Annotated in this window: 101 protein-coding genes, 1 tRNA gene and 1 pseudogene (2 of these 103 running past the window's edge); 41 read left to right on the top strand and 62 right to left on the bottom strand. The window is 57.3% G+C overall.

Annotated elements, in window-relative coordinates:
• Positions 1 to 626, bottom strand: the 5' portion of a protein-coding gene (locus RHM56_RS05265) for a hypothetical protein (protein WP_322239270.1). 607 nt of this gene lie to the left of the window's left edge; the window shows 626 of its 1233 coding nt (coding positions 1-626); the start codon lies at positions 624 to 626; its stop codon lies off the left edge, out of view.
• Between the two features lie 27 nt (positions 627 to 653).
• On the bottom strand, positions 654 to 1103 hold the full coding sequence (locus RHM56_RS05260; RefSeq protein ID WP_019410703.1) for a YcgN family cysteine cluster protein: 450 nt from the start codon (positions 1101 to 1103) through the stop codon (positions 654 to 656).
• A gap of 156 nt (positions 1104 to 1259) precedes the next feature.
• Here RHM56_RS05260 and RHM56_RS05255 point away from each other — a divergent pair, with 156 nt between their 5' ends.
• The gene (locus RHM56_RS05255) at positions 1260 to 1853 is read left to right on the top strand and encodes a nitroreductase family protein (protein ID WP_322239268.1); all 594 of its coding nucleotides are present in this window, start codon (positions 1260 to 1262) and stop codon (positions 1851 to 1853) included.
• 102 nt (positions 1854 to 1955) lie between these two features.
• On the opposite strand, the gene RHM56_RS05250 is transcribed toward RHM56_RS05255, so the two are convergent.
• The 3 genes from RHM56_RS05250 to rnd all read right to left on the bottom strand — a co-directional run bounded on the left by RHM56_RS05250 (position 1956) and on the right by rnd (position 4437).
• Positions 1956 to 2888: a D-2-hydroxyacid dehydrogenase gene (locus RHM56_RS05250; protein ID WP_322239265.1), complete on the bottom strand. Its 933-nt coding sequence runs from the start codon at positions 2886 to 2888 to the stop codon at positions 1956 to 1958.
• 125 nt (positions 2889 to 3013) lie between these two features.
• Positions 3014 to 3307, bottom strand: a complete 294-nt coding sequence (locus RHM56_RS05245; RefSeq protein WP_019410700.1) for a YcgL domain-containing protein — start codon at positions 3305 to 3307, stop codon at positions 3014 to 3016.
• Positions 3304 to 4437 (bottom strand): ribonuclease D, encoded by a 1134-nt coding sequence (rnd, locus tag RHM56_RS05240; RefSeq protein ID WP_322239263.1) that lies wholly within the window; start codon positions 4435 to 4437, stop codon positions 3304 to 3306. Before rnd ends, RHM56_RS05245 begins: the two co-directional genes overlap by 4 nt.
• 280 nt (positions 4438 to 4717) lie before the next feature.
• On the opposite strand from rnd, the gene ampC reads away from it, so the two are divergent.
• Entirely contained in the window at positions 4718 to 5878 is a 1161-nt protein-coding gene (gene ampC, locus RHM56_RS05235) for a class C beta-lactamase (RefSeq protein WP_322239261.1), read from the top strand.
• On the opposite strand, the gene RHM56_RS05230 is transcribed toward ampC, so the two are convergent.
• Both RHM56_RS05230 and RHM56_RS05225 read right to left on the bottom strand, forming a co-directional pair.
• On the bottom strand, positions 5875 to 6519 hold the full coding sequence (locus tag RHM56_RS05230; protein ID WP_322239259.1) for a class I SAM-dependent methyltransferase: 645 nt from the start codon (positions 6517 to 6519) through the stop codon (positions 5875 to 5877). The two genes, ampC and RHM56_RS05230, sit on opposite strands and share 4 nt — an antisense overlap.
• A 135-nt stretch (positions 6520 to 6654) precedes the next feature.
• Complete coding sequence (locus tag RHM56_RS05225) at positions 6655 to 8034, bottom strand: glutamine synthetase family protein (RefSeq protein ID WP_322239257.1); 1380 nt, start codon at positions 8032 to 8034, stop codon at positions 6655 to 6657.
• Between the two features lie 920 nt (positions 8035 to 8954).
• On the opposite strand from RHM56_RS05225, the gene poxB reads away from it, so the two are divergent.
• Positions 8955 to 10676, top strand: coding sequence for a ubiquinone-dependent pyruvate dehydrogenase (gene poxB, locus RHM56_RS05220; RefSeq protein WP_322239255.1), 1722 nt, complete (start codon positions 8955 to 8957; stop codon positions 10674 to 10676).
• Between the two features lie 41 nt (positions 10677 to 10717).
• Here poxB and RHM56_RS05215 read toward each other — a convergent pair whose 3' ends face one another.
• The 10 genes from RHM56_RS05215 to RHM56_RS05170 all read right to left on the bottom strand — a co-directional run bounded on the left by RHM56_RS05215 (position 10718) and on the right by RHM56_RS05170 (position 22565).
• Positions 10718 to 11872, bottom strand: a complete 1155-nt coding sequence (locus tag RHM56_RS05215; protein ID WP_322239253.1) for an iron-containing alcohol dehydrogenase — start codon at positions 11870 to 11872, stop codon at positions 10718 to 10720.
• A gap of 97 nt (positions 11873 to 11969) precedes the next feature.
• The gene (locus RHM56_RS05210; RefSeq protein WP_322239251.1) at positions 11970 to 13124 is read right to left on the bottom strand and encodes an iron-containing alcohol dehydrogenase; all 1155 of its coding nucleotides are present in this window, start codon (positions 13122 to 13124) and stop codon (positions 11970 to 11972) included.
• 9 nt (positions 13125 to 13133) lie between these two features.
• The gene (locus tag RHM56_RS05205) at positions 13134 to 13781 is read right to left on the bottom strand and encodes an ATP-binding cassette domain-containing protein (RefSeq protein WP_322239249.1); all 648 of its coding nucleotides are present in this window, start codon (positions 13779 to 13781) and stop codon (positions 13134 to 13136) included.
• Positions 13778 to 14548 carry an ABC transporter ATP-binding protein gene (locus tag RHM56_RS05200; RefSeq protein WP_322239247.1) on the bottom strand — a complete coding sequence of 257 codons (771 nt, stop codon included), beginning with the start codon at positions 14546 to 14548 and terminating at the stop codon, positions 13778 to 13780. Before RHM56_RS05200 ends, RHM56_RS05205 begins: the two co-directional genes overlap by 4 nt.
• Positions 14545 to 15489, bottom strand: coding sequence for a branched-chain amino acid ABC transporter permease (locus tag RHM56_RS05195; RefSeq protein WP_322239245.1), 945 nt, complete (start codon positions 15487 to 15489; stop codon positions 14545 to 14547). Before RHM56_RS05195 ends, RHM56_RS05200 begins: the two co-directional genes overlap by 4 nt.
• Complete coding sequence (locus RHM56_RS05190; protein ID WP_322239243.1) at positions 15490 to 16389, bottom strand: branched-chain amino acid ABC transporter permease; 900 nt, start codon at positions 16387 to 16389, stop codon at positions 15490 to 15492.
• Positions 16390 to 16591: 202 nt separating this feature from the next.
• On the bottom strand, positions 16592 to 17914 hold the full coding sequence (locus tag RHM56_RS05185) for an ABC transporter substrate-binding protein (protein ID WP_322239241.1): 1323 nt from the start codon (positions 17912 to 17914) through the stop codon (positions 16592 to 16594).
• A gap of 28 nt (positions 17915 to 17942) precedes the next feature.
• A complete protein-coding gene (locus RHM56_RS05180) occupies positions 17943 to 19247 on the bottom strand; it encodes an ABC transporter substrate-binding protein (protein WP_322239238.1) in 1305 nt (434 codons plus the stop codon).
• Positions 19248 to 19460: 213 nt separating this feature from the next.
• Positions 19461 to 20768 carry a sigma-54 dependent transcriptional regulator gene (locus RHM56_RS05175; RefSeq protein ID WP_322239236.1) on the bottom strand — a complete coding sequence of 436 codons (1308 nt, stop codon included), beginning with the start codon at positions 20766 to 20768 and terminating at the stop codon, positions 19461 to 19463.
• Positions 20769 to 20843: 75 nt separating this feature from the next.
• Positions 20844 to 22565 (bottom strand): sensor histidine kinase, encoded by a 1722-nt coding sequence (locus RHM56_RS05170; RefSeq protein WP_322239234.1) that lies wholly within the window; start codon positions 22563 to 22565, stop codon positions 20844 to 20846.
• A 144-nt stretch (positions 22566 to 22709) separates the two neighbouring features.
• Here RHM56_RS05170 and RHM56_RS05165 point away from each other — a divergent pair, with 144 nt between their 5' ends.
• The 5 genes from RHM56_RS05165 to RHM56_RS05145 all read left to right on the top strand — a co-directional run bounded on the left by RHM56_RS05165 (position 22710) and on the right by RHM56_RS05145 (position 26463).
• Positions 22710 to 22952 (top strand): ParD-like family protein, encoded by a 243-nt coding sequence (locus RHM56_RS05165; RefSeq protein ID WP_322239232.1) that lies wholly within the window; start codon positions 22710 to 22712, stop codon positions 22950 to 22952.
• The gene (gene map / locus RHM56_RS05160; protein WP_322239230.1) at positions 22949 to 23740 is read left to right on the top strand and encodes a type I methionyl aminopeptidase; all 792 of its coding nucleotides are present in this window, start codon (positions 22949 to 22951) and stop codon (positions 23738 to 23740) included. The genes RHM56_RS05165 and map overlap by 4 nt, the downstream gene beginning before the upstream one ends.
• Before the next feature lie 135 nt (positions 23741 to 23875).
• Positions 23876 to 24697 (top strand): SDR family NAD(P)-dependent oxidoreductase, encoded by an 822-nt coding sequence (locus tag RHM56_RS05155; protein WP_322239228.1) that lies wholly within the window; start codon positions 23876 to 23878, stop codon positions 24695 to 24697.
• Between the two features lie 32 nt (positions 24698 to 24729).
• On the top strand, positions 24730 to 25779 hold the full coding sequence (locus RHM56_RS05150; RefSeq protein WP_322239225.1) for an AraC family transcriptional regulator: 1050 nt from the start codon (positions 24730 to 24732) through the stop codon (positions 25777 to 25779).
• An 18-nt stretch (positions 25780 to 25797) separates the two neighbouring features.
• A complete protein-coding gene (locus tag RHM56_RS05145; RefSeq protein WP_322239223.1) occupies positions 25798 to 26463 on the top strand; it encodes an NAD-dependent epimerase/dehydratase family protein in 666 nt (221 codons plus the stop codon).
• Positions 26464 to 26751: 288 nt separating this feature from the next.
• Here RHM56_RS05145 and RHM56_RS05140 read toward each other — a convergent pair whose 3' ends face one another.
• Complete coding sequence (locus tag RHM56_RS05140; protein ID WP_322239221.1) at positions 26752 to 27729, bottom strand: AraC family transcriptional regulator; 978 nt, start codon at positions 27727 to 27729, stop codon at positions 26752 to 26754.
• A gap of 459 nt (positions 27730 to 28188) precedes the next feature.
• On the opposite strand from RHM56_RS05140, the gene RHM56_RS05135 reads away from it, so the two are divergent.
• The 3 genes from RHM56_RS05135 (at position 28189) to RHM56_RS05125 (ending at position 30216) form a co-directional block, all read left to right on the top strand.
• Complete coding sequence (locus RHM56_RS05135) at positions 28189 to 29004, top strand: P-loop NTPase (RefSeq protein ID WP_322239219.1); 816 nt, start codon at positions 28189 to 28191, stop codon at positions 29002 to 29004.
• Between the two features lie 178 nt (positions 29005 to 29182).
• Complete coding sequence (locus tag RHM56_RS05130; protein WP_322239217.1) at positions 29183 to 29599, top strand: hypothetical protein; 417 nt, start codon at positions 29183 to 29185, stop codon at positions 29597 to 29599.
• A gap of 314 nt (positions 29600 to 29913) precedes the next feature.
• The gene (locus RHM56_RS05125; RefSeq protein WP_322239215.1) at positions 29914 to 30216 is read left to right on the top strand and encodes a BrnA antitoxin family protein; all 303 of its coding nucleotides are present in this window, start codon (positions 29914 to 29916) and stop codon (positions 30214 to 30216) included.
• A 322-nt stretch (positions 30217 to 30538) separates the two neighbouring features.
• Here RHM56_RS05125 and RHM56_RS05120 read toward each other — a convergent pair whose 3' ends face one another.
• The 9 genes from RHM56_RS05120 to dapA form a co-directional block, all read right to left on the bottom strand.
• Positions 30539 to 30853, bottom strand: coding sequence for a hypothetical protein (locus tag RHM56_RS05120; RefSeq protein ID WP_322239213.1), 315 nt, complete (start codon positions 30851 to 30853; stop codon positions 30539 to 30541).
• A 285-nt stretch (positions 30854 to 31138) separates the two neighbouring features.
• Positions 31139 to 31816 (bottom strand): hypothetical protein, encoded by a 678-nt coding sequence (locus RHM56_RS05115; RefSeq protein ID WP_322239211.1) that lies wholly within the window; start codon positions 31814 to 31816, stop codon positions 31139 to 31141.
• An 88-nt stretch (positions 31817 to 31904) separates the two neighbouring features.
• A complete protein-coding gene (locus RHM56_RS05110; RefSeq protein ID WP_322239209.1) occupies positions 31905 to 32294 on the bottom strand; it encodes a hypothetical protein in 390 nt (129 codons plus the stop codon).
• Positions 32291 to 33196, bottom strand: a complete 906-nt coding sequence (locus RHM56_RS05105) for a hypothetical protein (protein WP_322239207.1) — start codon at positions 33194 to 33196, stop codon at positions 32291 to 32293. Before RHM56_RS05105 ends, RHM56_RS05110 begins: the two co-directional genes overlap by 4 nt.
• A gap of 690 nt (positions 33197 to 33886) precedes the next feature.
• Positions 33887 to 33976, bottom strand: a tRNA-Ser gene (locus RHM56_RS05100).
• A gap of 93 nt (positions 33977 to 34069) precedes the next feature.
• The gene (purC, locus tag RHM56_RS05095; protein ID WP_322239205.1) at positions 34070 to 34783 is read right to left on the bottom strand and encodes a phosphoribosylaminoimidazolesuccinocarboxamide synthase; all 714 of its coding nucleotides are present in this window, start codon (positions 34781 to 34783) and stop codon (positions 34070 to 34072) included.
• Positions 34784 to 34811: 28 nt separating this feature from the next.
• Positions 34812 to 35570: an MBL fold metallo-hydrolase gene (locus RHM56_RS05090; protein WP_322239203.1), complete on the bottom strand. Its 759-nt coding sequence runs from the start codon at positions 35568 to 35570 to the stop codon at positions 34812 to 34814.
• A 4-nt stretch (positions 35571 to 35574) separates the two neighbouring features.
• Positions 35575 to 36690 carry an outer membrane protein assembly factor BamC gene (bamC, locus tag RHM56_RS05085; protein ID WP_322239201.1) on the bottom strand — a complete coding sequence of 372 codons (1116 nt, stop codon included), beginning with the start codon at positions 36688 to 36690 and terminating at the stop codon, positions 35575 to 35577.
• Positions 36691 to 36707: 17 nt separating this feature from the next.
• A complete protein-coding gene (gene dapA / locus RHM56_RS05080; protein WP_322239199.1) occupies positions 36708 to 37586 on the bottom strand; it encodes a 4-hydroxy-tetrahydrodipicolinate synthase in 879 nt (292 codons plus the stop codon).
• Positions 37587 to 37913: 327 nt separating this feature from the next.
• Between dapA and RHM56_RS05075 the strand changes: the two genes are divergently transcribed.
• A complete protein-coding gene (locus RHM56_RS05075) occupies positions 37914 to 38474 on the top strand; it encodes a glycine cleavage system protein R (protein ID WP_322239197.1) in 561 nt (186 codons plus the stop codon).
• Between the two features lie 13 nt (positions 38475 to 38487).
• Entirely contained in the window at positions 38488 to 38961 is a 474-nt protein-coding gene (locus tag RHM56_RS05070) for a peroxiredoxin (protein WP_322239195.1), read from the top strand.
• 84 nt (positions 38962 to 39045) lie between these two features.
• Here RHM56_RS05070 and queF read toward each other — a convergent pair whose 3' ends face one another.
• Together queF and RHM56_RS05060 are read right to left on the bottom strand one after the other, a co-directional pair.
• The gene (gene queF, locus RHM56_RS05065; protein WP_322239193.1) at positions 39046 to 39876 is read right to left on the bottom strand and encodes an NADPH-dependent 7-cyano-7-deazaguanine reductase QueF; all 831 of its coding nucleotides are present in this window, start codon (positions 39874 to 39876) and stop codon (positions 39046 to 39048) included.
• Between the two features lie 69 nt (positions 39877 to 39945).
• On the bottom strand, positions 39946 to 40482 hold the full coding sequence (locus RHM56_RS05060) for a cupredoxin family protein (RefSeq protein WP_322239192.1): 537 nt from the start codon (positions 40480 to 40482) through the stop codon (positions 39946 to 39948).
• 153 nt (positions 40483 to 40635) lie between these two features.
• On the opposite strand from RHM56_RS05060, the gene RHM56_RS05055 reads away from it, so the two are divergent.
• Both RHM56_RS05055 and RHM56_RS05050 read left to right on the top strand, forming a co-directional pair.
• Positions 40636 to 41316 carry a heavy metal response regulator transcription factor gene (locus RHM56_RS05055; RefSeq protein WP_322239190.1) on the top strand — a complete coding sequence of 227 codons (681 nt, stop codon included), beginning with the start codon at positions 40636 to 40638 and terminating at the stop codon, positions 41314 to 41316.
• Positions 41316 to 42671, top strand: a complete 1356-nt coding sequence (locus RHM56_RS05050; RefSeq protein WP_322239188.1) for a heavy metal sensor histidine kinase — start codon at positions 41316 to 41318, stop codon at positions 42669 to 42671. The genes RHM56_RS05055 and RHM56_RS05050 overlap by 1 nt, the downstream gene beginning before the upstream one ends.
• A gap of 75 nt (positions 42672 to 42746) precedes the next feature.
• Here the strand turns inward: RHM56_RS05050 and RHM56_RS05045 are convergent, their stop codons facing one another.
• The 3 genes from RHM56_RS05045 to RHM56_RS05035 form a co-directional block, all read right to left on the bottom strand.
• On the bottom strand, positions 42747 to 43991 hold the full coding sequence (locus tag RHM56_RS05045) for a lipoprotein-releasing ABC transporter permease subunit (protein ID WP_322239186.1): 1245 nt from the start codon (positions 43989 to 43991) through the stop codon (positions 42747 to 42749).
• A 61-nt stretch (positions 43992 to 44052) separates the two neighbouring features.
• Positions 44053 to 44736 (bottom strand): lipoprotein-releasing ABC transporter ATP-binding protein LolD, encoded by a 684-nt coding sequence (gene lolD / locus RHM56_RS05040; protein ID WP_322239184.1) that lies wholly within the window; start codon positions 44734 to 44736, stop codon positions 44053 to 44055.
• Positions 44737 to 44743: 7 nt separating this feature from the next.
• Entirely contained in the window at positions 44744 to 45994 is a 1251-nt protein-coding gene (locus RHM56_RS05035) for a lipoprotein-releasing ABC transporter permease subunit (protein WP_322239182.1), read from the bottom strand.
• Positions 45995 to 46088: 94 nt separating this feature from the next.
• On the opposite strand from RHM56_RS05035, the gene RHM56_RS05030 reads away from it, so the two are divergent.
• A complete protein-coding gene (locus tag RHM56_RS05030) occupies positions 46089 to 46673 on the top strand; it encodes a PilZ domain-containing protein (protein WP_322239180.1) in 585 nt (194 codons plus the stop codon).
• A gap of 51 nt (positions 46674 to 46724) precedes the next feature.
• Entirely contained in the window at positions 46725 to 47447 is a 723-nt protein-coding gene (locus RHM56_RS05025) for a glycerophosphodiester phosphodiesterase (protein ID WP_322239178.1), read from the top strand.
• Positions 47448 to 47489: 42 nt separating this feature from the next.
• Here the strand turns inward: RHM56_RS05025 and sthA are convergent, their stop codons facing one another.
• Positions 47490 to 48884 (bottom strand): Si-specific NAD(P)(+) transhydrogenase, encoded by a 1395-nt coding sequence (sthA, locus tag RHM56_RS05020; protein ID WP_322239176.1) that lies wholly within the window; start codon positions 48882 to 48884, stop codon positions 47490 to 47492.
• Between the two features lie 253 nt (positions 48885 to 49137).
• On the opposite strand from sthA, the gene RHM56_RS05015 reads away from it, so the two are divergent.
• Entirely contained in the window at positions 49138 to 49701 is a 564-nt protein-coding gene (locus RHM56_RS05015; protein WP_322239174.1) for a chalcone isomerase family protein, read from the top strand.
• A gap of 155 nt (positions 49702 to 49856) precedes the next feature.
• Positions 49857 to 51140, top strand: a complete 1284-nt coding sequence (locus RHM56_RS05010; RefSeq protein WP_322239171.1) for an MFS transporter — start codon at positions 49857 to 49859, stop codon at positions 51138 to 51140.
• 152 nt (positions 51141 to 51292) lie between these two features.
• Here RHM56_RS05010 and RHM56_RS05005 read toward each other — a convergent pair whose 3' ends face one another.
• Entirely contained in the window at positions 51293 to 52756 is a 1464-nt protein-coding gene (locus RHM56_RS05005; protein WP_322239169.1) for a glyceraldehyde-3-phosphate dehydrogenase, read from the bottom strand.
• A gap of 286 nt (positions 52757 to 53042) precedes the next feature.
• Here RHM56_RS05005 and mfd point away from each other — a divergent pair, with 286 nt between their 5' ends.
• Together mfd and RHM56_RS04995 are read left to right on the top strand one after the other, a co-directional pair.
• On the top strand, positions 53043 to 56492 hold the full coding sequence (gene mfd, locus RHM56_RS05000; RefSeq protein ID WP_322239167.1) for a transcription-repair coupling factor: 3450 nt from the start codon (positions 53043 to 53045) through the stop codon (positions 56490 to 56492).
• A gap of 24 nt (positions 56493 to 56516) precedes the next feature.
• On the top strand, positions 56517 to 59219 hold the full coding sequence (locus RHM56_RS04995) for a DEAD/DEAH box helicase (RefSeq protein WP_322239165.1): 2703 nt from the start codon (positions 56517 to 56519) through the stop codon (positions 59217 to 59219).
• Between the two features lie 107 nt (positions 59220 to 59326).
• Here RHM56_RS04995 and RHM56_RS04990 read toward each other — a convergent pair whose 3' ends face one another.
• The 4 genes from RHM56_RS04990 to RHM56_RS04975 form a co-directional block, all read right to left on the bottom strand.
• Positions 59327 to 61771, bottom strand: a complete 2445-nt coding sequence (locus RHM56_RS04990; protein ID WP_416194903.1) for a DEAD/DEAH box helicase — start codon at positions 61769 to 61771, stop codon at positions 59327 to 59329.
• A gap of 887 nt (positions 61772 to 62658) precedes the next feature.
• A complete protein-coding gene (locus RHM56_RS04985; RefSeq protein ID WP_322239161.1) occupies positions 62659 to 63402 on the bottom strand; it encodes an S-methyl-5'-thioinosine phosphorylase in 744 nt (247 codons plus the stop codon).
• A 25-nt stretch (positions 63403 to 63427) separates the two neighbouring features.
• Positions 63428 to 64426 (bottom strand): beta-N-acetylhexosaminidase, encoded by a 999-nt coding sequence (gene nagZ / locus RHM56_RS04980; RefSeq protein ID WP_322241707.1) that lies wholly within the window; start codon positions 64424 to 64426, stop codon positions 63428 to 63430.
• 180 nt (positions 64427 to 64606) lie between these two features.
• Positions 64607 to 65314 (bottom strand): TetR/AcrR family transcriptional regulator, encoded by a 708-nt coding sequence (locus tag RHM56_RS04975; RefSeq protein ID WP_322239159.1) that lies wholly within the window; start codon positions 65312 to 65314, stop codon positions 64607 to 64609.
• 261 nt (positions 65315 to 65575) lie between these two features.
• Here RHM56_RS04975 and lexA point away from each other — a divergent pair, with 261 nt between their 5' ends.
• Both lexA and sulA read left to right on the top strand, forming a co-directional pair.
• Complete coding sequence (gene lexA, locus RHM56_RS04970; protein ID WP_029611310.1) at positions 65576 to 66184, top strand: transcriptional repressor LexA; 609 nt, start codon at positions 65576 to 65578, stop codon at positions 66182 to 66184.
• Between the two features lie 11 nt (positions 66185 to 66195).
• The gene (gene sulA / locus RHM56_RS04965) at positions 66196 to 66669 is read left to right on the top strand and encodes an SOS-induced cell division inhibitor SulA (protein WP_322239157.1); all 474 of its coding nucleotides are present in this window, start codon (positions 66196 to 66198) and stop codon (positions 66667 to 66669) included.
• A 59-nt stretch (positions 66670 to 66728) separates the two neighbouring features.
• Here the strand turns inward: sulA and RHM56_RS04960 are convergent, their stop codons facing one another.
• From RHM56_RS04960 to RHM56_RS04930, 7 genes are all read right to left on the bottom strand, one after another.
• Positions 66729 to 66962, bottom strand: coding sequence for a hypothetical protein (locus RHM56_RS04960; protein ID WP_322239155.1), 234 nt, complete (start codon positions 66960 to 66962; stop codon positions 66729 to 66731).
• 118 nt (positions 66963 to 67080) lie between these two features.
• Positions 67081 to 67602 (bottom strand): DUF6586 family protein, encoded by a 522-nt coding sequence (locus tag RHM56_RS04955; protein ID WP_322239153.1) that lies wholly within the window; start codon positions 67600 to 67602, stop codon positions 67081 to 67083.
• Between the two features lie 344 nt (positions 67603 to 67946).
• Positions 67947 to 70574, bottom strand: a complete 2628-nt coding sequence (topA, locus tag RHM56_RS04950; RefSeq protein WP_322239151.1) for a type I DNA topoisomerase — start codon at positions 70572 to 70574, stop codon at positions 67947 to 67949.
• Positions 70575 to 70688: 114 nt separating this feature from the next.
• A complete protein-coding gene (locus RHM56_RS04945) occupies positions 70689 to 70925 on the bottom strand; it encodes a DUF1653 domain-containing protein (RefSeq protein ID WP_322239149.1) in 237 nt (78 codons plus the stop codon).
• Positions 70926 to 71010: 85 nt separating this feature from the next.
• Positions 71011 to 72186 carry an acetyl-CoA C-acyltransferase FadA gene (gene fadA / locus RHM56_RS04940; RefSeq protein WP_322239147.1) on the bottom strand — a complete coding sequence of 392 codons (1176 nt, stop codon included), beginning with the start codon at positions 72184 to 72186 and terminating at the stop codon, positions 71011 to 71013.
• A 27-nt stretch (positions 72187 to 72213) separates the two neighbouring features.
• Positions 72214 to 74361, bottom strand: coding sequence for a fatty acid oxidation complex subunit alpha FadB (gene fadB / locus RHM56_RS04935; RefSeq protein ID WP_322239145.1), 2148 nt, complete (start codon positions 74359 to 74361; stop codon positions 72214 to 72216).
• 448 nt (positions 74362 to 74809) lie between these two features.
• The gene (locus tag RHM56_RS04930) at positions 74810 to 75247 is read right to left on the bottom strand and encodes a hypothetical protein (RefSeq protein WP_322239143.1); all 438 of its coding nucleotides are present in this window, start codon (positions 75245 to 75247) and stop codon (positions 74810 to 74812) included.
• Between the two features lie 116 nt (positions 75248 to 75363).
• Between RHM56_RS04930 and RHM56_RS04925 the strand changes: the two genes are divergently transcribed.
• Positions 75364 to 75804: a universal stress protein gene (locus RHM56_RS04925; RefSeq protein ID WP_322241706.1), complete on the top strand. Its 441-nt coding sequence runs from the start codon at positions 75364 to 75366 to the stop codon at positions 75802 to 75804.
• 77 nt (positions 75805 to 75881) lie between these two features.
• On the opposite strand, the gene RHM56_RS04920 is transcribed toward RHM56_RS04925, so the two are convergent.
• Entirely contained in the window at positions 75882 to 77798 is a 1917-nt protein-coding gene (locus tag RHM56_RS04920; protein ID WP_322239141.1) for an ATP-binding cassette domain-containing protein, read from the bottom strand.
• A 214-nt stretch (positions 77799 to 78012) separates the two neighbouring features.
• Here RHM56_RS04920 and RHM56_RS04915 point away from each other — a divergent pair, with 214 nt between their 5' ends.
• The gene (locus RHM56_RS04915; protein WP_322239139.1) at positions 78013 to 79941 is read left to right on the top strand and encodes a transglycosylase SLT domain-containing protein; all 1929 of its coding nucleotides are present in this window, start codon (positions 78013 to 78015) and stop codon (positions 79939 to 79941) included.
• Between the two features lie 105 nt (positions 79942 to 80046).
• On the opposite strand, the gene RHM56_RS04910 is transcribed toward RHM56_RS04915, so the two are convergent.
• The 5 genes from RHM56_RS04910 to moaB all read right to left on the bottom strand — a co-directional run bounded on the left by RHM56_RS04910 (position 80047) and on the right by moaB (position 84770).
• Positions 80047 to 80853 (bottom strand): MOSC domain-containing protein, encoded by an 807-nt coding sequence (locus RHM56_RS04910; RefSeq protein ID WP_322239137.1) that lies wholly within the window; start codon positions 80851 to 80853, stop codon positions 80047 to 80049.
• Between the two features lie 80 nt (positions 80854 to 80933).
• Positions 80934 to 81869 (bottom strand): chemotaxis protein CheV, encoded by a 936-nt coding sequence (locus tag RHM56_RS04905; RefSeq protein ID WP_322239135.1) that lies wholly within the window; start codon positions 81867 to 81869, stop codon positions 80934 to 80936.
• Between the two features lie 110 nt (positions 81870 to 81979).
• Entirely contained in the window at positions 81980 to 82879 is a 900-nt protein-coding gene (gene yegS, locus RHM56_RS04900; RefSeq protein WP_322239133.1) for a lipid kinase YegS, read from the bottom strand.
• Between the two features lie 141 nt (positions 82880 to 83020).
• Positions 83021 to 84247 (bottom strand): gephyrin-like molybdotransferase Glp, encoded by a 1227-nt coding sequence (gene glp, locus RHM56_RS04895; RefSeq protein ID WP_322239131.1) that lies wholly within the window; start codon positions 84245 to 84247, stop codon positions 83021 to 83023.
• The gene (gene moaB, locus RHM56_RS04890) at positions 84231 to 84770 is read right to left on the bottom strand and encodes a molybdenum cofactor biosynthesis protein B (protein WP_322239129.1); all 540 of its coding nucleotides are present in this window, start codon (positions 84768 to 84770) and stop codon (positions 84231 to 84233) included. Before moaB ends, glp begins: the two co-directional genes overlap by 17 nt.
• Before the next feature lie 78 nt (positions 84771 to 84848).
• Between moaB and mobA the strand changes: the two genes are divergently transcribed.
• Positions 84849 to 85418, top strand: a complete 570-nt coding sequence (gene mobA / locus RHM56_RS04885; protein ID WP_322239127.1) for a molybdenum cofactor guanylyltransferase MobA — start codon at positions 84849 to 84851, stop codon at positions 85416 to 85418.
• 104 nt (positions 85419 to 85522) lie between these two features.
• Positions 85523 to 85744 carry a YgdI/YgdR family lipoprotein gene (locus RHM56_RS04880; protein ID WP_026014075.1) on the top strand — a complete coding sequence of 74 codons (222 nt, stop codon included), beginning with the start codon at positions 85523 to 85525 and terminating at the stop codon, positions 85742 to 85744.
• A 68-nt stretch (positions 85745 to 85812) separates the two neighbouring features.
• Here the strand turns inward: RHM56_RS04880 and RHM56_RS04875 are convergent, their stop codons facing one another.
• The 3 genes from RHM56_RS04875 to RHM56_RS04865 all read right to left on the bottom strand — a co-directional run bounded on the left by RHM56_RS04875 (position 85813) and on the right by RHM56_RS04865 (position 88476).
• Positions 85813 to 87099 (bottom strand): OmpP1/FadL family transporter, encoded by a 1287-nt coding sequence (locus RHM56_RS04875; RefSeq protein WP_322239125.1) that lies wholly within the window; start codon positions 87097 to 87099, stop codon positions 85813 to 85815.
• 190 nt (positions 87100 to 87289) lie between these two features.
• Positions 87290 to 88180 (bottom strand): pseudouridine synthase, encoded by an 891-nt coding sequence (locus RHM56_RS04870; RefSeq protein WP_322239123.1) that lies wholly within the window; start codon positions 88178 to 88180, stop codon positions 87290 to 87292.
• Positions 88181 to 88236: 56 nt separating this feature from the next.
• The gene (locus RHM56_RS04865; protein WP_322239121.1) at positions 88237 to 88476 is read right to left on the bottom strand and encodes a glutaredoxin family protein; all 240 of its coding nucleotides are present in this window, start codon (positions 88474 to 88476) and stop codon (positions 88237 to 88239) included.
• A gap of 254 nt (positions 88477 to 88730) precedes the next feature.
• On the opposite strand from RHM56_RS04865, the gene RHM56_RS04860 reads away from it, so the two are divergent.
• From RHM56_RS04860 to RHM56_RS04825, 8 genes and pseudogenes are all read left to right on the top strand, one after another.
• A complete protein-coding gene (locus RHM56_RS04860; protein WP_322239119.1) occupies positions 88731 to 90467 on the top strand; it encodes a monovalent cation:proton antiporter-2 (CPA2) family protein in 1737 nt (578 codons plus the stop codon).
• Between the two features lie 158 nt (positions 90468 to 90625).
• The gene (locus RHM56_RS04855) at positions 90626 to 90940 is read left to right on the top strand and encodes a YqjD family protein (protein WP_322239117.1); all 315 of its coding nucleotides are present in this window, start codon (positions 90626 to 90628) and stop codon (positions 90938 to 90940) included.
• A 1-nt stretch (position 90941) separates the two neighbouring features.
• A complete protein-coding gene (locus tag RHM56_RS04850; RefSeq protein ID WP_322239115.1) occupies positions 90942 to 91316 on the top strand; it encodes a phage holin family protein in 375 nt (124 codons plus the stop codon).
• A complete protein-coding gene (locus RHM56_RS04845) occupies positions 91313 to 91654 on the top strand; it encodes a hypothetical protein (RefSeq protein WP_322239113.1) in 342 nt (113 codons plus the stop codon). The genes RHM56_RS04850 and RHM56_RS04845 overlap by 4 nt, the downstream gene beginning before the upstream one ends.
• 189 nt (positions 91655 to 91843) lie before the next feature.
• Positions 91844 to 93175: a deoxyguanosinetriphosphate triphosphohydrolase gene (locus RHM56_RS04840; protein WP_322239111.1), complete on the top strand. Its 1332-nt coding sequence runs from the start codon at positions 91844 to 91846 to the stop codon at positions 93173 to 93175.
• Positions 93176 to 93573: 398 nt separating this feature from the next.
• Positions 93574 to 94200 carry a response regulator transcription factor gene (locus RHM56_RS04835; protein WP_322239109.1) on the top strand — a complete coding sequence of 209 codons (627 nt, stop codon included), beginning with the start codon at positions 93574 to 93576 and terminating at the stop codon, positions 94198 to 94200.
• A gap of 8 nt (positions 94201 to 94208) precedes the next feature.
• Positions 94209 to 97831, top strand: a pseudogene (locus RHM56_RS04830) (transporter substrate-binding domain-containing protein).
• 96 nt (positions 97832 to 97927) lie between these two features.
• Positions 97928 to 100879 (top strand): HD domain-containing phosphohydrolase, encoded by a 2952-nt coding sequence (locus RHM56_RS04825; protein ID WP_322239107.1) that lies wholly within the window; start codon positions 97928 to 97930, stop codon positions 100877 to 100879.
• Positions 100880 to 100894: 15 nt separating this feature from the next.
• On the opposite strand, the gene RHM56_RS04820 is transcribed toward RHM56_RS04825, so the two are convergent.
• On the bottom strand, positions 100895 to 101377 hold the full coding sequence (locus RHM56_RS04820) for a GAF domain-containing protein (RefSeq protein ID WP_322239104.1): 483 nt from the start codon (positions 101375 to 101377) through the stop codon (positions 100895 to 100897).
• A complete protein-coding gene (locus RHM56_RS04815) occupies positions 101370 to 102263 on the bottom strand; it encodes an ATP-binding protein (protein WP_322239102.1) in 894 nt (297 codons plus the stop codon). The genes RHM56_RS04820 and RHM56_RS04815 overlap by 8 nt, the downstream gene beginning before the upstream one ends.
• A 176-nt stretch (positions 102264 to 102439) precedes the next feature.
• Between RHM56_RS04815 and RHM56_RS04810 the strand changes: the two genes are divergently transcribed.
• Positions 102440 to 104758, top strand: coding sequence for a response regulator (locus RHM56_RS04810; protein ID WP_322239100.1), 2319 nt, complete (start codon positions 102440 to 102442; stop codon positions 104756 to 104758).
• 77 nt (positions 104759 to 104835) lie between these two features.
• Here RHM56_RS04810 and RHM56_RS04805 read toward each other — a convergent pair whose 3' ends face one another.
• Both RHM56_RS04805 and msrB read right to left on the bottom strand, forming a co-directional pair.
• Positions 104836 to 105318, bottom strand: coding sequence for a glutathione peroxidase (locus tag RHM56_RS04805; RefSeq protein ID WP_322239098.1), 483 nt, complete (start codon positions 105316 to 105318; stop codon positions 104836 to 104838).
• A 23-nt stretch (positions 105319 to 105341) separates the two neighbouring features.
• On the bottom strand, positions 105342 to 105737 hold the full coding sequence (msrB, locus tag RHM56_RS04800; RefSeq protein WP_322239096.1) for a peptide-methionine (R)-S-oxide reductase MsrB: 396 nt from the start codon (positions 105735 to 105737) through the stop codon (positions 105342 to 105344).
• A 212-nt stretch (positions 105738 to 105949) separates the two neighbouring features.
• Between msrB and RHM56_RS04795 the strand changes: the two genes are divergently transcribed.
• Together RHM56_RS04795 and htpX are read left to right on the top strand one after the other, a co-directional pair.
• Positions 105950 to 107161 carry a pyridoxal phosphate-dependent aminotransferase gene (locus tag RHM56_RS04795; RefSeq protein WP_019409295.1) on the top strand — a complete coding sequence of 404 codons (1212 nt, stop codon included), beginning with the start codon at positions 105950 to 105952 and terminating at the stop codon, positions 107159 to 107161.
• A 303-nt stretch (positions 107162 to 107464) separates the two neighbouring features.
• Positions 107465 to 108352, top strand: a complete 888-nt coding sequence (htpX, locus tag RHM56_RS04790; RefSeq protein ID WP_322239094.1) for a protease HtpX — start codon at positions 107465 to 107467, stop codon at positions 108350 to 108352.
• 224 nt (positions 108353 to 108576) lie between these two features.
• Here htpX and RHM56_RS04785 read toward each other — a convergent pair whose 3' ends face one another.
• Positions 108577 to 109242, bottom strand: a complete 666-nt coding sequence (locus RHM56_RS04785) for a thiopurine S-methyltransferase (RefSeq protein WP_322239092.1) — start codon at positions 109240 to 109242, stop codon at positions 108577 to 108579.
• Between the two features lie 101 nt (positions 109243 to 109343).
• Between RHM56_RS04785 and RHM56_RS04780 the strand changes: the two genes are divergently transcribed.
• Positions 109344 to 110111 carry a class III extradiol ring-cleavage dioxygenase gene (locus RHM56_RS04780; RefSeq protein WP_322239090.1) on the top strand — a complete coding sequence of 256 codons (768 nt, stop codon included), beginning with the start codon at positions 109344 to 109346 and terminating at the stop codon, positions 110109 to 110111.
• A 141-nt stretch (positions 110112 to 110252) separates the two neighbouring features.
• Here the strand turns inward: RHM56_RS04780 and RHM56_RS04775 are convergent, their stop codons facing one another.
• Together RHM56_RS04775 and RHM56_RS04770 are read right to left on the bottom strand one after the other, a co-directional pair.
• Positions 110253 to 111926 (bottom strand): DEAD/DEAH box helicase, encoded by a 1674-nt coding sequence (locus RHM56_RS04775; protein WP_019409291.1) that lies wholly within the window; start codon positions 111924 to 111926, stop codon positions 110253 to 110255.
• Between the two features lie 370 nt (positions 111927 to 112296).
• Positions 112297 to 113052 carry a spermidine synthase gene (locus tag RHM56_RS04770; RefSeq protein ID WP_322239087.1) on the bottom strand — a complete coding sequence of 252 codons (756 nt, stop codon included), beginning with the start codon at positions 113050 to 113052 and terminating at the stop codon, positions 112297 to 112299.
• A 160-nt stretch (positions 113053 to 113212) separates the two neighbouring features.
• Between RHM56_RS04770 and RHM56_RS04765 the strand changes: the two genes are divergently transcribed.
• Complete coding sequence (locus tag RHM56_RS04765) at positions 113213 to 114559, top strand: class II 3-deoxy-7-phosphoheptulonate synthase (protein ID WP_322239085.1); 1347 nt, start codon at positions 113213 to 113215, stop codon at positions 114557 to 114559.
• Between the two features lie 104 nt (positions 114560 to 114663).
• Here the strand turns inward: RHM56_RS04765 and RHM56_RS04760 are convergent, their stop codons facing one another.
• A complete protein-coding gene (locus RHM56_RS04760; RefSeq protein WP_322239083.1) occupies positions 114664 to 114843 on the bottom strand; it encodes a DUF1127 domain-containing protein in 180 nt (59 codons plus the stop codon).
• Positions 114844 to 114939: 96 nt separating this feature from the next.
• Here RHM56_RS04760 and RHM56_RS04755 point away from each other — a divergent pair, with 96 nt between their 5' ends.
• Positions 114940 to 115343, top strand: the beginning of a protein-coding gene (locus tag RHM56_RS04755; protein WP_322239080.1) for a LysR substrate-binding domain-containing protein. It continues 454 nt past the right edge of the window; the window shows 404 of its 858 coding nt (coding positions 1-404); its start codon is at positions 114940 to 114942; its stop codon lies off the right edge, out of view.

Raw genomic sequence — 115343 nt, 5'->3', positions numbered from 1 at the left:
CCCTGCGGTGCGCTAACCGTGACTTCAGTTTCGCCCAAGGTGGTGCGGCGGCTGCCCAAGGTGCCTGCAAGTATCCAGCCCGTTGGCCGGTCGAACAGACGCGATACATCGTTGATCCGGAAGCGGTTTTTACCGATGCGCGGCCACGCGGTTTCAACGCTTTTCCAGCCCTTGGGCAGTTCAAACTCCAGACGCGAAACCAGTTCGGTGCCATCTTGCTGATCAAGGCTGGCAGGCGGGATCAGTTGCTCGCCGCGAAACAGTGCCCATTTCGGGGTAATGCGAGTGTCAAAACTGCCGTTTTTGAGTGGATGATTCAGCTGCACGCGGTAGCTCAGGCTGGCCTTGCCCGGCGCCGGGTGCCACAGGCCACGGCTGTGCTGCGGGTCGGCGGTCAATTGCCATTGGCCGTCTGCCTTGAAATCGCTGTAATTGCCGGGAACCCCCAGATCGAAGTCCAGGCTGCGCACAGCCGAACCTTCAGCCAAGGTCACCCGCACTTGCGCCTGATCGCTCTGCGGCAACAGTTGCACGTGGTAATCCAGATCAACCTTTTGGGCTGCCCAAAGCGGGCTGCTGACTATTAATAGCAGCACACCCAGAGGCCATTTGTAACGCAGCGGCATACAGACTCCTTGTCACCGCCCTGGCATTTAGCCAGCGCGAAAAATCAAATGATCTTCCCAGTCGTCTTCCGGCACGCTGCCTTCGGCGAGCATGCGCCCTGATTGTGAAATTCGCTCGTGGTGCACCGCATCCGGATCACCGCAGACCAAAGGGTGCCAGAGCGGCAGGTCCTTGCGCTCGCTGACCAGTCGGTAGCCGCAGGTGGGCGGCAGCCACTTGAACTCTTCAGCCTTGCCGGGTGACAGCTGGATGCAATCCGGCACGCTGTCACGGCGATTCGGGTAGTCGGTGCACTGGCAGGTTTTCAGGTCGAGCAATTTGCAGGCAATGCGCGTGTAGTAGACGCTGTTGTCGTCTTCATCCTCAAGCTTTTGCAGGCAACACAGGCCACAGCCGTCGCACAGCGACTCCCATTCCTCTTGATCGAGTTGATCGAGGGTTTTGCGGATCCAGAAGGGTTTAACGATTGCGGCCATGGCTCAAACATCAACATCAGAGAGTGGAAAAGGCCGCCAGTCTAGTGCCCAAGCTGCCGTGGGCCAAGCGCTTGTGACTGACGGTGTAACAGGACTTGTCAGCTTGCAGACATGACAGTAGTTTTGCTGCTGGTCAAATCCACTCAGGAAACTCGAATGCCAGCCTCCAATCGCATTGCCGAACACCCGATTCACGAGCAGTTCACCCAGCGCTGGTCGCCGCGCGCCTTCACCGACGCCAGCATCGACAAACCCACTCTGCTGAGCTTTTTCGAAGCCGCTCGCTGGGCGCCGTCGGCTTACAACGCGCAACCTTGGCGCTTTCTGTTCGCGCTGCGCGGTACACCAGAATTCGATCGCTACTTGAGCCTGCTGATTGAGTTCAACCAGGGCTGGGCCAAGCACGCTGCGGCGCTGGTGGTGATTGTGTCGAAGACGACTTTCGCCGCACCGGGCAGCACGGAAGAAAAACCAGCCCCTACCCATGCGTTCGACACAGGTGCTGCCTGGGGCCACTTGGCGTTGCAAGCGCACTTGAGCGGCTGGCACACTCACGGCATGAGCGGCCTGGATTTTGAACGGGCCCGCACAGAGCTGAAGATCCCTGAGGGCTATGAAGTTCAGGCCATGGTTGCTATCGGCAAGCTGGGCGACAAGGGCAGTTTGGTGGATTACCTGCAAGCCAAGGAAGTGCCAAGCCAGCGCGAGCCTTTGAGCAAGCTGGTGGCCGAGGGCGATTTTAGTCTGTAACGGTATTTCCCTTTAGGAGCGAGTTTGTCTCACGATCTTTAAAGCTTTAAAAGAGCGCAAGACAAGCTCGTTTCTACGCAGGGCGGTACGAGCAAACGGCTGTCAGTAGCCGCGTTCGAAGTCCACTTCACCCCGTATTGGCTCACCTGCCTGATACGCGCGCAGGTTGTCGATAAACAATTGCACCATCAACGGCGGCGAGGTCGGCGCCGAGCTGTGCCCGGTGAGCAGCAAGCCCCAGGCTGTCCAGAACGGGTGTTTGGCCGGCAAGGGCTCTTGCCGGCAAACGTCAATAATGGCCCCTGCCAAATGCCCCTGACGCAAGGCCTCAACCAGGTCGGCATCGACCACGGCCACCCCCCGCCCGGCATTGATGAAAACGCCGTTGGGGTTGAACTGCGCAAACAGTTCGGCATCGTACAGGTCGTGGGTTTCAGGGGTGTCGGGCAGCAAGTTGATCACGTAATCCATCTGTGCGACCAAACGCGGCAGGTCGCTCAAGACCGCGACTTCTTTGAACGGTGCTTGCTCGCGCCCAGCGCTGGCAATGGCGTACAACTCAACCCCGAACGGTTGCAGAAACTGCGCCACTGTCTGGCCAATGTCCCCGGCGCCGACGATCAAGACTTTGCGCCCGACCAGGCTCTGGCCCGTGCGGCTGTCCCATTTGCGCTCAACCTGGCTGACCAGGCGCGCCATGACTTCACGTTCATGACCGAGCATGTAGGTCAGCACGTATTCGGCCATGACTTGGCCAAAAATGCCGACTGCACGGCTCAAGCGGTACTCGCGCCCAAGCCCTTCGGCCAATAGAGGCGTAATACCCGCCCAGGTCGATTGCAACCATTGCGGCTTATGCCCTTGGCGCAACAGGGTGGCCATCAGGTCCGGCTGGCCCAGCCACACGGGGCAGTCAGCAGCCAACTCGGCCAATTTCGCTGAGTCGCCGCTGGTGTGCACTTCCAGTTCCGGCGCTGCTTGTTGCAAGAGTTGGGCATAGAGAGAGTAATCGTGCTCGGCAATCAGGACGCGCATGCTTCTAACCTTCTAAAACCACTGCCAGTGCCCATCGCTCAGGTTTGCCCCGCTGCGTTCGGCCACCGTCAATCAAATTGAGTCTGTGGAGACAAGCGCCCGGAACCGGGCACTTGGCGCTGCATTTACATCGGGTCGTTGCGACGCAACAACTCTTCGGGCAAGTGCTCGATGTATTCGTCTTCAGCGGGCGGCATTTGCAGGTGGTAGCCCTGGGTCTCAAGGTTTTCCAGCACCTTGACGATGTCTTCCCGATTGAGCTTGCGCTCTGGGGTCAGGACCAGATCAAACGCGTGGATGGGCTTGCCAAATGCCAGCATCAGGGTCTCTGGCACACGCTCCAAAGCATCGGCCTTGAGCACGTAGAGGTACATTTCATTGCGTTTGGTGCTGCGATAGATCGAGCAAATACGTTTCAAGACGGTTCTCCAGCATTGGCCAGGCAATCCAGCAACGCCTGGCCCATCAATTCACGGCGCCAGCCGCGCAGTGAATCGGGCAATTGATAAGGGCCCTCGGGGAAGCCGCTTTTGAGCAGGGCGTCCAGGGTTTTCTTGCGCAGCATCAGCTCCGGCGCAATGTTCAGGCGCTCGGCTTCGGCCTGGCCCACGGCGCGCAGGCGTTTAATCAACACAGCAGCCTCAACCGGCAACGGCTCAGGCACGGCAGGTGGCCATTGCTCCGGCGGCAGGCTGCCTGCACGTTTGATCAGATCGAGCAGAAACTCGCCATCCTGACGCACGGTGCGCGGGTGCATGTCTTCGATACGCGCCAGCGATACCAGGTTATCGGGCTGCGTTTTGGCCAATGGCCACAGCGCATGTTCACGAACCACGCGATTGCGCGGCAGGTCGCGAGCACGGGCTTCTTGCTCGCGCCAAGCGCAGATTTCACGCAATACCGCGAGTTGGCCACGAGAAAGCTTCCAGGCCAGTTTGGCCTCGCGATACACCTCGTACGGGTCAACTTCGCGGCGCAGGTTGGCCACCAGTTCAGCGCCGTCCTCAAGCACCCAGTTGTACTTTTCATCCGACAGACGCGGACGCAATTGCACATAGACTTCCGCCAGATGCTGGGCATCTTCGGCGGCGTAACTGACCTGCGTTTCAGACAGCGGGCGCTGTAACCAGTCGGAGCGGGTTTCACCTTTTGGCAGGTCGAGGTCGAGCACCTCTTTGACCAGACGCGAATACCCCATGGAGAAACCCAGGTTCAGGTAGGCCGCTGCCAGTTGGGTGTCGAACAAAGGGACCGGCAGACTGCCAGTCAGGCGCAACAGGACTTCCAGGTCTTCACTGCACGCGTGCAGCACTTTAACCACTGCCGGGTTTTCCAGCAGGGCGGCCAGAGGCTGCCAATTGTCGATGGTCAAGGGGTCAATCAGGTAGGCCCGTTCGCCGTCGCCAATCTGAATCAGGCCGGCAATCGGGTAGAAAGTGTCGACCCGCATAAATTCGGTGTCGAGGGCGACGAATGGCAAGTGCTGCCATTCGGCACAATGCTGGCCGAGGCTATCGTTGTCGCAAATCCAGTGAATATCGATGGCCACACGGCTCTCCCTTGAAGAATGGCGCGCAGTATATATCGGCGCCAGGTGTTTCCGGACATTGACTCACCGTCTTGGCGACGAAAAAGCCTACACAACAACAAGTAATAGCCTTCACCACTTAAGCTTTTTTTGCCGGTAATCTCCCGACTCACATGCCCCAGTGCATGGCGAGCCCTTAAATAGCGCTCGTTGCATTGGCCGCACAGGCATCGTTACGAAACATGACGTGACAAGGTAATCAGGCGTTTTATCCCTTTCATTAGAGTCGAGACTGTCCCGTATGAGCATTACCCGAAAACTGTCCGCGGTTGCTGTCTCGGTACTGGCACTGAGTGCGTTCACCCAAGCGGCTCAGGCGCAGAACATCGCTTCTGATCAAGAAGCCCGCGTGCAACAAGCCGCCAAGGCGGTGATGCAGCAGTACGCGATTCCCGGAATGGTGATTGCTATCAGCAACAACGGCCAGCAGCACTTCTATAGCTTCGGCGTCGCGTCAAAAACCACACAGGCCAATGTCACGCCCGACACGCTGTTTGAAATGGGCTCTATCAGCAAGCTGTTTACTGCCACGTTAGCCTCCTATGCCCAGGTCAAAGGGCTGCTGTCATTCTCAGACCCGGTCAGTGACTACCTGCCGCACTACAAAGGCAGCGCATTTGGCCAGGTTGCCCTCCTGCATCTGGCCACGCACACGGCGGGAGGCTTCCCGCTGCAAGTGCCTGACAACGTGCAAAACGATCACCAATTGCAGGACTACCTCATCGCCTGGAAGCCGACCTATCCGGCCGGCACTCAACGATCCTATGCCAACCCCAGCATCGGCATACTGGCCGTGATTGCGGCCAAAAGCATGAAGCAGACGTTTTCGCACGCCCTGCAAAAAACCTTGTTCCCCGCGCTGGGCCTGAACAACAGTTACCTGCAAGTACCGGAAAACAAAATGGCGCTGTATGCCCAGGGCTATAACAAACAGGATGCGGCGGTGCGGCTCAATCCAGGCGTCTTGGCCGACGAAGCCTATGGCGTGAAAACCAGCGCTCGCGACCTGATTGATTTTGCGCAACTGAACATGGGGCTCGGCAAGGTTGAGGCCGATCTGCAACGGGCCATTACCAACACTCACACAGGCTACTTCCAGATTGGGCCCATGACGCAAGACCTGGTCTGGGAGCAATACCCCTACCCGGTCACCCTGGAGCACTTGCTGGAGGGTAACGCTGACCAAATGGCCTACGAGAGTAACAAGGCGATTGTTCTGAACCCGGTGCTGGCACCTCAGCAAGCGGTATGGCTCAACAAGACTGGATCAACGTCGGGCTTTGGCAGCTATATCGCGGTGGTGCCCGCAAAAAAGCAGGCGGTGGTGATACTGGCCAACAAGAACTACCCCAACAGCGCTCGCGTAGAACTGGCCTACACGATTTTCAAAACGTTGAATTAAGCGCCCTTGCGCAACACATAAATGCTGCCTTGCGCACCGCCGGGCAGCACGTCGTAGTGCTTGAGAATACTGAAACCGGCCTGTGCAAACTGCCCTTCTATCTCGTGCTTGCTGATCACGATCCGCGGGCTGCCGCGCTGTGCTGAGGGCCGCCCCACACACACCGACACGATCAAACTGTCGCGGCTCACTCGATAAAACTCACGCAGGAGCGTCAGGCGATGTTCGCTGTCACCGACATGGTGAAACAACTGCATGCAAAAGATGCTGTCCACGGCGTTTTCGGACATCTCGATGGAAAACACCGAGCTTTTAAACAGCGTGATTCGCTTCAGCAGGCTGGCCGAGTGATGCGTCTGGGCATGGTCGAGCATGCCTTGCGAAGAGTCGGCGGCCAGAATGACCCGATTGGTGTGTTCGGCCAGCAGCGGCCAAAAACGTCCGGCACCGCAGGCAACATCCAGCACCAGACCCGGCTCACCCGCGACTTTCAGCGCTCGGCGCACGAGCCGTTGTTCCCGCCACATAGCCAAACGCTGGCCGAGCCCTCGCGGCCGAGCTTCGCGACAGAACTGTGCGTGCTCGCGGTCGTAGCGTTCGGCAAACTCTAGCTCAATGGTGGACGGTGGCTGCAACGACATGGCCCGCTGACTCTTGTGTTTAATGATATTCGACACAAAGATTAACGGGCTGCCAGTGAAAAAATTGTCAGAAAAGTATGAAAACCAAGGAGGCTGGGTCAAACCTGAGGCGGGGGATGCCCGCCCGCGTCGGCATCACGCTTGCTGCAAGTACCAGCGCCAGTCTTGCTCGCCCACCTCGCCCATGAATTGGCGGTATTCGCCATTTTTCACAGCCAGGTAGACCTTCAAGAATTCAGGCCCGAAGGCTTCTTTGGCCCATTCAGAGCCTTGCAGCGCGCGCAAGGTGGTCAGCCAGTCGGTCGGTAGCATTTCTGTGGCTTGGGCGTAACCGTTACCTTCGATCGGCGCTCCCGGATCGCGTTGTTCACGAATGCCGCGATGGATGCCCGCCAGAATCGCCGCAGCCGCCAGGTAGGGGTTGGCATCTGCACCGCAAATTCGGTGTTCGATGTGCCGCGAACTGGCCGGGCCACCCGGCACGCGCAAACTGACGGTGCGGTTGTCGACGCCCCAGGTCGCGGCCAGTGGTGCGTAGCTGTTGCTCTGGAAACGACGATAGGAGTTGGCGTTCGGGCAAAACATCAGTAATGAGTCCAGCAGGGTGCTGAGCATGCCGCCCACCGCCTGTTTAAGCAGTGGTGTGCCTTCGGGCGCTTCGCTGGCGAACAGGTTATTACCCTGTTCATCGGCCAGGCTCACGTGCATGTGCATCCCGGTGCCCGCCAGGTCATCAAAGGGCTTGGCCATAAAGCAGGCCGTCATGCCATGTTTGTGCGCTACACCTTTTACCAAGCGCTTGTAACGCACCGCTTCGTCCATGGCTTGCAGGGCATCGCTGCGATGTTCAAGGGTGATTTCAACCTGCCCCGGCGCGTACTCGGAGATCGCCGTGCGCGCCGGGATTCCTTGCAATTTGCAGGCGCTGTACAAATCAGCCAGAAACGGCTCGATTTGCTCAAGTTCGCGCAGCCCATAGACTTGCGTCGCACGGGGACGCTGACCATCGGCATCGCGCGCCGGTTGCGGGCGACCGTTGCTGTCGCGCTGCTGGTCGAGCAGGTAGAACTCGAGTTCGGCGGCCATCACCGGGTAGTAACCATCGGCCTTGAGACCATCAATGACCTTGGCCAACAAGTGCCGAGGATCGGCCACGGTGGCGGGCATGCCTTGTTGCGGGTGCATGCTGACTTGCACCGCCGCCGTCGGGATCAAGCGCCATGGCATGCGTTGCAAGCTGCCGCTGATGGGATAGGCCCGACAATCGATGTCACCCACTTCCCACACCAACCCGGTGTTTTCAATGTCATCGCCATTGATGCTCAGGCCCAGAATCGTGCTGGGCAGCGGCCGCCCACTTTCATAGACCGCTATCAGCTCATCGCGGTGCAGCAACTTGCCCCGTGGGACGCCGTTGTTATCGATGATGAACAGCTCAAACATCTCGATATCCGGATTGTGCTCCAGGAAGTCCAGGGCTTCTTGCAGCGGGGCAAACGCGGTCGTGGCACTCATGAGAATTACTCGTCATTACGTATCAGGCAGGCGCACAGGCGCGCCAATGTGGCTGCTCCCCCTCTAGGGCGCAGGCATTCAAGACTTAACGGGTCATTCGAGTATCCGGCGGGCGGGCATGACGGCAGTGGAACAAGGCCCAAAAGGCCAATTTGGAAGGGAGTGGGCAACGGCTGGAGGGTGACGGGGCAACATGACGTAAACGCACGCCACGCAACACGGGAGTCTGCGACACATCGCGTCGTTCAAGCTCACCGCGTAAACAACCCATACCTTCGACCTTGGTCAACACTGAGCCCGTAGCCTCACACGACTGGGTGTGCAGATGCAACACAGTGTTTCAGACATTTGGTTATGGTTTGACTAAACATTGCGGGCGTCCGCTCCCGCAATCCAACGGCAGCGCTCTGTGTGCAGGCAAACAGCCCTGTAGTCGCTGCCGAAGGCTGCGATCTGTCGCGAAGCGGCAGCGCTCTGTGTACATATCCGTTTGATGCGCAACGGCTTTTTACGGGTTTCGCCCTTACGGCGAGGCACTTTTGGCAAACAGCCCCAAAAGTACCCAAAAGGTCCTTGCCCCTGCGTACGGCCTTCGCTTCGCTCAGGTTCCCTCGCGCAGGTTAGCTCCGTGGGCACGCCGCGACGGGCCATCCTTGGCCCAGCGCGGCTCTCCCGGCATCCATGCCGGTCGACCCACTGCGCAGAACCTCCACTCGGCCTCCCGATGGGGCGGGTAGGTCAAGGTCAAAAGCCAGATCAACTACCAGATCAATTGCCAATCGCAGATGAACACATTTTCATCGAACGTTTTAAAAAACGGCAAGGTCGGATGCAGTGTCTATTCTGCTTGGGCATCGGGTTGCAACAGGCAACACAGTGAGTCTAGGCCATCTTTTTTCTTACTTTTCGAGGCGTCTTCCATGTCCAGAACTGTGGCTGATTTCATCACCGAGACTTTGCAGCAAGCTGGCGTCCAGCGCGTGTATGGCGTGGTCGGCGACTCTTTGAACGGTTTCACGGACTCGCTGCGCCGCCAGGAGCAGATCAAGTGGATTCACATGCGCAACGAAGAGGCCGCCGCTTTTGCCGCGGGCGCTGAGGCTCATTTAACCGGCGAGCTGGCCGTGTGCGCTGGCAGTTGCGGCCCCGGCAATCTGCATTTGATCAACGGCCTGTTCGACGCCCATCGCAGCGGCGTGCCGGTGCTGGCCTTGGCAGCACATATCCCGGGCAGCGAAATCGGCATTGATTACTTTCAGGCCACGCACCCCGAAAGTCTGTTCAAGGAGTGCAGCCATTACGTGGAGCTGGTGTCGCGGCCCGAGCAATTGCCGCAGATTCTCGAACGCGCCATGCGTGTCGCCATCGCCAAACGCGGTGTGGCGGTGGTTGTGATCCCCGGCGATGTGGCGCTGCAAGCCACCGAGGCCAAGGTGCCGAACTGGCTCACACCCACTCAGCCGCTGATTCGCCCGAGCGACAGCGATATTGATGAGCTGGCGTCGTTTCTCAATGACGGTAAAAAAGTCACCCTGCTGTGCGGCGCCGGTTGCGCAGATGCCCACACCGAAATTCTGGCCCTGGCCGAACGTCTGAATGCACCGATTGTGCATGCGCTGCGTGGCAAGGAGCATGTCGAGTACGACAACCCGTATGACGTCGGCATGACCGGGCTGATCGGCTTTGCGTCGGGTTATCTGGCCATGAAGCACTGCGACACGTTGCTGATGCTCGGCACTAACTTCCCGTATCGCCAGTTCTACCCCGAACACGGCCACATCGCACAAATCGACCTGCGCTCTGAAGCACTGGGCAATCGCTGCGGCCTGGAGTTGGGCTTGATCGGTGATGTGAAGCTGACGTTGCAGGCCGTGCTGCCCAAGCTGGCGCAGAACCTCGAACGCGACCACTTGGATAGCGCCCTCAAAGATTACAAAAAAGCCCGCGAAGACCTCGACGCTCTGGCCGAAAGCGGGCCCGACAGTTCAATCATTCACCCGCAGTACCTGAACCGGCTGGTCAGCGAGCTGGCCGATGAAGACGCTATTTTCACCTGTGACGTCGGCACGCCCACCGCGTGGGCCGCGCGCTACCTGAAAATGAACGGCCAGCGACGCCTGATCGGCTCGTTTAACCACGGCTCAATGGCCAACGCCATGCTGCAAGCCATCGGCGCGCAAGCCACTTTCCCGTATCGCCAGGTTATTTCGATGTCTGGCGACGGCGGTTTCACCATGATGATGGGCGACTTTTTGACCCTGAATCAGGTCGGGTTGCCGGTCAAAGTCATTGTGCTGAATAACGGCACCCTGGGCTTTGTCGAAATGGAGATGAAGGCAGCGGGCTTCCCGGATGTGGGCTGTGACCTGAACAACCCGAACTTTGCTGCGATGGCCGAAGCGATGGGGGTCAAGGGTATTCGCGTCGAGCACCCGTCCGAGCTGGAAGCGGCCTTGCGTGAAGCCTTCAGCCATGACGGCCCGGTGCTGGTCGACGTGGTCAGCGCCCGCCAGGAACTGGTGATGCCACCCACCAAAACCTTTGAGCAAGCCAAGGGCTTTAGCCTGTTTATGCTCAAAACGGTGATGGATGGCCGAGCCCGCGAGTTGATTGATTTGGCCAAGGTCAATCTGTTGCGTTAGATAACGCTGCGGCGCCTTCGGGTGCCGCTGCTCTCACTGACTTAAAAAACACGTCGATAGATTGCCTCGACGTCTTGCTCGTCCATGTCTCGCGGGTTGCTGTCGATCAAGCGCCGAATCCCCACCACGACCTCTGAGGCCATGACAGCGAGTGACGCCTCATCCACCTTCAAGTCGGACAATTTGAGTTCCAGACCGCTGTCGCAAACCAGGCTTTCTATAGCCTGGACGAAGGCTTCGGCGGCACTGGCCTCGTCATCAAAATGCACGCCCGGCAACACATGCGCCGCCAGTTCGGCGTATTGGCGCTGCGCGCTGAGCAGGTTGAAGCGGATCACCGGGGCCATGACCAAGGCGTTGGCGTGCCCATGGGGAATGTGGAAACGGGCACCCAGCGGATAAGCCAGCGCATGAATCGCCGCCACTGAGGCGTTGACGAACGCCATGCCCGCCATCAACGAACCTTGCAGCATGGCGGTACGCGCTTCGAGGTCTTTGCCATCAGCCAGTACCTTGCGCAAGTTGGCGCTAAGCAAAGCCAGTGCGGCAGTCGCCAGACCATCTGAAATCGGGTTTTTACGCGTACGGCTGGTGTAGGCCTCAATGGCGTGAACCATGGCATCCAGCCCCGTGGCCGCAGTGACTTTCGGCGGCAGGCCCAGGGTCAGTTGCGGGTCGAGCACCGCCACATCCGGCAGCAGCTGAGGCGAGTACACGGCCTGTTTCTTATTCTGCGGGTCGGTGATCACCGATACCCAAGTGACTTCCGAACCCGTGCCCGAGGTCGTCGGCATCAGCACCAGCGGCGCACGCTGGCCAAGGGCCTTGTCGGTGCCGTACAACTCGTGCAGCGGTTGCTCGCTGTTGATCAACAACGCGACCAGTTTGGCTGCATCCAGCGAGCTGCCACCGCCCAGTCCCAATACGCCATCGGCCTTGAATGCCCGCGCTTGACTCGCGGCTTGCTCTACCACTGTTGATGACGGGTCGGGGGTCACTTGATCAAACACCGCCACTTCACAGCCGGATGCTTCAAGCACCGCTTGAGCCCGGCCGGCAAACCCCAGGCTGACGATGCCCGGGTCGCACACCACGATCACCCGTTGCGCGCCCAAGCCTCTAAAGACATAGCCGATTTCTTGCAGTGCCCCGGCCTCGCAGATGACGCGCGGCACACTCCTGAATTCATGGTTCATCGCTGACTCCTGTTGACTGATGAATAACTGCTTTTGTAGGAGCGAGCTCGTCTCGCGATCTTTTGATCGTTTAAAAGATCACGAGGCAAGCTCGCGCCTACAACACCGAGGTGTAGATAGCGTGGATGTCGTCGCGGTTAAGCGGGCGCGGGTTGTTGATCAACAGTCGCTCGATTTTCAACGCGTCGTCGGTCAGTTGATCGAGGTCCTCTGCGGTCACGCCCACTTCATTCAGACGCTGGGCAAACGGCATGCGCGCGACCAGTCGGGTCATGAACCCGATGAAGTGATCACAGGCCTCACTGGTATTGGCAAAGCGCTCTTGCGGCAACACCGCTGAGGCCAATTGCGCGTACAACGCTTCGGCTGCCGGGCGATTGAAGTTCAGCACCGGCACCAGCACCAGCGCGTTACTCAGACCGTGGGGCACGTGAAAATGCCCGCCCAGCGGATAGGCCAGCGCATGCACCGCCGCCACCGGCGCATTGGCGAATGCCATGCCCGCCAGCATCGAGCCCAGCAGCATGTTTGAGCGCGCCTGCAAATCACCCGGCTCGGCCAGCACGCGGTCCATGTTCGCCGCCAGCAGGGTCAGCGCCTGCACCGCCAGGCCATCGGACAACACGTTCTTTTTGTGCACGCTGGTGAAGGACTCGATGGCGTGCACCATCGCATCGACGCCGGTCATGGCGCTGACGGCAGCGGGCAATCCGACCGTCAGACGGGCATCGAGCAATGCAATGTCGGGGTAGAGCAACGGGCTGACCACGCCCTTTTTCTCGTGGCTCGGGGTGGTCACAATGGCCACTGCCGTGACTTCCGAGCCGGTGCCCGCGGTGGTCGGGACCTGGATCAGCGGCAAACGCGGGCCCTTGGCCAGACCGATGCCGTAGATGTCCTCCAGCCGCTGTTCGTGGCCGCAGAGCAAAGCCACCAATTTGGCGATGTCCAGCGAACTGCCACCGCCTAAACCGATCACCGCCTGAGCGCGACACTCACGCGCCACCGCCACGGCGTCTTCGACGCAGGCCACCGGCGGGTCCGCCTGCACATCGCTGTACAACGTGACCTGCAAGCCGCTGTCACGCATGGCCTGCATGGGCGCATCGAGCAAGCCCGCGCGCAGCAGGCCGGGGTCGCTGACCAGCAACACCCGCTCGGCATTCAGCTCTCGGCACAAGGCGCCAAGGCGTAGCGCGCCATCAATTTCGCAGATCACCCGCGGTGTGGTTTCAAAGGTAAATTTCAACATGATGCTCCCCTACCCTGCGGTCACACTGCCGCGCTCGATGCGAAAGAGCGCATCGACCAGATCGGCAGAATGAGTGTCATCGGATTCAGAAATCAGTACGCACAGGCCTTCGCGGCCGAGCTTGGCGATCACTTCGCTGAGGCGCCGGGACAACACCGGCGCCACACCTTCAAAAGGCTCATCGAGCAACAGCAGCTTGTGCCCCGGCATCAACGCCCGCGCCAGCGCCACCAGCTTTTGTTGCCCACCGGACAGTTGCATGGCCTTGCGCTCGCGGAACTGGGCGATTTCCGGGATCAAGCTGTATACCCATTCCAGGCGCCGCTGGCTGTCTTGCAACTTGTTGGCCCAGACCGGCAGCAGGATGTTTTCTTCAACAGTCAGCGCCGGGATCAGTCGACGGTCTTCCGGCAAGTAACTGATACCTGACGAGGCTCGGGTAAAGCCCGCCTGGCTGCGTAAATTCTGACCGGCAAACGTGATAGAGCCCGAATCGGCCTCAAGCAAGCCCATGATGGCGCGAATCAAGGTGGTTTTTCCGGCGCCGTTATGGCCGATCAAGCCGACCATTTGCCCGGCGCCCACTTGCAAAGACACGTCGTGCAAAATCGGCACGCCTTCAATCGATACGTGCAGGTTGCGAATATCCAGACTCATTGCGCTGCCCTCTTGTGAGCGTTTGGCCCGCCCGTCACGAACTCTTGCACGCGGGCGTTGGCCAGCACCGCTTCGGGCGCGCCATCGGCCAATACTTCGCCGCTGTAGAAGGCCAGAATCCGCGACACATAGCGGCGCACCACGTCCATGTCATGTTCCACGAACAACACCGTGACCTGGTGCTGCGCAACCACCCGCATGACGGTGTCCATGAGCGCGGTTTTTTCTTCGGCGCTGACGCCGCTGGTAGGCTCATCGAGCAGCAGCATTTGCGGGTCGCCGATCAACGCCATGGCGATGTCGATCAGTTTGCGCACGCCTTGCGGCACGGCAGTGACTTGGGTGTCGCGCCAGCGGCTGATGTCGAACTCGGCCAGAATCGCATCCGCCTGAGCGATGCGTGACGCGTTGCGCATCGGCGCCAGCAGTGACGGAAACGGGCTCTGTGCGGCGGATACGGCAATCAGCAGGTTGTCCAGCACACTCAACTGCGGGAACAACTGCGCGACCTGGAACGAGCGGGCCATACCCGCCCGGGTGATGGCACGCGGGGTGCGCCCAAGAATCGACTGGCCGTTGAACAGAATCTCGCCACGGCTGGGTTTCAGGTAGCCGGTGACCATGTTGATAAACGTGGTTTTGCCCGCGCCGTTGGAGCCGATCACTCCAACCACTTCGCCTTTGTGGATACGCACGTTGACGTCTTTGGCTGCTGTCACGGCGCCAAACTCTTTGCACAGCCCTTGGGTCTCAAGAATGCAGTTCATGCTTTTGCCCTCCGCGCTTGCCCGGTGAACAGGCTCCACAAACCTTTAGGCAGGAAAACGATGATCGCCAACAGGGTGAACCCCAGAATCATTTGCCAGCTGTGCGGCACCAGTTCGATGGCGTAGGTGCGCACTACGGCAAACAGGATGGCCGCGATAAACGGCGCGGCGACGTGTGCCGTGCCGCCCAGCAACGCGATGAACACGAACTCGCCGGAGGTGATCCAGTAAGCCATTTCCGGGTCGATGTGCCCGGCCGACAAGGCCATGAAACCACCACCCAACGCCGACACGGCAGCCGCCGCCACGTAGTTCATGTACAGCACCCAACGCGGCGACTGGCCGAGGTATTCGACCCGCACTTCGTTTTCACGGATGGCCTCGCACATCATCCCTGCGCTGCTGCGGCTGTAGCGATGCAGCAACACCGCCAGCAGCCCCGAGCAGGCAACGATGATGATGAACAGCGCCAGCGGCGCCTGGCCCGAAGCGGGTGTCCAGCCGAACAGGGTCCAGGCTTTGACGTTAAAGCCGTCGGTGCTGCCCAGCGCCGAACTTTTGACCAGCACGCCGTACAGAATCATCGAGAACGCCAGCGACAGCATGGCAAAGAAGATCTCGCGGTAGCGGGTCATCAGCAGCCCCAGCAACATGGCCAGCAGCACTGCCGCACCTACCCCGATCAGCAGCAACAGGGCCAGGTCGGTGATGTCCAGAAAGTGCCCGCTCATGCCCACGGCGTAACCGCCCACGCAGAAGAACAAGCCTTGGCCAAAGGTCACCAAGCCGGCGCGCATTTGCATCACCACGCCTTGCACCACCATGGCCTTGGCCAAGGCCATGGTCAGCAAAAACACCAGCCATTGCGGGGCAATCACGCCGCCTGCGGCCAGCAGCACGGCAACGCCGAGCAGAATCAATTCGGTTTTACTCAGGCGCATTTAGATTTTCCTCGCCAGTACACGGCCGAACAGCCCTTGGGGACGCACGGCCAACACCAGCGCCATCACCCCGTAGATCACAAAGAGTTCGAACTCCGGCGCGTAATGCACGGCCGCGGCGCGGCTCAAGCCCACCAGCAAGGCGCCAACTGCCGCGCCTTCGATGCTGCCCATGCCGCCAATCACCACCACGGCAAACGCCAGCACAATCACCTCAACGCCCATGCCTGGCACCACCGAGATCGCCGGTGCAGTCAGGGCACCCGCCAATGTGCCGAGCATGGTGCCCAGCACAAAGACCAGGGTGAACATGCGCCGCACATTGACGCCCATGGCCATGGCCACTTCGCGGTCGTGGATCACGGCGCGCAGCACCTTGCCCTGGTGCGTGCGCTCCAGCCATAACCACAGGCCCAGCCCCAGCACGAGAGAGACGCCGACCAGCATCAGGTCGTAATTCGAGACCTTGAGCCCGGCCAGCGCGCTGCGGCCCATTTCGGCATATGGCTGATAGGCGAAGTACGGGTTCACGCCCCAGATCATTTTCATGGTGTCTTCGAGGATCAGCAGCAGCGCGTAGGTGATGATCACCATCAGCACTTCGTCGCGGCCGTACATGAAGCGCAGCAAGCCCCGCTCGATGATCAGCCCGACAATCAGGCCGGCGACCAGCGCGCAGCCGAGCATCAGCAGATACCCGGCCCAGACCGGGCCAACCCCGTTATTGAAATACCAGCCCACCAGTGACGCAGCGGCGTAGGCACCGATGGCATAAAAGCTGCCGTGGGCCATGTTCAGGATGCGCATCACCCCGTAGATCACTGTGAGCCCGGCCGCGACCAGAAACAGCCACGAGGCATAGATGGTGCCGTCAATCAGCACCGCGAAAAGACTCATCATTGAGGTCCTACCTGGATAAAAAACATAGGTTGCGCGCACGCACATTTCGTAGCAGTTGCCGCAGGCTACGTCCGATTGCGAAGCGATCGTAAAGTCAGAATCCCTGAATGAACTGACACACCGCAGTGCCTGACTTTACGTCTGCTACGCAGACGGACGCAGCCTCGCAGGCTCGACAGCTGCTACGAGTTTCGGACCCGGATCAGTTGCACTGCGCGCCGGGGAACCCGGCTTTGATCCACTCCAGCGCGGTGGTGCCGTCAGGCGGGGTCACGCACTCACCCGAAAAGGCGATGACGTTTTGCACGCCGCCTTTTTTGCTTGCCGGGTCGTATTGGTACTCGCCGTAGGCAATGCCTTGCATGGCTTGATGGCCATCGGCTCGGGCCATTTGCACGGTGCCGGACACCGACTCAAAGGTCGCGCCTTTAAAGGCCTTGGCGATTTCCAGCGGCGCCGGGATCTTGCCCGATTCAACCTTGGCGTTTTCCGCAGCGTGCTTGAGGCCGAGAATGGCCTGGGCCATTTTGCTTGCCGGGTACGTCGGCGCAGTCTTGTAGGCGGTCTGGTAGTTGTCTTTGAACCAACGGTTGAGCGCGTTATCCGGGGCAAACGCGCCGAACGGGCCACGGCCACCGATGATCATGCCGTTGGGTGCCTGGTCCTTGTAGCGATCGATGGCCGATTCGCCGCAGGTCAGCACAGCGGTAGCGTCTTCCAGCAGACCGCGCGCGTTGGCTTGCAGCACCAGGGCTTCCATGTCGCCGCCCCAGAAGCTGGAGTGAATGATGTCCGGGCGCTTGACCGAGATCGCGGAAATTTCAGCGCCGTACTGGCCCTGGAACACTTTGGGCATTTGCGATTCAACCACTTTGGCCTTGGGCATCAGTTGCTCCATGGAGTGGGTGAAGTCGTTCCAGCTGTCCTGACCCCAGGCGTAGTTCTGCTGAATGCCAGCGACTTTCTGTGCGTCCGGGCGCACCTTGCTCAGATAGCGAGCAGCACCAATGTTGTCCACCGCCGCATCAAGGCTGGTACGGAATACGTACTGCGGGGTTTTGTCTTCTTTGAACAATTGCGAGGTGCCGCAATCGTAGAACACAGTCATCGCGCCCAGCTCTTCGGCCACCGGCGCAATGGCCAGGCAGTCACCGGACGAAATGTAGCCAACCACAGCATCGACTTTCTGGCGCTGCACCAGATTGCGGAACTCCTCGACCTGCTTCGCCGCACCGCCCGCCTCATCGATGATCACCACTTCGATCTCGGCACCATTGATGCCGATTTTGTCGTAAGGCGCGGGCAACTGGCCCTTGTTCAGCCCTTCGACCAGCACCTTGGCGGCATTCGCCGAAGGTTCGCCAAACGGACCGGCGGCCGGGCCCGAAAGGAAGGTCACGACGCCAATCCGGAACTTGCCGTTTTCGGCGGCCTGCACCCCGGCGCTTAACGACAGGGCCAGCCCGGCAGCCGTGATGGCAAAGGCCAAAGGGTGTTTCAACATGTTTTTCTTGGAATTATTCATGCTTGAGTCTCTGTGGGTAAACGAGCGGTTAAGGCTCGGCAACGGGTTTTCGTGCGGCCAGACGCCGCTTTAGCGTGGCGCTATCGAGCTGTAGCTCTTGCGCCGAATACACCGACCAGTCCCCCAGCATCAGTTGGGCAGGCGGGTAATCGGTATTGCTGACCGGCGTGCCAATGGCCTGGCTTTGCTGGATTTGATGGGTCACTGGATCGATGCGCGAAAAGGTCCCGGGCGGGTCTTCGGGCAAGGCGATTTCCAGGCCTTCGAGTGCGTGGATCAGGGACTGGCTGTCGGTCGCGCCGCCGGTTTGTTCATAGGCTTTGGCCATCACCATGATGCCGGTGTAGGCGCCCTGTGCGGCGTAGGTCGGGTAGCGCCCGCTCAACTGGTGAAAACGCTCGACAAACGAACGATTGCGCTCGGTGTCCGGCCAGTTGTTGTGGTGGCGTGCAGAGAGGATCAAGCCAGCAGGCGCCTTGTTGCCCAGCGACACCAGAAAGTCGTAATTGGCCCCGGTGTCGAAGTTCGCCAGACGCGAGGTTTCCAGCAGGCGGCTACCGGCGGCCTGTTTGACGAAGGCATGGAAATCACCGCCCCAGATCGCTGACACGATGATGTCGGGCTTGGCCTGCTCCAGCGCGGTGATATAGGGCGAGTAATCCGGCTCGTACAAGCGCGGCCACAGTTCAATGACGTCTTCGAACTTCACGCCCAATTGGTTCAGCGCTTCGTGCAAATCATCGCGCGACACGTGGCCGTACTCGTAATCGGGGCCAATGAACGCCAGGCGTTTCCAGCCGGTTTTTTTCTGCAACGCTTGCAGGTAACGCGCACCGGCGGCCATGGAGGTCCAGGTGTCGTTGGTGACCCGAAAATAGTAAGGATGGCCGTTTTCCAGGGTCATGCGTGACGAGGCGTGGTCGGTGCCGATCATCAGCACTTTCTCTTGGCGGGCCAGTTGGCTCACGGCCAGCGCGACCCCGGACGAGACCATGCCACACAGCACTTGCACACCGTCCTTGTGGATATAGCTCTTGGCCAGACTGACGCCGTACGAAGCTTTGGACTGGTCGTCATCAACGATCACCCGCAAGCGCGGCACCGGCTCACCGGCCACACGACGGGCTTGTAATTCATTGAGTGCGACTTGAATGCCGAGGATGCTGTCGTGCCCGTAGATGGCTGCGCGCTCGGTCATCGGGTACAGGCACCCCATGGTCAGATCGGCTTCTGACGCAGGCACGCCCAGTTCCAGGCGGCCGACTTCGGCGCTGGAGAAGGTGCTGACGAGCAGACTGCTCAGAGTCAGGAGGTAATGGGCCCATAAACGCATCGGGTGCATAAATTCCTTTAGGGCGTTGAAAACGCCTCTTGTTGGAGTGCGGGAAAGGACAGAGCAAGCGCTGTGCCAAGGTGAACAACATGTAGGCGCGAGCTTGCCTCGCGATCTTTTAAAGGGTCAAAAGATCGCGAGGCAAGCTTGCTCCTACAGGATTTGCGGGCGCGTTGAGCGGTTTGCGCTCAACGTGCGCGCGGCGATGAGCGGTTATCGCTCAATACCCAGGCGTTGCAGGCGGCGTTTGAGCGCATGCCGGGAGATGCCGAGCAATTGCGCGGCCAGCCCTTTGTGGCCCGCCGAGCGGGTGAGCGCGTCGGTCACCAGGTCACGCTCGGCACGTTCAAGTTGATCGCCCAACACCAGGGCAGGCTCCGATTCAGACCCTTGCAGATGCGCGGGCAACATCGCTGCGCTGATGCCTTGCCCCGGCGACAGGATGGTCAGGCGCTCGACCAGGTTTTTCAGCTCGCGCACGTTGCCGGGCCAGCGATGACGACGCAGGGCCGCCACACAATCGGGCAAGAACTGGATCGGGCTAGCCCCCTCTTCCACCGCCTGACGCTGGGCAAAATACTGCGCCAGCAACCGCCAATCATCGCCGCGCTCGCGCAACGCCGGGATGTCGACGGTGATGACGTTCAGGCGGTAAAACAGGTCTTCGCGAAACCGCCCCAGACGCACATCGTCCGCCAGATCTCGGTTGGTCGCGGCCACCACCCGCACGTCAGCGCTGCTGGCCTGACTGGCGCCCACGGCGCGGTAGCTGCCGTTCTCCAAAAAGTGCAACAGCTTGGCTTGCAGGCTGAGCGGCAACTCGCCAATTTCGTCGAGGAACAAGGTGCCGCCGTTGGCCTGGCTGACCAATCCGGCGCGTCTCTGATGAGCGCCGGTGTAGGCGCCTTTCTCGGAGCCGAACAGTTCAGCTTCAATCAGTTGCTCGGGCAAGGCCGCGCAGTTGACTTCTATAAAGGCGCTGGCGGCCCGCGAGCTGTGGCTGTGCAGGGCCTGGGCCACCAAGGTTTTGCCGGTGCCGGATTCGCCCAGTAATAGAATCCGCGTCGCTGAACTGTGGGCAATCCGTTGCACCGCGGCCTGCAACGCGCTCATGGCTGCACTTTGTCCTTGCAGCCCCGCGACCGTAGACGCAGGCGCATCAAAGGCCAGGGTGCTGCTGATGGTCGCCAGCAAGTCATCCAGCTCAAAGGGTTTGGTCAGGTAGTCGGTGGCACCGCCCTTGACCGCCTGCACGGCGGCCCGCGTGTCGCCATGGGCCGAAATCATGATCACCGGCAGGTGCGGGCTGCGCTGGCGCAACCCCTCCAGCGTGGCCATGCCATCAATGCCCGGCAGGCCCAGGTCGAGCAACACGATGTCTATATCATCCAGCGCCTGTTTCAGCGCGGCTTCGCCACTGTTGGCCGTGCTGATGCGCATGCCCTCCCCTCGCAGTGCATAACTGAGCGAGCGCACCAGCGCTTCTTCATCATCGACGATTAACACGTGAACATCGGACATCTGCGACTCACTTGAACGGATTCAGAGGGGGCGGTTTCAATCGCTGGCAAGCCAGCGTCTACACGGTGTGTGCCATTACAAAAACCGGGTGAACGCGGGAAAATCCAGCGTCACGTGTGTGCCTTCACCCAACACGCTGACGATTTGCATCCGCGCACCATTGGCCTCCAGCAGTTGCTGGCAAATGCTTAAACCCAGGCCGGTTCCTCGCGGTTTCAAGGTGAAGAATGGCTGGCGCACCTGCTGCAAGTGCTCGGCAGAAATCCCGCAGCCCTGATCAACCACCAAAATCCGCACACGTCCTTGCCCAGTCTCGGCACACAGCCGTACAACCGCGCCGTCCGGGCTGGCTTGCACAGCATTCAGACACAGGTTGAGCAACACCTGCTGGGCCTGATCCGGGTCGACAAAGATCTGCAAATCGCCTGGCGCTTCGCACACCAATTCGATACTGCGCGCGTGCAGTTGCGGGGCAACCATCGCGCCGGTGTGTGCGAACAGTTGCGCCACCGACACTACGCACGGCTTGGGTGGATGCGGGCGGCCGTACTCCAGCAAGTCATTGGTGACGCGGGACAAGCGATCGATTTCCTTGACCAGATCACTCAGCAGTTGCCGACGCTCGGGCTCTTGCTCGCGGCGCAACAGAGCTTGCACAGTGGTTTTCATCGTCGCCAGCGGATTGCGAACTTCATGCGCCACGCCGGTGGCAAAAGTACCCAGTACGGCGAGGTTTTCGGTGCGCACGGTCTGGTCCATGACCTGCGCCAGACGCTCGGCCATCACGTTGAAGGCGCGGGCCACATGGCCGATTTCGTCGTCTTGCGGCTGTTGCGCCAAGCGATAGCTCAAGTCGCCCATGGACAGTTGATGAGCGCCTTGCAGCAGCGTGCTGACCCGCGAGCGCAACTGGCGCGACAGGGTAAAAAACACGATGAGGATAAACCCGATAAAACCCGCCGCGACCCAGTACAACCACCAGCGGGCATCGTTCAGCGGTTTGAGGATGGCTCCCGGTTCTACACTGAAAACCAACTGCCAGCCCGGCAAAATCATCGGCCCTTCGTGCCATTGCCCCGGCGCCTTGACCGGGCGCCCGGTGGGGTCGACAAATGCGCCTCCAGGCACTCGCAACAGGGGCACAACCACGCCGCTCATGCCCGCGCTGACCAACAACTCGGTCAAGGACGCCAAGCGCAAATGCAGGGCAATACGCACGCGCTGGTTGGTGCGGCCCACACGGATGCTCTTGCGGATCAGAAAGCTGCCGGAGCCTCCCGCTTTAGGCAGCAACGGCCCAATCACTTCAACATCGCCCACCCATTGCACCGGCAAACCGGCGATGGACCAATGCTCGCTGCCCCAGTACGGCTCGCCGGAAGCCGACTGGCCCGGCAGCACTTTGATCAGACGATCTCGCTCGTCAAAAAACAGCACGCCATACATAAAGGGCAAGTCGCCCTCAAGCTTGAGCAGCGAGTCCACGTCACTGATGAGCCGCGATTGGTCGACGATAAATTCCGGCATGTTGGGGTGATTCGACAAGGCTGAGAGTTGATAAAACCGATCATCGAGAAAGGACGACAAGCGGTTGGCGGTCGACAGCGCCTGCGCGTCCAGCCGCTCGCCGGTCAGCCGGTTGAGCAAGTCTTTGGCCAGTTGCTCGTAGAAAATCGCCAGGGTAATCAGCGCCACGCTCATCACCACAACGGACAGCAAGGTATAGCGCGCCACCAGGCTGCGGTGCGGCCGGGCAAGCCATTGCAACAACACATGGAAGGGAGAGTCGGGGTTCATGGCGTTCTTGATTGTTTTTGTAATGGCGCCAGCATAGGGACCGACCCTCGGGCCTGTCCATGGCTGTGTGTTGCACACCGGGCCGCGCATCGCCTAATATACGTTTCGCTTACATTTCATACATATCACACAGTGGACGATTGCATGGGCATCGTAAAAATCTCGGAACATATGCACGAAAACCTGCGCGTCGCCAGCAACGCCCTGAGCCGCTCAATCAACGCTCAAGCCGAACACTGGATGCGCATCGGAATGCTGACCGAGTTGCACCCGAACCTGAACCATAACGACATCTGCCGTTTGTTGGTACGCGCCGAACTGGCCGGGGACTTTGACTTGACCCGGCTGTGTCAGCTTGAAGGCACGACTGCGCAGGCCAACCAATGAGAGCCCATGTCGTTATCAACACCCCGGCGCAGATTGCCCAGTCCAAAGTAGCGGGCAAACTGGCGGCCGAAGTGCTGGCCATGATCACGCCGCACGTCAAGGCCGGGGTCACTACCGATCAGCTCGATCAGATCTGCCACGACTACATCGTCAACGTGCAAAAAGCCATTCCCGGCAACGTCGGTTATCACGGTTTTCCGAAGACCGTGTGCACCTCGGTCAATGAAGTGGTCTGCCATGGCATTCCGTCGGGCCGAGTGCTGCACGATGGCGACATCGTGAACATCGACATCGCCGTGATCAAGGATGGCTGGTACGGCGACACCAGTCGCATGTACTACGTGGGTGAACCCAGCCCACAAGCCCGGCACTTGGTCAAAACCACCTATGAGGCCATGTGCGCCGGCATCCGCAAGGTGCGCCCCGGCGCGACGCTGGGCGATATTGGTCATGCCATACAAACAGTGGCGGAGAAAGAAGGTTTCAGCGTGGTGCGCGAGTATTGCGGACACGGCATCGGCAAGGTCTATCACGACGAACCGCAAGTGCTGCACTACGGTTTTCCGGGCCAGGGCATGAAGCTGAAAACCGGCATGATTTTCACCATCGAGCCGATGCTCAACGCGGGCAAGCGCCACGTAAAAACCCTCGCCGATCAGTGGACCGTGGTCACCAAAGACCTGTCGCTGTCAGCCCAGTGGGAACACATGGTCGCCGTGACCGACGACGGTTTTGAGGTCCTGAGCCCTTGGCCAGACACGCTTGAAGAGTTCCCTGCGATCACCTGAGCCACTGCAACAATGGCGCCTTTTGCAAGCCACTTGGCGCCTTATTGCTAGTGTGTCTCAAAGACCCGTCGACCATTATTCATCTCAGGGCGCTGAAGCAGGTGCTTCAGCGGTTTCAGACGAATAGGTGTTCGAATGTCCAAGATCTGGTTTATCACTGGCAGTTCCCGTGGCCTCGGCCGCTCTATTACCCTGGCCGCCCTGCGCGCCGGAGACCGTGTGGTTGCCACCGCTCGCAAACCACAGCAACTGGATGATCTGGTGGCCGAGTTTGGCGATGCGATTTATCCACTGGCGCTGGACGTGACTCTCGACGACCAAGTCGTGCAGGCAGTTGATGCTGCGGTGAAGCATTTCGGTCGCCTCGATGTGGTGGTCAATAACGCGGGCTATGGTGATCTGGCCTCGATCGAAGATGTGACTCTGGAAGATTTCAAGGCGCAAATCGACACCAACTTCTATGGTGTGGTGTACGTGAGCAAAGCCGTGGTGCCAGTGCTTCGCGCTCAAGGCAGCGGTCATATTTTCCAGGTCTCGTCACTGGGTGGACGCATTGGCATGCCAGGATTAGGGGCATACCAGAGTGCTAAGTGGGCGGTAGGCGGTTTTTCAACCGTGCTGGCACAAGAAGTCGCGCCCTTTGGGATCAAGGTGACCGTGCTCGAACCGGGCGGCATGCAGACCGACTGGTCGGGGCCTTCGATGACCATCGCGCCTATCAGTGAGCCTTACCAGCAAACGGTCGGCGCGCTGCTTGAGTTGCTCAACTCGCCCGGCATCTTGCCGACCCGCCCTGATCGTGTCGCCGAGATTGTGCTGGAACTGGCCCTGAGTGATGACGCCCCTCTGCGCTTGCTGATCGGCAGCGACGCAGCGCAGTACGCTGCCAAGGCGGCGAGCGATTTGGCCGAGTCGGATAAAAAGTGGCACGACCTCAGCGTGTCAGCGTCCAACTGATTCAACGTACTGACTGCCCATAAGGAGCCTGCATGTCTGACGCAAACCGCCCCATTACCTCGCGTTTCAACGTGCCCGATGCCCTGTGGCAAGGCCTGAAACAGATTGGGCTTGAGCCCTCGGTGGTCTTGCGTCAGGCGCGTCTGCCCGTGACCCTGTGCATTCGCGAACTGCGTGATCGGCGCCAGGTGAGCACCGAAGAGTTCTTCCGCCTGTGGGAGGCCGTACGTGTGCTTAACCCGGATCCGGCGGCGGCTATTTTGCTGGTGACTCAACTCGATGTCGCCACGCTCCCGCCTTCCAGTTTTTCCGCCTTTATCGCCCGTGATTATCGTGATGGCCTGCACCGTCTTGCTCGCTTCAAACAACTGTGCACGCCCGAACGCTTGCTGGTCAGCGAAGACGACCACACCTGCACGATCTCGATTGACTGGCTGCACACCCCGCAACTGCCACCCAACCTGCTGATTGATGCGGCATTTGCCACGTTCGTTGAATTGGGGCGACGAGGTTCGCGCGCACACATCACGCCGCGCAAAGTCGAACTCGCGCGCCCCGACGATGGGAGTCGCGCACTGGCCGAGTATTTCGGCTGCCCCGTGCGCTATGGCGCCGAACGCAATGCGTTGCTGTTGGACGTGGCCGATCTGGACCGCCCTTTTTCGGGCCATAACCCTGAACTGCTGGACATGCTCAACCCGGCGCTGGCGGCTGCACTGGCGCAAGCCACGGCATCGGCCAGTGTCAGCCGTCAGGTCAAAATTGCCCTCAAACGCACCCTGGCTAGCGGCCGTCCAGAGATCGTCGAAGTGGCGCGCGAGCTGGGCATGAGCGAGCGCACGTTGCAGAGGCGCATTACCGAAGAAGGCACCAGTTTTCGGCAACTGATGCTAGAGACTCGGCAAGAGGTGGTGCGCCACCTGCTCAGCGAGCCCTCTATCGAAATCGACGAAATCGCCTGCCTGCTAGGCTACGAAGACACCAACTCGTTTTATCGGGCGTTTCGTTCATGGGAAGGCACGACCCCAGCACGCTGGCGGGCCTTGCAAGTGCAGCAACCCGCCTCGCCTTCAACCCATTAAACCTGTCGAGCTATTGCCATGAGAATTTTGATCTTCGGCGCCACCGGCATGGTGGGCCAAGGCGTACTGCGCGAAGCGCTGGGCGCTGATGATGTGAGCCATGTTCTGAGTATTGGCCGCTCAACCAACGACGCCAGCCACCCCAAACTGCGCACACTGATGCATACCGACCTGCTCGACTACACAACCATTGAAGAACAACTGACGGGCTTTGACGCCTGTTTTTTCTGCCTCGGTGCGTCTGCGATGGGCATGGACGAAGCGAGGTATACACACATCAACCATGACATTGCGCTGACAGCAGGCCGCGTCCTGTCACGCCTTAATCCTCAATTGACGTTTACCTATGTCTCCGGGGCTGGCACGGGTAGCCAGTCCGCCATGTGGGCGCGGGTTAAACGGCGTACTGAAAACGATCTGCTGGCGTTGCCGTTCAAGGCGGCCTACATGTTTCGCCCGGGGGTGATCCAACCACTGCATGGAGCGCGTTCGAAGACGCCGATGTATAACGCGTTTTATGTGCTGACTTCGCCCTTGCTGTCTCTGGCGCGCAGGCTGCTGCCCCAGTACGTGCTGTCGACTGAAGAGATTGGCTTGGCGATGCTAGAAGTGGCTCGTCATGGCGCGCTAAAAAAAGTACTGGAGACCGCTGATATTAGGGCGCTGGTGAAACAGCCTCTGTAGGAATTGCCTGAGACTGCGATCTTTAACGCTCACAAGATCGCAGCCTGCGGGGGTTTTCATGGTGTGCCCGGTTTGCTCAAGAAGGATTTTTGACACGACGGGCCCGACTTCAGTCGGGTGGATGATGGCGCAACAACTAGAGAAATAGAACAGACTGATCTGAGCAAGAAGTATCTAGTTGTTATTTTGTTATAACCAATTCATGGAAGCTCTAGCCCTCCTTCGGGTCCAAGGCGATGGCCGCGCGTAGTGGCTGCATAGCAACCGGATCGACCATGACACTATCAATCACTCTATTTGCTCACGATAACTTTGAGGCGTCATACCAAACCAGCGCAGCGAGGCTTTATGAAAGCTGCTTCTCTCACAAAAACCTAACGTCGCGCAGATGTACTTCAAGTTATAGATCGAGTTTCTGAGCAAATGATGAGCCAGTTCTTTACGCGTTTCCTCAAAAACAGCTGTAAAACTCAGGCCTTCACTTTGCAATGAATATTGCAAGGTTCTTGAGCTGATCTTAAGCAGTTTTGCCGTGGATTGAAGTGTCGGAATACACCCTGTCGACAACTCGTCAGCGACTGTTTTTTTCACCTTGGCAGACATCAGACCATTCACTGTTTTTTGCAACTGAACCTTAAGCAACTCAGTGTGAATGCTATCGAGCTTAGAAGAAGCCGAAATCAAGGGATAGTTATAAATTTCTTTTGCAAAAAACAAACTATTCGACTCTGAAGAAAACTTAATATCTTCACCAAAAACCTCCTTCAAGGACCCTAATCCTGCGGGCTCTGGGTATACAAACTCAGCGGCCAAAGGTTTTATATCTTGATGAGGAACCAGCCATCTCATGAGCCCCAGAATGACGGCCGCACCTGAGTCAATAAAGGCTCGCGGTGCTTTGTAACCGATCTCAAACCCTATCAACTTAAAGCGTTCTTTTTGAAACTCAACCTTCAAAAAAGAGCCATTACTGATCAGAGGATGGTAGGTAACAACTCGCTCCAATGCTTGACCCAGCGTTGCACACGACATGACGGCATACCCTAAAATCCCCAGCATAGCGGGGTGTGTATTGTGATAAGCCTTTAACCCGAGGTCAGGATCGCCAGAGCTTATAGTCAAGCTGGCAAGCCACTCATAAACCAGGAGTATATCGATATACTCATCACACTCTAAAAACAAAATATTAAACTTACCGCCATTAAAGTTTTTGTAACCCAACGCACTATCAAGCAACTGCACGTATGACTTGCTAATGTTAAACATCTACTACTCATCCATGGCATTGGATCAAATCGGCTCACAAAGAAGCGAGTTTGGATACTTATAAAATCTTTAATGACTTCTCACATCAACGTCAATCCGCATGGCGCAACTGAACACTAAGTTCGCGCCAGAGGACACTTACCGCTGCGCCAGCTATGTGCAAATATATTCCGGCCAAACTAGACAATCCCTTTTGAAAAGTCCCCCAAATATTATGACTAGCTTTAAAAAAAAACGAGGTTGGGTGTGGGCCTTTAAGAAAGTAAGGTCTTATCACTGCTCACTGCCTACAGCTATATTCCGAGCGACCGCCTTCTCTCTCAAAGGTGACACTGGGATTTTCGGGCCAAGAAACAGACTCGAAAAATTCAGAATACGAAAATAAACGTGCAACATCCCTGACATTTTCAATCTTGCTGTGTTATTTAACACAAAAACAACTAAAACGGCACAGCATTAATGAATTCAATAAAACCCCCTCAGGTAATAGTTATCGCCAGCGGCAAAGGGGGGACAGGAAAAAGCACATTATCAATCAACCTTTCAATGGCGTTAACAGAGCTTGGAAAAAGAGTCACCCTCTTAGATGCCAACCTGGAGCTTCCCAGCATTGCAACGCTTTTAAATATCTCACCCACTTACACACTAACTGATCTAATTGAAGGCCGTTGTTCAATACATGAAGTTATTCATTGCGGACCGCGGGGCATCAATTTTATTCTCGGTAGCACGCTACCAAAACCGATAACAAACCTTGGGCCCGCTCATCACTTCGGCATCGTCAACGCCTTTAATGCTATTGCAGAAGAGATGGACATTCTTATTGTTGACACCGCGCCAGGCATTAACAAATCAGTCTTCAACTTTATCAGAGCATCGCAAGACATCTTACTGGTCACCCGTAGCGAACCCACGGCCATCGCCAGTACCAACGCACTTCTAAATGCACTGCACCTGGACTACAACCTGCAAAATTTCAAAATACTCGTCAATATGACGTCAAACAGATACGAAGGCAGGGCCGTCTTCGAAAAACTGTTAAAAATGAACATGCACATGACTGATTTATTTTTAAACTATGCAGGCTACGTACTTGAAAGCACATCAGCGCGCAGTGCGGCCATCAAAGGCCAGGCACTCTTTAGCCTGTATCCAAAATCAGAATTCGCACAAGACATAAGAAGGTTGGCACTCACAATTAATAGATGGCCTATACGCAACACCCCTACAGGTGACATTGAATTCTTTGTGGAGAGCCTCATCAGAAATACTTGATGCCGTCCCAACAGAACTTCGACGCCCCCTACAAAAAAAAACAACTCGATAATACCCGATAAAAAATGTAATGCCCGTCTGCAAACGACCCACGGCCGAAGATAAAACGACTCTCCCTATTGGAATACATGCCAAAAAACGCGCTATAAAACATACGCACCTACAAGGTTAAACCAACATGCCATGGACGTTCAAAGACCGCTTCAAGCCCAGTAGATCGATTACCATCAATGATGATTTTCCTCAGCTACTGGCACTATTAGAGGAAACCTTTCAAGACTTTCGGGACTACAACAGCCTGGACGCTGTTGCACAGACCAAACGTGTGCTGGAAAACGGCAGAACATTTGCCAAAGTTATTTTTATCCACACACAAATCAGCTATTGCCTGGGCACACGTGACTGCCAAGAAGACTTTTACTACGATTTTTATTGCAATACAGTCAGGAAATATTTTATTGACGTTCACCCCATGTTCGCCATGAAAAAATACGCTGAATTTATTGCATTTATTAAAAGTGAAACTGAATCGATTGAAGTTGAAATGCCCGCTTTACTGAAAAAGAATATTGATAAGTACACGGATGATACTTAAACAACCCCGCATCCATTGGACCACCGGATTCACCCAGTACTCGCCATCGAGTACGGCTTTGAAGCGCTGGGCATTGATGCCGCGCTCGGCGACGGATTTATTCGGGTAAATATGACGATCTGTGTGCGCAGAAGTAGCCTGCCAGGGGCTTGGTCTTGTTGAGGGTGCTGACCAGACTGACGCTTTCCCAACTGCCACTGCGTGTGGTTTTGCCGCTGCTGCGCATGTCACTGGCTTTGCCTCGGATCACTAGGCTCTGTACGAAATGTTTTCGAGCGAAGCTTAGGCAAGGCGAAAACAGGTGAGAAAGCACTGTGCAAACCTCCAGAAAGACTGATTGGGAACGCGTCAAGCGTGAAGCCGCTGCCGATGAGCCTGTAGCGCAAGTGACTGACGAGTTGTATAACCCCAATGATCCGGCAGCCGTAGATGCCTTCTTCGCTCAAGCAACTGTCCGTCGTCGAGGCGAATGCAGACCACAGAAAGCCCCGATCAAAGAGCGGGTTACTCTACGGCTTTCTCCGGAGGTGGTGGAATACTTCAAGGCGGGTGGTAGCGGCTGGCAAACGCGTCTGGATCAAGCATTGCAGCAGTATGTACAAGAGCACCAACATTAAAGTGCGCGGATCAAGGCCATGCATATCAAGTATCTCTCTTGCAGCAAGGCAGAGCGGGTGTACTAAACTTGCAATCTGTCGCACGCCTTCAAGAATGAATCCATCAAGATTCCTTCGGTCACTGGCGATATACCCGGTTTATGGTAAAGCAGAGCTGAATGCTGAAGAGCCAACTCATACAAGCAACCTAACGCTACCTTTTAAAATAAACGTTCAGTGGCACCGTCAACAGTAAATATCCTAATAGCCGAAATCCAAAAGCCGCAAAGAAAAAAGCGCTGCCTGAGACAACAAAATCAGGCAGAGCCATTGACAGCAACAATTAATGTGTAATTAAAATCTCATCAATATGATGCAGCAACTTGCCCTCGAAAAAAATGCTCACACCCGTGACATTCGACGCCCCAGAAACCTTATAAGCTACTGATTTATCGGTTAAAACGTCCAGGCCGATGTCTTGGGGAACGGTTAGTTTAAGATCCAGCCTCAGGTCGAAAGATTTATCCTGAATCTGGCTAACTTCCAGACTCAGCAAAATGGCTGAGTGAGGAACAGTTACAACGCCATCCACCCGAAAGAAATTATCATGGGGCATACGGTTGATCTGAGCTTTCCAGTTTTTAGTTTCAATATTCACAATCAATAATCCTTTTGATAGCTATGAATTTAATTTAAAAAATTTGTTTCCCGCCAAATAAAAATGCGCCATTACGCCAATCAAAGCAACTCCAGAGAGAAACCAATGGTAAGAATATCCTTCAGAAAAACAATCTAACAACAAATCTAAAAGCAACTTATAAACACACCTATGCTGATATTGCCCTATCCTCACAATATGACCCTTTCCTCACTCGCCCTCAGCATATCCGGCAAGTGAATCACTCCCCCTGCCCTTGGTTGGCATCGAGCACGTAGCCGCTTGCTAGCTTTGCCTTGTTTCCCCCGTGCATTCAACGGTGGCGCTCCAGCCGCTTTGGGTGAAAATCTGTTCTACCGAGTCCACCAGGTACTCGCCATCGAGCCGGGCTTTGGTCGCTTGTTCAGCGGCGGATTTGTTTGGGTAGATATGCCGGTCGGTGTGGCCTTCAGGGACTTCTTCGTTGTTGAGGGTGATGATTTGCAACTGAGCGATGCTTGGGTCCTGATGTTTGGTAATAACCGCTTTATGGGCGCTGAGATCTGCTAAACGACACTGCCAACGGCTCACGTCGCTGCGGATCAATGTAACTGTGCCCAAGAGCTTGCCGCTTGCGCTCTGCCCCGCTTGGCGCGGCATGACCAACAGCATGCCGTCGGCCACTTTGGCGGTGCAGTCGTACTGCTTGGCCAGCCGGGTGATGACGTTGAAGACTGACTCGCTCAGTTGGTCAGCCCGGGGGACTTTGGTGCTCACCGGGCATATGGGTAACCAGCCGTTTCGCACGGCTACGTCGTTGACGATGCTGGCCCCGCGATTTGGCAAGGAGACGGCGCTGTCGCGGTCATCGATGCGCAGCTCAAAGTCATCGGACTCCATACCAGGCTTGGCCGTGGTACGCAGCAATAGTAGGCGTGAGGTGGTGTCTGCGCCGTCTGCGACGATGCGAAAGGCGGGGGTCATGGGCAAACTCCAGACATGAAAAAACCCACTCGATGGTGGGCTATACATTTAAGTGCAACGCTGTGTTATTCGAAAATTCTCATACAGTCTATTTGAGCAACCCTGACTTTCTAAAAATGAACAGTAAAACCATTGCAGCTAAAAGCACTATCGAAGACCATTTTATAATGGCCAGCTTTCGTTTAAGACGTACGGGAAATGCATCCAGTTCTTCGATGCTGACTTCTCCACGTTTTAAGTAAAACCCCGGAAATGTAACAATTCCGGCTATCCACCCTACCAATAGAAGCATCCCCCAAGGCCCACCATTTCTAAGTGGAATATGAGGCCGAATAGCAGAAGATTTTTTCAAATGCGCCAACATCAAATCCATCTGCGTATACGCCATGTGAAGTGATACACCCACACAGATAAAAATCCCTCCAAAAATCAATAAAGAGAAGGTAAGAAATACTAAATCGGCAATGCTCACGTTCACTTAACTATCTCATAAATAACATCGCCAGCTTCCTCTCCGATTACGCCACCAATTGCGCCGGAAGCAAAAGAAGCAACACCTACCACTGCGATCCCACAAATCAATGTCCCCACACCACCCGTGGGCACACCAATCACGAAACAAACATATCCAACAGTTGAACCTGTTAACACAGCGCCTGCCGCCGCACCACCTGCGACGCCTCCCAAAAAGCTACCCGTTTCAGTAAACTTAATTCGCTTGCAAGCCGCAGTATTCCCCGCTGTACAAACGTCTTGAACCTTCATGTACGAGGCAGTTCCACCAATACCCGTGCCAATCCAACCTCCGAGTTTAAGATATTTGGATGCCTTGGACACACCTTCAATATGGGTGGCATATCCCGGTATTTGATCTGCGCCACCCGCTGCCGTCCAGCGATGAACCAGGCTTCGAGTAGAGATGCCAAGCGCACTTTTTAAATTCGGATGGTCCGGAAATCCTATGCCTTTACGGGTCAAAGCGGTCAGGTTCGTGTTGAGTTGTGCCAGCAGCCGTTTACGCTCTGCAAAAAACTCTGCTGAGCGCAAATGTCCATCAGTTTGGAATGACCGTACGTGCAGCGCTTCAATGTCTTTAAACAGGTTCTTTACATCGTCAAGGTTCTTGGCAAACATCGCCTCCCCGATCCCAATAGATGTTGCACCTTGGGCAAAAAGGGTTTCGATCTCGTCACGATGCCGAACCATAAAGTCAGCCTCTTCCGGACTAAGCGCTTTTACCGCTTCATTAGCTTTGGCGGCGGCCGCCATCAATATCGCTTCTTCGCGGGTGCATTGCAGGTTGTTGGGATCGCTCAACACGATCATCGAGCCCGCATTTACTTTGTTCAACCCAGGGTTGAGTGCGTCAAACTTGTTCATCACAGCGGGGTATTGCGACGAGAACAACGTAGCCTTTAACTGAGCGACTGTCGTACTTTTGGGAACAACATAGAAGCCTGGCTCTTGAAGTGGCGGCCTAAACTCTGACTTTGAAACCGGAAGTGGTTCTCTCTCCCGCTCAACGGGGCTATGAAAACTGCCAGGCCAGCCTCGTCCGGCAATGTGCGCATACCGACCCAAGTCATCAGAGAACTCCCAGGAAGCGTGCGATCTTTAAGAGTTAGGCTGAACCCTTCTCTACCACATCTTAATGAGGCTACTCAGAAGGTTTTGACAGTCATTGCCCAGAATGCGGAGAGGGATATTCCAACTTACGCCAGCGAGCTTTACCGACTAGTAGAACTGCCACGGTTGGTGTGTAAAGCAGCTATGGATGATTTACTCAGTACGAGCTTCATAGACATTTTCCCAAGTAACTGGGGGGCTGAAATGACCTTATCTGCCCACGGACGAGCGTACATCCTACATCCCGAGTCTCCGTTAGCAGGGGCCGTTAAAACTGCATGACGGGCCGCACAAGGACTACCCCCTGCACAGAACAAACACACTCATCACCACCCGACCCAAACACGAACTAAGTCGTACCACTTCAAAACTTTATGGCATGAGTAGTACAACCGGAAAACAAAAAAGCCCCGCAGACCTTGATCTGCGGGGCTTTCATTTGTATGGCGGAGAGATAGGGATTCGAACCCTAGGTACTGTCGCCAGTACAACGGATTTCGAATCCGTCCCATTCGGCCACTCTGGCATCTCTCCAACGGCGCGAATCATAACAACGCTTTTTGATTCAGGCAAAGCCTTTTTTCAAAAAAAATCGCGTGCTATCAGTTGCTTGCGCGCGTTTGCAGCTTAAAGCGGGACGCCGAGGCGGTTTGCAACTTCTTCGTAGGCTTCGATAACGTCGCCCAGACCCTGGCGGAAGCGGTCTTTGTCCATTTTCTTGCCGGTGGCTTTGTCCCACAGACGGCAGCCGTCCGGGCTGAATTCGTCGCCCAAAACGATGCTGCCATCGTGGAATACGCCGAACTCAAGTTTGAAGTCGACCAGCAGCAAGCCCGCGTCGTCGAACAGTTTGTTCAATACGTCGTTGACCTTGAGCGACAGTTCTTTCATGCGAACCAGTTGCTCGGCCGTACCCCAACCGAACGCCACAACGTGGGATTCGTTGATGAATGGGTCGCCCTTGGCGTCGTCTTTCAGGAACAGTTCGAAGGTGTAAGGGTTGAGCTTCATGCCCTCTTCTACACCCAAACGCTTGACCAGGCTGCCTGCGGCGTAGTTACGCACGACGCATTCAACCGGGATCATGTCGAGTTTTTTAACCAGGCATTCGTTGTCGCCCAGCAGTTTGTCGAATTGAGTCGGCACGCCGGCTGCTTCGAGTTTCTGCATGATGAAGGCGTTGAACTTGTTGTTCACCATGCCTTTGCGATCGAGCTGCTCGATGCGCTTGCCATCGAACGCTGAGGTGTCGTTGCGAAACAACAGGATCAAGCGGTTTTCGTCGTCGGTTTTGTAAACCGATTTCGCTTTACCGCGATAGAGTTCTTCACGTTTTTCCATGATGGGCTCCGCATGCTAAGTAGGTGGGCTAGGCGATTGTGCGCCAGTCGAGCCCTGAATCTTGATCCGCCAGTTGCAGCCAGTCCGGGTCGCACCCAAGGGTGTCGACGAAACATTGTCGGGCCAGCTGCGGCAGGTTGTTCTTGCTGCTGAGGTGGGCCAGCACCAGATGTTGCAGGTCTTTCCAGCCCAACTCGGCCACCAGGTTTGCGGCCTGATGGTTGTTCAAATGTCCTTCCTGACCACCGACTCGCTGCTTGAGAAAGTAGGGGTAGTGACCACGAGCCAGCAGGTCGCGGCAGTGGTTAGCCTCGATCATCAGTGCATCCAGGTCGCGATAGCTGTGCAGCACACCCGCGCAATAAGAACCCAGGTCGGTCAGCAAGCCAAAACGCCGCTGCCCATCGCTGAACACATATTGGGTGGGTTCCTGGGCATCATGCGCAACACGGGTCACGCTGATGCTCAAGGCGCCGATCTGCAACGTCTCTCCGTCCGCCACGAAACCGGCTGGCTCCAGTGGTTTGCGCATCCCGCGCTGAGTGCCACGGCTCATATACACCGGCAAATTGTAGCGCCGAGACAGCAAACCCACGCCATGCACATGATCGGCATGTTCGTGGGTTACCAGAATCGCGCTCAGTTGGTGCGGGCTTACGCCTAACCGAACCAGGCGGCGCTCGGTTTCTCGCAACGAGAAACCGCAATCGACCAATACATAGGTGCTGTCGCTGCTTACCAGCGTGCCATTCCCTTGGCTACCACTGCCGAGAACGGCAAAACGCATACCGTTAGCCCAGGTTGTCTTGAATCACGCCCAACACTTTGCGGGCCACTTCTGGCGGTGCAACTTTGTTGATGTTTTCTTCGACGGTCACCTGCACGCTGTCACCGACCTTGCTCAGGCGAACCTGATAACGCTGGGCACGGGCTTCAACTTCTTCCTTGTCCGGTTTGCCGCCAAAGAGGCTGGAGAAGAAACCAGGTTTCTCGTCCTTCTTCTCGGCTTTTTCGGCCAGGTTGATGTAGTACAGGCCCAGGGTGCGGTTGATGTCTTCAACGCGCCATTCGCCTTGCTCAAGCGCACGACCGACACTGGACCAGGCACGGTCGAGGTCTTCGGTCAGGCTCAATACCGGGTTGCCGCTGCCGTCTTCGTTCAGGCTGACACGTGCCGGGGTATCGAAATCACGTGCTGCCAGCAACGACACCGAACCGCCCTTCTCGGCGCTACGGCTCATGCTGATGAGCATTTCATCGACCAGACCGGCATCCAGACCGGTGTTAACCGAGTTCTGGGTGAACTCGACATTGGCCGTGCTACCGGCTGGACGGTTGGCGCTCACCACGTAGATTTCACTGGTGTTGCGCTGCACGCCCGGCTCGATGCGAACCCGCAGGCGAGTTTCGCTGTCGAGCGGCAGGCCGCTGCTCGTCACGTGACGGGCCATCGGTGCCGACAGTTCGTCAGCGCGCTGCCAGGCAGTGGTGAACTCGCCTGTTTGCGGACGCTGCTCGTCAATGCGAAAGCCGTTGTCCTGGAAGAATTGCATCGCCACCGGCCAGACTTCAGACGGTACGTGCTGCGCCATCACCCAACGGCTGTCGCCGGTTTTTTGCAGGGTGTAGTCGCTGGCACTGGCAATCGCGGCCAATGGCTGCGGACGTGGCACAACAAACTCGCCCTTGACGGTGTCATCAGCCACGTTGCTTGGAATAGGCAGCAGCGGCACAAGGCGTTTGTCAGTCTGAACACCTTCCGGCAACTTCATCGGCGCGGTTTGTTGCGCCTCCAGGTAGTCGCTGCCACGGTCCCGAAAATACCCATCAGGACCCCACAGCCAACCGCAGCCGCTGGTGCTCGAAATAATCACGGCTAGTGCCGAAAGTCCGGCCAATCGCTTCATGCGTAATGCTTCCTCAATTAAACCAGGACGCCGGACTGGCGCATGGCCTGCCGCAGCGGTTCGTGACAGGCTTCGCTGAGCCAGGTGAGCGGCAGACGGATACCGTCCGGCATCAAGCCCATCTCATGCAGCGCCCATTTCACGGGGATTGGGTTGGATTCGATAAACAGGGTTTTATTGAGCGGCATCAGCTTTTCATGAATTGCCCGAGCAGTAGCAGCATCACCACGCATCGCAGCAGCACACAGGTCGCTCATGTCACGCGGGGCAACGTTGGCAGTCACCGAGATATTGCCCTTGCCGCCGAGCAGGATCAGCTCAACCGCCGTGGCGTCATCGCCGGAGTACACCAGGAAGTCGCTGCTCACGCCAGCCAGAATGGCCGGTACACGGCTCAGGTCGCCAGTGGCTTCCTTGATGCCGATGATGTTTTTCACGGTCGACAGACGCACAACCGTCTCAGGCAACATGTCGCAAGCCGTACGGCCCGGCACGTTGTAGAGGATCTGTGGGATGTCGACCGCTTCAGCGATGGCCTTGAAGTGCTGATACAAGCCTTCTTGGGTCGGCTTGTTGTAATACGGCGTGACCAGCAGGCAGGCATCAGCGCCAGCGGCCTTCGCATTGGTGGTCAGCTCGATCGCTTCACGCGTCGAGTTGGCGCCTGTACCGGCAATCACCGGAATACGCCCCGCCACCTGTTTGACAACGTGACGAATCACTTCGATGTGTTCGTTCACATCCAGAGTTGCTGATTCACCTGTAGTGCCAACGGCAACAATGGCGTTGGTGCCCTCTTGCAGGTGAAAGTCCACCAGTTTGCTCAGAGCGTCCCAATCAAGACGACCTTGTGCATCCATAGGTGTGACCAGTGCCACCATACTGCCCGCAATCATGCAACCGCTCCTGCCGGAAAAAGAGAGCCGTAATGGTACTGGCGCCATGACCCTTGCACAAGCAACAGCGAGCCTCATGAGCATTCCCCTTCGCGTTGCTTTTCGCTACCCTTCATCCTTTGATTGGTACCGATGTGTGCGAACGTCTGTTTTACAGGCCTTTATGTAAGCATTGCGCGCCCTGCCCCTACACCGCCGAACGCGATTTGCACTTTTTGCAAAACGCCTGTGGCGGCGTGCTGGCGGGCTTATGCTGCTTGCTCGACGCCTGTTTACGCCCTGCGCTTCATCAAACGTACTGACCGCTCATCGTTTTAGGAAGGCTGCATGTCCACCCCCACAGTCCGCGAACAATTCCTTGTCATCAGTGCCCTTGGCGCCAACCCAATGGAGCTGACTAACGTCCTGTGCCGCGCCAGCCATGAAAATCGCTGCGCTGTTGTGACCTCTCGTCTGACTCGCCACGGCGAATGCAGCGCGCTGGTCCTGGAAATCACTGGCAGTTGGGACGCCCTGGCCCGCCTCGAAGCCGGCCTGCCCTCCCTCGCCAAAAAGCACGCCTTTAGCGTTAACGTGGTGCGCAGTGCCGCCCTCGAAACCCGTCCACAGGCGCTGCCCTACGTGGCTTATGTCAGTTCGGCCTACCGCTCGGACATCATCAACGAGCTGTGCCAGTTCTTCATGGACCACAACGTTGAACTCGAAAACCTGACCTGCGATACCTATCAGGCACCGCAAACCGGCGGCACCATGCTCAATGCCACGTTCACTGTGACCCTTCCGGCTGGCGTGCAAATCAGTTGGCTGCGCGATCAGTTCCTGGATTTCGCCGACGCATTGAACCTCGACGCGTTGATCGAACCATGGCGCCCACAGAACCCGATGTAAGGAAGCCCTACTCATGGCCGTTGCAATTGACCAACCCGTAAGCGACTTCCAAATCCCGGCCACTGGCGGCAAAACCGTCAGTTTGTCGGAGCTCAAAGGCAAGCACGTGGTGATTTACTTCTATCCCAAGGACAGCACCCCGGGATGCACCACCGAAGGCCAGGGCTTTCGCGACCACTACGCCGAATTTCAGGCGGCTAACACTGAAGTGTTTGGCGTATCACGCGACAGCCTTAAATCCCATGAGAACTTCAAGGCCAAGCAGGCATTTCCGTTTGAGTTGCTGAGCGACAAGGACGAAGCCCTGTGCCAGTTGTTTGACGTGATCAAGCTGAAAAAGCTCTATGGCAAGGAATACCTTGGCGTGGATCGCAGCACCTTCCTGATCGACAAGGACGGTGTATTGCGTCACGAATGGCGCGGCGTGAAAGTGCCGGGGCATGTTGAAGCGGTACTGGAACAGGCCCAGCAATTGAACCTGACCTGACCTTGTAAGAGCGAGCTTGCCTCGCGATCTTTTAATCTTTTAAAAGATCGCGAGGCAAGCTCGCTCTTACACGATCAAATCGTTTTACTGACGCACCAACCGCACGTTCTGGAATTCAACCGTTTCGGTACTGCGGTACGGGTTGATGTCCAGCCCGCCACGGCGCACGTAGCGCGCATACACGGTCAATTTCTCGGGCTTGAGCAAACGTTGCAAATCGAGAAAAATCCGCTCGACACATTGCTCATGAAAGTCTGAGTGCTGGCGAAAGCTCACCAGATACGCCAGCAAACTGGCGTGATCCAGCGCCGCGCCACGGTACTCGACCACAACTGTGCCCCAGTCCGGCTGGCTGGTGACCGGGCAGTTGGACTTGAGCAAATGGCTGTGCAGGCTTTCTTCAACAACCTGCGAGTCATCGCACTTCAGCAGTTCCGGACGCGGCTGCTCGTAATCGCTGACGGTAATGTCCAGATCATCAATGCACACACCTGGCAAAACGCCTACACCATCCGCCTGAACGTCGTTCAAGCTGCGCACGCGAACGCTCACAGGCTTGCCCGAAGCGGCTGACAAATCGGACCGCAACGTAGCTTCCAGGCTTTGCTTATCAGCAAAAACGGTCTGATTGAGCGAATTGAGGTACAGCTTGAAGGACTTGGATTCAACGATATTCGGCGAATCGGCAGCAAAGCAGAACTCACCAATGGCGACCACCGGCTTGCCCGATGGCAACAACCACGACAGTTCGAAGCAGTTCCAGAAGTCCACCCCCACATAAGGCAGCGTTTCGGCGCTCAGTCCCAGCTCTGCCCATTTCGCCGCACGCGGGATCGGGAACAGCAAGGACGGGGTGTAGGTGCTGATGTATTCACTGGACTTGCCCAGCGGCGAATGTTCGGCTGCGGGATGCATGACAAAAACCTGGCTATAAAAACCCGGCAATTCTACAGGCTTTCAGGCCCCGCAGACGATCAAGCCGATTTAAGGCGCAACTTTCAGCTGACCGACCATGCCCGCCTGATAATGCCCCGGCACATTGCAGGCAAATTCCAGGTTGTCGGTCTTGGCAAAGGTCCAGGTCAGCTCAGCGGTTTTACCCGGCTCAACCAGCACACTGTTAGGATCGTCGTGCTTCATGCCCGGCATGTCCATAGAGCCGTGCCCCATCGCTGAATGGTCCATGCCAACGTGATTCATGCCGGTCGCAGTCAACATCCCGCTCTGTTGCATCTCAAGCATTTCTTTTTGATGCTCGGCGTGCATGGCCGCATGACCCAGATTGAACTCGTGCAGCAGTTGACCTTTATTCACCAGGACAAAATGCACCGTTTCGCCCGCTTTCACGTCCAGCGACTTGGGGTTGAACGCAATGTCAGTCATGTCAACCTCAACCGTGCGCGTTGCACTGGCAGCTGGCGCAGGCTGACCAAAATCAGAATGCTCCCCCGGAGAAGCCATGACTGGCACGCTCAGCACCAGCAAACAACCTGCGAGAGACAAACGCTTACGTACCGTCATACTTACCTCCAGAAACTTAAAGTCAGTCTTTCAACTACCTTAAAGCCCCGCGACTGGCATTCAACTGACTGCAAGATTACAACTTTGTCAGCTTGACCCGACAGACAACACCCCACTGTATAAGGTTGAGGTTATTTTTGTGATGAGCCCTCCATGAAGCTGCTGATTGTCGAAGACCAGGCCAAAACCGGCCAGTACCTGCGCCAAGGCTTGAGCGAAGCCGGCTTTACCACTGAGCTGGCCGCCGATGGCATTACCGGGCAACACCTGGCACTGACCGGTGATTACTCGCTGTTGATACTCGACGTGATGCTGCCCGGTCGCGATGGCTGGCAAATCCTGCAAGCGGTGCGCAGCGCGGGGCTGGACATGCCGGTGCTGTTTTTGACCGCACGCGATGCCGTAGAAGACCGCGTGCACGGCCTTGAGTTGGGGGCTGACGATTACCTGGTCAAACCGTTCGCCTTTTCAGAGCTGCTGGCACGGGTGCGCAGCCTGTTGCGCCGTGGCAGCAGCACCACACAAGAAACCAGCCTGCAATTGGCCGACTTGCGCCTGGACCTGATTCGCCGCCGCGTCGAACGCAATGGTCAGCGCATCGACCTCACCGCCAAAGAGTTCTCCCTGCTGGAATTGCTGCTGCGCCGCCAGGGCGAAGTGCTGCCTAAATCCTTGATCGCCTCGCAAGTGTGGGACATGAATTTTGACAGCGACACCAACGTGATCGAAGTGGCGATTCGCCGCCTGCGCCTGAAAATTGATGACCTCCACGAACACAAGCTGATTCACACCGTGCGTGGCATGGGCTATGTGCTCGAAGAGCGCGACCACTGATGCGCCAACTGTCACTGAGCACCCGCCTGGCGCTGTTGTTTGCGGGCTGCACCGCCGTTGTTTCGTTGTTTGCCGGGGTGTTGTTCGGGCGGGCCAGTGAAGTGCACTTCATCGAACTCGATCAACAACTGATGGAAAGCCGACTCGCGGTCTTGCGCGGCACACTGCACGGCGCCGACACGCTGGAAGCCTTCACTCTGCGCCTGCCGACACTGCTGCAAGACCTCAGTCATCAGCCAGACCTCGCCGTGCGGGTTCGTGGGCCAGACGGGCACCTGTGGTTTGACAGCTCCACGCGCTTGCCGCAAGCGTTGCCGACGCAGCCGGGGCTTGGCAGCCTGCAAATCGGCGGCACCGAATACCGGGTACTCAACCCTCGTCCCGAGAGCCCTGACACACCGCAACTGACCTTGCTGCTCGACATCACCCACCATCAACACTTCCTGCAACGCATGCAGCGGCTGATCTGGATGACCGTTGGCCTCTCAGCGCTGGCTACCGCCATTCTCGGTGCCTGGGCCGCCCGTAGCGGCTTGCGCCCATTGCGCCGCATGAGCGCGATTGCAGCGAGTGTGTCGGCAGATTCGCTCAATGCGCGCTTGCCCCACGCACAGATGCCACCCGAACTGGCGGAACTGGCCATCGCGTTTAACGCCATGCTGGAACGGCTGGATGACTCCTTTCAGCGATTGTCGGCGTTCTCCGCCGATATTGCGCATGAACTGCGTACGCCGCTCTCCAACGTGCTGACCCACACCCAAGTCACCCTGACCCGACCGCGAGACATCGAAGCGTACAAAGAGGCGCTGCACAGCAACCTCGAAGAACTGCAATGGATGGCGCAACTGGTCAACGACATGCTGTACCTGGCCAAGGCCGACCATGGCTTGCTCACACCGAGCCACGAGCCGCTGGACCTGGCCCGCGAACTGGAATCGCTGCTGGAGTTTTATGCGCTATCGGCCGAAGACTCGCAGATTGCACTGACCTGCGAAGGCACTGCGCGGATCGCCGGAGACCGCAGCATGCTGCGTCGCGCCCTCTCCAACCTGCTGGATAACGCGCTGCGTTACACACCGGCTGGCGGGACTATCAAAGTGGTGATCAGCAAAACGGCGAGCGCCGTGCGTATCAGCCTGTCAAACACCGGCGCGGGGATTGCTCCCGAACTGTTGCCTCGCTTGTTTGACCGCTTTTATCGGGCCGACCCGGCACGTAGCGAAGGCAGCAACGAGCATGCGGGATTAGGGCTGGCCATCACCCAATCGATCATCCGCGCGCATGGTGGGCAGATTCGCTGCGAGTCGCAGGAAGGCTGGACACAGTTTGTGATTGAGTTACCACGCAACGCCTGACCCACCCTGTAGGAGCGAGCTTGTCTCGCGATCTTTTGATCTTTAAAAGATCGCGAGGCAAGCTCGCTCCTACAATCAGGAATACCGCAGCGCGTGCGCAGGCTCGATCTTGGCCGCGCGATAGGCCGGGTACAACGTGGCCAAAAAGCTCAGCAAGAAGCCCGCACCGCAGATCAAGGCCACGTCGCCGCCTTGCAGTTCTGATGGCAGGTTGCTGACGAAGTACACGTCAGAGCTGAAGATGTGCTGCCCGGAAACCCGCTCCATCCAGCCCACCAGCTCGCTGACATTCAACGCCGCAATCACGCCCAGCACGCCGCCAATCAAAGTGCCGACAATACCGATCACGGTACCCTGCACCATGAAAATCGCCATGATCTGGCGCGGTGTCGCGCCAATGGTGCGCAAGATCGCGATGTCCGCGCCCTTGTCGTTCACCACCATGATCAAGGTGGCGATGATGTTGAACGCCGCCACGGCGACAATCATCAGCAGCAACAGGCCAATCATGGTTTTTTCCATTTTCATGGCGCTGAACAAACTGCCCTGGGTGTGAGTCCAGTCGTCAGGCTTGTAGTCCGCCCCCAGTCCCGCCGCGATTTGCTGCGCGACGTGCGGCGCCGCGTACAGGTCTTTGACCGCCAGACGCACGCTTTGCACCTGGTTCGGCTGCCAATGCTGGATAGCCGCAGCATCGGCCATGTGCACCAGGCCCATCGAGCCATCCAGCTCAGCCCCGACCTTGAAGATGCCCACCACGTTCAAACGCTGCAAACGTGGGGTAATCCCGCCCGGCGCGGTGCTGGCTTCAGGCACGATCAAGGTGATCTTGTCGCCCACGCTCAAGCGAAAACGCCGTGCTGTGATGTCACCGAGCACAACCCCGAACTCGCCGGGTTTCAGGTCTTCAAGTTTGCCCTGCACGATGTGCTGGGTGACGATCGACACCTTGCCTTCCAGTGCCGGATCCACACCGCTGATCTGAATCGGCTGCATCGAACCCTTGTAGGACAGCATGCCGTCCATCTCGGTAAACGGCACAGCCGCCGTCACTTCCGGGTTTTTCATCGCCGCATCAGCCACCGGGCGCCAGTCATCAATCGGCTTTACACCGACGATGGTCGCGTGCGGCACCATGCCGAGAATGCGGTTACTCATTTCACGCTGAAAACCGTTCATCACCGACAACACCACGATCATCGCCAGCACGCCCAGGGCGAGGCCGATCATCGAGGTCATGGAGATAAACGAAACAAAACGATTGCGGCGCTTGGCGCGGGTATAGCGCGTGCCGATAAAAATCGATAACGGTCTGAACATTCGCGGGCACCGTATAAAAATAAAAGACCCGACGCCGTCAAACGGCGCCGGGCTTGGCCGATCAAATCGCGGTCAGGCGACCTTCTTGAAGGTGCAGTACGCGATCCATCTGCCGGGCCAGGTTCATGTCGTGGGTCACCACCAGGAACGCGGTGCGCATCGAGGTGCTGAGTTCCAGCATCAAGTCCTGAATACCTTGGGCGGTGTGCGAGTCGAGGTTGCCGGTCGGCTCGTCGAGCATCACCAGCCCTGGGTTGTTGACCAGCGCGCGGGCAATGGCCACACGCTGACGCTCACCACCCGACAGCTCGGCGGGCTTGTGCTCAAGGCGATGACCCAGGCCAACGCGGGTCAGCAAGGCCGTCGCCCGCTCACGCGCTTCAGGGATCGGGGTTTTGCCGATCAGCAGCGGCATGCACACGTTTTCGAGCGCAGTGAACTCAGCCAGCAAGTGGTGAAATTGGTAAACGAAGCCCAGCGAGCGGTTACGCAGCAGGCCACGGGCCTTTTCGCCCAGCGCCGACAACTCTTCGCCCGCCAGCCAGACGCTGCCGGTGGTCGGGGTATCGAGGCCGCCCAGCAGGTTGAGCAACGTACTTTTGCCCGAACCCGAGGTCCCGACAATCGCCACGCGCTCGCCCGGATGCAGCTCCAGTTGCAGACCCGACAACACCACCACTGACTCCGGGCCTTCCTCGTAGGACTTGCCCAGGTCGCGGCAACTCAACACTGATTGTTCTTTCATGCCCAACTCACTCATAACGAAGCGCCTGCGCAGGCTGGGTGCGCGCAGCACGCCAAGCCGGGTACAAGGTCGCGAGGAAACTCAGAACCAACGCAGCACCGCACACCATCAACACATCCTGGGCCTGCAATTGCGACGGCAAGTAGTCGATGAAGTACACGTCTGCGTTGAGAAACTTATGTCCGATCAGGCCTTCAAGGGCCGAGATTGCAGCACTGACATTCAGCGCTGCCAAGATCCCGACCACCGCGCCGATGGCGGTCCCGACGACACCGATGACGGTCCCCTGCACCATGAAGATGGCCATGATCGTGCCCGGTGTCGCCCCCAAGGTGCGCAGGATCGCGATGTCACCTTTCTTGTCATTGACCACCATGACCAGCGTGGAAATGATGTTGAACGCTGCCACAGCAACAATCAGCAACAACAGCAAGCCAATCATGGCTTTTTCCATGCGGATGGCTTGGTACAGGTTGCCGTGGGTGCGGGTCCAGTCACGAGCGTAATACTGGCCATCACCCAGCTGTTGGGCGATTTCCCACGCGGTGCGCGGTGCCTGGAACAGGTCGTCAAACTTGAGTCGTAAACCTTGCACCTGATCAGGCTTCCAGCGCTGCAAACGCGCCAGATCCTGCAAGTTGGTCAACCCCAGGTAGCCGTCGATTTCACCTGCGCCGACATGGAAGATGCCCTGCACAGTGAAACGTTTCATGCGCGGGAACATCCCGGCCGGGGTCACGGTGACTTCCGGCGCAACGAATGTCAGCTTGTCGCCCACTACCACACCCAGCGCCTTGGCGGCCTTGTCACCAATGATGATGCCGAAGCTGCCGGGGCTCAGCGAATCCAGCTGTCCCTCAAGCATGAAGTGGTCGATGATCGAAACCTTGCGTTCCTGCACCGGGTCAATGGCATTGAGCAGCACTTTCTGCACATTGCCATCGTGGGTCAGCAAGCCCTGCATCTGAGTAAACGGCGCGACGGCCTCTACTTTCGGGTTTTGCTGAACCTTGGTTGCCAGGCTCTGCCAGTCGCTGATTGGCTGATCGCCAACGATGGTCGCGTGGGGCACCATGCCTAACACGCGGGTGCGCATCTCATGATCGAAGCCGTTCATGACCGAGAGCACGACAATCATTACAACCACGCCGAGGGCGAGTCCGATCATTGAAGTCAGAGAAATGAACGACACAAAATGATTGCGGCGCTTTGCACGGGTATAACGCGTGCCAATAAATACGAAGAGAGGTCTGAACATGTCGGGGCTTGTTCTAGGGAAAAGAAGGCGTCCTTGTGGCGGGGCCTGATAAGCAGCTTTACACTCTGACCACAGCCGCCATCATGGGTTCGCCATGTCGACATTAGATGAAGCAAATCGCCGCGAATACTACCGTATCGAGGATGTGATCGCACTGGAAATAAGCCCGCTATCAGCCCCCGAGGCCGAGAGCGGCAAAGTGTTGCAGGATGCATCGCCACTGTTCAATTTACTCAGTGAATTGCACCTCAGCGAATTTGAGTCCCAGCACCTGTTGCGCCAGATCAGCGAACGCGACCGCACGCTGTCCAGCTACCTGAAAACCCTGAACAAACGCGTCGACCTGCTCAGCCAGATCGTGGCGCAAACGGTGCTGGGCAAAATCGGTGAACTGCAGCCGGTGAAGTTGTCTGAAGGCGGTATCGAATTTCATCACCCGCACCCCTACCCGCCTGGCAGCCATCTGTCCGTCAAGCTGGTGCTGATGCCGCAAGCCCTCGGGTTGCTGCTGCGCGCCCGCGTCGTCGAGTGCCAGGCACAAGAGGGCCGCTATCAATTTGTTACCGAGTTTGAATCGCTGACCGAGACCCAACGCCAATTGTTGGCCCGTTACATTTTGCAGAAACAAGCTCAGGCACGCCGCCTGGCCCGCGAACTGGACGAACCAACGACCGAATAAGCCGTCAATGGCACTTCTGTAGACGCAGTGAAGCTGCACAAAGGAGCAATTGTGACCCTGATTTATGGCCATCGCGGCGCCAAAGGCGAAGCACCGGAAAACACCCTCGCCAGCTTTGAGCAATGCCTCAAGCATGGCGTTCGTCGCTGCGAACTCGATCTGCACTTGTCCAAAGATGGCGACCTGATGGTGATCCACGACCCGACGCTCAAGCGCACCACTGATCGGCGCGGCAAAGTCATCGAACAGATGGCTGCCGACCTGGTGACCTATGACGCGCGCAAAGGCGGCCCGGGCTGGGTGCATCCGTGCCCGATCCCGCGCCTTGAAGAACTGTTTGAAAAGTGCGACTTCGAACACTGGCAGCTTGAAGTCAAAAGCGCATCACGCACTCGCGCCGCCACGACCGTACTGGCGATTCGCGAAATGGCTGTACGCCACGGCCTGATGGACAAGGTCACCGTCACCTCCAGCTCGCGAGAAGTGCTCAAGGCCGCGCAGGAGCTGACCCCGGACCTGTCGCGCGGACTGGTCGCCGAATACGCATGGCTCGACCCGCTGAAGGTCGCCCAGAGTTATGGTTGCGAGATTTTGGCGTTGAACTGGACACTCTGTACGCCTGAACGCCTGGAGAAAGCCCAGCGCCAGGGTTTGCATGTGTCGGTGTGGACAGTCAACGAACCTGCGCTGATGCGCAGGCTCGCTGATTTCGGCGTCGACAGCCTGATTACAGACTTTCCCGGTTTGGCCACTGCCACCCTTGGGAATGGCTGAAATCGGTCTCCCCGGCCGGCTCAGGCCACCGGCCGGAGCCGCTTAAAAAAGCCGGTTAAGGCCATCGTAAGCCGCTACCCGATAGGCTTCAGCCATGGTCGGGTAGTTGAACGTGGTGTTGACGAAGTATTTCAGGGTGTTCAGTTCACCCGGCTGGTTCATGATCGCCTGGCCAATGTGCACGATTTCTGAAGCCTGATAACCGAAGCAGTGAACGCCCAGCACTTCAAGGGTTTCACGGTGGAACAAGATTTTCAGCATGCCCTGAGGCTCGCCGGCAATCTGTGCACGCGCCATGCTCTTGAAGAACGCCTTGCCCACTTCATACGGCACTTTGGCCTGAGTCAGTTCTTGCTCGTTCTTACCAATCGAGCTGATTTCCGGAATGGTGTAAATGCCGGTCGGCACGTCATTCACGAAACGCCAGCTGCCGTTGTCGACAATGCTGCCTGCCGCGGAACGGCCCTGGTCATGGGCGGCACTGGCCAGGCTTGGCCAGCCGATCACATCACCGGCGGCATAGATGTTCGGCACATCGGTGCGGTAGTTTTCATCAACATGCACCTGGCCACGGCCGTTGGCTTTAAGGCCGACGTTTTCCAGACCCAACTGGTCGGTATTACCGGTACGGCCGTTGCACCAGAGCAAGGCGTCGGCTTTGATTTTTTTGCCGGACTTGAGGTGCAGGATCACGCCGTTTTCAACGCCCTCAACGCGCTCGTACTCTTCGGTGTGACGAACGGTGATGTTGTTGTTGCTGAAGTGGTAGCTCAGGGCCTGCGAGATCTCGGAGTCGAGGAAGCTCAGCAGTTGTTCGCGATTGTCCACCAGCTCAACCAACACACCCAGACCGCTGAAGATCGACGCGTACTCACAACCGATCACGCCCGCGCCGTAAATGATCAACTTGCGCGGGGTGTGGCCCAGGCTCAGGATGGTGTCGCTGTCGTAGATTCGCGAGTGAGTGAAATCGATGTCGGCCGGGCGATACGGACGCGAACCGGTGGCGATAATGATTTGCTTGGCCATCAGGGTTTCAACGACGCCGTTAGGGCATACCACTTCGATGGTTTGCTCGTCGGTGAAACTGCCGGTGCCGAAGAACAGGTCAACACGGTTGCGGGCGTAGTAACCGGTACGCGAAGCCACTTGCTTGGAAATGACTTTTTCGGCGCTTTTCAGCACGTCCGGGAACGAAAACCAGCGCGGCTCACCAATGGCCCGAAACATCGGGTTGGTGTTGAACTGCATGATCTGGCGAACCGAGTGACGCAAGGCTTTGGACGGGATCGTGCCCAAGTGCGTGCAGTTGCCGCCGACCAGACGCCGGCTATCAACCATTGCCACCTTGCGCCCTGCTTTTGCGGCGTTCATTGCCGCGCCTTCTCCTGCAGGGCCAGAGCCCAGTACCACTACATCGTAGTTGTAGACAGCCATGCGTACTCCTCAGAACAGGCCGTGGCACCGCTTTGGGCACCTACGGCTAAATCATGTCGCGGCCAGCGTCATGAAGGGTCAAAACGTGGGGCACAGTCTATAGAAGCCTGAACGCCGCGAACATTAACCCTTGGTCTTGTCGTAGGCTAATTTTGCATTCACTACATGACACTCTCAGATTTGTAACAGCCCACACACTCAATTCACAAAACTGGCATACGCTCTAACCACCTATCGATCAGAGCCCGCCACCATGCGCCAGATAGTGATCGTTCTTATGTTGGTGTACAGCGCCACCAGCCTGGCCGATGAGGCTGCGCTGTTCAAGGAGGCGAATTTTCCTGCGAAATGGAATGAGGGCTCGCAGGTCATGCCGCGTAAAAGTCAGATTGTGCTGAAGTATTTGTGGGCTGACATCTATGTGGCGGCGCTGTTCACCCCACCCGATGTCAGCCCCCAAGTGGCTTTTAATGAACAGCGCGACTTACGTCTGGAGTTGTTCTACCTGCGCGACCTGGATCACAGCGATATCACGGACGCCTGCGCCACCATTCTCAAACGCCAACACTCTGTAGCTTTTCTGGCCAGGCATGCGGCCGCACTCAAAAAACTCCAAAGCAGCTTCGGCGATATCAAGCGTGGTGATCGCTACGCGCTGGACTACGACCCACAACGCGGGCTGAACATTGAGCGTAATGGCGCAGTGATCTACAACAGCCAAAATCATGAACTGGCCAAACTCTACCTGGGCATCTGGCTCGCCCCCGACGGGCTGCCCGACAAACTTCGTCAGGATTTATTGGCCCTGAAGCCATAGTCCCGAGGTGTAGCCGTAACAAAAGTTGCCTACGCCCGCCGATACACATATCGTTACAAAACTGTTTTGTACAACGGCGTACGCCTTGATCTTGCAGTGTGGACGAGTAAAAAACATGGATTACGCATAAAACAGATAAAAGCGGGTGATTTCTGATGGCCTCCAGTACAGGCAAAGGCAAGGCGATTTTTCGCGTTGTCAGCGGTAACTTTCTCGAAATGTTCGACTTCATGGTCTTTGGCTTTTACGCCACGGCCATTGCCAAAACCTTCTTCCCAAGTGACAGCGCTTTCGCATCACTCATGCTTGCCCTGGCGACCTTCGGCGCCGGATTCCTGATGCGCCCATTGGGTGCGATTATTCTGGGCGCTTACATCGACCGTCACGGCCGTCGCAAAGGCCTGATCATCACCCTCGCACTGATGGCCATGGGCACTGTGCTGATTGCCTGCGTGCCGGGTTATGCCACCCTGGGCGTCGCAGCACCGCTACTGGTATTGCTCGGCCGCTTGCTGCAAGGCTTCTCGGCAGGCGTGGAACTGGGCGGCGTATCGGTTTACCTGGCGGAAATCGCCACGCCGGGTCGCAAAGGCTTCTTCGTTAGTTGGCAGTCCGCCAGCCAGCAAGCCGCCGTGGTGTTCGCCGGCTTGCTCGGCGTGGGCCTCAACCACTGGCTGAGCCCAGAAGACATGGGTGACTGGGGCTGGCGCATTCCGTTTCTGATTGGCTGCATGATCGTGCCTGTGATCTTTGTCATTCGTAAATCGATGGAAGAAACCCCTGAGTTTGAAGCCCGTAAACACCACCCTACCCTGCGTGAAATCATAACCTCCGTAGGCCAGAACTTTGGCTTGGTGCTGGGCGGCATGGCCCTGGTGGTCATGACCACGGTGTCGTTCTACCTGATCACCGCCTACACCCCGACTTTCGGCAAGGCCGAACTGCACCTGAGCGATTTCGAAGCGCTGCTGGTCACGGTGTGCATTGGGCTGTCGAACTTCTTCTGGTTGCCGGTCATGGGCGCACTGTCGGACAAGGTTGGCCGCAAACCCTTGCTACTGGGCGCGACCATTCTGGCGATTCTGACGGCGTACCCGGCACTGTCATGGCTGGTGGCAAACCCCAGCTTCAGTCACTTGCTGATCGTGGAATTGTGGTTGTCGTTCCTGTATGGCTCGTACAACGGTGCCATGGTGGTTGCCCTGACCGAAATCATGCCCGCAGAAGTGCGTACCACCGGCTTCTCGCTGGCTTACAGCCTGGCGACAGCGACCTTTGGCGGCTTCACCCCGGCGGCGTGTACTTACCTGATCCACGTGCTGGACAACAAGGCAGCACCCGGCCTGTGGCTCACCGGCGCCGCAGTTCTGGGCCTGATTGCAACCGTGGTGCTGTTCCGCGGTAACAAGCACGAACTGCGCGTAGCGCAAGCGGCTTAAGCGGACTTGCGCATATCTGTAGGAGCGAGCTTGTCTCGCGATCTTTTGATCTTTTAAAAGATCGCGAGGCAAGCTCGCTCCTACAGGGTTTTTAAATGCCGCACACAAAAACGCCCCGAACCAGTCGGGGCGTTTTTAGTTGCAGCGAGTGCTTAGCGTGGAAACGCTGGCGGGTTAACCCCGGCCATGTCTTCCATCACGCGCACTACCTGGCAGCTGTAACCGAATTCGTTGTCGTACCACACGTACAGCACAACGCGGTTGTCATTGCAGATGGTTGCTTCAGCATCCACCACACCCGCGTGACGCGAACCTACGAAGTCAGTGGAAACCACTTCCTGCGAGCTCACGAAGTCGATTTGCTTGTGCAGATCGGAGTGCAACGCCATGTGACGCAGGTACTCGTTCATTTCTTCACGGGTAGCCGGCTTCTCAAGGTTCAAGTTGAGAATAGCCATCGACACGTTTGGCGTTGGAACGCGGATCGCGTTACCGGTCAGCTTGCCAGCCAGCTCAGGCAATGCCTTGGCCGCAGCGGTCGCAGCGCCGGTTTCGGTGATTACCATGTTCAACGCTGCCGAACGACCACGGCGATCGCCTTTGTGGAAGTTGTCGATCAGGTTCTGGTCGTTGGTGTACGAGTGAACGGTTTCAACGTGACCATTGACGATGCCGAACTTGTCGTTGACAGCCTTGAGCACCGGCACAATGGCGTTGGTGGTGCAGGATGCCGCCGAGATGATCTTGTCGTCTGCGGTGATTTCGCCGTGGTTGATGCCGTGAACGATGTTCTTCAGCTTACCTTTGCCTGGCGCCGTCAGAACAACGCGGTCGATACCCGGGCAAGCCAAATGTTGGCCCAGGCCATCGGCGTCACGCCATACACCGGTGTTGTCCACCAGCAGTGCGTCTTGAATGCCGTACTGGGTGTAATCCACCTCGGTAGGGTTTTTCGCGTAGATCACCTGGATCAGGTTGCCGTTGGCGGTGATGGTGTTGTTGGCTTCATCGATCACGATGGTGCCATCGAACGGGCCATGTACCGAGTCACGACGCAGCAGGCTTGCGCGCTTGACCAGATCGTTGTCGGCGCCCTTGCGCACAACAATGGCGCGCAGACGCAGGCCGTCGCCGCCACCGGTTTTTTCGATCAGGATACGTGCCAGCAGACGGCCGATACGACCGAAGCCGTACAGCACAACGTCGGTGCCTTTACGTGCAGAGGCGTTTTGCTGACCCACTACATCGGCCAGTTCTTCACGCACGAACTGCTCAGCCGTACGGCCATTGCCTTGAGCCTTGAACTTGACAGCCAACTTGCCCAGATCTACCGAAGCGGCGCCGAGCTTAAGCTCGCTCATCGCTTTGAGCAGCGGGAAAGTTTCGTGTACGGACAATTCGCTGTCGTCAGACTGGCGATGGCGGGCAAAGCGGTGAGCCTTGAGAATCGCAATGACTGAACGGTTGATCAGGCTGCGGCCATAGATCGAACTCACCACATTGTTATTGCGGTAAAGCTGACCGATAAGTGGAATCATCGCTTCTGCGAGTGCTTCACGGTCGATCCATTCACCAAGACACTGGTCGGGCTTCTGAGTCACGGGAACCTTCCACATGTAGGGGCTGAAAAAAGGGGCTACATTATGCCGCCGCACCCAGTCATGGGCAATGCACGCCTGTCACACTCAGCAACTGAAACGATTAAGCACCAACAAATCAAGGTAAAAAAATTTTAACAATCCGGTTTTTCTGCCTCATTAATCGCCTGCCGACCCCCTTTGACTCACTCTTTTACGCCACAACCCGCTGATTTACACGCCCCCTTAAAGACGGTAACTGACAGCCAACCCCTTGACCGTTACAATTGCCAACTTTGCCGCAACGCTTGGAGCTCAACCTTCCGTGCCCGTCCTGCGTCTACCCAAACTTCCTGCTACGGCAGGTAAACAGCACTGGAGCAATCTGCCCGGTGCTGCCCTGAGCCTCGCCATTGCCGAAGCTGCCAGCGCCGCCAAGCGCTTCACCCTGCTCCTGACCGCCGACAGCCAAAGCGCCGAACGCCTTGAGCAGGAACTGAGGTTTTTCGCCCCCGAACTGCCCGTGCTGCACTTCCCTGACTGGGAAACCCTGCCCTACGACCTGTTCTCGCCACACCAAGACATCATTTCCCAGCGCATCGCCAGCCTGTATCGGCTGCCAGAGCTGGATCACGGGGTTTTGGTAGTGCCGATCACCACCGCCCTACATCGCCTGGCGCCGACCAAGTTTCTGCTGGGTAGCAGCCTGGTGCTGGATGTCGGCCAGAAGCTGGATGTGGAGCAGATGCGCACCCGCCTCGAAGCCAGCGGCTATCGTTGTGTCGACACGGTGTATGAGCACGGCGAGTTTGCGGTGCGCGGTGCGCTGATCGACCTGTTCCCGATGGGCAGCAAACTGCCCTACCGGATCGACTTGTTCGATGACGAAATCGAAACCCTGCGCACCTTCGACCCGGAAACCCAGCGCTCCATCGACAAGGTCGAATCGGTACGCTTGCTGCCTGCGCGCGAGTTCCCGCTGCAAAAGGACGCCGTGACTCGCTTCAAGGCGCGCTTTCGCGAGCGGTTCGATGTCGACTTCCGCCGCTGCCCGATCTTTCAGGACTTGACCAGCGGGATTACACCCGCCGGTATTGAGTACTACCTGCCGCTGTTTTTCGACGAAACCTCAACCTTGTTCGACTACCTGCCGGGCGACACGCAAGTGTTCTCGCTGCCGGGGATCGAACAGGCCGCCGAGAATTTCTGGTCGGACGTGCGCAACCGCTACGAAGAGCGTCGAATAGACCCGTCGCGACCGCTCTTGCCACCCGCCGAACTGTTTCTGCCGGTTGATGACTGCTTTGCCCGCCTGAAAAACTGGCCACGCGTGGTCGCCAGCCAAGATGACATCGACGCTGGCAGCGGCCGCGAACGCTTCCCGGCGCACCCACTGCCCAACCTGGCCATTGAAGCCAAGGCCAACCAGCCATTGGCCGCGCTGTCAGGCTTTCTGGAGCAGTTTGATGGCCGCGTGCTGTTCACCGCCGAGTCGGCGGGGCGCCGCGAAGTACTGCTCGAACTGCTTGAACGCTTGAAGTTGCGCCCGAAAACCGTCGACAGCTGGCCTGACTTTGTCGCCAGCAAACATCGTTTGGCGATCACCATTGCGCCGCTGGATGAAGGCCTGTTGCTGGATGACCCAGCATTGGCGCTGATCGCCGAAAGCCCGCTGTTCGGGCAGCGGGTGATGCAGCGTCGGCGCCGCGAAAAGCGCACCGACGTCAATAACGATGCGGTGATCAAAAACCTCACCGAACTGCGCGAAGGCGCGCCCGTGGTGCACATCGACCACGGCGTGGGCCGCTATCAAGGGTTGGCCACGCTGGAAGTCGACAATCAGGTCGCCGAGTTCCTGACCCTCGAATACGCCGAGGGCGCCAAGCTGTACGTGCCGGTGGCCAACCTGCACTTGATCGCCCGCTACACCGGCAGCGATGACGAACTCGCGCCACTGCACCGCCTGGGCTCTGAAACCTGGCAAAAAGCCAAGCGCAAAGCCGCCGAACAAGTACGCGATGTGGCCGCCGAGTTGCTCGACATCTATGCCCGCCGTGCCGCTCGCGAAGGCTACGCATTTGCCGACCCGAAAGCCGATTACGCCACGTTCAGCGCCGGTTTCCCGTTTGAAGAAACCCCAGACCAGCAAACCACCATCGAAGCTGTGCGCGCCGACATGCTGTCGCCCAAGCCGATGGACCGTCTGGTGTGTGGCGACGTGGGCTTCGGCAAAACCGAAGTGGCCATGCGCGCAGCCTTTATTGCCGTGCACGGTGGCCGCCAGGTCGCGATTCTGGTGCCGACCACCCTGCTAGCTCAACAACACTACAACAGCTTCCGCGACCGTTTTGCCGACTGGCCGGTGCGGGTTGAAGTAATGAGCCGCTTCAAGTCCGCCAAAGAAATCAATCAGGCCGTGGCCGACCTGGCTGAAGGCAAGATCGACATCGTGATCGGCACCCACAAGCTGCTGCAAGACGACGTCAAAATCAAAAACCTGGGGCTGGTGATCATCGACGAAGAGCACCGCTTTGGGGTTCGTCAGAAAGAACAGCTCAAGGCGCTGCGCAGTGAAGTCGATATTCTGACCCTCACCGCCACGCCAATCCCGCGCACGCTGAACATGGCGGTGTCGGGCATGCGTGACTTGTCGATCATCGCCACGCCACCGGCGCGCCGCCTGTCAGTGCGCACGTTCGTCATGGAGCAAAACAACAGCACAGTCAAAGAGGCCCTGCTGCGTGAGTTGCTGCGCGGCGGCCAGGTGTACTACCTGCATAACGACGTGAAAACCATCGAGAAATGCGCCGCAGAATTGGCCGCGCTGGTGCCCGAAGCGCGCATCGGCATTGGCCACGGCCAGATGCGCGAACGCGAACTCGAACAGGTGATGAGCGACTTCTATCACAAGCGCTTCAACGTGCTGATTGCCTCGACCATCATCGAGACCGGCATCGACGTGCCGAGCGCCAACACCATCATCATCGAGCGCGCCGACAAGTTCGGCCTGGCGCAACTGCACCAACTGCGCGGCCGCGTGGGGCGTAGCCACCACCAGGCTTACGCTTACCTGCTGACACCACCGCGCCAGCAAATTACCGGCGACGCGCAAAAGCGCCTCGAAGCCATCGCCAACACGCAGGACCTGGGTGCCGGTTTTGTCCTGGCCACCAACGACCTGGAAATCCGCGGTGCGGGCGAGTTGCTCGGTGACGGCCAAAGCGGCCAGATCCAGGCGGTCGGTTTTACCCTGTATATGGAAATGCTTGAGCGTGCGGTGAAGTCGATTCGCAAGGGCGAACAACCCAACCTCGACCAGCCGCTGGGTGGCGGACCGGAGATCAACCTGCGCGTGCCCGCGCTGATTCCCGAAGCCTATCTGCCAGACGTGCACACCCGTCTGATTCTCTACAAGCGCATTGCCTCGGCCAGCGATGAAGACGGCCTCAAGGATTTGCAAGTCGAGATGATCGACCGTTTTGGCCTGCTCCCCGAGCCGACCAAAAATCTGGTGCGCATTACCTTGCTCAAATTGCAGGCCGAACAACTGGGTATCAAAAAAGTCGATGCCGGACCACAGGGCGGGCGGATCGAGTTTGCCTCCGACACACCGGTTGACCCGCTGACCTTGATCAAGCTGATCCAAGGCCAACCCAACCGCTACAAGTTCGAAGGCGCCACCCTGTTTAAATTCATGGTGCCGATGGAGCGCCCGGAAGAACGCTTCAACATCCTTGAGGCGCTGTTTGAGCGCCTCACACCGAAGTCGTCCTGATGAGCCCTGCGCAATGAAACACCCATGTCTCAGAACCTGACCGCTCGACTGACCAAGCCACTCGCACCGACTTGGGTCAGTCGATTCAAAGAGCAAAGCCTGGAGCGTGGCCGCCGCTACGCTCGGGAAAACCGTGTCAGAATCGCCCAGATCGGCGACAGCCTGATCACCGCCAGCTGTCAGGGCTCCGGAGAAAACTTTTACCGTCAGACCATTCAACTGCGCGAGTCAGCCAAAGGCACCCTGCTTTTGGTCAGCGCGAACTGCACCTGCCCCGTCCGCACCAACTGCAAGCACACCGCTGCCGTATTACTGAAGATTGAAGACACCTTGAACTACCCCGCTGCTGCCCAGGACGCCGAGCTTCTGGAAAAACTCCAGGCTGTGCTCGACTCGCGCCGCCCCAACAACCTGCCCGAAGTGCTGAGCGATGACGTGCAACCGATACCGCGTCTGTGGCTGGCCAGCGCCGAGTTCAGCGCCTTTGAACCGCGCAACGGCAAAATGCAACGCTACATCCAGCATCGCGCCGCACTGTCATTCAACTACCTTGAGCAGTACGTCAGCGGGCAAAAAAATGCAGACGTGCTGATTCGCCAGGAACACCAGACGCTGCGAATCAAGCGCCACCCCGAGGCTGAAAATGCCTTTCGCGAACAGTTGCGCGAGCTGGGCTTCAAAATTGCCACCCGCCAGAGCAAAGCCCTGCCGGAGAGCGCTGGCGAGCTGTTTGAGATGGTCAACGACAGCGCCTGGCTCAATTTCACCCTGAATCAGATGCCCGGCCTGCGTGAGCAAGGCTGGGAGTTGCAGATTGACGAGGACTTCGGCTTTGACCTGAGCCCGGTCGAAGACTGGTACGCCAACGTCGACGAAGCCCCCGAACACGACTGGTTCGACTTGGAACTGGGGATCATCGTCAACGGCCAGCGCCTGAGCTTGCTGCCGATTCTGCTGAACCTGATGCGTTCGCACACCGACATCCTGAGCCCCGAAAAACTCGCCAAACGCCGCGACGACGAACTGATTCTGGTCAATATCCCCGCTACGCCGAACAGCAGCCATGGCCCGCTGCAAGTAGCCCTGCCGTATGGGCGCCTGAAACCCGTACTGGCGACACTGGGCGAGTTCTATCTAGGTGAACCGGGTGCCACCACGCTGCGGATCAAAAGTGCCGATGCTCCGCGCCTCAATGCGCTGGATGCACTGCCCTTGCGCTGGGAAGGCGGCGAGCACATTCGCGGGTTTGCCCAGCGCTTGCGCGACATCAAAGACTTCAGCGTCGAAGCCCCCGAAGGCCTGAATGCCAATCTGCGCCCCTACCAGCTTGAAGGGCTGAGCTGGATGCAGTCACTGCGCCAGCTGGAAGTCGGTGGCATTCTTGCGGACGACATGGGCCTGGGCAAAACCCTGCAAACCCTGGCGCATATTCTGTGCGAGAAAAATGCGGGTCGGCTGGATCGCCCGGCCATGGTGGTGATGCCAACCAGCCTGATTCCCAACTGGCTGGACGAAGCGGCGCATTTCACCCCGCAGCTCAACGTGCTGGCGCTGTATGGCGCGACGCGAAAAAAACACTTCGAACACCTCAATGACTACGACCTGATCCTGACCACCTACGCGCTGCTGCCCAAAGACATTGAGCACTTGGCCAAGCTGCCTCTGCACGTATTGATCCTGGACGAAGCGCAGTACATCAAGAATCCCGGCAGCAAGGCCTCACAGGCTGCCTGCGAACTCAGCGCACGTCAGCGCCTGTGCCTCAGCGGCACCCCGCTGGAAAACCACTTGGGCGAACTGTGGTCGCTGTTTCACTTCTTGCTTCCCGGGTGGCTGGGCGACGTTAAGGCGTTCAACCGTGACTACCGGGTGCCGATTGAACGCCAGGGCAACGACGAGCGTTTGCAGCACCTCAATGCGCGGATCAAACCCTTCCTGTTGCGCCGCACCAAAGAGCAGGTGGCGACCGAGCTGCCACCGAAAACCGAGATTATCCATTGGGTCGAACTCAACGAAGCGCAGCGCGATGTGTACGAAACGATGCGCCTGGCGATGGACAAAAAAGTCCGCGACGAAATCACCCGTAAAGGCGTAGGCCGCAGCCAGATCATCATCCTTGAAGCATTACTCAAGCTGCGTCAGGTCTGTTGCGACCTGAGGTTGGTCAGCGATACCCCGCCGAAAAAAGGCAGCACCTCGGGCAAACTCGACAGCCTCATGGCGATGCTCGAAGAACTGTTTGCCGAAGGTCGACGCATTCTGCTGTTTTCGCAGTTCACCTCGATGCTGGGGCTGATCGAAGCGGAACTGAAAAAGCGCAATGTCCGTTACGCGCTGCTCACCGGGCAAACCCGTGATCGACGTGCACCAGTCAAAGACTTTCAAAGCGGCACACTGCAAATCTTCCTGATCAGCCTCAAGGCTGGCGGTGTGGGATTGAACCTGACCGAAGCCGACACGGTTATTCACTACGACCCGTGGTGGAACCCAGCCGCTGAAAACCAGGCCACCGACCGCGCTTATCGCATTGGCCAAGAGAAACCGGTGTTTGTGTACAAGATGATTGCGCGCGGCACCGTGGAAGAGAAAATCCAGCACCTGCAGCAGGAAAAATCGGATTTGGCTGCAGGCGTGTTAGACGGCCGAATTGCCGGGGACTGGAAACTGCAAGACGACGACATCGACGCGCTGTTTGCGCCGTTGCCGCCTAAAGTCGAAAAACGCTAAAACAACGCCGACTTGCTGGAGCGAGCTTGCTTCGCGATCTTTTGCTCTATTCAAAGATCGCGAGGTCATCAAGCGCCGAACGGTGGATCCTGCAGAAACTGCGTGCGCTACCCCTTCAACGGCGCAAACAACGCGTCAATGTCAGTCTGCTCAAGCTTCCAGCCGCTGCTCAAGCCTCCATCTAAAACACCTGCGGCCAAATGCGCTTTTTTCTGTTGCAACGCCTGGATTTTTTCTTCCACGGTGCCACGCGCAATCATCTTGTAGACGAATACAGGCTTATCTTGGCCAATCCGATGCGCACGATCAGTGGCCTGATTTTCAGCCGCCGGGTTCCACCATGGATCGTAATGAATCACCGTATCAGCCGCGGTCAAATTAAGGCCCGTACCACCCGCCTTCAAACTGATTAAAAACAGTGGAACTTTGCCGTCCTGGAAGTTTTTAACCGGCGTACGACGATCCTTGGTATCACCGGTCAGCAGCGAATAGGCAACGTTGCGGTGTTCCAGCTCTTGCTCGATCAATGCCAGCATTGAGGTGAATTGAGAGAACAGTAGAATGCGCCGACCTTCACCCAGCAACTCTTCAATGATCTCCATCAAGCTACCCAGCTTTCCGGTCAAAGTCCGTTTGGCATTAACGGCTGATGCGCTTTTGACCAAACGCAAATCGCAGCACACCTGGCGCAGTTTAAGCAGCGCTTCAAGAATGATGATCTGACTGCGAGCTATCCCGCTGCGGTTGATTTCATCGCGAACCTTCTTGTCCATTGCAACGCGAACGGTTTCATAGACATCGCGCTGGGTATCGCTCAAGTCGACCCAATGCACGATTTCAGTTTTCGCTGGCAATTCAGCGGCTACCTGCTCTTTAGTGCGGCGTAATAAAAACGGTTTGATGCGTGCCGTCAGGCTGTGCATACGCTCACTGTTACCGTGCTTTTCGATGGGCGTACGGTAATCACGATTGAACGTTTTGCTATCACCCAGCCAACCCGGCAACAAAAAGTGGAACAAGGACCACAGCTCACCCAGATGGTTTTCCAAAGGCGTTCCGGAGAGACACAAGCGTTGTTTAGCCTGCAATTGCCGTGCGGATTGAGCGGCCTTGCTCGTCGGATTTTTAATGTTTTGTGCCTCATCCAGAATCACAACACTCCAGACGATAGGCTCAAGTGTTTCCAGGTCTCGCGGCAACAAGGCGTAGGTGCTCAATATCAAATCGTAGCCTGCCAACTGATCGAAATCTTTTTGGCGGTTGTTCCCATGCAACGCCAGCACGTTGAGTTGCGGGGTAAAACGAGCCGCTTCGTCGAGCCAGTTGGGAATCAGGCTGGTCGGCATGATCGCCAGAGCAGGCGAATCAAGCTGACCGTTCTGTTTGAGTTGCAATAGATGAGTCAGGGCTTGCAGCGTCTTGCCCAAACCCATGTCGTCACCCAGAATGCCACCCACCTCAAGCTCGCGCAGGGCTTGCATCCAGTTCAAACCTTCTAGCTGATAAGGACGCAGAGTGGCGTTTAGCCCTTGCGGCGCAGGCAACGCGACATGCTCTGACTGCTTAAGGCGTTTGGCAAAGTCACGCTGACGCTCGCCCCCTTGCCAGACCAGCGGTACATCGTCCAACGCACTGAGCCGCCCGGCATCCAGAGAACTCAGCCGCAATGAATCGCCACGATGCTCCTTTAAATACAATTCACTGAGGGTTGCCATCAGCGGTTTGATCCGACCATATGGCAAGACTACGTTCAAGGCTGGTTTTAATGCCGCATATTGATTGGGCGAATAATGAAGATTAACCAACAGCGGCTCGTCATCTCTTCGAAGAGCCATGGATTGAGGGTCTAACACCTCAGGGCTGCGCCTCAGCACGTTAAGCAGAATCGGCAACAGACTATAGCGCCGACCATTGACCTCAATGCCCAGCTCCAGATCAAACCAGGCGTGTTCCGGGCCCTCCTCGATATCGGCGTACCATTGCTCGACTTCGTGAAGCTCAAAGTGAAAGCCTTGCTGGATTACGATCTGCCAGCCCAAGTCGCGCAAACGCTCCAGGTCAGTTTGGACAAAGGTGATCCAACCCGCATCATTCGCTTGGTCGAACAACTCACCGGCCACACCGGGCAATGCAACGCCTTGACCTGTAACTCTTTTAAAACCGACCTTGAGCAGGGCCTGGCGAAGCGCTTTTTCAGCCGCTGGCTGGCGCTGGACGCGCAGCGTTTCACTGCCCGATAACAGCCGTATTTCACTCGAATTCTTATCAGCTACATAGCTACCCGCATAGCTGAAACCCAACGCTGCACGGTGTTCAACGGGTTTGGTCGCGCGCCATGAGGTCTGCGCAATACTGCCCAAGGTCAAATGCGCGATGGGCGCAATATCGTTGACAACCCGCTCGGTCAGCGCACACGGCGCAGCGACTGTATCGACCACGGTACGCATGCGGTGGCTGAACTCTACGGCATGCTGCGCCGGAATATCCGGAGCCAGGAGCAAGTGACAGGCCAGTTTGTCGCTCAACTCATACTGCAGGGGTCCAATTTGCATCCGTTCGAAGTCAATGTAGTGCAGCGGTTCCAGCGCTAGAACAGCGTCCAGCGATTGGTCAGCGCCGAGCCATTGGCCTCGGTAATTGCCGTTAGCTTGCTCAACCCAGTTGAAGATTGCAGGGCGCGGGGCAGCTGCAACCAAAGGTCGCTGCAAGTCAAAATCAAGAAACAGTCGCGACGTTTCAAGGAGTAACTCAAGCACGTCACCACCGATACGCCCCTTGAGCTCTACACCAGAAGCATAGCTCGCGTTGGTATAGCTGGTGATGAACAGACGAGCAAACTTGAGGTCCGATTCAAGCAGGTAGCCAGGCGGATTGCGCAAGACATCATGGGGAAACGTGTAGCGTTGCAAATCCCGAAGACTGCCGTCTTTTAGCCGTCTGGCCTTATAAAAATCGACCTGCCAATTCCCCGTCTGACGGTTCAGCACAAGCCGATATAACAGACCGATGTCACTGGTTTTTTTAGCGGGAGCCGTTGCACTCTTGCTTCTCGGAATTGCATCGAGCCAGCGTTCCAGGCCAGGGCTCATGTGCTCGCCGAGCCTTTGCACCCCGTCCTGAGGCAGTACGCTATGCAAATAATACAAAACAGCAGCACAGTGCTTGCAATCAAACGCAACCGGGCAGCTACATGAACAGTGCAGAAGCTGTGCATTTGCATGGTTAGACTCAATGCGAATCAGCTGTTCGTAGACATACCCTTGGCCCCCTTCGCACGTGGCACGAATACAGTCATCATCAACTTCAAGCAACTCGACACGATCTTCTCGAAAGTATTTGTGCCCACGCTCAAGGACTCTTTTGCTAAAGCCAAGACTCCAGTCGCCGTTGTGCAATACGTTTTCTATAGAGAGCATTCACTGCACTGCCTAGTAAACAATCAAAGGTGAGCGGCCAGCACCCGCGCCAAGGTCGCTTTGACCTTGCCCATGCCGTCGTGCAGCGCCTGTTCGATTTCGGCCATGGTGATGATCGCCGTGGACTTGCCTGCTGCCGGATTGACCACCAACGCCAGACAGGCGTAATCCAGATCCAGCTCGCGAGCCAACCCGGCTTCGGGCATGCCGGTCATGCCCACAATGTCGCAGCCATCACGTTCAAGACGGGCGATTTCAGCCACAGTCTCAAGTCGCGGGCCTTGGGTGGCCGCGTACACGCCGTGACTGCTGTAGGAGCAACCCTCAGCTGCCAGAGCGCTGATCAGTTGTTCGCGCAGGGATTCGGTGTAGGGATAGCTGAAGTCGATGTGAGTCACGTGTTCCAGATCACCGGCGAAATAGGTGTGCTCGCGACCGCTGGTGTAGTCGATCAACTGGTGCGGCACGCAGAAATGCCCGGTGCCCATGGCCATGTGGATCCCGCCCACAGCGTTCACCGCCAAAATCGCCTCGGCCCCGGCCTGCTTCAACGCCCACAGGTTGGCGCGGTAATTGACCTGGTGCGGCGGCACCCGATGCGGATGACCGTGGCGCGCCAGAAACAGCACTTCACGCCCGCCAAACTCACCGATCTGAATGTCGGCCGAGGTCGGGCCGTAAGGGGTGTCGAGGGCCAGCGAGCGGCTGATGGTCAACCCTTCGAGTTGAGTCAGCCCCGTGCCACCAATAATTGCGTAAACCGTCATTGAGCCATGCCTCTTAAAACTTCAGTTAATCGATCAATTGAGCATCTTTGAGCGCGCCCATCGCCACCTGCCAACGCGGGCTCTGGCGATAGTCAGTGCTGGCCCAGGCCTGCGCCCGCATCCGTGCAATACGTGCCGATGGCGTGACCTTAAGGCGCTGAGCCGCACTGAGCGCCAGCTCGGCGGCTGCACGGTCGTTGCACACCAGGCCCATGTCGCAACCGGCAGACAAGGCCGCTTCAATGCGGCTGGCAGCATCGCCCACCACGTGCGCCCCGGCCATCGACAGGTCATCACTGAAAATGACACCGTCAAATTGCAGTTCACCACGCAAAATATCCTGCAACCAGCGCCGCGAGAACCCGGCTGGCTGGCTATCGACTTGCGGGTAAATCACATGCGCAGGCATCACAGCCGCCAAGTGCTTGCTCAGACGGGCAAATGGCACCAGGTCGTGGGCGCGGATCTGCTCTAGACTGCGCTCATCTGTAGGAATGGCTACATGGGAATCAGCCTCTGCCCATCCATGCCCAGGAAAATGCTTACCCGTTGCAGCCATACCCGCAGCGTTCATCCCGCGAATAAAGGCGCCCGCCAACAATGCCGCACGCTCAGGGTCGCCTTCAAAAGAACGGCTGCCCACCACCGCGCTGCGCTGGTAATCAAGGTCCAGGACCGGGGCAAAGCTCAAATCCAGGCCTATGGCCAAGACTTCTGTGGCCATGATCCAGCCGCATTGCTCTGCCAAGTACTCTGCATTAGGGTTATCGGCAATTGCGCGCATAGCGGGAAGACGCACAAAGCCCTGGCGTAGACGCTGCACCCGGCCGCCTTCCTGGTCGACTGCCAGCAACAAATCGGGACGCACGGCACGAATCGACGCACTCAACTCACGCACCTGCCGCGGATGCTCAATATTGCGCGCAAAGATGATCAACCCGCCCACTTCAGGCTGGCGCAGCAATTGCCGGTCTTCAGCCGTCAGCCAGGTACCGGCGACGTCCACCATCAAGGAGCCTTGCAAGGCAGAACTCATGGAAAATCCTTAAGAGAGAAAGCGCTTATATCCCGTTAAAGGGTGCAGGCACACGCCTGAGCGCCGCGCACCAGAGAGGCAGCGGTGAATCAATAGACGGGAATAAGTCAGGGCTAGACATGGCGGCTAGCTTAGCGGAACAAAGCTGCCGCGCCCACCCGCGAACAGTCAAACCTTGACGGCGATCGGCGGAGTTTTAGTGCGGGGACGAAGCTGGGCACTGGCCATCGCCGGGTCAGTGACACCGCTTTGTGCACGCATACCAGCCGCGAGGAATGGCACCATCAAGCGCATCACCTGCTCGATTGAAGTATTCACCCCAAAATCGGTTTCGGCGATGGCACGCAGGGCTTTGATCCCCGACATGCTGAATGCCGCTGCGCCGAGCATAAAGTGCACACGCCAAAACAGCTCAATCGGCGGGATCTGAGGCGCGGCCTCGTTCACCAGTACCATATAACGGCGAAAAACCTTGCCGTACATGTCTTCGAGATAGCGACGCAAGTGCCCTTGGCTCTGGCTGAACGCCAAACCCAGCAAGCGCATGAAAATGGACAGGTCATTACCGCTGCGCGGCTGAATCACCAGCGCCTGCTCAACCAGCATTTCCAACAGCTCTTCAAGGCTAGGGCGCTGCTCAGGCTTGGCTTGACGACGCTCCAGCTCGCGATCAAGGTTGGCGCAAAACGGCCCCAGGAAGCGCGAGAAAACCGCCTGAATCAGCGCTTTTTTCGAACCAAAATGATAATTGACCGCCGCCAGGTTGACCGAGGCTTTGCTGGTAATCAGCCGCAATGAAGTTTCAGCAAAACCTTTTTCCGCGAACAGCTGCTCAGCAGCATCAAGGATACGTTCAACGGTTTCCGACTGGGCCATGGCTACTCCGCCTGACAAAACATTAAAACACCTGTTTGAAACATACGTTTCGACTTGTAAAAAGTCAAGGCGGCGTGTTCGGTTTGCGACCGGGCGGTCTCGCATTTAACCACAGCCGCCGCCAGCAAGGCTTCGGCTGATAAAAGGCGGTTCATACAAACTGCCAGTGACCGTCCAGCGGATGGCTGAAAATGGGTGATTGCCAATAAGCCTTCACTGTATATAATCCCAGTCACTGTATAAAAAGACAGAGCGATCACCATGTTAAAACTGACGCCACGCCAAGCTGAGATCCTGGCCTTCATCAAGCGATGCCTGGATGACAACGGATACCCGCCCACCCGTGCCGAGATCGCACAGGAACTGGGTTTCAAATCCCCCAACGCCGCCGAAGAGCACCTCAAGGCCCTTGCTCGCAAGGGGGCCATCGAAATGACGCCCGGCGCTTCTCGCGGCATTCGCATCCCCGGCTTTGAGGCCAAGGCTGACGAATCGACCCTACCCATCATCGGCCGAGTCGCTGCAGGCGCCCCGATCCTGGCGCAAGAGCACGTCGAAGAGTCCTGCAACATCAACCCGACCTTCTTCCACCCACGCGCCGACTACCTGTTACGGGTACAAGGCATGAGCATGAAGGACGTCGGCATCTTTGATGGCGACCTTCTGGCGGTGCATACCTGCCGCGAAGCCCGAAACGGCCAGATTGTTGTGGCCCGCATTGACGACGAAGTCACTGTAAAGCGCTTCAAGCGTGAAGGCAGCAAAGTCTGGCTGATCGCTGAAAACCCGGATTTCGCGCCCATTGAGGTCAACCTCAAAGAGCAAGAGCTGGTTATCGAAGGCCTGAGCGTCGGCGTTATCCGCCGCTAAAAGGAGATGCCATGCAGTTCCCACACACACCGTTGCCAGCACAACTCCCTTTGTTCGAAGTGTTCATGGCGCAACCCATGCCCTCTGCGATCAAAGAAGTGCTCGATGCACCCTGGAGCGCCGAACCCGAAGTCTTCAGTGAGTTGTCGCTGCGCGGTGCTGCGGGAAACTGCCTGAACCTGCTGGCTCCCATGCTCCGCGAATTGAGCGAGCAACAAGACGACCGCTGGCTGACCCTAATAGCACCGCCTGCCAGCTTGACTCAAAGCTGGCTGCGAGATGCCGGGTTGAACCGCGAGCGTATTTTGCTTCTGCAACCCAACGGCAATAAAAGCGCCTTGCAACTTACCTGCGAAGCGCTGCGCTTGGGTCGCAGCCACACAGTGGTCAGCTGGATCAACCCGTTGACCGTCGCCGCTCGCCAACAACTGATTGGCGCAGCACGTATCGGGCACGGGCAAAGCTTGAATATTCGCTTGGGCTAAACACAGGGCTTGCGCGCAATGCTCAAGCCTGTCTGTGACACGCATGACTCATTAAGCGCTTAATGCAGAATGCGCGGTCCTTCGTCTTTTTCAAGCTCGCCTTCGGCCAATCGGCCAGCCATCTGCACACCTACGCTGAGCATGGCTTTGGCCACCTCGACGTGTTGACCTTGAAGAAAAACCTTGGCGTCTTCAGAGAAGTTGAGCGTCACCAAAGACCCCTCGTCTTCAGCCCGGCGCAACTCGATACGGCCGTCTGGCAATTCGACAATTTCTAGAAAGGACGTTGGCATAAAAGTTTGTTCTCCACGAAAGCGCGGGATTATATCAGTCATCCCTTGTCATTTTTCCAGGATCTGAGACGGTTTAATGACTGACTGATGAATGACTGTACAGTTTTATGCGCGTCCTTCAACACTCATTTAGTCCATCGCGGAACCGAATGGCCAAACCCTTGAGGTTCTGACGCCACTCTTCCAATGTCTCGCGACTCAACGCTTCGGGAGTTTCGTCTTCCAGGTTCACTGTCTCGATCAGAGGCTGAAACACGTCTGCCTTAACCTTCTTCGGCGCTTGCAACGGCTGGTACAACGCCGCGTGCGTAGCAACCAATTGCGCCAACCAGGTGTGCGGCGCTTGTGCCAGCTCGACCATTTCAGCCAATTCGGGGATCGCCACCGCATCCAGTATTTCTTTAGTCAGCAGCAACTCAACACGAGGAGCATTGGCCTGAGGCAAGCGATAAAAGCCAGCAATCTCGTGACACAACCCCAAAAGTGCCCCATACAAATGGAACACAGCTGACTCGCGCTCAGACTGAACCAGCGCCTGAGCATTCATGGCCCTGCCTTCGCCCGCCTTGTTCATGGCTTCAAGCGCCAGGCCAGCAAAATAAATTTTCTGATTGGTACGGGTATAGAGTTCGTGAGCCATGTTGAGGCGCTCCACAGCGAATGGGGTAAGGGCTGACAGCAGTCTCAGGGATAGGGGATAAGGGCGCAAGGCCATGACGAGAGGATTTTTCTCCGTCACAAACCAAAAGATCGCGAGACAAGCTCGCTCCTTGATATGTAGCGCCCGTAGCAGTTGACGAGCTTTGCGAGGCTACGTCCGGCTGCGCAGCAGTCGTAAAACCTTCCAACTCGGCGTTTCAAAGCTCACCCCAACACAAACTGTAGTCGCTGCCGAGGCACGAAGGCTGCGAGGGACACCCACCTAAACAAAAACCGCGCAAGGCATGCAGCCCTTGCGCGGTTTTTTAGCCGGTCAGCTCGGTATCAAGCGTCTTTTTCTTTACGCTTGTCTTCGACTTTCCAGCTGCCACCGTCGTAGAACGCACGCCAGCCTGTCGGTTTGCCATCCACTTCAGTCTGCACGTATTGCTCTTTGGTTTTGCGACTGTAGCGAATAACCGCCGGGCGGCCATCCGGGTCTTTCTTAGGCGCTTCACACAGGAAGTGATACTTGGGATCAATCTCATCCTTGTGAGGAATGATCTCGATCACCAACGGCGCACGGGTTTCACGGTTTTTCGGGAACTGGCTCGCTGCCAGGAACAGGCCCGATGCACCGTCACGCAGGATGTAGGTGTCGTTTACTTTCTCGCACTTGAGCTCCGGCATTTTCACCGGATCCATTTTCGGCGGCGCCGCCTCACCGCTTTTCAGCAGTTTGCGGGTGTTTTTACATTCCGCGTTGGTGCAGCCGAAGAACTTGCCGAAACGACCCGTTTTAAGCTGCATCTCGCTGCCGCACTTGTCGCACTCAAGGCTCGGCCCTTCGTAGCCTTTGATGCGATAGTTGCCTTCTTCGATTTCGTAACCCACGCAATCCGGGTTGTTACCGCAGATGTGCAGCTTGTGCTTTTCATCCAGCAGGTAGGCGTCCATCGCCGTGCTGCAAATCGGGCAACGATGTTTGCCCAGCAGTACCAGCGACTCGGACTCACCTTCGTCGTCCGCCGCGATTTCGTCACCCGGCACCAGATTAACGGTGGCCTTGCAGCGCTCTTTAGGCGGCAGGCTGTAACCTGAGCAACCCAGGAACACGCCTGTCGAAGCCGTACGAATCTGCATCGGACGACCACATTCCTTGCACGGAATATCGGTCATGACCGGCTGGTTGGCGCGCATGCCGCCATCCGGCGCAGCCGCTACTTCAAGTTTTTTCTTGAACTCGCCGTAGAACTCGTCCAGCACGTTTTTCCAGTCGCGCTCACCTTGTGCCACATCGTCGAGGTTCTCTTCCATGCCGGCGGTAAAGCCGTAGTCCATGAGATCAGAGAAGCTCTCGGACAAGCGCTCGGTAACGATATCGCCCATTTTTTCGGAGTAGAAACGACGGTTGTGCAGCGCAACGTAACCACGGTCTTGAATGGTCCCGATAATCGCCGCGTAGGTCGAAGGACGACCAATACCGCGTTTTTCCATCTCTTTTACCAGGCTGGCCTCGGAGTAACGCGCAGGTGGCTTGGTGAAGTGCTGGCTCGGATCGAGATCAATCAGTTTGAGCACGTCACCCTGAGCCATATCCGGCAATACGTCGTCATCGCCCGGCTTGGTGATTTGCGGCATCACACGGGTATAACCATCGAACTTCAGGATGCGGCCTTTGGCACGCAACTCGAAATCACCGGCTGCCACGCTGACGGTGGTCGACAAATATTTGGCTGGCAGCATCTGGCACGCCACGAATTGGCGCCAGATCAGCTCGTAGAGGCGCTCAGCGTCGCGCTCCATGCCCGACAGCTTGCTCGGGTGCATATTCACGTCAGAAGGACGAATCGCTTCGTGAGCCTCTTGTGCGCCTTCCTTGCTGCTGTACACGTTAGGCGCCGGCGGCAGGTACGACTCGCCGAACTCGCTTTCTATGTAAGTACGCGCCATCGCGACCGCATCGGCAGAGAGGTTGGTAGAGTCGGTACGCATATAGGTGATGTAGCCCGCTTCATACAAACGCTGGGCCATCATCATGGTTTTCTTCACCCCGAAGCCCAGGCGGTTACTCGCGGCCTGCTGCAGGGTGGAGGTAATAAACGGTGCCGACGGCTTGCTGCTGGTCGGTTTGTCTTCACGCTTGACGATGGTGTAGTTGGAGGCTTTGAGCTTCTCCAGCGCGGCCATGGCCTGGGCTTCGTTCAGCGGCTTGAAGGCCTCGCCTTTTTCACGGGCAACATCGAAGCGCACTTTCGCGCCCTTGGCCGTACCGAGGTCGGCGTGGATTTCCCAGTACTCTTCAGGGTTGAACGCACGAATTTCACGCTCACGCTCAACCACCAGCTTCACGGCAACCGACTGCACACGGCCAGCCGACAGGCCGCGGGCAATTTTTGCCCACAGCAGCGGCGACACCATGTAACCCACCACACGGTCGAGGAAGCGACGCGCCTGCTGGGCGTTCACCCGGTTGATGTCCAGCTCGCCCGGCTTGGAAAAGGCTTCTTGAATCGCCTTCTTGGTGATTTCGTTGAACACCACGCGCTTGTAGCGGCTGTCGTCACCACCAATGGCTTCGCGCAGGTGCCAGGCAATGGCTTCCCCCTCGCGATCCAAGTCGGTTGCGAGATAGATGGTGTCAGCATCTTTGGCGAGCCGGCGCAGCTCTTCGATGACCTTTTCCTTGCCAGGCAAGATCTCGTACTTGGCTTTCCAGCCATGCTCGGGATCGACCCCCATGCGCGAGATTAGCTGCTTTTGAGCCTTCTCTTTAGGCGACAGGGCCGGCGCTTCGCCCGCCGCTGCCTTACCACGCTTGGCAGCAGGTTCTTTACTGGCGCTAGCCGAACCGCTGGTGGGCAGGTCTCGGATATGGCCGATACTCGACTTCACCACGTACTCGTTGCCCAAGTACTTGTTGATGGTCTTGGCCTTAGCCGGGGATTCCACAATGACCAGCGATTTGCCCATGGATCAGAAAATTCCTGAATTCTAGAAGTGAAAGGCGGTGAGCGCCTGACGCGGCACCGCTATATATAGTGGCTACAAGGTGAGGTCAAGCACAGGGTGCTGCGCGACCAGGCCTTATGTCCGGGAAAAAAGGCTGTCTTCAGCCTCAATCAAAGCAAAGCGCGGAACCTGTTCACCCTCAACGGTGACCGTTTCAAGGAACATGCTCAGCGGGCGGACCCAAAAGCCGTATTCGCCATACAAGGCCTGGTAAAAAACCACGTCCTCTTCGGTTTCTGAGTGGCGAGCCACATTGAATACCCGATATTGCGGCCCTTTGTAATGCTGATAGAGCCCAGGTTGTAGCGCCATGTTGCGGCTCCCTGCAAATAAAAAAGAAAAACACCTAAAAACAAAAACCGGGGCACATGGCCCCGGCTTCCATCAACGCAACGCTTTAAACGCGTTCGAAGACAGTGGCAATGCCCTGGCCAAGACCAATGCACATGGTGGACAACCCGAAAGTGCCGCCATTTTGCTTCATCACATTGAGCAAAGTGCCGGAGATACGAGCACCCGAGCATCCAAATGGATGGCCCAGAGCGATTGCACCGCCGTGCAGGTTAACCTTCTCATTCATCTTGTCGAGCACTTTCAGATCTTTCAGCACTGGCAGAGCCTGTGCAGCGAAAGCCTCGTTGAGCTCAATGAAGTCGATGTCGGCCATATTCAAGCCCGCGCGCTTCAATGCTTTTTGTGTCGCCGGTACTGGACCATAGCCCATGATTGCCGGATCCACACCCGCTACTGCCATCGAGCGGATCACGGCCAGCGGCTCAAGACCCAAGTCTTTAGCGCGCTGAGCCGACATAACGATCATGCACGAAGCACCGTCGGTAATCTGCGACGACGTACCCGCCGTTACGGTGCCACCCTTAGGGTTGAACGCAGGCTTCAATGCAGCCAGGCTTTCCAGGGTCGTTTCCGGACGGATGGTTTCATCGTAGTCGAAAATTTTCAGGAAGCCGTTTTCGTCATAGCCTTGCATCGGGATGATTTCGTCTTTGAACTTGCCTTCAATCGTCGCCTTGTGGGCCAACTGATGAGAACGCACGCCAAAGGCATCCTGCTGCTCACGGGTGATGCCATGCATCTTGCCAAGCATTTCAGCGGTCAGGCCCATCATGCCCGACGCTTTGGCCGCGTACAGCGACATGTGCGGGTTAGGGTCAACGCCGTGCATCATGCTCACGTGGCCCATATGCTCGACGCCGCCAACCACGAACACGTCACCGTTACCGGTCATGATCGCTTGCGCAGCAGTGTGCAAAGCGCTCATGGAGGAACCGCACAGGCGGCTCACGGTTTGTGCCGCAGACGTGTGCGGAATCTGGGTCATCAGCGACGCCATGCGCGCAATGTTCCAGCCCTGCTCCAGGGTCTGGTTTACACAGCCCCAGATCACGTCTTCGACTTCGTTCGGGTCAACCTTGTTGTTGCGCTCCAGCACTTTGCTGATCAGGTGCGCAGACATGTCTTCAGCACGGGTGTTGCGGTGCATGCCACCCTTGGAGCGGCCCATCGGGGTGCGACCGAAGTCGACAATCACCACGTCTCTAGGATTCAAGCTCATAATTTCACTCTCACTCTAATGGGGCGCTTAACCGAAGAAGCTCTGACCGTTTTTGGCCATTTCACGCAGCTTCGCAGTCGGGTGGTACAGCGCGCCCAGTTCAGCGTACTGATCAGCCAGGGCGACAAACTGTGCAACACCGATCGAGTCGATGTAGCGCAGCGCGCCGCCACGGAACAGCGGGAAGCCAATGCCGTACACCAGGCCCATGTCGGCCTCGGCTGCGGTTTCAACGATGCCGTCTTCCAGGCAACGCACGGTTTCCAAGCACAACGGGATCATCATCCAGTTGATGATGTCTTCGTCAGTGACGTCGCGCTGCTCGTAGACAATCGGCTTGAGCACTTCAAGCACGCTCGAATCAACGACTTTCTTCTGCTTGCCCTTCTTGTCAGCCTCGTAGGCGTAGAAGCCCTTGCCGTTCTTCTGGCCCAGGCGCTTGGCCTCGTACAGAGCGTCGATCGCTGAACGGCGGTCGTCTTTCATGCGATCCGGGAAGCCCTCAGCCATCACGTCACGACCGTGGTGTCCGGTGTCAATGCCGACCACGTCCATCAGGTACGCCGGGCCCATCGGCCAGCCGAATTTTTCCATCACTTTGTCGATGCGCACGAAGTCGACACCGGCACTGACCAGCTTGGCGAAACCGCCGAAGTACGGGAACAGAACGCGGTTGACCAAAAAGCCCGGGCAGTCGTTAACGACGATCGGGTTTTTGCCCATTTTCTTGGCGTAGGCAACGGTGGTGGCTACAGCCTGGTCGCTGGACTTCTCGCCACGAATCACTTCAACCAGCGGCATCATGTGTACAGGGTTGAAGAAGTGCATGCCGACGAAATTTTCCGGACGCTTGAGGGCTTTGGCCAGCAGGCTGATGGAAATGGTCGAGGTGTTGGAGGCCAGAATGGCATCTTCGCGAACGTGGTTTTCCACTTCCGCCAGCACGGCTTGCTTGACCTTCGGGTTTTCAACAACGGCTTCGACCACCAGATCGACGTTGCCGAAATCACCGTAGGACAAAGTAGGACGAATGCCATTAAGCACTTCGGCCATTTTTGCCGGGGTCATGCGGCCTTTATCAACGCGGCCCACCAGCAGCTTGGCGGCTTCTGCCAGACCTTGCTCGATGCCATGCTCGTTGATGTCTTTCATCAGGATCGGCGTGCCTTTGGAGGCCGACTGATAGGCAATACCGCCGCCCATGATGCCTGCGCCGAGCACGGCAGCCTGCTTCACGTCTTTGGCGATCTTGTCGTAGATCTTGGCTTTTTTCTTCAGCTCCTGATCGTTCAGGAACAGGCCGATCAAACATTGCGAAGCGCTGGTTTTCGCCAGTTTGGCGAAACCTGCGGCTTCGACTTCCAGCGCCTTGTCACGACCGAAGTTCGCGGCTTTCTGAATGGTCTTGATCGCTTCAACCGGCGCCGGGTAGTTCGGACCCGCTTGACCGGCGACGAAACCTTTGGCGGTTTCGAACGCCATCATTTGTTCAATCGCGTTCAGCTTGAGTTTTTCAAGCTTCGGCTGGCGCTTGGCCTTGTAATCCAGCTCGCCACTGATGGCGCGCTTGATCAGGTCCAGCGCGGCTTCGCCCAGCTTGTCAGCAGTCACTACAGCGTCAACAGCACTGACTTTGAGCGCGTCTTCGGCACGGTTTTCTTTACCCGAGGCGATCCATTCAACAGCGTTATCAACGCCGATCAGGCGCGGGAGGCGCACAGTGCCGCCGAAGCCCGGGTAGATGCCCAGTTTGACTTCTGGCAGGCCAATTTTGGCGCTGTCAGCCATGACGCGGAAGTCCGCTGCCAGGCACATTTCCAGACCGCCACCCAATGCGATGCCATTGATGGCCGCGACAGTAGGGACGTTGAGGTCTTCGAAATCACTGAAGATTTTGTTGGCTTCGAGGTTGCCCGCGATCAGCTCGGCATCCGGCAACTTGAAGTTTTCGACGAATTCGGTGATGTCTGCGCCGACGATAAAGACGTCTTTACCACTGGAAACGATGACACCCTTGACCGAAGCATCTGCCTTGATCGCATCCACTGCCTGACGCAATTCGTTCAGGGTTAGACGGTTGAACTTGTTGACGGACTCACCCTTGAGATCGAACTTGAGTTCGACGATGCCACTTTCAAGAGCCGTAACCGTGATGGCTTTACCTTCGTAAATCATCAACTGATCTCCACGATATGGAAGCTGAACAGTACACGTCGGACGCTAGCGTCTGGCTGTCATTGACCTTTGCGCCAATGTTGATGCCAATCCGCCAGGCACACCCGCCAACGCGATAATCGGGGTTCTGCGAGCGTCATCTGACAAGACAAACACTCGATTCATACGCCCGTTTGATTTGGGTGTGGACACCTTCACGGAAAAGCCACTGATTGTCAATTGTCCAAAACAACGATGACAAAACGACTCGCCAGTCAGTTTTAAACCCGCAAAAGAGCAAAGAAGGATAGACAGGGTTTTTGCACAACGGCGGTCAAGCGTAATTCTTGTGGGCGGCAAGACCTGTGGGAGCCTGGCTTGCCAGCGATTGGATCGACGCGGTGCAGCAGACAAACCGTGGCGTCAGCATCGCTGGCAAGCCAGGCTCCCACAGAGGATACAGACAGGCTTACGCCAAGGCTTTAAGCACTTGATCAATGGCTTGCAGGACTTCTGGCTCACCCTTCTCGCCCCAATACAGTGCAATCATTTGGGCGCCAGCTTCGACCTTGTACACATTCGCTGGCAACTTTTTGAACTGTGCCAACAGACGCTCATCGACACATTCTTCACGCCACTGATTGACCCATATTCCTGGCGATGATTGCCAATAGCACCATGTTTCAGGTTTAGTACTGCGCCGCGGGCGATGGAATTGCGCGCAGGAGCCCGGCGGCTCAGGTTCTAGCCAATGCGGCCATTCCTGGCTCGCCAGTTGCATTGCCAAACCCATGCGCCGCGCCTCCATGCGCAATGCCATTCGACCACTCTGGCGACGCGAAGGACGCAGCCATGCCAAAGGGCTCAGAACCAGCGCCAGGATTGACACCACTATCCATACCGTCATATTTCTACTCTCATTACCTGATAAACGAGTTGACCCCGGCCCAAGCCAAGCCCCTACAAAGGGGCCATACTCATAACTAATCGCCATTTACAGGAGCGCTTCACATGACCTCGCCGATGCCCTACAAACATATTTTGGTTGCCGTCGACCTGACCGAAGAATGCGACCCGGTAATTTATCGCGCCAGCGCCAGCGCTGAAGCCAACAATGCAAAGCTGTCACTCATCCATATCGTCGAGCCGATGGCAATGGCCTTTGGCGGCGACGTTCCGATGGACCTGTCGCAGTTGCAGCAACAACAATTCGATCAAGCCAAAGCACGCCTTGAGCGGTTGATAGACATATACCCGCAACTGTCCAAAGATAACTGCCATCTGGAATATGGCCAGCCACGCCAGGAAATCCATGGCTTCGCTAAAGAGCACGGCTGCGAACTGATTGTGGTCGGCAGTCATGGCCGCCACGGCCTGGCATTGCTGCTGGGCTCCACCGCCAATGACGTTTTGCATGGCGCACCGTGCGACGTATTGGCCGTTAGCCTGAAAAAAGCCGAATAAGATCCCCGTCCGGCAACAGCAAAAAAGCCCGACCCTTGATTAAAGGGCCGGGCTTTTTCATTTCAGCTAACGGTCAATCAGGCATCCAGCTCAGCCCAACGCTCAACCAATTGCTCAAGCTCGGCTTGCAGCTTTTCCAGCTTGGCGATCACTTCGGCCGTTTGCGCAGCAGGACGCTGATAAAAATCCGCTTTCGCCATGTCAGCTTCAACGGCAGCGATGGCCTGTTCTTTGGCGTCGATGTCACCCGGCAACGCTTCCAGCTCGCGCTGCAGCTTGTAGCTGAGTTTCTTCTTTGCCGCAGGTGCAGGCTGTGCAGCGGCCTGAGCCGGTGCTGCCGTCACCACCGCCGAGTTCAAGTCAGCTTTGCCGGACTTGCTCTCGGTGACGCCCAACAAGCGCGGCGAACCGCCCTGACGCAGCCAGTCCTGATAACCGCCCACGTATTCACGCACCTTGCCTTCACCTTCGAAGACCAGGGTGCTGGTGACCACGTTGTCGAGGAATGCCCGGTCGTGGCTAACCATTAGCACGGTGCCCTGGAAGGTCAGCAACACTTCTTCCAACAGCTCCAGAGTTTCAACGTCCAGGTCGTTGGTCGGCTCGTCGAGGACCAGCAGGTTCGCTGGCTTACTGAACAATTTGGCCAGCAACAAACGCGCACGCTCACCACCCGACAGCGCCTTGACCGGCGTGCGGGCACGCTGCGGGCTGAACAGGAAGTCACCCAAGTAGCTGAGGACGTGGCGGCTTTGACCATCGATGTCGATAAAGTCGCGGCCTTCCGCAACGTTGTCGATCACGGTTTTTTCCAGGTCCAACTGGTGACGCAACTGGTCGAAGTACGCCACGTCGATGCGCGTGCCCTCTTCCACTTTGCCGTCGGTCGGTTGCAGACCGCCCAGCATCAGCTTCAACAGTGTGGTTTTGCCCGTACCGTTTGCGCCCAGCAGACCGATACGGTCGCCACGTTGCAGGACCATCGAGAAGTCCTTGATCAGGAACGGACCGTTCGGGTGAGCAAAGCTGACGTTTTCCAGCACCATCACTTGCTTGCCGGACTTGTCGGCCGTGTCGAGCAAGATATTGGCCTTGCCGGTACGCTCACGACGCTCGCTGCGCTCTACTCGCAAGGCTTTCAAGGCGCGAACGCGACCTTCGTTACGGGTACGACGGGCCTTGATGCCCTGACGGATCCACACTTCTTCCTGAGCCAGGCGCTTGTCGAACAAGGCGTTGGCGGTTTCTTCTGCCGCCAGGGTGGCTTCCTTGTGTACCAGGAAGCTGGCGTAGTCGCCATTCCAGTCGATCAGGCCGCCACGGTCCAATTCCAGAATCCGGGTGGCCAGGTTCTGCAAGAAGGAACGGTCATGCGTGATGAACAGAACAGCGCCCTGGAAGTCCTTCAAGGCCTCTTCCAGCCACGCGATTGCGCCGATGTCCAAGTGGTTGGTCGGTTCGTCGAGCAGCAGCAGGTCCGGTTCGGAAACCAGTGCTTGCGCCAGCAGGACGCGGCGACGCCAACCACCGGACAATTCGGCGAGGGTTTTGTCTGCCGGCAACTGCAAGCGGCTCAGGGTGCTGTCGACCAATTGCTGCAAGCGCCAGCCGTCACGGGCTTCAAGGTCTTGCTGGACATGCATCAGTTTGTCCAGGTCGGCATCGGTAACGATGTTCTGGCTGAGGTGATGGTACTGAGCCAGCAACTCGCCGACACCGTCCAGGCCTTCGGCTACAACGTCGAACACGGTCCGCCCGTCGGCCACCGGCAACTCTTGCGGCAATTCGCCAATCTTGAGGCCGGGTGCGCGCCAGACAGAGCCGTCGTCGGGCTTCTGATCACCTTTTACCAGCTTCATCATGCTGGACTTGCCGGTGCCGTTGCGGCCGATGATGCACACCCGCTCTCCACGGGCGATCTGCCAGGACACCTTGTCCAACAACGGCGTAGAGCCGAAAGCAAGGGACACATCGCTGAATTTGAGCAGGGTCATGAGCTTCTCCAAAAACTGGGCGCGCATTCTACCTGATTTGAGCCCGCAGGCGGCCGGGTATTTCTTGTACGGGCGCGCCAGCCTCTCATTTAGTAGCAAGTTGCACCGGTTGGCTGGCAAGGCTTTCACGGCTCGCTGGCAAAAGGCTAAGCTACGAGGCAATCAGTGCGGTCCACCCTGCACTTGTCGTGATCTTTACCTGTACGGAAGCCTCATGCGCAGTCGTCTTTTCAACTTTTTATCCTGCCTGCTTCTCACCAGCTGCGCCGTGCAATCCACGCTGGCCGCAGACCTGACTCAACAACGCCAACTCTACGACAACGCTAAACGCGCTTTGGCCAAAGGTGACTCCGGCCCTTATTTTCAAAATGCCACTGCCCTGCGCAGTTACCCACTGACCCCTTATCTGGCGTATGACGAGCTGACCGCCCGCCTGAAATCCGCCAGCAACACCGAAATCGAGCAGTTTTTGGCTGAGCATGGCGACCTGCCGCAAGCCAACTGGATGAAACTGCGCTGGCTGCGTTGGCTGGCAGACCGTGGCGACTGGGCCACCTTCGCCAAGTACTACGACCCTAAGCTCAATTTCACCGAACTCGATTGCCTCAACGGCCAGTATCAGCTCAACCACAACCTCAAGGCCGAAGGGTATGCCAGCGCCGAGAAGCTCTGGCTGGTTGGCAAGGCACAACCAGCCGCCTGTGATGCGCTGTTCAGCCAATGGGCCGCTGAAGGCCAATTGACCGAGCAAAAACGCTGGCAGCGGGTCAAGCTGGCCGCCGAAGCACGCAATTACGGGCTGGCCACCTCGCTGGCCAGTGGCCTTACTACCTTGGGCCCACAAGCCAAGATCATGATCGACGTGGCACAGAAGCCCGACATGCTCAGCCAGCCGTCACGCTTTGCCCCGGCCAGTGAGGCCATGTCGGACGCGGTCGGCCTTGGCCTACGACGCCTGGCACGCCAAGACCCGGAAAAGGCTGCGGCACTGCTCGACACCTACGCCACTAACATGCACTTTTCTCGTGACGAAAAAGTGTCCATTGCCCGAGAAATCGGCCTGACGTTCGCCCGCCGTTACGACAGCCGCGGCCTGGACATCATGACCCAGTACGACCCGGAGTTGCGTGACAACACCGTCACCGAATGGCGCCTGCGCCTGCTGCTGCGCCTTGCGCGCTGGGAAGACGCCTACCAGCTGACCAAAAAGCTGCCGCAAGACCTGGCAACTACCAACCGCTGGCGTTACTGGCAAGCGCGCAGCCTGGAACTGGCCGAACCGAAAAACCCGCAAGCGCTGGTGCTGCTGAAAAACGTCGCCAAGGAACGTGACTTCTACGGCTTCCTGGCCGCTGATCGGGCGCAAACCCCTTATCAGCTCAACAACAGACCGCTGATGCTCAGCCCGCAACTGGTCAACAAAGTGCGCAACACACCGGGCGTGCAGCGTGCTTTGGAGTTCCATGCACGCGGCCAAGTGGTGGATGGTCGGCGCGAATGGTATTACGTCAGCCGCCATTTCAATCGCGACGAAATGGTCGCCCAGGCCAAGCTGGCCTACGACCTGAAGTGGTATTTCCCGGCCATCCGCACCATCAGTCAGGCGCAATATTGGGACGACCTGGATATTCGTTTCCCGATGGCGCATCGCGACACTCTGGTGCGCGAAGCCAAAGTGCGCGGGCTGCACTCAAGCTGGGTGTTCGCTATTACGCGTCAGGAAAGTGCCTTTATGGACGACGCCCGTTCCGGTGTCGGCGCCAGCGGCTTGATGCAATTGATGCCAGCTACCGCCAAAGAGACTGCACGCAAGTTCAGCATCCCGCTGGCCTCGCCGCAACAAGTGCTGGACCCGGACAAAAATATCCAGCTCGGCGCCGCTTACCTGAGCCAGGTACATGGTCAGTTCAACGGCAACCGGGTGCTCGCATCTGCCGCCTATAACGCAGGGCCGGGCCGTGTCCGTCAGTGGCTCAAAGGTGCGAACCACTTAGGCTTTGATGTCTGGATTGAAAGCATTCCGTTCGACGAAACCCGCCAATACGTGCAAAACGTATTGTCTTATTCGGTGATCTACGGACAGAAACTCAACGTGCCACAGCCGCTGGTGGACTGGCATGAACGTTATTTTGATGATCAGTAATCACTGAAACCTTGTAGGAGCGAGCTTGCCTCGCGATCTTTTGATCTTTAAAAAGATCGCGAGGCAAGCTCGCTCCTACAAGGGCAGTACCCGTTCAGATTCGGGTTATTCCAGGATCGTTACCGGCATCCCGACTTCCAGCACGCCCTCGCTGTCATTTACCAGGTTTTGCCCAAACATGGTGCCGTCTGCCTGTTTGCGATAGGTCATCAGGGTCGCCAGCGGTTCGCGACTGGCGTCACGCTCGCCGGTTTGCGGGTCGATGGTGGTCAGGATGCAACGCGAACACGGCTTGACCACACGAAACTCGACATCGCCAATGCGGATGCGCTTCCAGCCGTCTTCAGCAAACGCTTCGCCGCCTTCAATCACCAGATTGGGGCGAAAACGCAGCATCTCCATCGAGCGCCCGACCTTGCGGGAAATGTCATCGAGCGATGCCTGCCCAATCAACAGCAACGGATAGCCATCAGCGAATGCCACTTTGTCCTCGTCGTGCCCATACCCCGCTTCTGTCATGCGCGCACGCTCCACTGGCACGTGCACCAATCGCACCGGTTTTTCGATAAAGCGGCTTAACCACTGCGCGGCCTCATCCCCGGCATCCGGCACACGCAAGGTGTCACGCCAGATCGTAACTCCACGCAAATCCTGATCAGGATCGGGCAGTGCAACATCCAACGATTCAAAACCTCGTGCGCCCAAGGTCAGACCTCCGCCCGTATTCCACAGGGCAGACAGCTGGCTCATTTTGGGGTCAGCGCGCTGCGTCAGGAATCGCCCGCTCGCTTCGTCCACCAACATCCAGCGGCGGTCGCCGACCAGCCCCAACGTGTCGAGCCGGGCTTGAGACAGGCTTTCGCCTTTGCCGGATTTGAGTGGAAAACGATAAAGCGCATTTAGGCGAAGCATGGGGACAGCTCCCTGCGAGGTAAAAAAAGCCACAGTATACGAGCCGCCAGCCCCTGCAAAGATCCGCTATTTGCGTCGAATCAGGCAGACACTTCATCCAGCATCAAGCGCTGACGTACGACATCAACCAATTTATCCGGCTGGAATTTGGAGAGGAAATTGTCACACCCGACTTTTTTCACCATCGACTCATTGAAGCTGCCCGACAACGAGGTGTGCAGCACCACGTACAGATCGCGCAAACGCGGGTCGTTACGAATTTCAGTGGTCAGGCGGTAGCCGTCCATCTCCGGCATTTCGGCATCAGTGAACACCATCAGCAATTTGTCGGTCATCACCTGCCCCGAATCGGCCCAGCGCTTGAGCAGGGTCAAGGCCTTGAGGCCGTCACTGGCGATGTGCATTTTGATGTCAAGCTGCGAGAGCGTTTCGCGCAACTGCGCCAAGGCCACGCTGGAGTCGTCGACCAGCAGCACTTCACGTCCACGGGCGCGCTCCAGCACCGGATCGTCAAGCTTCTCGCGCGAAACCCTGGCGTTGTACGGCACGATCTCGGCCAGCACTTTTTCCACGTCAATGATCTCGACCAACTGCTCATCAACCTTGCTGATGGCGGTCAAATAATGCTGGCGCCCGGCGCTGCTCGGCGGCGGCAAAATGGCTTCCCAGTTCATGTTGACGATCCGGTCCACGCTGCCGACCAGAAACGCCTGAATCGAACGGTTGTACTCAGTCACGATAATCGTGCTGTCTGGCCCCGGCACCACCGGCCGCATGCCGATGGCCTGAGACAGGTCGATCACCGGCAGCGTCTTGCCACGCAGATTGACCACCCCGCAGACATGCGGGTGGCGATGCGGCATCAAGGTCAGTTTTGGCAGTTGCAACACCTCTTGCACCTTGAACACGTTGATCGCGAACAACTGCCGTCCCGCAAGGCGAAACATAAGAAGTTCCAGTCGATTTTCACCGACCAGCTGCGTTCGCTGGTCTACCGTGTCGAGAATGCCGGCCATAGAGGGTTCCTGGGCGTAGGTGCTAAAGATCCAAGGCTATCGACCCCATGCACCGATACTTGACCCCGTAAAACGCCTGCCGACAAAAATAATGGCCATCTGACATCCTTTTAACGCTCAAGACTCAGCAGAGGCGATGCTTCAGGCAAGTGCACCCGCAGAGCGCCTTTACGTACGCTAAAGCGCAAGGCCTCGCCGGATAACGGCTCACCATCCAGGTTGAGCGACAAGCCTTGAGCCGTCTTGATCTCAACCCATGGCAGGCGCGCCCGCACGAACAGGTTATCCAGCCCCCAGCCACCAGCCATGAGGTTTTTAAGGGTCCCCACCACCTCTTGCGGGGCCGGCAAGATACTCACATCCAGCAGCCCGTCATCGGCCAGCGCCTCTGGACACAACTCATGCCCGCCGCCCGCCTGACGTCCATTGCCGATTCCCAGCGCCAGCAACTCACCTTGCCAGTGAAAATCCGGACCTTGCAGCTCTGCATACGCTGCCTGCAACTCGCTGAAACGCGACAGGCCCGTAAACAGATAGGCGGCACCGCCGAGGACTTTTTTCAGGTCTTCGGAAGTATTGGCGGTGACCTGACTGCCAAAGCCCCCCGTGGCCATATTCAAAAAGTACTGCCCGCCGACTTCGCCCAAGTCAATTTCCCGAGCCGGAACATCCAGCAAGGCCAGGGCTTCGCCAGGCTCCAGAGAAACACCCGCAGCACGGGCAAAGTCATTGGCCGTGCCCAGCGGCAACAGCACCAGACTGGCCGTGGTGTCCGCCAGCGCCATGGCTTCGGCAATATCGCGCAAAGTGCCATCCCCCCCACCGGCAATCAACTGGGTATAGCCCGCCGCAAGTGCCTCGTGCACCAGGCGCTGAGCATCACCGGCCTCCCAGGTCAGGCGCACCGCCAACTCGCGCCCCATTGAACGTTGCTGCTCAACCGCCGCCCGAACGCCCTCGTTCATCGCTTGCTTGCCGTGCAAAATCAAAAATGCTTTACCTGCACTCATGCGTCATCTCCTGATGAGTCTGATTTTTTTTGGACAACGGCCCGTCAAGAAAGACCCAATTTTCGTGATTTATTTGCCAAACAACCTCTCGCGGGCGTCAACGAGTCGATCAATGCGTCGCAGAGAATGAGGTGCGCAGGCTTAGCCCAGCACTTCACTCAACGGGATGAACCCAACCCAATCACCTTCGACCAGCGTGCTGTGTTCGAGCACTTCGACCAGCCCCTCAGCCCAGGCGGCGCTGCGCAAAACACCCGAACTCTGGTTTTTGTAAATGATGGCGCGGCCTTGCTCCAATCGGCCGCGCAGGTATTCGCGGCGATTGCCCGGTTTGGGCCAGACAAACCCGGCTGGCACCTGAAACTTCAGCGGCTCAACCGTTTGCACGCCCTGACGGCGCAGCAGATAGGGCCGGGCCAATAGGGCAAACGTGACCAGGGTCGAAGCTGGATTACCCGGCAAGCCAATCACCGGCACGCCACGAAAATGCCCGAAGGTCAGGGGCTTTCCGGGCTTTATGGCCAGTTTCCACAGGGCCAACTCGCCCTCTTCGCGCAGGGCTACCCCCAAAAAGTCCGCCTCGCCCACCGAAACGCCGCCCGTGGACAAAATCAGATCGACCGCGCCCAGTTCAGCCAAACGCTGTCGGGTCGCGGGCAGGTCATCGGGCAAGATCCCCGCATCGACCACTTCGCAGCCCATGCGCGTCAACCAACTGCACAGCAACACGCGGTTGCTGTTGTAGATCTGCCCCGGCCCCAGCGGCTGGCCCGGTTCGATCAATTCATCACCCGTCGACAGCACAGCGACCTTGGTACGACGAATCACGTGCAGGGTGGCGCACCCCAAAGACGCCGCCAGCCCTTGCTCGATAGGCCCCAAGCGCGTGCCGGCAGGCAGTACGATTTCGCCAGCCGTGGTTTCCTGACCCTGAGGGCGGATGTTCTGCCCCACGCTCAGCGCCTCGGTGAACAGCACCCGTTCATCAGCCTGGACCTGAGCGTTTTCCTGCATCTCGACGCAATCGGCACCCGCCGGGACCGGTGCCCCGGTGAAGATTCTCGCGCAGGTGCCAAGCGCCAAGGCCTCAGGCGCCTGGCCGGCGAAAATCCGCTGGCTGACGGGTAACGGCTCGCCGGTCCAATCGGCCAGGTTAAGTGCGTAACCGTCCATGGCACTGTTGGGCCACGGCGGCAAGTCCAGGGTTGCGATCAGGTCACTGGCCAGAACCCGACCATCACTCGCGGCCAAGGGCACTGACTCGCTGTCGCGGATCGGTGCGGCGTCGGCCAGCGCCAGTAATCGCTCAAGCGCTACTTCAACGGGCATCAGTTCACCCGTGCGCCCCGGCTTACCCACGGGTTTCACAGGCTGGCGCCTGCTTCAAGTGCGCGACAAAGTTGCAAGGCCGATGGCGAGCGTCCAGTTGCTCGGCCAAAATCCCGTCCCAGCCCGTGCGTACGGCATTGGTCGACCCCGGCAGGCAGCACACCAGAGTGCCGTTGGCCAAACCGGCCAAGGCCCGTGATTGCACAGTCGAGGTGCCAATGTCGGCCACCGATATCTGGCGGAACAATTCGCCAAAGCCATCCACGCGTTTATCCAGTAAACAGCTCACCGCTTCTGGCGTGCTGTCACGGGCGGTAAAACCGGTGCCGCCGGTGATCAGCACCACTTGAACCTCGTCATCGGCGATCCAGGTAGCAACCTGCGCGCGAATTTTATAAAGGTCATCCTTGAGCAGTACCCGCGCCGCCAAATGATGCCCGGCCTCGTTCAGGCGGTCGACAAAGACCTGTCCAGAGGTGTCGGTTTCCAGGGTGCGGGTATCGCTGACAGTCAAAACCGCGATGCTTAAAGGAACAAAAGGCGTATCAACCTTGGCTTTCATAGACGAGGTCCAGTTGTAGGAAAAACAGTGCGATGTTATATCACGCCCTTCTTTTACCTGGCTGAGCGGAGTCAACCCATGCACCCGTTTCACTGTTCGATCCTGCTGCTGGCCGGGGGCCGTGGCCAGCGCATGGGCGGTCAGGATAAAGGCCTGGTGACCTGGCAAGGCTTGCCGTTGATTGCCCATGTTCAACGGGCTGCACGCCCATTGACCGATGACCTGATCATTTCGTGCAATCGCAACCACGCCCAGTACGCCGCGTATGCCGATCATGTGGTCAGCGATGGCAACGATGATTTTGACGGGCCGCTGGCGGGCATTCGTGCAGGTTTGGCGGTTGCCCGGCACTCGCATCTGCTGGTGCTGCCGTGTGATGTACCCAAGGTCGACAGCGATCTGCTCAGCGCCCTGCTCGATACTGCCGCTCACTCACCGGATCAACCAGTCATGGTGCGTCAGGGCGAACACTGGGAGCCATTGTTCTGCGTCATTGCGACCGCATCGGCCCCGGCATTCGAGGCTGCTTGGCAAGCGGGCGAGCGCAGCCCGCGCAAAATCATGCTCCAGCTCAATGCACGAGCGCTGCAATGCGCCGAAAATGATCCACGGCTGAGTAACTTCAACACCGCGCACTTTCTTAAATAACATCACGCGCTGACCTTGTGACACTAGCCAAGGAACTTGCTGACGATGTATACGTCTCAAGGACAGTGATTACTATCAGCACTTATATTTGTTGGAGATAAACAATGACTCATCGGACTCTCGCCGCTCTTATGCTCACTGCTGGTCTGGCCGCCCTTGCTGGCTGTGCTTCGCCATCCGTGATCACGCTGAACGACGGCCGCGAAATCCAGACAGTCGATGCCCCTAAGTACGATGAAGCGTCGGGCTTCTACCAGTTCAAGCAATTGGACGGCAAAGCCACCCGCATCAACAAAGATCAGGTTCGCACCGTTAAAGAGCTGTAAGCCCTGGCGTTTACGCGCTTAAAACAAAACCCGCCTCGAGCGGGTTTTGTTTTTTTACAGACGCGCGATTAGAAGCGGTACGTCACCGAACCACCAAAGCCGTTAGCGCTGTTTTTATATTTGGCGTCGTAGGTCAGGCCCAATGCTGGCTGGTTGTCACGGACCTTGATCGGCTCCTCCTTAAGGTAGGAATAGGCAACGTCGAAGGTCAGGTTATCCACTGGCGTCCAGCCTGCACCCAGGCTGAATACCGTACGGTCGCCCGTAGGAATACGCACCGAGCGATCAGTGTTGTTGGTCGGGGTCTGGTCCACCGAGAAGCCGGTACGCAATACCAGTTGTTTATTGACCCGATACGCAGCACCGATGGCATGCGACCACGTGTCATGCCAGTTCTGCACCTCGGTGATGGCGTTCAGCCCGGCCAACGCGATGGCAGAATCGGACACACCCGAGTTATTGACGGTGATTTTCTTCAACTGGCTCCAGCGGGTGAAGGTACTGCCCGCATAGAGAGTCCAGTCATCGTTGAGTTGATGGGTCACGGAGAAGTCGACCGACGACGGTGTCGTGATGTTCAGCTTGGCGTCATAACGCTGCGGTCCGCCGTCCACCAAGTCTGTGAGAAAACCCGAAGCGTTTGTGTTGCCACTCAGGTGATAAACCACTTGCGAGTGGTAGGTCACACCGAAGCGAGTGCTGTCCAGCGCCTGAACCAACAGACCCGCGTTAAAACCGGTCGCGGTGTCGTCACCCTTGATCTTGACGGTTTCCGTACCCAGGCCAAACGCTGGCACTTTGGAATCCAGTTCGCCGCTGATGCGGTTGAACGTCGGGCCGAAACCTACCGAAACCTTGTCGTTGAAGGCATAGCTGACTGTCGGCTGGACCGTGATGACTTGAACCTTGCTTTTGTTGCCAAAGCCATTGCCCTGGAAGCTGTGTTCATAGTCGGTGACCAGGCCAAACGGCGCATAAATGCCCAGACCGAACGCCCAGTGTTCGTCAATCGGGGTCACCAGGTAGCCAAACGGCACGGCAATGCCGGGCACCATGTCGCCCTTGTTGGTACCCGGGATATCAGCACCAAACTGCGAGGAGCTCGCGTCCTTGATCGTGGATTTGGCATCGAGGTAGGTGGCGCCGAAGCTGACTTCATTGTGCTTGAGGCGGGACATACCGGCGGGGTTGCCATACACAGTGCTGGCATCGTCGGCAGAAGAGGATCGACCGGCATAGCCGGTCCCCATACTGCTGACACTTTGTTCGTTGAGGGCAAAACCACCGGCGAACAGTTGCGTGGAGGCACAGGCAATGGACAGCGCCAGAGCGCTTTTGAGAAGTTTTTTATTCATTATTAGAACTCGAATTGTTGGACAGCGCCGAGCACGCTATCAATCTTCGAGCAGGCTAATTATGAAGAGTTTTTAATGTTTGTTTATGTCCGACAATCATGATGCTTTCGACGACTTTGACTGGTTTTTCGGCCCTAACTAAGACTCTTAAGCCCGAATCTGACTGATCGGTTTCATGGCGCTACGGCCACTACCAATCCAGATGAATCCGACTCTCGAAAAAGCGTTCTTCACCGGTCAGCGGATCGGCAAAGCGCAAGCTCTGCGCCAGCAATTTCAGCGGTTTTGTGTAGTCGTCGACCGCGTCCTTGATCACGTCAGGATAAAACGGGTCATTGCAAATTCCCGCCCCCAGCGACGCCATGTGCACCCGCAGTTGATGTTTTTTACCCGTGACTGGGTACAGCGCGTAACGCCACACATCACCCGTTTTCTCACAGACCTCGACGCGAGTTTCGGTGTTACTGGCGCCAGGCCCTTCCTGCATGCGGAAAAACGGCTCGCCCTCCACCAAACGGCTTTTATGCACACGCGGCAACTCAAGCTCAGGCAAAGCGCGGGCAATGGCTTCGTAGCGCTTATCGATCTTGCGCGTGGGAAATAACGACTGATACGCCGAACGACTGGCCGGATTGGCCGAAAACAACACCAGGCCAGCGGTATGCCGGTCGATACGGTGCAGCGGCACCAGATGCGGGTTGTCCAGCGTACGGATCAGGCGACGCAGCAACGTCTGTTCAACGTATTCGCCCGCCGGGGTCACGGGCAGAAAATGCGGTTTGTCCGCCACCACCAGATGCTCGTCGGCATACAGGATGGTTTCATGCACCGGGATCGGTGTCTCGTTGGGCACTTCACGAAAATAGTGAATGCGCAGGCCTTCTTTGTACGCCAGTTGCGGGCTGATCGGCGCCCCGTTGGCGTCCAGCACGCGGCCCCGGGCCATTCGGTCAAGCCATTGCTCACGGCTGATGGCCCGAAAGTGCTCGCACAAGCAATCGAGCACTGTCAGCCAGGCGCCCGGCGGCAGATACAACGTGCTGGCTTGGTGCTCGGCGGCGTTAAACAGCTCGGTCGACATAAGACACTCTGGACAGAAAATGCAGCCCGCGATTATCGCGCACAGAGCGCCGAGGTCTATAGCAGAAAGTGCTTCACCTGCTCCGTATCAAATGGCCAGTCCAGCTCCAGGCCTGTATCCACACGGCGCAACACAGGAATGCGCAAGCCGTAGGCTGCAACGGTCTGCTCGCTGTCCGCAATGTCGACCAGCTCAACCATCAACCCGCCGTCGTAGACCAAAGGCATCACGACGTCTTCGGCCAGCTCACACAAATGGCAACCCAAGGTGCCGAACAACTGACATTCGGGCAGCATCAATAATGACCTTCCATAAAATAGGCGTGCATTTTAGGAGCCTTGCCCGAACACGTCGACCCGTTTGCGAGCATCACCCAACCCATGGTGCTCAACAATACAATCGCTCTACAGCACCGCTTGCGACTACGCTTGCCCAGCATCTTGCGATTAAATCTGACGATTACCGGCCTGGCTGACGTGCATCAGCGTCCCTCACGCCCAATTGCTGGATGCTCGCGGCTTTTTTATTCGAACCGACAAGGAAGACTTTCGTGTTTGCCAATTTGTTAATCATCCTTGCCTCGTCACTGGTCGTCATTGCCCTGTTTCGACGCCTGCAACTGCCGCCGGTACTGGGTTATTTGTGTGTCGGCCTGTTCATTGGCCCGACCGCACTGAACTGGGTCAATGACAGCCCGGACCTGCCTGACCTCGGCGAGTTGGGGGTGGTGTTTCTCCTGTTTTCGCTGGGGCTGGAGTTTTCGCTGCCCAAGATGCTCAAGCTGCGGCGCGTGGTGTTTGGCCTCGGCAGTTTGCAGGTTTTAGGCACGACCGTGGTGCTGGGCGGGCTGCTGTATGCCTTTGGGATGAGCCCCAACAGCGCACTGCTACTCGGCGCCGGGCTTGCCTTGTCGTCCACCGCCATCGTCAGCAAAGAACTGACCAGCCTCGGGGAAATTTTCAGTCGTCACGGCCAGAACGCTATTGGCGTGCTGCTGTTTCAGGACGTCGTCGCGGTCTTGCTGCTGACGCTGGTGCCCGTGTTTGCGGGCAGCAGCGACCAAGCCTGGTATTGGGCACTGCCGACGACCTTGGGCAAAACTGTGATTTTGTTTGTCGGTCTGCTCATCACCAGCCGCTTGCTGTTGCCGCGACTGTTCCATGAAGTGGCGGCCTCGCGTTCTGCCGAGCTGTTTGTGTTGCTGGCCCTGGTGATCGTGCTGGTCACCGCATGGCTCACCCATTTACTGGGGCTGTCCCCCGCGCTGGGCGCGTTCCTGGCGGGCATGCTGCTGGGAGAGAGCCATTACCGGCATCAGATTGAAGCCGATATCCGGCCCTTTCGCGACATTCTGCTGGGGCTGTTTTTCGTCAGCATTGGCATGCTCATCGACCTGCAATTGTTCCTGCACCACGGCTTCCTGATTCTGGGCCTCACGCTGGCCCTGATGCTGATCAAGGGCTGTGTGGTGGCGATTTTGGTCAAGCTGCGCGGCAGCGACGCAGAAACCGCGTGGCGAAGCGGCCTGGCACTGGCTCAAGGCGGTGAATTCTGCTTTGCACTGATGGCACAAATGCAGCTCAACGCGCTGATCCCGTCCGAAGACGCTCCTTATTTGCTGGCGGCCACCTTCTGTTCGATGCTGCTGACCCCCTTGCTGCTGCGCGCCGCGCCGCAAATCGCTGCCAGCCTGCACCACAAGTCGAATGAAGAAGCCGAACTGGAAGAGATCGCCGCACAAAGTGCCGAGTTGCACGGGCACGTTGTGATCTGTGGCTATGGCCGTGTCGGTCAGTCCATCGGGCGTTTTCTACGCCGCGAAAACCAAGAATTTATCGCGCTGGACTACGACCCGGATCGAATTCAAGAGGCCACCAAAACCGAAAATTCGGTGCATTACGGCGACGCGCGTCGAGGTGATTTGCTCCGCGCTGTAGGCCTGGACCGCGCGCGCCTGCTGGTGATCGCGGTGGATAACAGCGATGTCGCAATGAGTGTGCTCAAAGAGGCCCGGCTGATCACTCTTGATGTGCCGGTACTGGTCAGAACCCGCGATGACAGCAAACTCGCCGAACTAAAAGCGGCCGGGGCCACCGAAGTGGTGCCCGAGTTGCTGGAGTCCAGCTTGATGTTGGCTTCACATGCCCTGATATTGCTCGGGCTGCCCGAAAAAACCGTGCGCCAGCGCGTGGATGAGGTGCGCCATAACCGCTATCACTTGCTCGAAGGCTGCTTTGAAACCCCCGACTCGCATGACGGGCCGGGTTTTCCCCGCGAAGGCGAATAATTTAAGGTAAGGTTTCGCGCCTCTTCGGTCTAAACGGTCTAGGCTCTGCGTTTCAGGGCATTGACCGTTCAGAGTCGTTACCTGAAGTGAAGAATTGCAGTGAACCTTCAGCGAATGCCTACACTCGAACCATCAAGAAGCCACACACGGAGTTAATCATGGCCCGCAAAACAGCAAAGAATGCTCAAGAAATCCTCAAGGCCGATTTCCAGGCCTTGGTCAGCGACACTGAACGCCTGCTGGAGCACAGTGCTTCGCTGGCTGGCGAACAGGCTGACGAATTGCGCGCCCAGATCAAGCTGAGCCTGCACAATGCCCGCGAATCGCTGGAACAGACCAAAGAGTCGTTGCAGGAACGTGGTGAAGCCGCCGTGACCGCCACTGAAGATTATGTTCAGGCAAACCCGTGGCAGTCCGTAGGCATTGCGGCCGGGGTCGGCTTTTTGATTGGCCTGCTGGCCACCCGGCGCTGATATGAGTAACGAAGAATCCGGCTCCCGCTCCTCACCGCGGCGCCTGGGTGCCGCGTTTCTGGGTCTGCTGCACAGCCACGTCGAGTTGCTGGGCATTGAACTGCAAGAACAAAAAGCGCGCACGGTCAGCCTGTTGTTGTTTGCCGGGCTGGCACTGGTATTCGGGCTGTTGTTGCTGATCGGTCTGTCGGCGCTGATATTGATTTTGCTTTGGGACAGTTACCGCCTGGCCGGCATTATCGGGCTTTGCGTGTTTTATGCACTGGCGGCGGTTTTCTGCGGCTTGCGCCTTAAAGCGGCGGTGTTCGATGAGTCCTCTCCTTTCAACGCCACGCTCGAAGAGCTGGCCAAAGACCGCGAGCGTTTGTTGCCATGAGCCTGCCTGAAATGCCGCAAAACCCCTCGCGCCGCGAAATGCGCAAAATGTTGATTCGCCTGCGCATGGAAATGCATCGCCAGGAGATTCGTCATGAAGCGCAGCAGCTCATGGAGCCGCTGCAAAAAATGCGCGGCATGACTACCAACTGGCAAGAAAACCTGGGAATCAAGCACGGACCGCTGTGGGGCGTCGGGCTTGTCACCCTGCTCGGTTTTTTGACCGGCAAAGGCGCTAAAAGCAAAGGCACTGGAGGCATGTCCCGTTTGATCGGGCTCACTACCAGCCTGTTGCCGCTGATCAAACTGGTTATCCAGGGATCATCGCGCAAGCCTTGAACGTCTGTTACCCCCCCTGTAGGAGCGAGCTTGCTCGCGATCTTTTGATCTTGAAAGATCGCGAGCAAGCTCGCTCCTACAGAAAATCCAGAACACACCCTCACGCCGTGATTTGAAACCTCGCACACCTTGCGTCATCCAACGTGAAGCGCGAAGCTGCGTCATCAGTCATTGACGGAGCACTGCGCCTTGGATTGGCAAACCCTGCTTAACCGCGAACGCCTTGGAAAACCTCACCATAGCCCCGAAGAGCTCGGGCGCAGTCCTTTCCACAAAGATCACGACCGGATTATTTTTTCTGGCGCCTTTCGCCGCCTGGGACGTAAAACCCAGGTGCACCCGGTCAACAGTAACGACCACATCCATACCCGGCTCACCCACTCGCTCGAAGTCAGTTGCGTGGGCCGCTCACTGGGTATGCGGGTCGGCGAAACCATTCGCAGCGCCCTGCCCGAATGGTGCGACCCCGCCGATCTGGGGATGGTGGTGCAATCTGCTTGCCTGGCCCACGACATCGGCAACCCGCCCTTTGGCCACTCCGGCGAGGACGCGATACGCAACTGGTTCCAGCAGGCCGCTGGCAAGGGTTGGCTGGATGACATGAGTGAGGCCGAGCGCAACGACTTCTTGAGTTTTGAAGGCAATGCACAAGGTTTCAGGGTGCTCACCCAACTTGAATATCATCAATTCGATGGCGGCACACGCCTGACCCACGCCACGCTGGGCACCTTTCTCAAGTACCCGTGGACAGCGCGCCATGCCGACTCTCTGGGGTACAAAAAGCATAAGTTCGGGTGTTATCAAAGTGAACTTCACCTGCTGGAAAATATTGCCCACAAACTGGGCCTGCCACAGATAGAGGATCAGCGCTGGGCACGCCATCCTCTGGTGTACCTGATGGAAGCGGCTGATGACATCTGCTACGCGCTGATCGACCTTGAAGACGGCCTGGAAATGGACCTGCTGCACTACGTCGAGGTCGAGTCACTGCTGCTGAATCTGGTGGGGGACGATTTACCTGAGACCTATCGCCAGCTCGGCCCCCAAGACTCGCAACGGCGCAAGCTGGCGATTCTGCGGGGCAAGGCCATTGAACACCTGACCAACGCCGCCGCCCGCGCCTTTGTCGAGCAGCAAGACGCACTGCTGGCCGGCAACTTGCCGGGGGATCTGGTCGAACACATGCACGGCACGGCCAAGCGCTGCGTGCTGGATGCCAAAGACATGGCGCGCAAAAAAATCTTCCAGGACAAACGCAAAACCCTGCATGAGATTGGCGCCTACACCACGCTGGAAATCTTGCTGAATGCCTTTTGCGGCGCGGCGCTGGAGCAACATGGCCAAAAAAGCCTGTCGTTCAAGAATCGACGCATTCTCGATTTGCTGGGCAATAACGCCCCTGCTCCGAATTGGTCACTGCATCGCTCGTTTATGCGCATCATCGACTTTATCGCGGGCATGACCGACAGCTATGCCACGCAGATGGCCAGAGAAATGACTGGCCGCTCCAGCCCCGTCTGAAGAGCGCCCCACCCTTATAAACAGGGTTAATCGCACCGCGCAACCGTCGCACGATTAACCCTGCTGTTTTAACGATCAGCATGACTATTCCAAACGTAAAGTCATGGCGCTCACGCACTTATTTCTTGACGAAAACAGCACAGAGCAAAGATAAAACATCGCGTAGGAATTTTCCTAATATAGCCAGGGATATATAAAACTACTTGCAACTCACCACCAAACAAACGATTCAGCACGATATTAAACAGCCTCTACCCATCAAACAAATCGTGAGTTCACGCCTTATTTAATGTAGGAATATTCCCATACTACGTTTGTAGGCTGCCCCCTTCGTGTTCCCGCTCATATATCTGAGCTAAGGTGCGCGCTTTCTATGCAGCTCTTTAAGGGGATTTAATATGAACACGATTTTTATTGTCGACGACCACCCGGTAATCCGTCTGGCTATTCGCATGTTGTTAGAACATGAGGGTTATGAAATAGTCGGCGAAACCGACAATGGCGTAGATGCGATGCAAATGATCCGCGAATGTGTCCCAGACCTGATCATTCTCGATATCAGCATTCCGAAACTCGACGGACTGGAAGTGTTAGCGCGTTTTAACGCAATGAATTCAACCCTTAAAACCCTGGTCCTGACGGCCCAGTCACCAGCCCTTTTTGCCATGCGTTGCATGCAATCGGGCGCGGCCGGTTATGTGTGTAAACAAGAGGAACTAAACGAACTTGTCAGCGCAATAAAAGCTGTATTTTCTGGCTACAATTACTTTCCCAGCCAAGCATTGACTCCTGAAAGACCAGGAGATGAAAACGCATCAGAGCTCGAATTATTCAAACTAGTGAACGACCGGGAACTCATGGTCCTGAAGCTGTTTGCACAAGGAAAAACTAACAAGGAAATAGCCACCGGAATGTTTCTTAGTAATAAAACCGTGAGCACTTATAAAAAACGGCTCATGCAAAAACTTAAAGCCAATTCCCTGGTCGACCTTATCGAATTGGCAAAACGCAACGCCTTAGTGTGAGAAACAGGATGCCCACGCGGTTAAATTACTACCTCTCTTTACTCGCAGGATTAATCCTGTGTACACCCGTGTTCGCCGAGTTACCCCGGACTGAAAGCTTTACCTTGCTCAGCCGCTCGGGCTCCTATCACATGGAAGTCCCGCTGGATAAACAACAGCGTTACTGGCTACAAGAAAAGCGTGAGCTGCGGGTCGGCACCTCCAACCCGGACTATCCGCCCTTTGACATGACCGTCAGCGGTCAAGACTACGAAGGTTTCACCGCTGATTACGTCGGCATCCTGGCCAAAGCCCTGAACGTGTCGATCAAGGTTCAACGCTTCCCTACTCGAGACGCCGCCATCAAGGCGCTTGAAGACGGCAGCATCGACTTGCTCGGCACGTCCAACGGTTTTGAAGCCGCTCACCCAAACCTGCTGCTTTCAATACCCTACGCCATCGACCAGCCGGTACTGGTCACCCGCGAGGGAGAGACTCGCCCGCTCTCTAAAGGTCTGGAAGGCCTGCGCTTGAGCATGGTTTACCACTACTTGCCACTGGAAGAGGTCAAGGCGCTCTATCCCAAAGCCATCATCCAGTCCTACCCGTCTTATCAAAACGCCATTAATTCAGTGGCGTTCGATCAGGCGGATGTCTTTTTGGGGGACACCCTCTCCACGCATTACATGATCAACAAGGGCTATCTGACAAACATCAAGATGGCTAATTTTGGCAAGCATGAAGCCTATGGTTTCAGCTTTGCTGTACGCCGCGACAACCCGCAACTGCTCAACATTATCAACGCCACTCTGCGCGCTGTTCCCAACAGCGAACGAGAGGCCATTGCCAAGCGCTGGAGCGCAGGCGGCGATCTGTTGCTGACCGACCAAAAACTCCAGCTCACTGAGCGTGAAGAACGCTGGTTGATCAAACACCCGGTCGTCAACGTGGTGGTCAATGAAACACTGGCGCCGCTGACCTTTTTTGATACCGAGGGCAATTTCAGGGGCATTACCGCTGATCTGCTGGAGGTTATTCGCCTGCGCACCGGACTGCGTTTCGAGATACAGCGCGAGCGCAGCCTCAACACCATGATTCACATGATCCAGCAGCACGATACCGACATTATCTCGGCCATCAGCCCGTCTGCTGCGCGAGAAGGCGCCCTGACCTTCAGCCGTCCTTATCTCGAAAACTCTTTTGTCTTGCTCAGTGCCAAAGGCGCTGAGCAACCCACCAGCCTCGACCAACTGGTCGGCAAACGCCTGGCCTTGACCCGGGGCAACCCCTTGACCGAGTACCTGCGCACAGAACACCCGCGGATCACGCTGGTCGAGACAGACGATATTTATCAAGCCACTGAGTTGCTGGCCGAAGGCAAAGTAGAAGGTGCGGTCAATACGCTGGTGATTGCCAACTACCTGCTCGCCTCGCAACTGTTTCAAGATCGATTGCAGATCAGCGCCACATTGGGCACTCAACCCGCGACGTTTTCTCTCGCTACCGCCCGCGATGCGCCCGAACTCGCCTCTATCCTCAACAAGGCACTGCTGAGCATTGCCCCCGATGAACTGAGGATCATCAACAGCCGCTGGCGCGGTTATGTCCCGGCCACTGACAGTTATTGGCGTAATTACCATCGCCTGATTTACCAGATCATTATTGGCACCAGCCTGTTGCTGCTGCTGTCGCTGGTCTGGAATGCCTACATGCGGCGCCAGATCAACCAGCGCAAAATGGCTGAACGCGCCCTCAGCGATCAGTTTGAATTCATGCGTGCACTGGTCAATGGCACGCCGCATCCCATTTATGTGCGTGACCGAGCCTGCATTCTGCAAACCTGCAACGACAGCTACCTGAGCGCCTTTTCAGCCAAGCGCGAAGACGTCATCGGCAAAGACGTGATGCAAACCCAAAGCATCCTCAACAATACCCATGAAGCCCATGACTATCAGGCTGACTACCTGAGGGTCATGCGTGAAGGCACCCCGCTTATCGTCGATCGTCCACTGCAGATCGGCGGCAAGACCCAAACCATCTACCACTGGATCCTGCCTTACCGCGATTCGCTGGGTGAAGTGCAAGGCATTATTGGCGGCTGGATCGATATCAGCGACCGGCGCCAACTGATGGATGAACTGCGCGCCGCCAAAGAGCAGGCGGATGACGCCAACCGGGCCAAAAGTACCTTTCTGGCAACCATGAGCCATGAAATCCGCACGCCGATGAACGCGGTCATCGGCATGCTGGAGCTGACCTTGAAACGTGCCGATACCGGTCATTTTGATCGCCCTTCGATCGAAGTCGCTTACAACTCGGCCAAAGACCTGCTGGAACTGATCGGAGAAATTCTCGACATCGCCCGGATTGAGTCCGGGCGACTTAACCTGAGCCCGGAGCGCGTCAATCTGCGTGAACTGGCCAACTCGGTCGTTCGGGTCTTCGATGGTCTGGCGCGACAAAAGAGCCTTAGCCTCTCGCTGATATTCAACCCGCTAGACAGTGAGCCCGACGTACTGATCGATCCGCTTCGCTTCAAACAGATCCTGACCAACCTGGTCAGCAACGCGATCAAGTTCACCGAACACGGCCAGGTCACGCTCCAACTCACTATGCTGCCTGCCGACACACCGGAGCAGATTGAGCGCAATTAAGCGTGACGGACACCGGTATCGGCATCAGTGAAGTCGATCAGGCGCGGTTGTTTGAACCCTTCTCTCAGGCCGAAAACAGTGGGCAACTGGCCCTCAGCGGTGCAGGCCTCGGCCTGGTGATCTGCCGCAGCCTGTGCGAAATGATGGGCGGCACGCTCAAGCTGAGCAGCCAGCCCAATGTCGGCACGCAGGTTCAAATCAGGCTTAAGGTGCCGTTTTTGAAGCCTTGCCTCGCAGCCATCACCCAAGAGCCCGTAATAACCCCCGCCGCTCGGCCATTGAACGTACTGGTGGTGGATGATCACCCGGCCAATCGTTTGTTGATGTGCCAGCAACTGGGCTTCCTGGGGCATCGTTTCACCACCGCTCACAATGGAGCAGCCGGGCTGGAACTGTGGAAGCAAGAGATGTTCGATCTGGTGATTGCAGACTGCAACATGCCGATCATGAACGGTTATGACTTGACCCGCGCTATCCGCCAGCACGAGCAAGACTCAGGCCGAGCGCACTGCACCATTCTGGGCTTTACAGCCAATGCGCAACCTGAAGAGCGCCAGCGGTGCAAGCTGGCCGGCATGGACGACTGCCTGTTTAAACCGATCAGCCTGATCCTGCTGAACCAGCGCCTGAGCGCACTTGAGCCACCACCCTGCGCAAAAGACATACTCAATGTTGAAGTTATCTACTCACTTGCCGGCAGAAATAACGCGCACTTAAAGCTGCTGCTTGAAGAGTTGGTACGCAGTAATCGGCTGGATCTCAAGGCGCTGCTTGAGCTGAACATCAAGGATGGGCTGGAGCCTTTTCAGGGTATTGCTCACCGAATAAAAGGCGCCGCGAGAATTGTCGGCGCTCACGACCTGATCCATCACTGCGATGAGCTCGAACAGGCCGAGTTGACGACACTCCAGGCCCGCAGCAATGCGGTACAGCACGCCATGCAAACACTTGAACGCGCATTGCTCCGCGAACTGGCCCGACTGACTGAAGGCACCTGAATCGTTACCCCGACCACAGGGCCAATTTAAGGGCAGGTTGGCCACAACTTACTATGCTTACCGGCTTCGGCACCCTGACACTTGCGGAGATATCCCATGCCTTCGAACATGCCCACCAGTAAGCGTCAGTTTCCGCTGCACATACATATCAGCGTGGTGTTCACGTTATTGCTGCTGCTGATGGGCGTCGCACTGGGTGTTTTCAACTATATGCAAAACACCCGCATCATCCTTGGCAGCAGCCAGAAGCTGTTCAGCCAGGTCGAACAGGATGTGCAGTTAGATCTGCTAAACACCTATCAGCCGATTCGAAACACGCTAAATCTGTTGGCACTTCACCCAAACGTGCCGACAGACCGGTTCGAGTCCCGCCTCGAACTGCTGCAACCCTTCGTGCAAGCACTCAATGACACCCCCGCGCTCTCAGCACTGTACCTGGCGGATAACCAGGGCAATTTCTTCCAGGTTCGGCCTTTACGCAATGAAGCCAGCAGAGCGCATCAAAACGCCCCGCCGCAAGCCGCTTATGAAGCCTGGTCCGTTCAACGTTCAGGCCAAACCGAAGGTGCCGTGTCGAAAAAGCTGTTTTTTGATGAGTCGCTGACATTGCTGTCACAGCACAGCAACCCTCATGAAACCTATGACCCGCGTGATCGTAGCTGGTTTATCCCGAGCCACAGCAGCATCAACCAGTCCACCACCAGCCCGTACTTGTTTTTCTCCACTGATGAAATCGGTACAACGCTGTCTAAACGCAGCTCAGCGCACACCATAATTGCCGCAGACCTGACCCTTTCAGAGCTGTCCAGTACGCTCGGCAAACACTTGATTACGCCCAACACACAAATCGTCCTGTTCGATAACGACGGGCAAGCGGTGGCGTACCCGGACGCCAGCAAACTATTAACCGGGGCAGGCTCTACACAACTGGCCAAGGTCACTTCACTCAGTCCGACCCTCAACCTGCTGATCAACCAAGGGGCAGACGCGAACCAGCGTCTTGATGACGGGCAACGCCAGTGGATCGTCTCATTGGCCAAGGTGGAAGATGGCGGCTCCAACGGTTTGCAATTGGCCTTGATGGTGCCTGAGGACGAGTTATTGGCCGATGCTTATCGCCTGCGCTGGGAAGGCACTCTAGTGGCACTGGCGATGTTGCTGTTGTGCTTGCCACTGGGTTGGCTGACCTCCCGATTGCTGGTCAAACCCTTGAAAGGGCTGGTGCAAGAGGCCAACGCGATTCGTCGCTTCGACTTCAATTACCCGATCCAGAAGCAATCACCGGTGCTTGAGATCGACCAACTGGCCGCGTCGATGCAGCGAATGAAAGAAACCCTCGCGAGTTTCTTTGAAATCACCGCCAGCCTCTCGGCACATACCCGGTTTGAGCCCTTGCTGCAGTCGGTACTGGTTGAAATGATCAAGATCGGACAGGCGCAGGCGGGGTTGATCTATCTCACGGAAAACGACAACACCGACCTGGAACTCAAAGGCCTGATCATTGATGGCGAAGCGCAAAATCTGAGCACGCTGGCCCATAGCGTGATCAATCCGCAGGCCGATCAGGCGCCGTCATGGCTGCGCACGCTGAGTGCAGGCCAAGACAGCGTGGTGTGCACGCTCAGCCTTGAGCAGGCAGGTGACTTGCTGCCCGTGATGCAGGCGCTCGACAGTCAAAACATTCACGTGATCGGTATCCGGCTGCACAACCGCCACAGTGAAACCGTTGGCGTGCTCGCGCTGATCCTCAACAACAGCGACGCCAGCAGCGACCAGGAACCGCTGAGTCCAGAACGCATTGCATTTATCAAAGCTGTTTCCGGCGCAGCGGCGGTGTCGATTGAAAGTCAGCGCCTGCAAGAGCGCCAAAAGCAACTGCTGAACGCCTTTATTCAACTGCTGGCCGGGGCCATCGACGCCAAAAGTCCATACACCGGAGGCCACTGTCAGCGGGTTCCCGAGTTGACCTTTATGCTGGCCAAGGCGGCCGAGCAAAGCCAGGACCCGCATTTTGCGCTGTACAACCCCACGGATGAAGAGTGGGAAGCCCTGCACATCGCTGCCTGGCTGCACGACTGCGGCAAAGTCACGACGCCGGAGTACGTAGTCGATAAAGCGACCAAACTTGAAACCATCTACGACCGCATTCACGAAATTCGCACGCGATTTGAGGTGCTCAAGCGCGACGCCTGGGTCAACTACTGGCAAGCGCTCGCCCAAGGTGGCAGCGATCAACCACTGGCTGAGCAGCGTGACGCCCGCCTGGCGGCGCTGGATGACGACTTTGCCTTTGTGGCACGCAGTAATGTCGGCGGCGAAGCCATGGCAGAAGCGGATCTGGAGCGTTTGAAAAACATCGCCGCACAAACCTGGACCCGAACCCTGGATGATCGGTTGGGTGTGTCGTGGGAAGAGAACGCACGTCAGGCCCAGCGCGAAGCCCAAAGCCTTCCAGTCACCGAATCATTGCTGGCGGATAAACCCGAGCATCTGTTCATGCGGGCCGAGTCCGAACAGATCGACAGCGACAATCCCTGGGGTTTCAAGCTGGATGTTCCGCCGTACAAGTTCAATCGCGGCGAGCTGTACAACCTGAGCATCACCCGCGGCACATTGACCTCGGAAGAGCGCTACATCATCAACAACCACATTGTGCAAACTATTTTGATGCTCGACCGCCTGCCCTTCCCCAACTACTTGGGCAACATTGCCGAAATAGCGGGCGGGCATCACGAGCGAATGGATGGCAAGGGTTATCCCAAACGTCTGCGCCGAGAAGACATGAGCCTCGCGGCGCGGATGATGGCGATTGCCGATATTTTCGAAGCCCTGACCGCCTCGGACCGCCCCTACAAGCGGGGCAAGACCTTGAATGAGGCGCTGAGCATCATGGCGGGCATGTGCCACGACGGGCACATTGACCCGTCGCTGTTTGAGCTGTTTATGCGCGAGCAAATCTTTATGCAATACGCCCGACAGTACCTTGAGCCGCAGCAAATCGATACGGTCAACGTCGACGCGCTGCTGGTCAAGGCGGGGGTCGATTGAACCTTTAAGCGGCGCTCAACACTCGCTCAAGCGCAGGAAAATCGCCGCCAGCGCTTCAACCCCCTGCTGGTCCTGCTCGGTGAATCTGCCGATGCTCGGGCTGTCCAGGTCCAGCACGCCGATCAGGCGACCGTCTTTGATCAAGGGCACTACCAACTCACTGTTGGAGGCGCTGTCGCAGGCAATGTGCCCGGGGAATGCGTGCACGTCTTCAACTCGCTGGGTCTGCCGGCTGGCCGCAGCCGCCCCGCACACACCCCGCCCGAAAGGAATTCGCACGCAGGCGATCTGGCCCTGAAACGGCCCCAACACCAATTCCTCGTTGCGATTGAGGTAAAACCCGGCCCAGTTCAAGTCATCAAGCTGGCTGAACAAAAACGCCGAAAACTGCGCCGCGTTGGCAATAAAGTCCCGCTCATCGGCCAGCAACGACTCCAGTTGCGCTTGTAGCAAGGTGTAACCGCCCAGGCCTGCGCCCGTGGCATTTAAATCAATCATTCGTTTGCTCCAACAATTTCAATCCAACCCAGTAGCGCGCGAACTGATACGCACAGCGGCCATTACGATTGCCGCGCCCGGTTGCCCAGCGCACGGCCAAAATATCCAGCGTCTCATCACGTTGCCACTGCAAACCGGCCTTGCTGGCCAGCACGTTGATCCAGTGTTCAACCACGCTCAGGAAGTGCTCCTGAGTAAAGGGGTAAAACGACAACCACAGCCCGAAGCGGTCGGACAAGGCTATCTTGTCTTCAACGGCTTCATTGGGATGAAGTTCGCCGTCGACGTTCTTCCAGTGCTCGTTGTCGCTTTCTTTTTCGGGCACCAGGTGCCGACGGTTCGACGTGGCGTAGAGCAGAACGTTATCGGGCGCTTGCTCCAGCGAGCCATCGAGCACGCTTTTCAGCACCCGGTAATCACTCTCGCCCGCTTCAAAAGACAAGTCATCGCAAAACAGCACAAAACGCTGAGGCAAACCTTGCAGTTGCTCGACCACACGCGGCAGATCCGCCAGGTGGTCACGTTCGATTTCAATCAGCCGCAGACCTGCGCCCGCGTACTCGGCGAGCAATGCACGAATCAGGGAAGACTTGCCGGTGCCACGCGAGCCCCACAGCAAGGCATGGTTAGCGGGCAGGCCGTCGAGAAACTGTTTGGTGTTGCGCCCCAGTTGATCGCGCTGATTATCGACGCCAATCAGGTCAGTCAGGCGCATCTCAAGGCTGACGTCCAACGGCAGCAAATAACCTGTACGACCTTCACGCTGCCACCGGGCGGCCAGACAACTGCCCCACGCTACCGCTTCGCGGGGCGCTGGCAACAAGGGCTCAAGGCGCGCAAGCACTGCTTCGGCCCGCTCCAGGAAAGCACTCAGTTTAGAATCCACATCATCTCCTCAGACTGATACGCAGCTATAAGCGCCTGGACATGACGAACGCTCAGCGCTCGCCCATGCGGTGATTCATGCGGGCTATGTGAAAAAACTGCACGTGTGCCAGCAAGTTACCCCGGACATCGACTATTCTTGCCCGCCGTAAGGGAATGGAAACAGGTGCAGCACCCATGGACATAAAATTCACCCATCGTCTGTCTTTCAAGCAAGCAAGACTGACAGTGTTGGTCGGTTTTGCTCTGGGGACGGTGCTCAGCCTGCTTCAAATCGGCATCGATTATGCCAGTGAAAACGCCGCCATCAATCGAGAAATCCAATCGCTGCTGGACATCAGTCACAATCCGGCCTCGCGTATTGCCTACAACCTCGACTCAGAACTCGCACAAGAACTGGTGATGGGCCTGTTGAGCTCGCCCGCCATCACTGGCGCGCAAATCAGCGACAACGATAAAAATACCCTGGCCTTTGTCCGAGACCCGCCTGAAGGCGGACGCTACCGGGCATTGAGTGACTACCTGTTTGGCGAAACGCGAACCTTCGACGATCGGCTCTACTTCAATCACCTGCCCGAACAAAGCGTGGGCGAATTGCACCTTGAGGTGGACACCTACCCCTTTGGGACTCGATTCCTGCAACGTGCCGAAGTCACGCTGCTGACCGGGTTTGTCCGCAGTTTTCTGCTGACATTCATTCTGCTGGGGCTGTTTTACGTGATGCTGACCCGCCCTTTGGTGCGGGTCATCCGTGAACTCAGCACCAGCAAGCCCGGCGACCCGAACCCGTCACGCATCCACTGCCCGCCGGGTCATGAAGATGACGAAATTGGTGTGCTGGTCAACGCCGCCAATCAGCAGTTTGACGCCGTGACCCGCGAAATAGAGCAACGGCGTGCGGCGGAAAATCGCCTGACCGAATATTTGGCTCAGTTGGAAAACATCGTCTCGGCTCGCACGCAAGAGCTTGAGGCGATCAACACCCGGCTCAGCCAGTCCAACGATGAACTCGAAGCAGCTCGCAGCACTGCCCTGGAGATGGCCCAGGCCCGGGCCGCCTTTCTGGCCAACATGAGCCATGAAATACGCACGCCGCTGAACGGCCTGCTGGGCATGCTCGCACTGTGTCTGGACAGCCCGCTGAATGCCGAACAGCACCAGCAACTGTCGATTGCCCATGACTCGGGCAAGGTATTGGTCGAGTTGCTGAATGACATTCTCGACCTGTCAAAATTCGATGCCGGGCAATTAGAACTGGAACATATCGCCTTCGATCTCGGCACCTTGATTGAGGACACGGCCAAGCTGCTCTCGCAAAATGCCGCCCCGAGCGTAGAACTGACGTGCCTGATCCACCCGAGCTTCCCGGCGCTGGTGCTGGGCGATCCGACTCGCGTGCGCCAGATTGTCAGTAACCTGCTGTCCAACGCCCTGAAATTCACCCGCTTCGGACGCGTCGATGTGCGCCTCAGCGCCCACAACAATCAGGTGCGCATTGAAGTGTGTGACACCGGCATCGGTATCGCACAGGAAGCCCAAGCTCGCATATTCAGGCCTTTCACCCAGGCCGGGGCCGGGATTACGCGTCAGTTTGGTGGCACCGGCCTGGGGCTGGCATTGACCCGCAGCCTGTGTGAAGCCATGCAAGGGCGCCTGACCATCAGCTCGGAGATCGGATTCGGCAGCCAATTCTGTGCCGAGCTGCCCTTGCCCTGCCATACCCCCGCAATCATCCCCAAGCCGCTGTCGGGCCGCGTGGCGGCGGTGACGGCCGCCAGCAGCGGCCTGAGTGAGTTGCTCAACAGCTACCTGCCGCTGTGGGGCCTGGACTATCAACGCTACTCCCTCGACCATTCGTTGGCGGGTGTTGAGGCTCATCTGTTGATTACCGACTGCCCGGACTGTCTGTTTGGACTGCGACCGGCTATCAGTGCCCCTATTTTGCTGGTCACCGCCTACGGCAACTTTATGCCCGGCGATCAAGTCAACGCGCTCGCTCCACTGCTGCAAAAGGCCCGGCCACTGTCGCGGCAGGCGCTTTATCAAACCTTGCAACACTTGCTCCAGAAAGAGGACGAAGAACACCCAGGCGTTCTTGCCAGCAGCGCACCGGTCGAGCACCGGGCGCGCATTCTTCTGGTCGAAGACAACCCGGTCAACCAACTGGTGGCCAAGGGCATGCTCAGCAAATTGGGTTGCGATGTGGTGATCGCGGCCCATGGCGGCGAAGCCCTGAGCCAATTAAAACAGAGCGATTTTGATCTGGTGCTGATGGACTGCAACATGCCGGTGATGGACGGCTACGAGACCAGTCGCCAAATCCGCCAAAGCGGCCGCTGGCCCGACTTGCCCATCGTCGCCTTGACGGCCAACGCCATGCCCGAAGAGCGTGAACGCTGCCGCTCAGCAGGCATGAATGACTACCTGGCCAAACCGTTCCGACGTGAAGAGCTGGCGGCATTGCTCGATAGCTGGGTGCCCAAGAAAGAGGTGTAACCGCTTGTCTTGCGATCCTTTAAAAGGTCAAAAGATCGCGAGGCAAGCTCGCTCCTACAGGGGGAGACACGGCCTATTTATTTGAGCAGCTTCTCAATGTCCGCCTTGAGCGCTTCAGGCTTGGTGGCGGGTGCATAGCGTTTGACCTTGCCGTCGGGGCCGACCAGAAACTTGGTGAAGTTCCATTTAATGCCTTGCGACCCCAGCACCCCGGGCGCACGCTTTTTCAGTTGCACGAACAGCGGATGCGCCTGGCTGCCATTGACTTCAATCTTCTTGAACAGCGGGAAGGTCACGCCAAAGTTCAACTCGCAAAACTCGGAAATGGCCGCTTCATCGCCCGGCTCTTGCTTGCCGAACTGATTGCACGGAAAACCAAGAATCACCAACCCCTGATCCTTGTATTGCTGCCACAGGGCTTCAAGCCCTTTGTACTGCGGGGTGAAGCCACACTTGCTGGCGGTGTTGACCACCAGCACGGCCTTGCCCGCGTAATCCGCCAGAGTCTTTTGCTCGCCGCTGAGGGTGGTACAGGGAATGTCGAACAGGTTTGCGCTCATGACGGTGTTCTCGTTGATAAAGGTTACGGGCGGGGCACCAGCTCCAGGCACACCGAGTTGATGCAGTAGCGCAGCCCGGTCGGCGGCGGACCATCGGGGAAGACATGCCCCAAATGCGCGTCGCACTTGGCGCAGACCACTTCGGTGCGAATCATGCCGTGGCTCACGTCACGGATTTCAACCATCGCATTCTTGCCAATTGGCTGATAAAAGCTCGGCCAGCCGCAGCCCGAATCAAATTTGGCGCTGGAATCAAACAGCGGCTCATTGCAGCAAATGCAGTGATAAACGCCCTCTGTTTTAGTCCCGTTGTACTTACCCGAAAACGGCCGCTCGGTGCCTTTGAGACGGCACACGTTGTACTGCTCCGGATCGAGCATGGCCTTCCATTCGTCCAGGGTTTTGTTCAACTTTTCCATGGTTCTACCTCTGCAACTGAAAAACCCCGACCTGTGGCTTTTCCAGGGGGCGGGTGGCACGTATGATTGCGCCTCGTTATGCGCCAGTCTGGCACCCGCTCTACTTGCATTCAAACGGATTCTTGAAGCAAAGCGGCGTTCGCCAACGCAGAATTTCCCAGTGTCGAGGTACTCACCTTGCCTGGATCGTTCATTTTCGGGATCCCATCGCCATGCAGGTCAGCAAATCAAACAAGCTCGCCAACGTCTGTTATGACATTCGCGGCCCAGTGCTCAAGCACGCCAAACGTCTGGAAGAGGAAGGCCAACGCATCCTCAAGCTGAATATCGGCAACCCGGCGCCCTTTGGTTTTGAAGCGCCGGACGAAATCCTGCAGGACGTGATCCGCAACCTGCCGACCGCGCAAGGTTACAGCGACTCCAAAGGCCTGTTCAGCGCCCGCAAGGCGGTGATGCAGTACTACCAGCAGAAAGAAGTCGAAGGTGTCGGCATCGAAGACATCTATCTGGGCAACGGCGTGTCCGAACTGATCGTGATGTCGCTGCAAGCGTTGCTCAACAATGGTGACGAAGTGCTGGTGCCAGCACCCGACTACCCGTTGTGGACCGCCGCCGTGACCCTGGCCGGCGGCCACCCGGTGCACTACCTGTGTGACGAGCAGGCCAACTGGTGGCCTGATCTGGCCGACATCAAGGCCAAGATAACCCCTAACACCAAAGCCATGGTCATCATCAACCCGAACAACCCAACGGGCGCGGTGTACTCCAAGGAAGTGTTGCTGGGCATGCTCGAACTGGCACGCCAGCACAACCTGGTGGTGTTCTCGGACGAAATCTACGACAAGATTCTGTACGACGACGCCGTGCACATTTGCACCGCCTCCCTGGCCCCCGACGTGCTGTGCCTGACCTTCAACGGTTTGTCCAAGTCGTACCGGGTGGCTGGCTTCCGGTCTGGCTGGATCGCGATCTCCGGCCCCAAGCAAAATGCCCAAAGCTACATTGAAGGCATCGACATGCTGGCCAACATGCGCCTGTGTGCCAACGTGCCCAGCCAGCACGCCATCCAGACCGCGCTGGGCGGCTACCAGAGCATCAACGACCTGGTACTGCCGAACGGCCGCTTGCTGGAACAGCGTAACCGCACCTGGGAATTGCTGAACGACATTCCTGGCGTCAGTTGCGTGAAGCCGATGGGCGCGCTGTATGCCTTCCCACGGATCGACCCAAAAGTGTGCCCGATCCTCAACGACGAAAAATTCGTTCTGGACTTGCTGCTCTCGGAAAAACTGCTGGTGGTCCAGGGCACCGCGTTCAACTGGCCTTGGCCCGACCACTTCCGCGTTGTGACCTTGCCTCGTGTAGACGAGTTGGACATGGCCATCGGACGGATCGGTAATTTTCTGAAAACCTATCGTCAGTAATTTCCGCGCATGCTGTGCGACGAATGAAAAGTCGCACAGCATGTGTCCAATGAAACATTCTTCAGCTGTTTCCTCTTCTGCCCGTCAAAAAAAATTAAAAAACGGCAAAGCCTTTTATTTACTGGCTTCGGACTAAGCTATTGCCTAAAGAAATGGCATATCCATATTAGGAAATGTCAGGCGCAACTCTGGAATCCTCCTGTAGGACACAGTTTGAAATAGTCACTTGGTTGAATAGCCTGAAGCAGCACCTTATATACCCGCATACGGCAACACCCCCTAGACGAGGAGATTCTTACAACCATGATGCGCATTCTGCTGTTTTTGGCCACTAACCTGGCGGTCGTGCTGATTGCCAGCATCACCCTGAGCCTGTTCGGCTTTAACGGGTTCATGGCGGCCAACGGGGTTGATCTGAACCTCAATCAGCTGTTGGTGTTCTGTGCGGTCTTTGGTTTTGCAGGGTCTTTGTTCTCGCTGTTCATCTCTAAATGGATGGCGAAAATGAGCACCAGCACCCAGGTGATCACTCAACCTCGTACCCGCCACGAGCAATGGTTGATGCAAACCGTTGAACAACTGTCCCGTGATGCCGGGATCAAAATGCCTGAAGTGGGGATTTTCCCAGCGTACGAGGCCAATGCTTTTGCCACCGGCTGGAACAAGAACGATGCACTGGTTGCTGTCAGCCAGGGCTTGCTTGAGCGGTTCTCGCCCGATGAAGTGAAGGCCGTACTGGCTCACGAAATCGGCCACGTCGCCAACGGTGACATGGTCACGCTGGCTTTGGTGCAAGGCGTGGTGAACACCTTTGTGATGTTCTTTGCCCGCATCATCGGCAATTTCGTCGACAAGGTCGTGTTCAAAAACGAGGAAGGCCGAGGCATTGCTTACTATGTCGCGACCATCTTCGCGGAACTGGTTCTGGGCTTCCTGGCCAGCGCCATTGTGATGTGGTTCTCGCGCAAACGTGAGTTCCGGGCTGACGAAGCCGGTGCTCATCTGGCCGGTACTGCTGCCATGATCAGCGCTCTGCAACGCCTGCGCTCCGAGCAAGGTCTGCCGGTGCACATGCCGGATACCCTGAGTGCCTTTGGCATCAATGGTGGCTTGAAGCAAGGCCTGGCGCGGATGTTCATGAGCCACCCACCACTGGAAGAACGTATTGATGCACTGCGTCGCCGCGGCTAACCCCACGGCAAGCACAAAAAAGGGCGACCTCTAATGCCAGTCAGTTAACGCATATCCCCTGTGGGAGCGAGCTTGCTCGCGATGGTATCGACGCGGTTTAACCGAAAACCGCATCGCCTGCATCGCTGGCAAGCCAGACTCCCACAGATTCCCCGCTGCATTTAAAACAGCGTTTGCTTAACTGACAGGTATTGACCGGAGTCGCCCTTTTTTGTGCCCGACAATCAGCCGCGGGGTGTTTTGCTCAAGCGATAAGCCCGCTCATACAGGCGCGTCACGCCGCCCTTGAGAAACTTCCACTCCTGGTCAAGCACATCGGCCTCTTCAAGGGCTTCCACTGACCAGGCAGGTGCCAACAGACGCTGAACCTCAGCATCGGGCACTGAAAACGGCGGACCGTTCATCTGTGACTGATCGTAATCAAGGGTAATCAACAGCCCTTTACAGCCTTGCGCAAGGATATGGCTCAGGTGCCGGACATAGGCTTCGCGCATTTCTGGCGGCAAGGCAATGATCGCTGCACGGTCGTACAGCCCTGTGCACTGCGCCACATCTGCGGGGGTCAGCTTAAAGAAATCGCCACACAAGAGCGTGATAGGGCCCGCCTTGTAGGCCGTGAAATCGCCTTGCGGGCGAATCTCGGGCTTCATCTGATGTTCGCGGAAAAACTGTTCCACGGCCGTCTGCGACAGCTCTACACCCAACACTTCATACTCATTGGCCGCCAGCCAGCTCAAATCCAGACTTTTACCGCACAAAGGCACCAGTACCCGACTGCCCTTCTCCAACCCAATCGCAGGCCAATGACGTTGAAGGTAGGCATTGGCCTTGTCCAGGTGAAAGCCAATTTGATTGCGTTCCCAGCGGTCGTGCCAAAATTCGGGCTGCATGATTCACCTTTAAATTCGATAAATAAGTACTAAAACTTATATTGGATTTAGATCAATGATCAGGTTGAAGATGGCGCATCTTAACCTTGAGGACCCACACCATGCTGCCCAGCCTGTATATCTCGCACGGCTCTCCGATGCTAGCACTAGAACCCGGCGAAAGCGGCCCGGCACTGCAGCGACTGGCCGCTGAGTTGCCCCGCCCCAAAGCCATCGTCGTTGTCTCGGCCCACTGGGAAAGCAACGACCTGCGGGTCACTAGCCATCCGGCACCTGAAACCTGGCACGACTTTGGTGGTTTCCCGCCTGCGCTGTTTGCCGTGCAGTACCCCGCTCCCGGCGATCCCGCACTGGCGGCCCGCATCGTGCAACTGCTGACAGAGCACGGCATGCCCGCACAATTGGATGCCGAACGCCCTTTTGACCATGGCACCTGGGTGCCGCTGTCGCTGATGTACCCGGCAGCCGACATTCCTGTGGTACAGGTTTCGCTGCCCAGCCGACTGGGACCGATGGCGCAAACAAAAGTGGGCCAAGCATTGGCATCTCTGCGCGGCGAAGGCATCTTGCTGATCGGTTCAGGCAGCATCACGCACAACCTGCGCGAGCTGAAGTGGGGGGCCAAACCTGAAAGCAGCGAGCCTTGGGCCCTGGCATTTCGTGACTGGATGATCGAAAAACTCGCCGCAGAAGACGGAGCAGCCTTGCACCAGTACCGCGATCAGGCGCCGTTTGCAGCCAAAAATCATCCAAGCGATGAACACCTGTTGCCGCTGTACTTCGCCCGTGGCGCGGGCGGGCATTTCAGCATCGCTCACCAAGGCTGGACCCTGGGTGCGTTGGGCATGGACATTTATCGGTTTGGTTAAAACGCGACTGCAATCTTTAAAATCAAAAGATCGCGAGGCAAGCTCGCTCCTACAGGTTGCGCGTTCGCTTAAGATCGCAGGCAAAAAAAATCCCCGAACCAGTCGGGGATTTTTTTAGCGATCAATCACAGTAAACGGTGATTAATCTTCGCGGTAGCGACGCAGCTTCAACTGCTTGCCAGCAACACGTGTGTCTTTCAACTTGGCCAACAGTTTTTCCAGGCCATCTTCCGGCAGTTCTACCAGGCTGAAGCTATCACGCACTTGGATGCGACCGATTGCTTCACGTGCCAGGCCACCCTCGTTGAGGATAGCGCCCAGCAGGTTCTTGGCAGCGATACCATCACGCGCACCCAGCGCGGTACGGCAACGAGCACGGCCTTCAGCCAATGGAACCGGAGCACGACGCTCACGATCACCACGATCTGGACGGTCGCCAGTACGCTCGGACGAACGCTCACGCGGTGCGCTGTTAGGCACCAGTGGACGCTCGCGCTCGATAGCTGCCAAGGTCAGAGCCTGACCGTTGGTGGCTTTGCGCAACAGAGCAGCGGCCAGAGCACGCGGGCTGCAACCGATATCGGCGGTCAGGCGGTCCAGCAGGTCGCCGTGGGTCGATTCAGCATCAGCAACCAGTGGCGCCAGGCTGTTGGTCAGTTTCTTGATGCGAGCATCGAGCACTGCCTGAGCATCCGGCAGGCGGACCTCAGCAACCTTTTGACCGGTTACACGCTCGATCACTTGCAGCATGCGGCGCTCACGAGGAGTCACCAGCAACAGTGCACGACCTTCGCGACCGGCACGGCCAGTACGGCCGATACGGTGAACGTAGGACTCTGGATCGTAAGGCATGTCAACGTTGAACACGTGAGTGATACGCGGAACGTCAAGACCACGAGCGGCTACGTCGGTCGCTACAACGATGTCCAGACGGCCATCTTTGAGGGAGTCGATAACGCGCTCACGCTGGTTCTGAGCAATGTCACCGTTCAGCGCAGCAGCTTTATAGCCTTTGGCTTCCAGGGCACTGGCCAGGTCCAGGGTCGCTTGCTTGGTGCGCACGAACATGATCAGGGCGTCGAAGTCTTCAACTTCCAGCAGGCTCAATACAGCCGAGGTCTTCTGGTCAGCGTGAACCAACAGGTGAGCCTGTTCGATCGCGGTAACGGTCTGAGTCTTGGTCTGGATTTTTACGTGTTGCGGATCGCGCAGATGGCGCTCAGCAATGGCACGGATCGACTGCGGCAAGGTAGCCGAGAACAATACGGTCTGACGAGTAGCAGGCAAAGCCTTGAAGATCACTTCAAGGTCATCCATGAAGCCCAGCTTGAGCATTTCGTCAGCTTCGTCGAGAACCAGGTGGTTCACGGTCGCCAGTACTTTTTCGTCGCGACGCAGGTGGTCGCACAGACGGCCCGGAGTGGCGACAACAATTTGTGCGCCATTACGGATTGCTTTCAGTTGTGGGCCCATGGGCGCGCCGCCGTAAACGGCCACAACGGTAACGCCCGGCATTTGCTTGGCGTAGGTTTCGAAAGCGGTTGCTACTTGCAGCGCCAACTCACGGGTTGGCGCCAGGATCAGGGCTTGCGGCTCGCGCTTAGCAGGATCGATGCGATGCAGGATAGGCAGGGCAAATGCGGCGGTTTTACCCGTACCGGTTTGCGCCTGACCAATCATGTCGTGACCGGCCATAATGATCGGGATCGATTGCTGCTGAATAGCCGAAGGTTCTTCGTAGCCAGTCGCGATGACGGCTGCAAGAATGTTCGGATTAAGATTAAAAGCGGCGAAGCCGCCGGTTTCCTGGGTCATGGGTCTGCCTCTAAGTGCATCCGCAAAGACCCATGCTCCAAAGCTGCGCATGCCGTGTAAGACTCAAGAGTCGCCCTGGCTGCTTTGTCGGCGGGGATTTGCGAAAACGTTAAATGAATGGAGCGTTCAGGGTAGTCCGCGAAACGGACGAGCAGCCGAAGCGTGCTTCGGGAAATGCAACACCTAAACGTGGCCCGGCTAAAGGCCGGCGCGCACTATACCGGATTTATCAAAAAAAAGAAGCGCTTTTTTAGTGCGCAATCGTCTGTATGCCTCTGTAGACCGGGCTTTAGCGATATTTTGGGCGCTGCAAAATGGTTTCGCGCCCGGCCACTCTGGGGCAATCGCTAAAACGATTAAGCCCAGCACCTCAAGTCGCAGGACGAATCGCTTTGATCAACGACTCCAGCGAATAACCCAAACGGGGAGCCAACGCCTGTGCACGCGCGGTCAATGCCTCCATGTCCAAGGTCTGATCCAGGTCGCCGGGCACCAGCAGGATCACATTGCCCTCTTTGACCGGCAGCTCCCAATAGTGGCGATGGTACAAGCCACGCAACAAAGCGGCACCCAGCGGCTTGCCGTCATCGGTGGCCCACTGGTTAATCACCAGCCAGCCGTTGGCCGAGAGCTTTTTCTGGCAGTTTTCGAGGAAGGTCCAGGCCAAGTGACCGGCGGCTGGCCCCAGGTCGTTATAAAGGTCGACGAAAATCAGGTCCGCCGGTTCCGCGCTGGGCAGCAACTCCACGGCATCGCCAATACGGATGTACAGCCGCGGGTCATCGTCCAGCCCCAGGTATTCAATGGCCAGACGCGGCACATCGGGGCGCAGTTCAATGGCTTCGACGTCATCAAGCGCCAAGAACTTCAGGCAGGCCTGGGTCAGGGTTCCGGCGCCAAGCCCAAGGAACAAGGCACTTTCAGGCGCCTCATGGCACAGCGCACCAATCAGCATGGCGCGGGTGTAGTCGTACTCCAGCCAGCTGGGATCAGCCGTGAACACGCAGCTTTGCTCAATCGCATCGCCAAATTCGAGGAAGCGGTAGTCTTCCACTTCCAACACTCGAATCATGCCGAAGTCATCATGGACTTCAGCGAGCAGGCGCTCAACGCGCTCCTCAGACATTGCCTCTCCTTGCCGCGCCCCGGCACACACCGGACAACGCGCTAAAAACAACCACTCGGTGTCGAGCGCAAAGGCGCAATTGTCGGCCATTGCAGCGCAACAGGTCACGTACTAATTGCTGATACCATGCGCCACCCCCTTTCCAACACTAGAGTCTGCGATGAGCCAACCCTGGAGCCCTGACAGCTGGCGCGCCCTGCCGATCCAGCAACAACCCCGCTACCCTGACGCGGCGCATTTGCTGCGCGTTGAACAAAGCCTGGCGAGCTATCCGCCACTGGTATTTGCCGGCGAAGCCCGCGAGCTGCGCCGTCAATTTGCCGAGGTCACTCAAGGGCGGGCGTTTCTGTTACAGGGCGGTGATTGCGCTGAAAGCTTTGCTGAGTTTTCAGCGGCCAAGATTCGCGACACCTTCAAGGTGTTGCTGCAAATGGCCATCGTCATGACGTTTGCGGCGGGCTGCCCAGTGGTCAAGGTGGGGCGCATGGCGGGCCAGTTTGCCAAGCCGCGCTCGGCCAATGATGAAACGATCAACGGCGTCACGCTGCCGGCTTATCGTGGCGACATTGTGAATGGCATCGGTTTCGATGAAAAAAGCCGCGTGCCGGACCCCGAGCGCTTGTTGCAGTCTTACCATCAGTCCACAGCGACCCTGAACCTGCTGCGCGCCTTTGCCCAGGGCGGCTTTGCCGACTTGCATCAGGTGCACAAATGGAACCTGGACTTCATCGCCAACTCGGCGCTGGCTGAAAAATACAGCCAATTGGCCGACCGCATCGACGAAACCCTGGCCTTTATGCGCGCCTGCGGCATGGACAGCTCGCCGCAACTGCGCGAAACCAGCTTCTTTACCGCCCACGAAGCCTTGCTGCTGAACTACGAAGAAGCGTTCGTACGCCGCGACAGCCTGACCAACGATTACTACGACTGCTCGGCGCACATGCTGTGGATTGGTGACCGCACCCGCCAACTGGACGGTGCCCACGTCGAGTTCCTGCGCGGGGTGAACAACCCGATCGGAGTCAAGGTCGGCCCGACCATGAACACCGACGAACTGCTCCGCCTGATCGACATCCTCAACCCCGACAACGACCCGGGCCGCCTCAACCTGATCGTACGCATGGGCGCCAACAAGGTGGGCGACCATTTGCCGCAACTGATCCGCGCGGTTGAGGGCGAAGGTAAAAAGGTGCTGTGGAGCAGCGACCCCATGCACGCCAACACCATCAAGGCCAGCAGCGGCTACAAGACCCGCGACTTCGCGCAAATCCTGGGCGAGGTGAAGCAGTTCTTCCAGGTGCACGAAGCCGAAGGCAGCTACGCGGGCGGGATCCATATCGAAATGACCGGGCAAAATGTCACCGAGTGCATTGGCGGTGCCAACCCGATTACCGAGGACGGCCTATCAGACCGCTACCACACCCACTGTGACCCCCGCATGAACGCCGATCAGTCACTGGAACTGGCATTTTTGATTGCCGAGACGCTGAAGCAGGTAAAACGCTAAAACCCGTGGGAACGGGCTTGCTCGCGATTCAGGCGCCTCGGTATTTCAGCTAGACCGAGGTGATGCCATCGCGAGCAAACCCGCTTCCACGCAAGCGAGATCGCTCACTTCTTGAACGGGTCATCCCAAAATGCGCGATGGCTTTCGGTTTCAATGTCCGCCCTGCTGAGGCCCAGGTCCTTGAGCGCCGCATCGCTGATTCGCCGCAAATTCGCACGCTCTTGCGACAGTTGATACCAACGCGCAATACGCGCCCACCACTGCACGCCTCTTAGACCTTTCATCACGTGATACCTCCTTGGGGATGGCTCAAGTCTCGGCCCAGGCATAAGATCAATCCAACGAATGTTTCTTATGTGATACATCTGCGAGATTGATCAATGGCCGAGTTTCCCAGTATCGATACCGACCTGCTGCGCACCTTTGCCGCGATTGCTGATCACGGTGGTTTTACCCGCGCCGCCGAAGTCGTCAATCGCACGCAGTCGGCGGTCAGCATGCAGATGAAGCGGCTGGAGGAGGACGTGCTGCAATGCGCACTGTTCAAGCGCGAAGGCCGCAATGTCAGCCTCACCCCCGAAGGCGTGCTGCTGCTCGGTTACGCGCGGCGCATTCTCAAACTGCACAGTGAGGTATTCAGCACGCTGCGCAAGCCGCAGATGGTCGGCACGGTCAGAATCGGCTCGCCGGATGATTACGTGATGCGATTTTTGCCCGGCGTGCTGATGCGCTTTGCTCAGGATTACCCGCTGATCGATGTTGAGGTGCATTGCGAGCCCTCCGC

This window comes from Pseudomonas sp. CCC3.1 (assembly GCF_034347405.1).
Classification (GTDB): Bacteria; Pseudomonadota; Gammaproteobacteria; order Pseudomonadales; family Pseudomonadaceae; genus Aquipseudomonas.
The sequence above is the reverse complement of the archived record's forward strand: the minus strand, read 5'-3'. Positions and strand labels throughout refer to the sequence as shown.

What these genes read in the sequence shown, in the direction of transcription:
- RHM56_RS05035 (WP_322239182.1), bottom strand. Translation starts at nt 45,994, where the DNA reads ATGTTCAGACCTCTCTTCGTATTTATTGGCACGCGTTATACCCGTGCA.
- RHM56_RS04990 (WP_416194903.1), bottom strand. Translation starts at nt 61,771, where the DNA reads ATGCAAATTGGACCCCTGCAGTATGAGTTGAGCGACAAACTGGCCTGT.
- RHM56_RS04880 (WP_026014075.1), top strand. Translation starts at nt 85,523, where the DNA reads ATGACTCATCGGACTCTCGCCGCTCTTATGCTCACTGCTGGTCTGGCC.
- sulA (WP_322239157.1), top strand. Translation starts at nt 66,196, where the DNA reads ATGCAGTTCCCACACACACCGTTGCCAGCACAACTCCCTTTGTTCGAA.
- poxB (WP_322239255.1), top strand. Translation starts at nt 8,955, where the DNA reads ATGTCCAGAACTGTGGCTGATTTCATCACCGAGACTTTGCAGCAAGCT.
- htpX (WP_322239094.1), top strand. Translation starts at nt 107,465, where the DNA reads ATGATGCGCATTCTGCTGTTTTTGGCCACTAACCTGGCGGTCGTGCTG.
- RHM56_RS04905 (WP_322239135.1), bottom strand. Translation starts at nt 81,869, where the DNA reads ATGGCCGGCATTCTCGACACGGTAGACCAGCGAACGCAGCTGGTCGGT.
- RHM56_RS05145 (WP_322239223.1), top strand. Translation starts at nt 25,798, where the DNA reads ATGAGAATTTTGATCTTCGGCGCCACCGGCATGGTGGGCCAAGGCGTA.
- RHM56_RS05225 (WP_322239257.1), bottom strand. Translation starts at nt 8,034, where the DNA reads ATGAGTGCCACGACCGCGTTTGCCCCGCTGCAAGAAGCCCTGGACTTC.
- RHM56_RS05170 (WP_322239234.1), bottom strand. Translation starts at nt 22,565, where the DNA reads ATGAACCCCGACTCTCCCTTCCATGTGTTGTTGCAATGGCTTGCCCGG.
- RHM56_RS04825 (WP_322239107.1), top strand. Translation starts at nt 97,928, where the DNA reads ATGCCTTCGAACATGCCCACCAGTAAGCGTCAGTTTCCGCTGCACATA.
- RHM56_RS04945 (WP_322239149.1), bottom strand. Translation starts at nt 70,925, where the DNA reads ATGGCGCTACAACCTGGGCTCTATCAGCATTACAAAGGGCCGCAATAT.
- RHM56_RS04925 (WP_322241706.1), top strand. Translation starts at nt 75,364, where the DNA reads ATGCCCTACAAACATATTTTGGTTGCCGTCGACCTGACCGAAGAATGC.
- RHM56_RS04845 (WP_322239113.1), top strand. Translation starts at nt 91,313, where the DNA reads ATGAGCCTGCCTGAAATGCCGCAAAACCCCTCGCGCCGCGAAATGCGC.
- fadB (WP_322239145.1), bottom strand. Translation starts at nt 74,361, where the DNA reads ATGATTTACGAAGGTAAAGCCATCACGGTTACGGCTCTTGAAAGTGGC.
- RHM56_RS05230 (WP_322239259.1), bottom strand. Translation starts at nt 6,519, where the DNA reads ATGTCGTTGCAGCCACCGTCCACCATTGAGCTAGAGTTTGCCGAACGC.
- RHM56_RS04805 (WP_322239098.1), bottom strand. Translation starts at nt 105,318, where the DNA reads ATGAGCGCAAACCTGTTCGACATTCCCTGTACCACCCTCAGCGGCGAG.
- RHM56_RS05140 (WP_322239221.1), bottom strand. Translation starts at nt 27,729, where the DNA reads ATGTTTAACATTAGCAAGTCATACGTGCAGTTGCTTGATAGTGCGTTG.
- RHM56_RS04920 (WP_322239141.1), bottom strand. Translation starts at nt 77,798, where the DNA reads ATGACCCTGCTCAAATTCAGCGATGTGTCCCTTGCTTTCGGCTCTACG.
- RHM56_RS05115 (WP_322239211.1), bottom strand. Translation starts at nt 31,816, where the DNA reads ATGACCCCCGCCTTTCGCATCGTCGCAGACGGCGCAGACACCACCTCA.
- RHM56_RS05210 (WP_322239251.1), bottom strand. Translation starts at nt 13,124, where the DNA reads ATGTTGAAATTTACCTTTGAAACCACACCGCGGGTGATCTGCGAAATT.
- RHM56_RS05130 (WP_322239217.1), top strand. Translation starts at nt 29,183, where the DNA reads ATGCCATGGACGTTCAAAGACCGCTTCAAGCCCAGTAGATCGATTACC.
- dapA (WP_322239199.1), bottom strand. Translation starts at nt 37,586, where the DNA reads ATGATTGCGGGCAGTATGGTGGCACTGGTCACACCTATGGATGCACAA.
- RHM56_RS05135 (WP_322239219.1), top strand. Translation starts at nt 28,189, where the DNA reads ATGAATTCAATAAAACCCCCTCAGGTAATAGTTATCGCCAGCGGCAAA.
- RHM56_RS04955 (WP_322239153.1), bottom strand. Translation starts at nt 67,602, where the DNA reads ATGGCTCACGAACTCTATACCCGTACCAATCAGAAAATTTATTTTGCT.
- RHM56_RS04780 (WP_322239090.1), top strand. Translation starts at nt 109,344, where the DNA reads ATGCTGCCCAGCCTGTATATCTCGCACGGCTCTCCGATGCTAGCACTA.
- RHM56_RS04850 (WP_322239115.1), top strand. Translation starts at nt 90,942, where the DNA reads ATGAGTAACGAAGAATCCGGCTCCCGCTCCTCACCGCGGCGCCTGGGT.
- RHM56_RS05200 (WP_322239247.1), bottom strand. Translation starts at nt 14,548, where the DNA reads ATGAACTGCATTCTTGAGACCCAAGGGCTGTGCAAAGAGTTTGGCGCC.
- fadA (WP_322239147.1), bottom strand. Translation starts at nt 72,186, where the DNA reads ATGAGCTTGAATCCTAGAGACGTGGTGATTGTCGACTTCGGTCGCACC.
- RHM56_RS05075 (WP_322239197.1), top strand. Translation starts at nt 37,914, where the DNA reads ATGTCCACCCCCACAGTCCGCGAACAATTCCTTGTCATCAGTGCCCTT.
- RHM56_RS05050 (WP_322239188.1), top strand. Translation starts at nt 41,316, where the DNA reads ATGCGCCAACTGTCACTGAGCACCCGCCTGGCGCTGTTGTTTGCGGGC.
- queF (WP_322239193.1), bottom strand. Translation starts at nt 39,876, where the DNA reads ATGCATCCCGCAGCCGAACATTCGCCGCTGGGCAAGTCCAGTGAATAC.
- RHM56_RS05045 (WP_322239186.1), bottom strand. Translation starts at nt 43,991, where the DNA reads ATGTTCAGACCGTTATCGATTTTTATCGGCACGCGCTATACCCGCGCC.
- RHM56_RS05055 (WP_322239190.1), top strand. Translation starts at nt 40,636, where the DNA reads ATGAAGCTGCTGATTGTCGAAGACCAGGCCAAAACCGGCCAGTACCTG.
- RHM56_RS05215 (WP_322239253.1), bottom strand. Translation starts at nt 11,872, where the DNA reads ATGAACCATGAATTCAGGAGTGTGCCGCGCGTCATCTGCGAGGCCGGG.
- RHM56_RS04960 (WP_322239155.1), bottom strand. Translation starts at nt 66,962, where the DNA reads ATGCCAACGTCCTTTCTAGAAATTGTCGAATTGCCAGACGGCCGTATC.
- RHM56_RS04855 (WP_322239117.1), top strand. Translation starts at nt 90,626, where the DNA reads ATGGCCCGCAAAACAGCAAAGAATGCTCAAGAAATCCTCAAGGCCGAT.
- RHM56_RS04995 (WP_322239165.1), top strand. Translation starts at nt 56,517, where the DNA reads ATGTCTCAGAACCTGACCGCTCGACTGACCAAGCCACTCGCACCGACT.
- RHM56_RS05205 (WP_322239249.1), bottom strand. Translation starts at nt 13,781, where the DNA reads ATGAGTCTGGATATTCGCAACCTGCACGTATCGATTGAAGGCGTGCCG.
- RHM56_RS04865 (WP_322239121.1), bottom strand. Translation starts at nt 88,476, where the DNA reads ATGCTGCCCGAATGTCAGTTGTTCGGCACCTTGGGTTGCCATTTGTGT.
- RHM56_RS04785 (WP_322239092.1), bottom strand. Translation starts at nt 109,242, where the DNA reads ATGCAGCCCGAATTTTGGCACGACCGCTGGGAACGCAATCAAATTGGC.
- RHM56_RS05155 (WP_322239228.1), top strand. Translation starts at nt 23,876, where the DNA reads ATGTCCAAGATCTGGTTTATCACTGGCAGTTCCCGTGGCCTCGGCCGC.
- yegS (WP_322239133.1), bottom strand. Translation starts at nt 82,879, where the DNA reads ATGAGTGCAGGTAAAGCATTTTTGATTTTGCACGGCAAGCAAGCGATG.
- RHM56_RS04910 (WP_322239137.1), bottom strand. Translation starts at nt 80,853, where the DNA reads ATGCTTCGCCTAAATGCGCTTTATCGTTTTCCACTCAAATCCGGCAAA.
- lolD (WP_322239184.1), bottom strand. Translation starts at nt 44,736, where the DNA reads ATGAAAGAACAATCAGTGTTGAGTTGCCGCGACCTGGGCAAGTCCTAC.
- RHM56_RS05195 (WP_322239245.1), bottom strand. Translation starts at nt 15,489, where the DNA reads ATGCGCCTGAGTAAAACCGAATTGATTCTGCTCGGCGTTGCCGTGCTG.
- RHM56_RS04985 (WP_322239161.1), bottom strand. Translation starts at nt 63,402, where the DNA reads ATGACGGTTTACGCAATTATTGGTGGCACGGGGCTGACTCAACTCGAA.
- lexA (WP_029611310.1), top strand. Translation starts at nt 65,576, where the DNA reads ATGTTAAAACTGACGCCACGCCAAGCTGAGATCCTGGCCTTCATCAAG.
- RHM56_RS04820 (WP_322239104.1), bottom strand. Translation starts at nt 101,377, where the DNA reads ATGATTGATTTAAATGCCACGGGCGCAGGCCTGGGCGGTTACACCTTG.
- RHM56_RS05260 (WP_019410703.1), bottom strand. Translation starts at nt 1,103, where the DNA reads ATGGCCGCAATCGTTAAACCCTTCTGGATCCGCAAAACCCTCGATCAA.
- RHM56_RS05250 (WP_322239265.1), bottom strand. Translation starts at nt 2,888, where the DNA reads ATGCGCGTCCTGATTGCCGAGCACGATTACTCTCTCTATGCCCAACTC.
- msrB (WP_322239096.1), bottom strand. Translation starts at nt 105,737, where the DNA reads ATGGAAAAGTTGAACAAAACCCTGGACGAATGGAAGGCCATGCTCGAT.
- RHM56_RS05185 (WP_322239241.1), bottom strand. Translation starts at nt 17,914, where the DNA reads ATGAATAATTCCAAGAAAAACATGTTGAAACACCCTTTGGCCTTTGCC.
- RHM56_RS05010 (WP_322239171.1), top strand. Translation starts at nt 49,857, where the DNA reads ATGGCCTCCAGTACAGGCAAAGGCAAGGCGATTTTTCGCGTTGTCAGC.
- RHM56_RS05070 (WP_322239195.1), top strand. Translation starts at nt 38,488, where the DNA reads ATGGCCGTTGCAATTGACCAACCCGTAAGCGACTTCCAAATCCCGGCC.
- mobA (WP_322239127.1), top strand. Translation starts at nt 84,849, where the DNA reads ATGCACCCGTTTCACTGTTCGATCCTGCTGCTGGCCGGGGGCCGTGGC.
- topA (WP_322239151.1), bottom strand. Translation starts at nt 70,574, where the DNA reads ATGGGCAAATCGCTGGTCATTGTGGAATCCCCGGCTAAGGCCAAGACC.
- RHM56_RS05175 (WP_322239236.1), bottom strand. Translation starts at nt 20,768, where the DNA reads ATGTCCGATGTTCACGTGTTAATCGTCGATGATGAAGAAGCGCTGGTG.
- ampC (WP_322239261.1), top strand. Translation starts at nt 4,718, where the DNA reads ATGAGCATTACCCGAAAACTGTCCGCGGTTGCTGTCTCGGTACTGGCA.
- RHM56_RS04975 (WP_322239159.1), bottom strand. Translation starts at nt 65,314, where the DNA reads ATGGCCCAGTCGGAAACCGTTGAACGTATCCTTGATGCTGCTGAGCAG.
- RHM56_RS04770 (WP_322239087.1), bottom strand. Translation starts at nt 113,052, where the DNA reads ATGTCTGAGGAGCGCGTTGAGCGCCTGCTCGCTGAAGTCCATGATGAC.
- RHM56_RS04915 (WP_322239139.1), top strand. Translation starts at nt 78,013, where the DNA reads ATGCGCAGTCGTCTTTTCAACTTTTTATCCTGCCTGCTTCTCACCAGC.
- RHM56_RS05105 (WP_322239207.1), bottom strand. Translation starts at nt 33,196, where the DNA reads ATGAACAAGTTTGACGCACTCAACCCTGGGTTGAACAAAGTAAATGCG.
- sthA (WP_322239176.1), bottom strand. Translation starts at nt 48,884, where the DNA reads ATGGCTGTCTACAACTACGATGTAGTGGTACTGGGCTCTGGCCCTGCA.
- RHM56_RS05090 (WP_322239203.1), bottom strand. Translation starts at nt 35,570, where the DNA reads ATGCGTTTTGCCGTTCTCGGCAGTGGTAGCCAAGGGAATGGCACGCTG.
- RHM56_RS05015 (WP_322239174.1), top strand. Translation starts at nt 49,138, where the DNA reads ATGCGCCAGATAGTGATCGTTCTTATGTTGGTGTACAGCGCCACCAGC.
- RHM56_RS05060 (WP_322239192.1), bottom strand. Translation starts at nt 40,482, where the DNA reads ATGACGGTACGTAAGCGTTTGTCTCTCGCAGGTTGTTTGCTGGTGCTG.
- RHM56_RS05150 (WP_322239225.1), top strand. Translation starts at nt 24,730, where the DNA reads ATGTCTGACGCAAACCGCCCCATTACCTCGCGTTTCAACGTGCCCGAT.
- RHM56_RS04810 (WP_322239100.1), top strand. Translation starts at nt 102,440, where the DNA reads ATGGACATAAAATTCACCCATCGTCTGTCTTTCAAGCAAGCAAGACTG.
- RHM56_RS04870 (WP_322239123.1), bottom strand. Translation starts at nt 88,180, where the DNA reads ATGTCGACCGAGCTGTTTAACGCCGCCGAGCACCAAGCCAGCACGTTG.
- RHM56_RS04795 (WP_019409295.1), top strand. Translation starts at nt 105,950, where the DNA reads ATGCAGGTCAGCAAATCAAACAAGCTCGCCAACGTCTGTTATGACATT.
- RHM56_RS04875 (WP_322239125.1), bottom strand. Translation starts at nt 87,099, where the DNA reads ATGAATAAAAAACTTCTCAAAAGCGCTCTGGCGCTGTCCATTGCCTGT.
- RHM56_RS05180 (WP_322239238.1), bottom strand. Translation starts at nt 19,247, where the DNA reads ATGCGTTTATGGGCCCATTACCTCCTGACTCTGAGCAGTCTGCTCGTC.
- RHM56_RS04765 (WP_322239085.1), top strand. Translation starts at nt 113,213, where the DNA reads ATGAGCCAACCCTGGAGCCCTGACAGCTGGCGCGCCCTGCCGATCCAG.
- RHM56_RS04775 (WP_019409291.1), bottom strand. Translation starts at nt 111,926, where the DNA reads ATGACCCAGGAAACCGGCGGCTTCGCCGCTTTTAATCTTAATCCGAAC.
- purC (WP_322239205.1), bottom strand. Translation starts at nt 34,783, where the DNA reads ATGGAAAAACGTGAAGAACTCTATCGCGGTAAAGCGAAATCGGTTTAC.
- map (WP_322239230.1), top strand. Translation starts at nt 22,949, where the DNA reads ATGAGAGCCCATGTCGTTATCAACACCCCGGCGCAGATTGCCCAGTCC.
- RHM56_RS04835 (WP_322239109.1), top strand. Translation starts at nt 93,574, where the DNA reads ATGAACACGATTTTTATTGTCGACGACCACCCGGTAATCCGTCTGGCT.
- RHM56_RS05030 (WP_322239180.1), top strand. Translation starts at nt 46,089, where the DNA reads ATGTCGACATTAGATGAAGCAAATCGCCGCGAATACTACCGTATCGAG.
- moaB (WP_322239129.1), bottom strand. Translation starts at nt 84,770, where the DNA reads ATGAAAGCCAAGGTTGATACGCCTTTTGTTCCTTTAAGCATCGCGGTT.
- RHM56_RS05255 (WP_322239268.1), top strand. Translation starts at nt 1,260, where the DNA reads ATGCCAGCCTCCAATCGCATTGCCGAACACCCGATTCACGAGCAGTTC.
- RHM56_RS04930 (WP_322239143.1), bottom strand. Translation starts at nt 75,247, where the DNA reads ATGACGGTATGGATAGTGGTGTCAATCCTGGCGCTGGTTCTGAGCCCT.
- RHM56_RS04760 (WP_322239083.1), bottom strand. Translation starts at nt 114,843, where the DNA reads ATGAAAGGTCTAAGAGGCGTGCAGTGGTGGGCGCGTATTGCGCGTTGG.
- RHM56_RS05005 (WP_322239169.1), bottom strand. Translation starts at nt 52,756, where the DNA reads ATGTGGAAGGTTCCCGTGACTCAGAAGCCCGACCAGTGTCTTGGTGAA.
- bamC (WP_322239201.1), bottom strand. Translation starts at nt 36,690, where the DNA reads ATGAAGCGATTGGCCGGACTTTCGGCACTAGCCGTGATTATTTCGAGC.
- RHM56_RS05165 (WP_322239232.1), top strand. Translation starts at nt 22,710, where the DNA reads ATGGGCATCGTAAAAATCTCGGAACATATGCACGAAAACCTGCGCGTC.
- RHM56_RS05190 (WP_322239243.1), bottom strand. Translation starts at nt 16,389, where the DNA reads ATGATGAGTCTTTTCGCGGTGCTGATTGACGGCACCATCTATGCCTCG.